The following is a 115,343-nucleotide window of genomic DNA, read 5'->3' as shown; positions in this document are numbered from 1 at the left end:
CCTGAAACGGGTTTTCTTGCCATGCTTGCCAGTTTTCTTTATTGCAAGCTGGTGTATACGATAGCGAAAATAGCTCATGTACAACGCCTTCGTGCGGTTTAGATGAAGACAATACAATCGACAAATCGCTTTGCTTAGTCAGCTCTTTACGCGTTTTTAAGGTATTAAGCTGTAAGTTTGTATTTGGGTGCTCACTGGTCCATTCGCTCAGTTTTGGCATTAAAAGCTCACTGGCGAAAAACTCAGGTAGTGTAATACTGATCGTTACGTTTTCTTGTAACTGACTAAACTCATTAATGGTTTTTTCTAGCGCTTTAATAAGCGGTGATACAGAGTCATAAAAATTCTTACCAGCCGCTGTTAGGCGAATTGAACGGGTTTGACGTTCAAATAGTTCAATACCCAATTGTTCTTCTAATTGTTTGATCTGATGGCTTACAGCAGAAGGTGTAAGGTAAAGCTGGTTTGCTGCATCTTTAAAGCTAAGGGTGCGAGCAGCAAAACAAAATGAGCGTAGGCCACGAATAGGTGTTTGCATAGTTAATTTCAGTAAGTCTCAATAGCGCTTGTTAGTTAATTAACTGCTAAGCAATTATTATCCCAAAATGTAAAAAAATAGAGAGTAAAGAATGAATATAGCTAACTCTTGCCATATTGTATAAAAAACAGCCTTTAATCGCTCGTTTAATCTATGTTTAGGCAAATGTTTAGTAAAAAAGTGATCTTAGCAGTTTTAGCTATTTCGTCATAGTCTCAGTATTAGATACTGCCAATTCACTAAAGCAGGGCATTTTATACTATTTATGTGACAAAATGGTGCGGCGAAAGGCTGACTTTAGATAAAAAAAATCCCTCTTGCGAGGGATTTTGGGTAACTCAGCGCCATTGGCACTGGGAATGAGGTCGGTACATGGGATGTGAGTGGTTTAAAAAACCATCTCTGGAACATCACCTTCAACAAGCAATTTGCCTGCCGTTTTGCTAATAATTTCATCTACCGACACGCCTGGAGCGCGTTCGATTAGATGAAATGCGCCGTCTTTAACTTCTAGTACGGCTAAATCAGTTACGATTTTCTTTACACAGTTAACCCCAGTTAGCGGTAAAGTGCAACTTTCTAATAACTTAGAGTCGCCATGCTTGCTTGCATGAGTCATCGTAACAATAATATTCTTCGCGCCAGCAACGAGGTCCATCGCGCCACCCATGCCTTTAATTAGCTTTTTTGGGATCATCCACGATGCGATGTTACCGTTCTGGTCAACTTCAAATGCACCTAATACTGTTAAGTCTACATGACCACCCCGTATCATGGCAAAACTATCTGCACTATTAAATATTGCTGCACCTGTGGCTGCTGTCACGGTTTCTTTACCCGCGTTGATCATATCTGCATCAACTTGGTCTTTGGTTGGGTACGCACCCATGCCTAATAAGCCATTTTCAGACTGCAACATAACTTCGATACCGTCAGGTACATAGTTAGCAACCAGAGTAGGGATACCAATACCTAGGTTTACGTAATAGCCATCTTGTAGTTCTTGTGCAACACGCATTGCAACTTGTTCACGTGATAATGCCATTTTATTGCTCCTTAATCGCGAGTTGTTACACGTTCAATGCGTTTTTCAAAGTCGCCTTTGATCACGCGATTAACATAAATACCTGGGGTATGAATTTGGCTTGGCTCAAGTTCACCTGGCTCAACAATCTCTTCAACTTCAGCAACGGTAATTTTACCTGCTGTCGCGGCCATCGGATTGAAGTTCATAGCTGTGTGGCGAAATACAAGATTACCGTAGCGGTCGGCTTTCCATGCTTTAACAATGGCAAACTCACCTGTAATTGACTCTTCTAAGATATATGGGCGACCATCAAATTCTTTAACTTCTTTGCCTTCGGCTACAGGCGTGCCGTAACCTGTAGCTGTATAGAACGCAGGAATACCAGCACCACCGGCGCGCATCTTCTCAGCGAGTGTACCTTGTGGTGTTAAAACAACATCAATTTCACCATCGAGTAGTTGTTTTTCGAAAAGCGCATTTTCACCCACATAAGAAGCGATGATTTTTTTAATTTGCTTGTCGTGAAGTAAAACACCTAAACCAAAATCGTCGACACCGCAGTTATTCGAAACAACAGTTAGATTTTTAGTCTGTTTACGCTTAATTTCACTGATAAGTCCCTCAGGAATACCACACAAGCCAAAGCCACCAGCGATAATTGTATCGCCATCTTTTAAACCTTCCATTGCAGCTTCATAACTTGAAACCACTTTATCGAAACCGGCCATGAGCCTACTCCTTAATTATTCTGAGTGTTCTTTAGAGCAAGTGATACCTTGCTGACAGGTTGTTTATTTAGTGCACTGCAAATAGCCCAACCAGCTTTCGCCAGTCTTTCTAAATCAATTCCATGCTCTATGCCAAGTCCTTGCAGTAAGTAAACTACATCTTCAGTGGCAACATTTCCTGACGCGCCTTTGGCATAAGGGCAGCCACCAAGGCCTGCAACAGCACTGTCAACCGTTGCTATACCGCGGCTTAGGGCGGTGTAAATATTTGTGAGCGCTTGTCCGTAGGTGTCGTGAAAATGTACAGCGAGTTTTGATTTATCAATATGTTGCAAGAGTAAATCTAATAACTCATCGACTTTTTTCGCCGTACCTACACCAATGGTGTCGCCAAGGCTAATTTCGTAACAACCAAGCTCGAGTAATCGCTCTGATACTTTTAATACATCATTGTAGTCGACATCACCTTGATATGGACAACCCATGACGCAGCTAACATAACCTCTAACACGAATGTTATTCGCTTTGGCAAAATCCATTACATCTTTAAAGCGGTCAATACTTTCATCAATAGAGCAGTTAATGTTCTTTTGACAAAACGCTTCACTTGCCGCTGTAAAGATTGCAAATTCTTGTATGCCGACTTGTTTTGCCGCCTCTGCACCCCGTAAATTCGGGGTGAGGGCACTTAAGTTAACGTCTGGCAAATTTAATGCGCTTATTACATCGCTAGAGTCAGCCATTTGTGGCACCCACTTAGGTGACACAAAGGCGCCTGCTTCAATATCTTTAAGCCCAGCATCTGCAAGGGCGTTGATAAGAGCGACTTTATCTTGGGTATTAACGGTAGCTTCATTTTGCAAACCGTCTCTGGCGCCAACTTCTACAATGCGAACAAAATCAGGAAACTGTGCCATTACGCCTCCGGCTCTTCAACAATCGCGAGCATATCACCATGACTCACCAGTTCACCTTCAGCAAAGCAATAGCTGGTTAATACACCATCATGTGGGGCATTAAGCGTGTATTCCATTTTCATCGCTTCGATGATGACAACAGCGTCACCTTTAGCAACAGTACTACCCACTTCAACTAAATGTTTAACAACAGTACCATTGAGTGGTGCAGCAAGTGGCAACGCATCACTTTCGTGTTCACTAATATAGTGTTTATCAATCAGTTCTAGCACCATTTGCTGTGCTTTGTACATCACTGTAATGTGAGAGTCTGTTTGATTAATATGAGCCACAACTTTTTCGCCATTAACAACTAAGTTTGCAAGGCCATTTTCAACCTTGCCCGAGGTTGTATAGTCAACCCCATCTAAGCTAATTTTAAAGCCATCTGAGGTCTTAACAGCATGAACGTTTAAATCTACAAACGGAATTGTTGTTTTAGCATCACTGTTTAGCATAAAGCCTGTTAATTGTTGCCATGGGCTGCTGCTTTCACCTTTTAGTTGATGTGCATACGCATAGGCTGCCACAACGGTCGCAATAACAGACTGTTGCTCGTTTTTAGCAACAAGGCGCTCACCTTGGTCTTCAATAAAGTGCGTATCGGGTGCACCTGCTTGAAAAGTAGCGTGGTTAGCAAGATTATGTAAGAAATTAACGTTACAGCTAAAACCTGCAAGGTGGAATTGCTCTAGTGCTTTTGATAAACGCCCAAGCGCTGCCTCACGGTTATCATCATGAACAATTAATTTAGCAATCATAGGATCGTAGAACGGGCTAATTTCATCACCCGCTGCAATCCCTGTATCTATACGTACAAATTCAGATTCGTTCGGTGTGAATAGGGCGTCAATGTGGCCAGAACACGGAATAAAGTCATTACTTGGATCTTCTGCATAAATACGTGCTTCAAAGCTGTGACCTTGTAGCTGAATATCTGCTTGGCTAAGTGGTAATGCTTCACCTGCCGCAATATTGATTTGCCAATTCACCAAATCAACACCGGTTACCATTTCTGTTACTGGGTGCTCTACTTGTAAACGGGTGTTCATTTCCATGAAGAAGAATTCATCACCGCATAATAAAAACTCAACTGTACCTGCACCGCGATAATTAATCGCTTGGGCACAACGTACCGCAGCTTCACCCATTTCTTTACGAAGTGCATCAGATAAACCCGGAGCAGGGGCTTCTTCAATTACTTTTTGGTGACGACGCTGTAAAGAGCAGTCACGGTCACCTAAGTACACACAGTTACCATGGCTATCGGCAAAAACTTGTACTTCAACATGGCGCGGTTTGGTGACATAGCGCTCTAACAGTACTAAATCGTTACCAAAGCCGGCTTTTGCTTCACGTTTTGCGCCTTCAAGTGCACCGATAAAGTCTTTTGCGTGTTCAACAACTCGCATGCCTTTACCACCGCCACCAAAGGCCGCTTTAATCAGTACCGGATAACCAATTTTTTCAGCTTCAGCTTGTAGGAAATCTGTATCTTGATTGTCACCATAGTAGCCTGGCACTAATGGTACATTTGCTTGGTGCATAATTTCTTTAGCGCGGGTTTTTGAACCCATGGCTTCAATACTTGATGCTGGCGGGCCAATAAAGGCGATATCATTTTTCTCACACGCGAGTGCAAAGTCACAGTTTTCAGATAAAAAACCATAACCCGGGTGAATACAATCAACACCTGCTTGTTTAGCTACATCGATTATTTTGTCTGCTACTAAGTACGAATCTTTACTTGGCGCAGGGCCAATGTGATACGCCTCATCAGCAAGCTTTACGTGCTGAGCATGTTTATCAGCATCTGAGTACACTGCAACCGTAGTTAAGCCCATTTGCTTTGCTGTACGCATAACTCGGCAGGCAATTTCACCACGGTTGGCAACGAGAATTTTTTTCAATGATTTTGTTGTCATAATGGTTCCTATTTCTGCCAGTTAGGGGCACGTTTTTCAAAAAATGCAGTCAGGCCTTCTTGGCCTTCTTCAGATACACGAATGCGTGCAATGCGTTCTGCGGTTAACTCAATCAGTGCATCATCTATTACGTTGCCAGCGACATCATTGATTAGCTGTTTTGCTGCTTTAACAGCAACAGGACCATTGTTGACAAGGTTTTGTAAGTGTTTGTCGAGCGCTGTTTGTAAATCGCCAGTGATCTGGTGAATTAAACCCAGTTGCTTGGCTGTATGTGCGTCAAAAATCTCAGCCGTTAAAAAGTAACGACGTGCAGCGCGTTCACCAATGGCTTTAATGACATAAGGGCTGATAACTGCAGGAATAAGACCAAGCTTTACTTCACTTAAGCAAAACTGTGCATCGTCTTGGCAAATTGCGATATCACAACACGCAATCAAGCCTAACGCACCGCCAAATGCAGCACCTTGTACGGCACAAATTGTTGGATGTGGGCTTGTAGCAAGGACTTTCATAAGCTTTGCTAGCTGCATAGAGTCCGCTAAGTTTTCTGCAAAGTCATTGCCAGCCATCGACTTCATCCAGTTTAAATCAGCGCCAGCAGAGAAGTGCTTACCGTCGGTTTTTAAAACCAGTGCGCGCACATCACAGCTATTTGCGTGTTCAATTAATCGGATCAGCTCACTGATGACCTCTTCGTTAAATGCATTGTGTTTTTCAGGGCGACTTAGTACCAGTACAGCCACATTTGATTTTGTTATTTCGAGTGTTACTGACATAAGGCCTCCATTACATTCTAAATACGCCGAACTGCGAATCGCGCTCTGGTGCATTTTTAGCTGCACTTAAGGCAAGCCCTAATACATTGCGAGTATCAGCAGGATCGATAATGCCATCATCCCAAAGGCGGGCACTGGCGTAATATGGATGACCTTGTTTTTCGTATTGCTCGATAATTGGCTTTTTAAACTCACTGACTTGCTCATCAGTCATGCTTTCGCCTTTACGGGCTAAACCGTCTTGTTTAACTTGTGCAAGAACGCCTGCTGCTTGTTCACCACCCATTACAGAGATACGGGCGTTTGGCCACATCCACATCATGGTAGGTTCAAACGCACGGCCACACATACCGTAGTTACCTGCACCATACGAGCCACCAATTAACACGGTGAATTTAGGTACATCAGCACATGACACTGCGGTTACCATTTTCGCACCATGTTTGGCGATGCCTTCGGCTTCGTATTTTTTACCAACCATAAAGCCAGTAATGTTTTGTAAAAACACCAAAGGAATTTTGCGCTGTGCACATAGCTGTATAAAGTGCGCGCCTTTTTGCGCTGATTCACTAAATAAAATGCCGTTGTTGGCAACAATACCGACAGGATGACCAAAGATTTTTGCAAAGCCGGTTACTAGTGTTTCGCCAAAGTAGCGTTTAAATTCATCAAATGATGAATCATCAACAACACGGGCAATTACTTCGCGTACATCAAATGGCTTTTTAAGGTCGGTACCCACAATGCCGTAAATTTCGTTAATGTCATAACGCGGAGGTTTAACATCATCAAGTAACGGTGCAGTAGGGCGCTGATAGTTTATTCGTTCAATACATTGGCGCGCGATAGAAAGAGCATGGGCATCGTTTTCAGCATAGTGATCGGCAACACCTGATGTTTTACAGTGAACATCGGCACCACCGAGCTCTTCAGCACTTACTTCTTCACCGGTAGCCGCTTTAACCAGTGGCGGGCCTGCTAAGAAAATTGTGCCTTGCTCTTTTACGATAATACTTTCATCAGCCATCGCTGGTACATAAGCACCACCTGCAGTACATAAACCCATAACAACCGCAATTTGTGGAATGCCTTTACCAGACATACGCGCCTGATTATAGAAAATACGGCCAAAGTGTAATTTATCTGGGAATACATCATCTTGTTCAGGCAGGTTTGCACCGCCTGAATCAACTAAATAAATACAGGGTAAATGACAACGCTCTGCGATATCTTGAGCACGTAGGTGTTTTTTCACTGTTAGTGGAAAGTATGTACCGCCTTTTACGGTTGCATCATTGGCGATGATCATACATTCAACGCCTTTCACACGACCAATACCAGCAACAACACCGGCACATGGAATAGCTTGTTCGTACACACCAAAGGCAGCAAATTGTGAAATCTCTAAAAATGGCGAGCCTTCATCAAGTAGCGTTTCAATACGATCACGAACAAACAACTTACCACGGCCTTGGTGGCGCTCAATCAGGGCAGGGCCACCACCTAAACGGATATCAGCGACTTTTTCACGTAAATCACTTACGAGCGCTGCCATGTTGTCGTGATTTTGCAAAAATTGCGGATCGTGTGGATTTACACTCGATTTTAAAATCGTCATAACAAGGTCCTATCGGCTTTCAGTGAATAATTCGCGACCAATTAGCATGCGGCGGATTTCTGAAGTACCTGCGCCAATTTCATATAGTTTTGCATCACGTAATAAACGACCTGTCGCGTATTCGTTGATATAACCGTTACCACCTAAGATTTGGATAGCATCAAGGGCCATTTTAGTCGCAAGCTCTGCGGCATATAAAATAGCGCCAGCGGCATCTTTACGCGTTGTTTCGCCGCGATCACATGCACGAGCAACCGTGTAAACATAAGAACGAGCTGCATTCATTTGCGTGTACATGTCAGCGATTTTGCCTTGAATCAGTTGGAACTGACCAATTGGGCTATCGAATTGTTTACGCTCATGAATATAAGGAACCACAATGTCCATACATGCTTGCATAATGCCAAGCGGGCCTGCAGCTAAAACAACACGCTCATAATCAAGGCCACTCATAAGTACTTTTACGCCTTCGTTTAAGTTACCTAGAATGTTTTCTGCTGGTACTTCGCAATTCTCGAACACTAATTCACAGGTGTTAGAGCCACGCATACCAAGTTTGTCTAGCTTCTGCGCAGTAGAGAATCCTGGTGTGTTACGTTCAACGATGAACGCTGTGATCCCCTTAGGGCCGGCATTTAAATCTGTTTTTGCATAGATAACAAAGGTATCAGCATCTGGACCATTCGTGATCCACATTTTGTTACCGTTAAGTACAAATACATCGCCTTTTTTCTCAGCTTTTAATTTCATTGATACAACGTCAGAACCCGCATTTGGCTCACTCATCGCAAGGGCACCAATGTGCTCACCGCTGATAAGCTTAGGCAGGTATTTTTCTTTTTGAGCCTGTGACCCATTACGGTTAATTTGGTTAACACATAGGTTTGAATGAGCACCATAACTTAAACCAATCGATGCGCTTGCACGGCTAATTTCTTCCATTGCAATAACATGCTCAAGGTAACCAAGGCCCGCACCGCCAAATTCTTCAGGTACTGTCATACCTAATAAACCCATTTCGCCAAGCTGTGGCCAAAGTTGATTAGGGAAGGCATTGTCTACGTCTGTTTGTTCTGCAAGTGGGGCAATTTCTTGGCTCGCAAAGCTATTAACATGATCGCGGATCATGTCTGCTGTTTCGCCAAGTCCGAAGTTCATTTCTTTATAAAGTGAAATAGTGCTCATAATGTGTGTTCCTGTGAGAGTCTGTTGACGAGATTGTTGTCAGGTTATTCGTCTAAATTATTAAGGGTTTCACGACAGCGGCGTTCTGCTGTAACCAATTCCATCAGTACAACTTTAATGTCATCCATCTGTTGGCTTAGGTCTGCTTTTTTCTCTGCGATAAGGTCAAGCATAGTCACTAGCTGTTTAGCACTTGATTTATCTGCATCGTAAAGTTCAAACAAACGGCCCGTTTCGGCCAAGGTAAAACCTAAGCGTTTACCGCGTAGAATAAGTTTTAGTCTTACTTTGTCGCGTTTTGAATAAATACGGGTTTGACCATTGCGATCAGGTGAGATCAGGCCTTGGTCTTCATAAAAGCGGATAGAGCGGGTTGTAATATCAAATTCTTTTGCTAGTTCGCTGATACTAAACGTTTGCTCATTGCTAGCAGGTTCAACTGCTGCGCTTTCAAAGTTTGTTTGATTGTCTTGTTTCATGATTTATTTACCTCATTCGAATAACACCAATATAAGTGAAGTTTACGTAAAGGTAAAGGGGGTTTTGGGAGTTATACTTTAGACTTATAAAGATAACTGGTTGGATTTGTTGAAAAGCTTTATTTATCTAGCCTTGTAAGCAGATGTTCGATTTTTAATACAACAAAATACAGATAAGTTTACAGTTTTGCCAGCCGCAAAAAAGTTGATTTTAGATTTACGTTGGCGTAAACGTAAATATTATGTATGCTGAATTAAATCGAAATTAAACTATAACAAATTAACTGTTTGGTTACACATGATTTGAACACATGATGATAACCACTTACATGGAGCCAATTATGACTACTGAAGCCGTTGTTATTGTTGCCGCAAAACGTACCCCTATGGGTGGTTTTATGGGCGCACTAAGTGGTGCACACGCAACTGATTTAGGTGCTACAGCTATTAAAAGTAGCTTAGAGCAAGCCGGTTTATCTGCCGATAAGATTGACGAAGTGATCATGGGCTGCGTATTACCAGCTGGTCTTGGTCAAGCACCTGCACGCCAAGCAATGTTAAAAGCGGGTCTTAATCAAGGTACTGGCGCTACAACAATCAACAAAGTATGTGGTTCTGGCTTAAAAGCTGCAATGTTTGCCCATGACTTAATTAAATCAGGCTCTATCAACTCAGCGGTTGCTGGTGGCATGGAAAGCATGAGTAATGCCCCTTACATGTTACCAAATGCACGTTCAGGTATGCGTATGGGTCATGGCGAAGTAAAAGATCACATGATGTGTGATGGCCTTGAAGATGCTTACGACAACAAAGCAATGGGTTGTTTTGCACAAGACACTGCTGATCAGTATTCAATTGGTCGTGAACAAATGGATAACTTTGCGCTTAGCTCACTAACTAAAGCGAATAGTGCGATTGAAACCGGCGCATTTGCAAACGAGATTGCCGCGCACACTATTTCTACACGCAAAGGTGATGTGACCGTTGCGATTGATGAGCAACCAGGCAATGCACGTCCTGATAAAATCCCGGGTTTACGTCCTGCATTCAAAAAAGACGGTACGATTACAGCTGCAAACTCGTCATCAATTTCTGATGGTGCAGCAGCGCTTGTGTTAATGCGTGAATCAGATGCTAAAGCACAAGGTTTAACACCACTGTGTCGTATTGTTGCTCACAGCACACACTCTCAAGCACCAAGTGAATTTACTTTAGCACCTGTTGGCGCAATGCAATCGCTTTTAGAAAAAGCCGGTTGGTCTGTTAATGATGTTGATTTATGGGAAATCAACGAAGCGTTTGCCATGGTGACTATGCTTGCAATTAACGAGTTAAAACTTGATGAAAGCAAAGTAAACGTAAACGGCGGTGCCTGTGCACTTGGTCACCCTATTGGTGCAAGCGGCGCGCGTATCTTAGTTACCTTAATTCATGCATTAAAAAATCGTGGTCTTAGCAAAGGTGTTGCCTCACTGTGTATCGGTGGTGGTGAAGCTGTTGCTATGGCTGTTGAAGCTATTTAATCGCTTTAGAATTTTAATCTCTCACAGCCGCAACGTATTTTAAAAACTATCATGTTGCGGCCTCTTTATACCCACTGGGGAGGAGTGCCTCATGCACCAAGTACCTTTATTTATCAACGGCGAATTTACCCAATCAAGTTCATCGCAGCTGATTGATGTTATCAATCCTGCAAACCAAGAAGTGTTAGCCCAAGTTCCGTGTGCAACGGATGCTGAAATGGATGCAGCCATTGCCTCTGCAAAAGAAACATTTAAAACATGGAAAGAAGTGCCAATTTCTGAGCGTGCGCGCATTATGATGAAATACGCAGCACTACTAAAAGAAAACCATGATGAGCTTGCGACGATTATTTGTCATGAGCTGGGTAAAACATTTGAAGATGCCAAAGGCGATGTTTGGCGTGGTATTGAAGTGGTTGAGCAAGCAGCCAATGCACCATCTCTGATGATGGGCGAAACAATGGAAAACGTAGCGCGTAAAATCGATACTTACTCTTACATGCAACCACTAGGTGTATGTGCGGGTATTACGCCATTTAATTTCCCTGCGATGATCCCATTATGGATGTTCCCACTAGCTATTGTGTGTGGTAACACCTTTATTCTGAAACCATCAGAGCAAGATCCACTAACACCGATGCGTTTAGCTGAACTATTTGTTGAAGCGGGCGCGCCAAAAGGGGTGTTACAAGTTGTTCACGGTACAAAACCACAAGTTGACCGTTTATTAGAAGACCCAGCAGTACGTGCTATTTCATTTGTTGGTTCGTGTGGTGTAGGTGAATACATCTATTCAAAAGGCACAGCAAACCTTAAACGCGTACAAGCTTGTGTAGGTGCAAAAAACCACATGGTTATTATGCCAGATGCCAGTAAATCGCATGTTGTAAATAACTTAGTCGGTGCGTCTGTAGGTGCTGCGGGTCAGCGCTGTATGGGTATTTCGGTTGCTGTGTTTGTTGGTCAAGCAAAAGACTGGGTTGACGAAATTAAAGCAGGCTTTGAAAACGTGCGCCCAGGTGTATGGGATGATGCCAACGCGGCTTACGGCCCACAAACATCAAAAGCAGCTAAAGACCGTATTTTATCTCTTATCGCAAGTGGTAAAGAGCAAGGTGCAACGTGCTTAATTGATGGCTCTGACTTTACTGTTGAAGGTTACGAGCAAGGTAACTGGGTTGGTCCAACGCTATTTACTGATGTAACCACCGAGATGGATTTATACAAAGAAGAGATCTTTGGTCCTGTATTGGCTTGTATGTTCGTAGATACTCTTGAAGAGGCGATTGAGCTTATCAATAACTCGCCTTACGGTAACGGTACTTCGTTATTCACATCAAGCGGCGCTGCTGCACGTAAATTCCAACATGAAATCGAAGTAGGTCAAGTTGGTATCAACGTGCCAATTCCTGTGCCACTCCCGTTTTTCTCTTTCACAGGTTGGAAAGGCTCATTCTACGGTGATCAACACACCTATGGTAAGCAAGGTATTCGTTTTTACACAGAAACGAAAACAATTACTTCACGTTGGTTCGAGGATGATATCGCCTCAGGTCCGAACATGAGTATCAACCTTAAATAAGCCGTAATTAATTTACTGCTGAGCGAGCACATGCTCGCTCAAAGAACACACATTTAAACGACAACAATCGTTATTCACACAAGAATAAGACAACAAAATAGAGGTCTACTATGGACTTTAATTTAACCGAAGATCAGCAAGCATTTGCTGAAACAGCCCGTCAGTTTGCAGAGTCTGAACTTGCTCCACATGCAGCTAAGTGGGACCAAGAACACATTTTCCCTAAAGACACCATTAAAGCAGCCGGTGAGCTTGGCTTTTGTGGTTTATATACCCCTGAAGAAGCGGGCGGCTTAGGTTTATCTCGCCTAGATTCAAGCATTATCTTTGAGCAGCTTGCCATGGGTTGTACAGCAACGACCGCTATGTTGACCATTCATAATATGGCAACCTGGATGATTGCAAGCTTTGGTACTGAGGACGTTAAAGCCAAGTACTGCGAACAACTAGTGATGGGTGAGTTACTTGCTTCTTACTGTTTAACAGAGCCTGGCTCTGGCTCTGATGCAGCATCGCTAAAAACCAAAGCGGTTAAAGAGGGCGATGAGTATGTGATCTCAGGCTCTAAAATGTTTATTTCGGGTGCCGGTGAAACTGATTTACTCGTTGTTATGGCGCGCACTGGTGGTGAAGGCGCTGCCGGTATTTCGGCATTTGTTGTGCCAGCTGACGCAGTAGGTATCGAATACGGTAAAGCTGAAGAAAAAATGGGCTGGAATGCACAGCCAACACGTTTAATTAGTTTTGAAGGTGTCAGAATTCCTGCGGCTAACTTACTAGGCCAAGAAGGCGAAGGCTTTAAGTTTGCAATGCAAGGCCTAGATGGTGGCCGAATTAATATTGCTACCTGTTCATTAGGTACAGCACAAGCAGCTCTTAATACTGCGCGCGAATACCTAAAAGAACGTGAGCAATTTGGTAAGCCATTAGCTGCTTTCCAAGCACTGCAATTTAAGATTGCCGATATGAACACCGAGCTTGTTGCTGCTCGTCAAATGGTACGCTTAGCCGCATTTAAACTAGATACCGGTGACAGTGAAAAAACCACTTACTGTGCGATGGCAAAACGTATTGCTACAGATGTTGGTTTTAAAGTATGTGACGACGCACTACAAATTCATGGTGGTTACGGTTACATCAAAGAATACCCATTGGAGCGTCATTTCAGAGACGTCCGTGTGCATCAAATTCTTGAAGGCACAAACGAAATCATGCGTGTGATTATCGCACGACGTATCTTAGCTGAGTCAGCTGGCGACATTCTATAAGGAGCAACCTATGTCTAATCCATCGATTGATTTAAATATTGAAGGTAACGTAGCGGTTTTAACCATGAATAACCCGCCAGCGAATACCTGGACACAAGATACATTAACCGCACTTAAAGACACTGTAACTGAGCTAAATGCTAACAAAAATGTCTATGCATTAGTGATCACAGGTCAAGGTGAAAAGTTCTTTAGCGCAGGTGCCGATCTGAACATATTTGCCAGTGGTGATAAAGGCGTTGCTGCCACTATGTCAAAAGTGTTTGGTGATGCATTTGAAGCACTAACCAATTTCCGTGGTGTATCAATTGCGGCAATTAATGGTTATGCCATGGGTGGTGGTCTTGAAGTGGCCCTTGCTTGTGATATTCGTATAGCTGAAGAGCAAGCTCAAATGGCACTTCCTGAAGCGAAAGTTGGCTTACTGCCTTGTGCTGGCGGTACGCAAAACCTTGCATGGCTTGTTGGTGAAGGCTGGGCAAAACGCATGATCTTATGTGGCGAGCGCCTAAAAGCAGACAAAGCTCGCGAAATTGGCCTTGTTGAAGAAGTGGTTGGTGCTGGCGAAAGTTTAGCTGCAGCAATGAAACTTGCTAACCAAGTTGGCGAGCAAAGCCCAGTTGCTGTGACTGCATGTAAAGAACTTATTCAAAAAGGTCGCACCCAACCTATGGCCCATGCATTGCCATTAGAGCGTGAGTTATTTGTACAATTGTTTGATACGAAAGACCAAAAAGAAGGCGTGAATGCGTTCTTAGAAAAGCGTAAAGCAAATTGGGTAAATGGCTAATGACTAACGTAACACTACTAAATCATCAAGATGCGCCTGTGGTGTTTGAAACTGCAGAGGCCGAGAGCGGCCTCATTGCAATTGCGACACTCAATGCGCCTAAGTCGTTAAATGCCTTAAATTACGACATGATCCAATTGCTTGAGCCTCAGCTTAGAAAATGGGCTGACGATGATGCAGTTGCCATGGTCATTCTAAAAGGGGCTGGCGAAAAAGCATTTTGTGCCGGTGGCGATGTAGTAAGCCTGCATAAAGCAATGAGCACAGCAGAGCCTGCTAACTACATTGAAGACTTTTTTACCCTTGAGTACAAATTAGACTATCTAATTCACTGCTATGAAAAGCCAATATTACTTTGGGGTAATGGCATTGTTATGGGGGGCGGCCTTGGCTTAATGGCTGGGGCAAGTCACCGAGTGGTAACAGAAACATCGCGTATTGCAATGCCTGAGCTAACCATTGGTTTATACCCTGATGTGGGCGGCAGTTATTTCTTACATAAAATGCCTGAGCAAGTGGGTCTATTCTTAGGGTTAACTGCGGCGTCTATCAATGCTGAAGATGCCTTGTTTGTTAATCTTGCTGATCACTATGCAACAGCAGATAAATATGACGCTATTTTAACGGCTATCACCGCTGAAAAGTGGGGCAAAACAGCCTCATTAAACCACGAAAAGCTAACTAACATTTTAATCTCTATTGATAATATTTCAGGCCGTGTTCCTAAAGGCAATGTAAAAGATAACTTAGCGGTTATTCAAAAGCTGGCTGAGTTTGATTCATTGCAGGGGAAAATTGACTACATTCAAGCTTTACAAACTGAAGACAAATGGCTTACTCGTGCGCAAAAGTCATTAGCGCATGGTTGTCCGCTTAGTTGTGCGCTGGTAGAACGTCAATTAGCTAATTCAAAAGAGATGACGTTAGCAGATTGCTTCAAAATGGAGTTAGGCATGTCGGTTCGTTGTGGCGAAGTAGGCGAGTTCCAAGAAGGCGTTCGTGCGCTACTAATCGACAAAGACGGTGCACCTAACTGGCAGTTTAAATCGATTAGCGATATCGACGAAACAGTTGTAGATAGCTTCTTTACAGCACGCTGGGATGAGCAATCTCACCCACTTAACTCATTAACGTCATCTTAAGTCCAAGGGGTAAGCAAATGGCTAAATTAACAATAGGATTTATTGGTTTAGGCAACATGGGTGGCCCAATGGCGGCAAACCTTGTCAATGCAGGTCATACAGTTCGTGTATTTGACTTAAATAAAGCGGCGGTCAGTGAGCTTGCCGATAAAGGTGCAATTGCTGCTACCGATGCAGCTGAGTGTGCTATTGGCGCTGATATTTTTATCAGTATGCTACCAGCAAGCAAACACGTTAAGTCGCTTTACTTAGGCGAAACCGGTCTTATCAACTTACTTGATAGCAAAACTTTAGTGATTGACTGCTCAACCATTGATGCAGAATCAGCGCGTCAAGTGGGTAGTGAACTTGCTCAAAAAGGCATTGATTTTGTTGATGCACCGGTATCAGGTGGTGTTGCTGGTGCAACAGCGGGTACTTTAACCTTTATCGTCGGTGGTGAGCAAAGCCACTTTGAAAAAGCCAAACTGGCTTTAGTGGATATGGGTAAAAATATTTTCCATGCTGGTGATATTGGTGCAGGCCAAGTCGCAAAAATCTGTAACAACATGCTGCTGAGCATTTTAATGGCAGGGACTAGCGAAGCACTACAAATGGGCATAAATAACGGGCTCGATCCAAAAGTGTTAAGTGACATCATGACTGCAAGCTCTGGTCGTAACTGGACACTTGAGCTTTACAACCCATGCCCTGGTGTAATGGAAACAGCACCAGCAAGTAATGATTATAAACCGGGCTTTATGGTTGATTTAATGGCGAAAGACTTAGGTCTTGCTATGGAAGCGGCTCAGCAAAGTAATTCATCTACCCCAATGGGGTCAATGGCGAAGAATCTATACACTATGCTCCAGCATCAAGGTGCGGGTAGTGATGATTTTAGTGCTATTTTTAAATTATTCTCGAAGTAGGAGATTGTTGTGGAAATTAAAAACAACAACATCGTAATTACCGGTGGTGCGCAAGGTTTAGGCTTTGCTATGGCCGAGAAATTTGCATCCCTTGGCGCGAACATCGCCCTTATCGATATGCAACAAGATGTACTAGATACTGCAGTATCAGCGCTTGCCAAGCATGGCACAAAAGTCATGGCGTATGCTGCTAATGTTACAGATGAAGACGCTGTGGTAGCAACGTTTAACACTATCAACAAAGACTTTGGCCATATCGGCGTGTTAATTAATAACGCAGGTATCTTACGCGATGGTATGTTTATCAAAGCAAAAGAAGGCAAAGTGGTAGATAAAATGTCGCTGGCTCAATTTCAATCTGTGATTGATGTGAACCTAACTGGTGTATTCTTAGCAGGACGTGAAGCTGCGAGTCACATGATTGAGTCTGGCAAAGGCGGCGTTATCGTTAATATGTCGAGTGTTGCTCGTGCAGGTAATATTGGCCAAACAAACTATGCTGCGTCTAAAGCCGGTGTTGTTGCGATGACAACGGGTTGGGCGAAAGAATTAGGTCGCTTTGGTATCCGTGTTGGTGCAATCGCACCAGGTGTTATTCGCACAGCAATGACAGATGCAATGAAACCAGAAGCAAAACAACGCATGATGGCGGTAACGCCAGTGGGTCGTTTTGGTGAAGCAGATGAAATTGCTCAAACAGCACAATACATTGTAGAGAACGACTTTTTTACAGGTCGTGTTGTTGAAATTGATGGCGGTATCCGCCTTTAGTTTTAAATGGTAACCCTTTACCCATTGAAAGTACCAAAACGGTAAGCCTAGCTTGCCGTTTTTTTATTTTTAAAGTATTTTAAATTCATAATAATAAGGAGATTTGTTATGAACACTGATGGCATTACAGTATCAATGAGCAAGGGAATTAAAGCCAACTTCAAACTGGGTGAACATTTAATTGAATACTGGGGTTCTGCTTACTCAGGTAAAGAAGTTCTGAAAGTAGACGGTGAATTAATAGCAGAATCATGTAACTTTAAAACAAAATCTGTTCATAAATTTAATATTGATGGTAAAACCTGCCAATTAACAGTTTCAGTGACTTTATTCAGGAAGTTTTCTTCTACCATCACATTAGAGTGTGAGGGGGAGCTAGTTCACAGTTATCAACTCACATATGGTAAAACCCGACAAATTGCTTGGTATTTAAAAGCAATCCCATTTTTATTTGCAGGGGTTTTAGGCTGGTGTTTTGCCGCTGATATTCTTACCTTAATAGAGTTGGTTATCTTTGGTTGCTTAACCTTCGCAGTATCAGAACTGGTTATGAAAGATCAAGGCTGGATCATAGAAGAGCAAAAGCCTTGTAATTAACTGCCTAGCATTCAATAATTAAGCGGTTAAAAGCCGCTTAACTTTGAGAGATGCAGTGAATCCCAAACAAATCCGCAATTTTTATATCAATGAAGAGCAGTCTGTTTATTTGCTGTCTCACCATGATGCTAAAAAGCACCGTCAATGGCTTAACATTTGTATTAAACAGCTTACTTTGCTTGGTTACAGTGACGTTGAATTAATTGGCTCTGGTGCATTTGGATTTGTTTTTGCCGGTGTTGATGATGAAGACCTACCTTGGGTATTTAAGTTTTCTCGGATAACCCTAGCGCAAAGTGTACGTGACCGTTTAGAAGACGAAGCGTACATGCTCTCGCAAGTTAATAATCCATTGGTGCCAAAATTTTATGCCTTTGAGCGTATTAAAAAGCAAGGCATTTTAATGATGGAGCGCGCTCTAGGTGAAGATTTAGAAAAAATATCCATCAAACAGGGGCGTTTCAGCGCAGCAAAAGTTATGGCGCTGGCTCTTAGGCTACGTAATGTGCTTTTAGATTTACGTGAACATAAAAATGGCTTAAGCCCACAGCCAATTGTGCATGGCGATATTAAACCTTCAAACATTGTTTATGACGAACAAACCAATAAGTTGTCTTTGGTAGATTGGGGCAGCTCCGTTTATGCACAAATAGATGCTGAAGGTAATCCGGTTGCCAGCAATTTTATGGATCTTATGTCTGCTGATATCAGCACCACTAATGCACGTATGGGTGATGTGTATTTTATTGGTGATGAGCAAATGTCAGGCGGGCAGTCATCGCCACGTTTTGATGAACAAGGTGTTGCCTCAACTCTTTATGCACTGGCCTCTGCACAATCTTGTAGGTTCGGTGCGGCGGTTATTCCGGCTACAAGCCTGAATTTACCTATGGAGCTTGCCCGGGTTATTGACGGTATGCTTTCAAAAGATAAGGCAACCAGAGATGGCGCTGGTGATTATTTTATGCGAAACATGCCTACAATGGCCAAAGCTTACTTACCTGAGCTGCCCCGTAAAGCTATTCGCCCTTATATTCCTTATTGGTTTAGTGAGTTTGATGAGCACCCAGACACGGTTGTTTATAGCTCACGTAAGCAATTTTTAAGACAAGCCGACCATAATCAACAATTACTTGATGTAAACGATGCTCAGCTCGACAGATACTACAAAGAGTTTTTATTTGATACCGGCGACACCGAAAAAGCATTTTTGGCCTCAATAAGCCGATTAGCAAAATACCCAGTAGTAGGGGGCTTGAGTTTTCATTGGAAAGAAAACTCACTGTTTGTTGAGTCTTCCCTTATTTTGCATGATGAAACACTTGGCACTGCGTTTACCGATGCGATTAACAACACGGTGATGTTAGCACAGGGGATTGAACAAAAAGGTCTCTTTAAATGTTGTTTGTTTGATGCGCGTAAAACCATTCAGCTCGAGCGTGATGGCACCGGTGCGTTTAAATTTGAACATTTACCTGAGCTTGATTACGAAGTAATGGATGTGCAAGCCTCAGACGTAACCAGGCCACACTCTTACTTTGAAGATGGTAAAGACCCTGATGAGCAATTACAGCTCCCGAAAAAGGTCATAAAGTGCGTATTTGAACTTAACCAAATTCACCACACAGGTTGTATCATTTTCGAAGCCTTACCTGATAGGATGAAAATACATCATTACTATCGTCTGCTGGATGCCAGTAAAGAACCTGAATTTAAACGTTTATTAAGTAAGCTCATGCAATATGCAGTCAATATTACCGATGTTGGTGTGGCAGGCTTTATGAAGCTACCTTACAAAAATACCCGTGAATTTGATTTGTGCACTAAACAGCCCGATGAGTTTTATCCGCGAGACCCAAAAAGAGCTGAATGCTAAAAGCTGACTAAATTAAAGCAGTAAGGAGAATAACAAACATGGACTACACCCCAAATTATAAAAATTATTCATTAGATGAGCTATTAGATGCTCAAAAATATATTGATAAAGATAGCTTCCCACAAAGAGCACAAGAGTTAGAATTAGAGATAGCAAATAAAATAAAAGACCCAGAAATAAAAGCAGAGTTTGAAGAGCTAGAAACGAGTAAAAGGTATGCTACTTTTTGGCCTCGTTTTTGGGCCGCGATTATTGATGGTTTAATATTTACAGCATTACTTTATATTGAATGCTTACTCTTTGGCGTTGAATACTCTAACCAAAACATGGTTTTACAAGCCGTTAATGGCGTTCAGTATATTGGCTACGTTGTTTTTATGCATGGGTTTTATGGCCAAACTCTTGGTAAGATGGTAATGGATGTTAAAGTCCTCGATCATGACACTGAAACAGACATTAATCTTAAACAATCGGTTCGCCGAGAATCTGTAAATATTGCTATTAACTCATCTTGGATACTACTACTTTTATCTATTTCAATATCGTTACAACAACTCGGTAGCATACATGAGTTTTTAACTTATTTAATTATGGGTTTGAGTTCTTTAGCTACAGTATGGGCATTGTCAGAATTTATAACCATGCTGTTTAATGAAAAGCGTCGTGCAATACATGACTTCATAGGTAAAACGGTTGTTGTTAGGTTGTAATAAGGAGCGCGACTATGTCAATCCCAATAAAAATACCTGAATTACCAAATGATATTGGCGATGTTAAGGTAGCAAATGTTCATGTAGATGTTGGCGATATTGTTTTAGTTAATTCCCCCCTCTTTGATATAGAAACAGATAAAACAATATTAGAAATTCAAGCGTCTGAAGCAGGTGAAATTAGTGAATTTAAGGTTAAAGCTGGGGATTATGTTACTGCTAACCAAGTAGTTGGGATGATGTTACCTGATGAAAACGCTGAAATTAGATTTGTTCACTCTACACCGAAGGAAAATGCTACTTCTAAAGTAAACACCTCAGATAAAAAGAGTAAGAACCATCAAGTTCAACATTATTGGCTGCTAGTTCTTTTTTTTGTGGCTATTGTAGGTATTATTTATACAAGTTTGTAACTGAGAAGATGATGTTATTTGGCTTTTAACAGGTGTATTTAAAGCTAAACAATGACCAAATGATAATTAATGGAATCTTTATTTTAAAGAGAACTCTGAGTTAATAAGTAAAACCTTAAAATGAAAAATTCAATAACCTGCTAAATAGCAGGTTATTAAAGGGGCAGCCTTACTTATGCTCTTCAATGATCTCAGTGATCCCTTCAGCCGAGAGTATTTCTATCCAATAGCCATCAGGGTCTTTAATAAAAGCTAGGCCTTTCATAGAGCCATCATCTGGTTTTTTGAGAAACTCAACATCGTATTTTGCAAAACGCTCGCATGCTGCGTACACATCTGGCACGCTTATACCGATATGACCAAAGCCTTTTGGTTCATCATTACCACTATGGTAACCAGCAAAACTGTCATCATTTTCTGTGCCCCAATTATGTGTAAGCTCGATAAGAGCAGGGCGGCGAAATACCCACTGTGCTTTTTCTTTATCGCTGCCTGTTGGCATGTCTTGCTCATAACCTAAGAAGTACAGCGTAAACTCCATTTTAGGGAAGTCATATTTACCAAGTAACTTCATACCTAAAACATTTTGATAGAAATCTAAAGAAGGTTTTGGATCTTTAATGCGCAACATTGTCTGTTGCATTACATAACCTTGCGTAGCGGTTGCGATTTGTTCAGTTGATTCGTTGTAGTTAGACATACACATCCTTTTTAGCTGATATTTCTGGTAATGTAATTAGTCTAACATATTCACGTTACCCATAAATTAATAACAAATATTTTTGATGTGCTAAGACAAATCTTCAGTTCTTAATTAGCTAACCCAAATAAAAAACCGCCAAACAGGCGGCTTATTTCATCTTATAGCTCAAAGCTTAAAAATCAATTACCCCAAGGGTTACTCGCACTTGAACGCTGTTTACGAGCTCGAGCAAGTTGTTTTGCTTCTTTTTTAGCGTGGATGCGTTTGGCGTCAATAAAACTTAACTCACACGGTTCACCTGGTTTTTGATCAGCAGGGATCACACGATCGCGTGGCGGTAATTCGTAGTTTACATTGTCTGGGCGTGGTAAGTTTTTTAGACGATACAAATAAAAGTTCTCGACTTTTTCTTGAGCCCATTGGGTTTTACGTAAAAACTTAACCGTAGATTTAACATCTGGATTATTCTTAAAGCAGTTCAAACGCATATAGGCGTGGAGTAATTCCCAGCCATATTGTTCGACAAGCTCTGTGACGACTTGCTCGATACCAACACCTTGTAGCGGGTTATTGCTGAAAATTTCTTTATTACTCATATCATGCTCTTGTTTATTGTTTACGTAATTAGTTAATTATAATTTGAAAGATCTAATTTAGATACCGCTTATCAATTTGATATACGAACCATTTTAAAAGTTTACATGTTTACCTTATATGGGTAATCTATGCGCTTGAATTGGCATGAGGCTAATTTATTAAATTGATTAAGGAATCTATAAATGGGACTTTTTGATAAGATCAAAACACAAGCTAATACAATTGGAACAAATATTAGTGAATCAACCTCTAAACTAACCAGTGATATCTCTACTGCGTCGAAAGAAAAATCAAAGCTTTCAGCGATTAATTCTGAAATTACTTCAATTAACGGGCAACTAAATATTGCTTACCAAGACATTGGTAAAAAGTATGTATCTAATTTAGTCGATAATAAGGGTGAAAATGTTGAAGCTGTTCTAAAAGATACACTCGACAGAATAGAGCCTCTTTTAGAGAAAAAAATAGAGCTTGAGAAAGAAGCAGTAGAAATTGAGAAAAAATTAAAAGATCAGATAATTCTACAAGAAAAAGCAATTTTTCAACGTGAGTTTGATGAAGAAAAAGAAAAGCTAGAGAAAGCTGTGAAACTGGATGTATTAACAGAAAAAGAGATGCAGGATAAATTAGCTAGAGCTCAGCTTAAATTGGATAATTTTGATAATATTCGTAAAGTTAAAAAACAGTACGATATGCAATTAATTTCAAAGGAAGAACTAAACGAAAAGCTTGCGGCGTTTGGTGTTTAAATTCTTTTTTTTAAAAAGGCTCTAAGGTGTTTAGAGCCTTTAAATCTATTACTTACAATTAACTAATACACGGCCGCGTATTTCACCTTTTAATAGGGCTTCTGCATTTGCAACGGCGTCAGAAAGCGGGACTTCTTGTGAAATAGTATCTAGGTACTGCGCCTCAACTAACTCACTTAAACGTTGCCATGCTTCAATTCGGTCAGCTTTAGGGCGCATTACACTATCAATACCCATTAGGCTAATGCCACGAAGGATAAACGGCGCTACCGTTGCCGGAAAGTCCATACCTTGTGCTAAACCACAGGCTGTTACAACACCACCGTATTTAATCGATGCACACACATTTGCAAGGGTGTGGCTACCCACAGAATCAATTGCACCAGCGAATTGCTCTTTTGCCAGTGGTTTACCAGGTGCTGAGAATTCATCGCGAGATAAAACACGTTTTGCGCCTAATTTTTCAAGGTGATCTGCTTCGTTCATGCGGCCTGTTGTGGCAACAACATCAAAGCCAAGCTTATTAAGTAAATAGATAGCAAAACTGCCCACGCCGCCATTAGCACCGGTAACAAGAATTTCGCCACTTTGGGGTGTGATACCTTGTTTTTCTAAAGCGATGATACTCAGCATTGCGGTATACCCCGCAGTACCAATTTGCATTGCTTGTTTTGGTGTTAAATTAGCGGGAAGGGGGATAATCCAATCTGCACTCATAGACGCTTTTGAACTCAAACCACCTAGGTATTTTTCCCCAACACCAAAGCCATTTAACAGAACTTTATCACCTACTTTAAATTCATCACTTTTAGAGTCAGTCACTGTGCCTGCAAGGTCAATACCTGGGATCATTGGAAATGTTCTTACCACAGGGCCTTTACCTGTAATCGCTAAAGCATCTTTGTAATTCAAAGTACTGTAGTCAACATCAATATTTACATCGTGCTGGTGGATGCTCTCTACAGGAAAGTCTGTGTATTCGGCACGATAGCCTTGATCATCTTTGTTGATAACTACCGATTTTACTGATGTTGTCATGTTGACTCCTTTTAGACCGATCGTCTTTTAATGGTTAAAATAAAACCGTATTAAAACGGCTTTATAAAATTAAGCGTAAAAATTGTGCTGTATAAAGGGTAAGCGGTTCACTTGATTTATCAAGTTTAGAGCGCATCACTGCGCCTTCCCAGCCAATCCAGAAGAACTCAGCAAGCATTTTACAATCTGATGATTGAGGTATTTGTTTTTGCTGCTTTGCGTCTATCAAGCAGTGTTCAATTAGAGCTTGCCAGCTGGTGTAAGCCTGCTTAATACGTGCAATCATTGCTTCATTAAGGTAGCTGAGCTCTTGGTTTAAATTACCAATTAAGCAGCCGCGATTAAACTCAAACTTTGCCATGCCTTGTTTAGCGTCATTAGCAAACAGCACAATCCTTTCAAGAGGGGTTGTTGCATCGTTTGCTAGGTGGCGTTTTAACTTTGCCTGAAAATAGCTGTCGTAAGCATCAATGAGTGCCAAGCCGAAATCATTTTTACTTTTAAAGTAATGATAAAAAGATCCCTTAGGTACTTGCGCTGATTTTAAGATTAAATCAATGCCGGTTGCGCTAAAGCCTTTTTCAGTTAATACGGCTAACCCTGTATTAATTAGTAGGGCACGCGTATCTGCATTTGAACGCGCTATTTTTGGTGGCCTGCCGCGACGGCTCGGCACAGAGTTATTTGTTTCCATGAGCACCATATTAGACCGATCGGTTTTTAATATGCAAGTAATAAATAGACTAAATTGTAATCATCACAAATTTGTCATGATTACAATTTAATTGGGAACTTTGTCGAAATAGGCTAGGTCACAAATATTGAAGCTAAAAGAGCTGTATCGTTTTTAGCTGAATTTAAGTGTATTAATAGATGGTTTTAGTTAAAGAGGTACGACCACCTAGTCATTTAAAATGTTAATTCATTTGAGCATCAGCACGTTAGTTATTGTCAATTTATTTAATTGCTTTTTGCTATTTGAATTTAACAGTTTTATTAACTATTCATTAAATGTAGATGTCAATTTCGCTACATATCTATAAATATAAAGGTGAGGATATTACCTATGAAGAGACAGAAAAGAGATCGTTTAGAAAGAGCTCATTCTCAAGGTTATAAAGCAGGCTTGGCAGGCCGTTCCAAAGAACAATGCCCTTATCAACAAATAGACCCTAAATCAGAATGGTTAGGCGGCTGGCGAGAAGCCATTGAAAACCGAAATATGTTTAAAACTTAAAATAGGCACCTTATTTACGCAAAAAAGCCCCACTTCGGGGCTTTTTTGTATCTACACATTCATATTAGAATGCAGATGTATCTTGGAAAAGACCTACTTTAAGATCTTTTGCTTCATAGATTACGCGGCCATCTACTTCTACAGTACCATCAGCCATACCCATGAATAATTTACGTTTAATAACACGCTTCATGTCTAAGCGATAAGTTACTTTTTTAGCTGTCGGTAAGATTTGACCTGTGAATTTAACTTCACCTACACCAAGTGCACGACCAAGACCTGGACCACCAGACCAACCAAGGAAGAAACCTACTAATTGCCACATAGCATCAAGACCAAGACAACCAGGCATTACTGGGTCACCTTTAAAGTGACAGTCGAAGAACCAAAGATCAGGGTTGATATCTAGTTCTGCAACGATTTGGCCTTTACCGTGCTCACCACCATCAGCAGTGATAGAGATAATGCGGTCCATCATTAACATGTTGTCACTTGGTAAACGACAGTTGCCTTCACCGAACATTTCACCTTGACCGCAAAGGACCAATTCTTCTTTTGTATAGCTGTTTTTAGGTTCCATAACTCTCATTCATCGCTTAGAAATTGCCCCGTACTTTAGCGTACACTTGTACGCTAAACAACTCGGAGCAGTTAATTATTTGCTATTTTTCGCTTGTTTTATGACCATTTAATTAAACTGTCGCTGATAAAGGGAGATAAAACCGCGCATTGTGAAGTAAAAATCATTATAATTGCTGTGATTCTTTAACCAGTCTAAAGGAAATTTATGATCCTTTTTGTAAACTCACTGACAGTGATTGATTTTTCTTACTTGTGTAATAAACGCGGCGCAGTTGGCGAGAGCTGGATTGTGGATTTAACTCTGCACGGTCAATTAAATGATGAGTCGATGGTGCTTGATTTTGGCTTAGTTAAAAAGCAAATCAAGGGCATTATTGATAACTGTATCGACCATAAACTTGCTGTGCCTGCCACACTAAACGGTTCACTAACACAGCATGCTGAGCACAGCGTGCTAGATTGTCATTTTGGTGATAATTATCACTTAGCTATGAGCGCTCCTAACCAAGCATATTGTTTAATCGATGCTGATGTTATTGATGAAAAGTCGGTAACCGAGTTTTTAATTAAAACAATTATGCCTGAGCTACCTAGCAACATTGAAAAGATTGAACTTAATTTATACCCAGAGCATAGCCAAAGTTTTTATTATCATTACAGCCATGGTCTTAAAAAGCACGATGGTAATTGTCAGCGTATTATTCATGGCCATCGCTCACAAATTGGTATTAGCCTTGATGGTATGGCTATGCCTCGCTTACAAAAAGAGTGGGCAGATAAATGGGAAGACATTTATCTAGCAACAGCTGAAGATGAAATCAATAAATCAGACCTTAAGCATGTAACTGCACAAGAGAACGATGTGTGCTTTGCTTACACATCACAGCAGGGCTATTTTGAAATGGCGATAGACAAATCACGCTGCGACATTTTACCTTGTGATACTACGGTTGAGTGCATTGCAGACTACTTAAGTTCACAAGTTAAAAACCAATACCCTGATTCAGAAGTTAAAATTACAGCTTACGAAGGGGTTGCTAAGGGGTCAATCAGTTATGCGTAAAGGATTACTAATAGCTGCATTTGCAGGATTGTTTTCTTTTACTGCAAGTGCTGTCGAATTAAAAGGACATTTAACTCAAGGCGGTTTAGTAACAGGCCAAATTGATGGCGCTAAAAGTGTTAGCTTCAATGGTGAGCCTCTTAAGCTTTCAACAAATGGTGAGTTTGTGTTTGGCTTTGGTCGTGATGCGAAGACAAATCATAGCCTTTCTTGGGTTGATAGTGCTGGTGTAAGCCACGAACAATCAATTGTGATCACTAAGCGTGATTACAAAATTGATAAAATCACCGGTGTAGCAAAAAAATATGTTTCGCCACCTAAAGAAGTGTCTGAGCGTATTAGCCGTGAAGCTGTTGCCGTACGTAAAGCGAGGCAAGTCAATTCTGACTTACGGTACTTTTTAGATCCTGTTTATAAGCCGGCAACGGGGCGGATTTCGGGTGTTTATGGTAGCCAGCGTTACTTTAATGGTGAACCTCGCCGCCCGCACTTTGGTTTAGACATTGCCAATAAAACAGGTAGCCCAGTGTATGCACCAGTAAGCGGCACAGTTGTTTTTGCTGATGCTGACTTATATTACTCTGGTGGAACCTTGATTCTTGACCATGGCCATGGTGTTACCTCTACTTATATTCATTTAAGCAAATTAGATGTAAAAGTAGGGGACGAAATTAAGCGTGGCGATAAAATTGCCGAGATCGGTGCGACCGGCCGCGTAACTGGCCCTCATTTAGACTGGCGTTTTAATTGGAAAAATGAACGCCTTGACCCTGCGCTAATGATGCAAGACACATTAGCTAATAAAAAGTAGAGACTATGACACAACCAATCGATCGTGACGCTATTATTGCAAAGCGTATTGCTGACTCAACAACGTCGGTAACAAAAACTGTTTTTCCTGGCCGCACCAATCACCACAATACTTTATTTGGCGGTGATGCGTTGGCTTGGATGGATGAGGTCGCGTTTATCGCTGCTACACGTTTTTGTCGTAAGCCACTTGTAACTATTTCGTCTGACCGTGTAGATTTTAAAGAAGCCATTCCAGCTGGTACATTTGCAGAGCTAATTTCTAAAGTGGTGCATGTAGGAAACACCAGCCTTAAAGTAGACGTTGAAATCTTTTTAGAAACAATGCACAAAGACGATAAGCATTTAGCTATTTCTGGTAGTTTCACGTTTGTAGCTGTTGATGATAATCACAGGCCAACACCGGTTGTTTGCGATAAAATGATCAACGGTTTCGAATAAAGCACGGCTATACCAATTCGCAATAAAACTTAATTAAGCGAATTGGTATTAAACTTAAAAAATAAGTACCTGCGGGTATTTATTTTTACACACAAAAGAACACATCATACTAAATTTTGTTTAAATATTATCTCAGCAAAGATTAAGAAATAGGACTATAAGTAATCAGAGGAGGGTGGCTATGCGTTTACTAATTCTGGTTCTTTATGGCGTTCTTTTATTTTTAGCTTTTAATCAATTAGATTCTTATATGCTGGATTTAATCGCAGCGCTAAGAGGTCAGTTAATTTTAGTTAGCTTTTTACCTGTAGGGTTATGCTATTTTTACAGTAAAAAGATGGCATCAAGCTTACTAGTTTTAAGTACAATTTTGACTTTAGTGCACTTTAAACCTTACTCATCTAATCAGAGGGAGGTCGGTGATATTAAGGTTACACAAATAAACCTACAATATAGTAACCCTAACTTACAACAGATTATCTATAACCAAATGATAGAAGAGAAAAATGATATCCTGGTGTTATTAGAATTTAATGATACACAGCGTCATGTTCTTGATAATCTCAACACAGAATATCATTTGTTTGGTTATGCTGAAGTTGAAGGCGCGCCTTTTGGTATAATCGTTATCTCAAAACTTCCGATTATCCAAAAACAAATTAAACGTTTTGATAAGCCAAAACTAGGCTATGTAAAACTTAGTTTTTTGCATAATAACATTATGTTAAATAGCCTTGTTTTTCATCCTCCATCACCAAGAGGTAGAACTCTATGGACGCAACGCAACTCTGTTTTAAGTAAAGTGCAAAACGAAATTAAAACTTTAGGAGGGAATTGGTTAATTGCAGGGGATTTTAACACGGTTCCATGGTCGCGCTATTTTATTGAAGCTGATAATAATTGCTTTGATCGTAGTGGATTTTATGTAACTTGGCCTTCTAAAATTCAATTTAATGGCTTACCAGTTTTAGGTCTTCCTATTGACCATTGCATTGCAAGTGAGAAAATTATGCTAACTAATATTAATACTAGTTTCGTTAAAGGTAGCGACCACAGGTCGCTTACCTATGAAGTTAAACTATCTAAACAGTGAAGTTGTCTTAATTTACTATTTTCTATCAATATCTCTACTAACATACTTAATTCAAAATTATCCCAAGGCTTTGCCGTAATCATTGTTGCGACTTTATCTTTGACTGCATGCTTAGATGCTTCCATCTCTGCATAGCCAGTTAATAACATACGCGAACTGTAAGGTTTTACTGCCTTAATTTTCTCAAGTACAGCTAAACCACTCAAAGAAGGCATTAATAGATCACAAATTACCAGGTCAAGCGCATTTTGTTTCGCATATTCAATAGCTGCATAGGGATCACTGTAACAAACTACAGAATAGTTACTAATTAGCAGTCGTTTTAATGAGCGCAAAATTGCCTCATCATCATCAATTATTAATACAGTTTCTTTCATTAGCTTGCACCCAACAAGTGTTTTAGATCATAAAGAACATGTTTAAAATTTCGCTTATGAGGAAATAGCCAAAATGCCTTATTTGAATAGGATAGTGCTTTCGAGTAATTACCTAATTCTCTATAAAACTCACCATAACACTCACTTAAACGTGCTTTTATTTTCTTTAATTCTCCTTTTGTAACCCCGTATTGATTCCTGCGTATAATTTCAACCATTGCGGCTAATCGATTTTCTCTATTAGCAGTTATTGAGTTTGCTCGCATCAAGTAGTGCATTGCGCACAAAGAGCTGTAAGCTACATCACCTTGCTTAGCTATTTTTAACCAACAATCCAGATCTGTTGCGCTTGTTAATTTGTGATCAAATCCGCCTACGTCAATCAAAGCGGCACGTTTAACCATTACAGATGAAGTGCCAACAATGTTAGTTGTTATCATTTGACTTATTGGATTTTTCAGCAAATGAAATTCTGTGTTTGTTCTATTGCTGTCGAATTCAGGCCAGTAGTCAAAACAGCTGATTATGTCTTCATTTTTTTCATTAAAGTGCATGTAGTCTGTAAAACTTAGTACGCACTCTGGATGCTCGTTATGAAAGGCTAACTGTTTAGCTAGTTTATCTTTTGACCAGTAATCGTCTGCATCTAAAAATGCAACATACTCTGAATTTGCTTGTGTGATGGCCAAGTTTCTTGCTGCCACGACACCTTTCCTATTTTGCGTAAATAAACGTACTTCTTTATTTGTTTTAGCGAGTTGTTGTAAGTAGTCTATGCTTCCGTCAGTAGACCCATCATCAACAATAATAATTTCAAAATTAACATCATTTTGTTGGTAAATACTGTTTATGCATGTCTCTAAATACTTGAGACAATTGTAATTAGGGATGATTACACTAACTTGAGTAGACATAAGATTACTCCAAAAACTTAAACATATTATTCTTGTAGTACGCAATTTAGAAGCCACTTTTATTAGCTCGATATTGGCTATAATTCTATGATTTTTCTTTTTGTGCGTTGCATTTTGCAATTATTTATAGATTTGACGTCTCAAATTGAGAAAAGTACCCCATAAAAAGCAGGTATGGTTATTGCCCTTGTTTCTACATATATTTTAGTAGGAGCATTTTATGAAACACATCGCTATCTTAGTTCCGAGTTTCCCAGTTGCATCAGAAACATTTGTTGTCACAGAAATTAATGCACTTCTAGATGCTGGACATAAAGTGACGGTATTCACTTTTGAAAAAACCTCTGTGTTGATTAATTTATCAAGTGCAATAGAAGTCAAAGAGATTGAAAAGCCTGACTTTAAAAAAATACTTCCCGCAATGTTTAATGTTGTGAAACTCAGTAAAGCAATAAATACTGCAATCCAGTTTCGCTCGATATCTACACAATCTCTTATTGGCTATGGCTACAAAATTGCTCAGTACCTTAAAGTTGCCAAAATAGATCATTTGCACTGCCATTTTATGCATGGCCCTTTAGCATATGGCATTGTTGCTGCGAAAATGGCAAATATCACTGTCTCTTCGATAGGGCATGGCCATGATGTTTATGTAAATAGTGCCGATTTAAACTCGAAATTAGCTTTATGTGATTTCTCTGTCGCTGTGTGTGAAGAAATGGCTATGCAGTTTAAAAAATGCGAAAAAAGTAACGTGAAATTACTTCACTGCGGTATCGATACTACAAAATTTAACCAAACACCTTCATCATTAAGTGAATCTGTAAGGTTAATTTTTATAGGTAGGCTAGTCGAAAAGAAAGGGCTTCAATTCTTATTACCAGCTCTTAAACATATGCCTAAAGAATTTGGTATTACTTTAGATATCGTTGGCGACGGTCCAATGATCAACGACCTAATGTATATGGCTGAAGAGCTTGGCGTAAGAAAGTCAGTCAGGTTTCTAGGTGAAAAACCTCATGCTTGGGTAAGTGAAAACCTAGTGAATTATTCAGCTTTGATTGCCCCATTTTGTGTCGCTAAAAATGGTGACCGAGATACAGGGCCACTGGTTTTAAAAGAGGCAATGGCATGTGGTTTACCCGTTTTAACAACCACTTTAATGGGTGCGAATGAAATTGTTACGCCTAATGTTGGCATGAAATGTATGCCTAGCAGTATCTCTGGTATTAGCAAGATGCTTTATAAATTTCATCAGTTGTCACCTCATAAACGCTATTTACTCGGCCAAAATGCAAAACAACATGTTAATCAGCACTACAATGCATTTAACCAGGCTAAACAACTATCAAAGTGGGTTGAAGCTTTGTAAGGAACAGTTATGAGTAATCTAAAACAAATAGGTTATTTTGCCGTCGCAGTATTATCAGTAAAAGGACTAGGCTTTTTATTGCTACCAATTAGCACACGATTCTTAAGTCAAGTAGAGTTTGGTCAGTTAAATTTTCTAGTAACTGTTTCTGCGCTGTGTTCGCTTATTTTATCAATAGGCTTACCAGAGCTTTTACTTAAACAACAGTACAATACTCATACTGAAAAACTTGCTCTGTTTCGTGACGCGGTAATAACAACCTTTATATTTAGTTTACTCTTTGCAGGTTGTTCTTTGATTTTTTCTGAGCAAATAGCACATCAGTTACCGGCCAAAGTTGATCCTCTAGATTTAAGGCTATTAATTGTTAACCTTGTACTATCGGCGCTAATTGGTATTCCGTACATTTATTACCGCTTGACTAATAATGCGAGAACATATTGTTATTTATGCATTTCTCATGCTTTAGTCCAAACAACATTAACGATTACCTTACTATTTTTAGGTTTCAGTATTACTGGAGTTATGGTGTCGGGCGTAGTGAGTAGTTTACTTATTGTATGTATTAGCTATTTTGATATTTTAAAGGTTATTAATGTAAGTTATTCAGAGTTTTCTTGGCGAATACAAGGGAAACAGACTGTTTTTATCATTTCTATTGTTATCTCTAGTTTATTTATTTATGCCGGAAACGGCGCTGAAAATTGGTTTATAGTTGCAAACTTTGATGAGACATTGTTAGCGAATTACTACGTGGCGGCGCAGTTTGCAGTATTAACTTCGTTTACGTTTGAGCCTATACGCCTTTGGTGGTTTGCTAAACGTTTTAGCCTAGTTAAAAACAATAAATCTGAATACGAAAGTAAAGCCATTCTCTGTTTGAATGTTGGTTTAGCGCTTTGCGTAGTGATGTCTGTTCTTGCTCCAATCACTTTAAATTTAGTGTTACCTGATAATTACCACGGCAACGAGCACTGGTTAGTATTGTTAATTGTTGTGGTTGCTATTAGGCACCATAGCGATATTTTGAATATTGGTTGTTATACGCATAAGAATGGGATCTCGGTACCCATTATTAATCTTTTAACTGCATTAGTCGGTCTGAGCCTTTTATATCTTCTGGTGCCAATGTTTGCTGTAGAAGGAGCGATTTTATCTTTAATTATTATGCAGAGCTTTAAACTGTTATGTTTTTACTTAACTAGCCAAAAATTTGTTCCGCTAACTTTTAAACTATCTTCACTTGCTCCTAGTTGGCTTGCTTTATTGATCATAGCGGGTATTTCGTTTATGCCTGGCAATTTAATTCTACAATTAGGTGTCCTGTTAACGTACATTTTTGTATTTATTAATCAGTACAAGAGCATCATTTTACGAGTTATCAAAAAAACGGTAGAGGAGCGTAAATATGCTCAATTACTATAAGCAAAATCAACTTGTAATAAATGGTATTGTTGTCACCGTACTGGTTATTTCGACTTACTCGCTACTAGGTCCTATCGCCGTTTTTGCTTTATTACTACTTCCTTTTGCAGCGTTTACAGCAGTGAAAGTCAGTGTTGCATTTATTATCTTATTTATTCTTTTTAGTTATTTTAGGCTACACGAAGCATTTCCTGTTTTGATGCCATTAAAAATTCCTAAGCTCTTGGCATTAGCATCTCTTTTAGGGATTGCATGGCATCTATTTATTTCGCAGAAATTAAAGCCTCATTGGCATACAAATCACCTTATATTTTTTGCTTGGTTTATTTGGTTAACTATTTGCGTATTCAGTGCGGCTAACCGTGGTTTAGCGCTTGAGTATTGGTCAGGTGTGTTGATTAAAGTGCTCATAATGGTGTTTGCAATTTCATGGTGGATGACTTCTCTACAACATTTTAATGTTATCCGCATTGGTATTATGATTTCAGGCTCAGCCATCGCGCTTGTAGCCTTAAGTAATAAAATGAATGGGATCGGTCTTGTTGAAGGAACTCGTGTGACTATTTCGCGAGAACTTCGCTCACAACTCGGTGACCCGAATGATTTATCACTTGTCATGATGTTCCCAGTGTCTTTTCTTGCAGCTGAAGTTTTTGATAGTAGCGCCCATAAAATAAGACGTTTTATAGCACTCATCTGTCTAATAGTTGCGATTAGTGGCGTTATTGCTACTCAAAGTCGTGGGGGATTACTGGGGATTGCAGCAGTATTAAGCTTTTTTATCTATCAAAAAATTAAAAATCCAATCATTGTTGGTTGTATAGGTGCTGTCGGAATGCTCGCGATGATTGTTTTTGCAGGGATATCAGATAGACAAAGTGGTGGTGCTCATGAAGATGGTGTCGATGAGTCTGCAATGGGCCGTATCTATGCTTGGCATGCGGCAATTAACATGGCGCTGTCTAATCCATTGACTGGGGTAGGTGTAAATAATTTTGTCGCGAATTATTTTTTCTATAGTCCACATTGGGATGGCAAGAATCATGCAGTACACAGTACATGGTTTCAAGTACTTGGCGAAACAGGCATTGTTGGGATGTTCATATTCATTGCCCTGATCACATGTATTTACCGAAGTTTAAACCGTGTTTTCTTGATAAATAAACAGCTTAACGATGAAAAAATAGCAGTGAATGCGAAAGCACTTAAAGGCGGGCTGATAGGCTTTATGGTGTCAGGAACCTTTTTAACTCAAGCTTTTACTTGGCCTATATACATCATCTTGGCGTTAACTATTGCTCTTGAAAAGCTTGTTATAGATAAACAAAAGGAAAGGCATTATGACTGAGAATTTAAAACAGTGGTTAAAATCAAGTGACAGTCCTTTTGCAAAGTCACTTTTTCAAATTGCAAAACTCATTCGCAATCCGCAAATGTTTGTAATACCAGGTTTCCATACATGCCTATACAAACTGCATTTACTTGTTAAAACAATTTTCAGTGAACTATTACGTATCTTCTATTTTACGCCAATTTTTAAAAGCCAAATTAAAGGTTCAAAACGCAATTTATATCTTTATTCTGGTATGCCACAAATTTTAGGGCAGCTAGATATAACGTGCCAAGATAATTCTCGTATTAGTGGTATTAGCACTTTTTGTGGTCGTAGTCATGGGTTAAACAAATCGCAACTTATCATTGGTAATAATGTCGATATTGGTTGGCAAAACTCATTCTCTGTGGCTGGTAAAATTGTTCTGCAAGATGATGTTAGGCTTGCTGGACGGGTTTTTTTAGCTGGTTTTCCAGGCCACCCTTTAAACTCGCAAAGGCGCGCTTTAGGTGAGCCTGATGATGATTCGCAAGTCGGAGACATCATTATAGAGCAAGGGGCTTGGGTTGGAACGGGGGCGACAATCCTTGCTGGCGTAACAGTAGGAAAGGGCGCAATAGTTGCAGCAAGTAGTGTTGTTACAAAAGATGTACCTGCAAATACGATTGTGGCAGGAAACCCTGCGAAAGTTGTTAAGAAGCTGGAGTCAGAGTCATGAAATTTATCGTTTTTGGTGAAGATTGGCAAAGCCATCCAAGCAGTACTCAACATATCTTTAAAGAATTAGCGAAAAGCCATGATATTGTATGGATAAATTCAATCGGTATGCGAAAGCCAACAATAAAGTTGCTGGATGTAAAAAGAGTTTTTTACAAACTAAAATCGTTAGTGTTGAAAAAGAGGCATACTGAAGAATCTGCAGACAAGCACAGCAAACTTAAAGATCATACTTTGCCGATTTTACCTTGGCATGACAATAAGCTTGTAAAAGCATTTAATAAATGGATTTTTAATAAAAAGCCTTTTGTTGATAATGAACCAATTATCTATTGGGTTAGTGTTCCTACTGCCATATACCTTATTAATTTACGTCCCATAGACAAGATTGTTTATTATTGTGGCGATGACTTTTCGGCTTTAGCGGGTGTTGATCATTTAATGGTTGAACCACTAGAGAGAGAGCTTATTCTTAAAGCCGACCTCATTTATGTAGTAAGTGAATTTCTTTCTAGCAAAATGCCAAAGCATAAAGTTAAGCTGTTATCTCATGGTGTTGACTTTGATTTATTTAATAATAAAAAGCAGAAGGCAGTTGAACTTAGTAATATAAATAAACCAGTTATTGGCTTTTATGGTTCTTTAAATGCGTGGCTCGACATAGAGCTTTTGCAAAAACTGGCACTTGAACGGCCTCAATACCAAATAATGTTAATTGGTAACATTATTGAAAACTTTGATTCATTATTATCCCTTAACAATGTGTCCCATGTACCCGCAGTAGAGCACCATAAACTTGCTACTTTTTCTCAACATTGGCATGTCTCGATTCTCCCATTTGTTGATAACGCGCAAATTAGAGCATGCGATCCGCTTAAACTTAAGGAGTATCTAGCGACTGGGACCCCCATTGTTTCAACTAATTTTGCTGCAGTGAGACCCTATCAAGAGGCTGTGCTGATCGCAGACTCTATGAATGCCTTCATTGAGCGTGTGGACTATGCCGTTAGCATAAGCGATGAGCAAAAGCTTAATTGGCGACAAACTCAAGCTGATTACGCAAAAAATCACAGTTGGCAAGTTAAGGCGCTACAAATAAGTGATGAGCTAGGGCTTGGTTAACTTCATCTATTAAAAGCTGCATTAACGCAGCTTTTTTTATTTTTGGAACAAGATCTGCAACAGAATAACTAATTGAAATTATCGTAATTTATTTTTTTCAAAATGCAAATATAACTGTATTTTTTTGCAAATTGCAAAGCAATAGGTAACTCCATGTTAGTTAAAGAGCAGATCAAACGATTAATATATTTAGGGCTTTATGCGCTTTACACGCGTATTAAGCTTTTTATTATTCCGTTTTGCATTGTGCCTCTTGTTGTTATTTTCATGGGGCTGACTGCTCAAAAACAATATACCAACCACGCAACCATTTTGATTGAAGAATCTGCACTTTTAAATCCGTACTTAGATGATCTGTCTTTTTCATTTCAGTTATCAGATCGTATGGCAGCACTTAGAACTTTAGTTATAAGCAGAAAAGTACTTATTGCTGTCGCTAAGGAAACTAATTTAATCGCAGAAGATGCAACGCCAAAACAAGTTGAAGAAATTCATCAAAAGCTCTCTAAAGCTCTCTCTTTGTCATTAATCGGCGATGAATTAGTGCGTATAAACTTTATATGGCACGACCAAAGTCAAATGAAACCTGTACTTGAAAAAGTGGTAGAGAAATTTATTGAACGCTTACTTGCGCCAACTAAAGCCTCTTTAGATACGTCAGAACAATTTTTCTTTCAACAACTTGAAGGGTTACGCCAAGAGTTAGAAGTATCTGAAGAATCTCTTGCTAAATTTAAAAGCCAAAATAGCAATACATTACCAACGGTTTTACATAGCAACCGCGAAACATTCGATAAATTATTATCGGAAAAACAGCAGAAATTAATTGCTCTTTCTGGTGCTAAAGCAAAGCTCAATGCACTAAAAAATAAAGTAGGGCAAGCTAATCCAATCCTAGGGAAGTTAGAAGAAAAAATTATTCGTACAGAATCTGAATTAAGTCTACTGCGCACTCGTTATACAGATAAGCACAGTAAAGTTATTGAAAAAACACGTACTTTAAAAAACTTAAAAGCGCGTCAGCAGTCATTACTTGAATCAAGCGAAGATTTAGATACCTCGAATTTAGATCAACTTTGGCAAATGGTTAATACCTTGCCTTCGGGTGAAAATAAAGAATCCAGTGTATTGGTTTCTCAGCTGCTTGCCTTAGAAGAGGCTAAAAATAACCTGCTTCAACAGGAACAAGAATTTGCAATGCTAGAAGAACAGGTAAAAGAGGTAAGCGAGAGATTATTAATTACCAGCGATGTAGAAAAACAGCTAAGAAAATTAGAACGAGATTACGAAGTTAAACAATCGTTGTACAAAGATATGTTAAGCCGATACGAAATGGCAAAAGTAACAGGAAAACTTGTTAAATATGAAGGCCCAGACAAAGTAAAAACAATTGAACGCGCCTATAGCCCAACGCAACCAATCAATACCTCTTTAGTCATGACAATCGTGATTGGAGTTGTGCTTGGAATGTTTACAGGTGGAGCAAGTGTATTTGTTGCTTCACTTTGCGACAGCCATCTAAAAGATATTCAAACTATTGAAAAGCTTAGTAATGCACACGTAGTAACTGTCCTGCCAATTATAAACAGCAGTGCATCTAACAAGCATATTGAAGGAGAACCTTTATGAAGGTAATGCACTTAGTACAGCATTTAGAAGTTGGCGGCCTAGAAAAAATGGCAATTACGCTATTAAAGAATAGTCAATATAGCCAAACAACCATCATCGTCTCGTTAGAAGGTGATAAGGAGTCAGCAATCAAACAATGGCCGGAACTTAGCAATTATAAAAGCAGTGTTTTTTGTTTAAATAAAGCACCTGGCTTTAAAGGTTCGGTTATAAAAAAATTAAAGGCGCTTATAAAAGAGCAGCAAATAGATATTATTCATAGTCATCATATAGGTCCATTACTGTACGCTGGTATTGTGTGTTCATTAACAACTAAGCGTATTCGCCATGTTTCGACTATTCATGATGCTTGGTATTTAAACAATATTAAGCAACGTTTTTTCACCAGAGCTCTTAACTTATTAACACATATTCATTGGGTAGCAGATGCAAACATCGTAGCCAATGAGTTTCAATCAAAAACGTCAATCATACCTCAACAGACAATTTTAAATGGTATTGATTGCGAGCAATTTAAAGCAATAGATAAATCATGTGCACGCCAGCAGTTAAACTTACCAGAAAATGTTCAGTTGATCGGGTGTGCAGCCCGACTAATTGAAGGTAAAGGGCATAAAGACTTAATACATGCTCTCATTTATTTGCCTGAGAATTATCACCTTGTATTTGCAGGCGATGGTGACCAGAGAGATTTACTCCACAAAGCTGTTGAAAGCTATGATTTAAAATCGCGAGTACATTTCTTAGGAAACATACACGACATGAGAGTTTTTTACTCTAGCATCGATGTTATGTGTCTCTACTCGAAACGAGAAGGTCTGCCCCTGTCTATCATTGAAGCGATGGCATGTGGAGTACCTATTGTCGCATCTGATGTAGGTGGTATTCACGAAGTTGTAACTGATAAAGAGGGGGAGTTGATTGCAGCAAATAACTACAAGCTAATTGCCCCTGCAATATTACGTACTTTGCAATTACCAAACGGAAATCCTATTCGTCATCATGCTATTGCTGTTGCTGATGCACGGACCATGAGCAGTCAATATGACAATTTATACACAGCGTTAGCGTGATGGGAGGCTATGATGACAATTTTCAGTATCGTATTTTTAGTATTAGTATTCGTTGCAATTTACCACCATGTTGGATATCCAATCATGGTAAATTGGGCTGCAAAAAGTCACAAATCTAAACACAAAAATAGCAAGGCTGACCCTAAAACCTATCAGCCAAATATTGGTATTTTAATGTGCGCGTATAACGAACAAGACCACATAGCAGAAAAGTTACATAACTTAGCCTCATTGTTATATGACAATGATCATTACAGCATACATGTCTATTTTGATGGTTGCACAGATGCGACGGTAAACAGAGCTTATGAGGCTCAACGTGTTTTATTGAGCCATGGTGTGCAATGTTTTTTCCATGTCAGGGAAGAGAACAAAGGTAAAGTGCATGGATTAAATACATTAATGGGGTTAGCTAAATTTCAAAATGATATTTTATTGTTCACTGACGTGAGCGCGCTATTGAGCATTGATGCTTTAAATAAGGTCGCCGATAAATTTAGTAATCCAAAAGTTGCAATTTCTACGGGAGTGTACACACTTGATGATAGGGCTCCAGATGCACAAAAAGCATATTGGAAGTATCAAAATCAGGTAAAACTATCTGAGTCCGAGCTAGGTGCAGTAATTGGTGTGCCTGGTGCCATGTTTGCGATGCGTTCAACATCAGCAATAGAGCTTGATGATAACACTATTAATGATGACTTTATTTTATCTATGAATGCGCTTGCACAAGGTGGTAAGGCAGTATTAGATGAAGACGTTGTTATTTATGAGCGTGAATGCGATTTACAACAAGAAGACTACAAACGTCGTATCCGCCTTGGAGCAGGGAATTGGCAACAAATTAAGTCCCTAAAACAGCTTCTAAAGCCTCAGCTTGGTTGGACGAGTTTAAACTTTTTTTCGCATAAAGTACTACGCGGTGTGATGCCGATTATCTTAGCGTGTATCTACTTGTGTATTTTATTCGAAGCTGCATTCATGAAAACCACATGGGCAGTGTTTTTAGCCATAGGTATTTTAAGCTTACACGGTGTTGAGCTGTTAAAGAGTGTTTTTAATATTAAAATGCGCGTACCTATTTTAGATAAAATAAACTATATTTTAAACAGTTATTTTCTGTCTTTATATGGAATTATACGCTACGAGCTAGGGTACTTTAATGCTCCTTGGCGACGTGTGAGGGATAACAATGTGAATCGTTCTTCTTATGAGATATCTGGTAAGTCGGTTGTGAAGGTTATAAAGCGTGGCTGTGATGTTATCGGTGCGTTAGTTGCAATCGCTCTCGTTTGGCCCATTTGTTTATTTGCCGCTATCGCAATTAAATTGACTTCTAAAGGCCCGATTATTTTTAGCCAACTTCGTGTCGGTGAAAGCTCAGATGACTTTGTCAAATTATTTAATGTATATAAGTTTCGCTCTATGGTTGTTGATGCTGAATTAAAATCAGGTGCCGTATGGGCGAGTAAGGATGATCCACGAATTACTCCTATTGGCAGATTTATGAGAAAAACGCGTATTGATGAGTTACCGCAATTAATAAACGTTCTTAAAGGGGATATGTCATTAATTGGTCCAAGACCAGAGCGTCCAGTTTTCTATGCAAAGTTAGAAAAAAATATCCCTTATTTTTGTCAACGAACTTATGGCGTAAAACCTGGTATTTCGGGTCTTGCCCAAGTAATGAATGGCTACGACGAATCAATAGAAGATGCTCGCAGTAAAATTGGTTGGGATTATGCTTATTCACTTAGTATGTCTACGCCATTAGCATGGCTAAAATTAGAATGCTCAATAATTGTCAAAACGCTAATGGTTGTTTTTACAGGAAAAGGCCAATAGTTTTATGGTCAAAATCAGTTGCATAATGCAAATTAATTCCTATAAATTAATTGCATTATGCACAAATTAAATAAAAACTTAAAATTATCAATATCTTATATTCTGGCATTTAAGTTGTAACAGTAAGATTAACCAAACCATCTTAAAGGTAGAAAATCATGACTAATACAACTAAATCTGATGCAAATACCACATTCATCACTTTACCAAATGATTTCTCTGGCTTAGCAGTCGATAGCTTCAAAGATCAGTTCGAAACGGTAGCCACGAGTGAACAATCTAATGTGGTTCTTGATTTTAGTGACACCACCTTCATCGACTCCTCAGGTATTGGTGCCATGGTATTTTTATATAAACGAATTGAGAAAAAAGGCCAAAAGCTTTCTTTACTGAACGTTTCAGGTCAACCACATAAATTAATGAGTTTACTAAGAGTAGATAAAACCATCCCATTCATTGAGCAAGCTGACATCGCGTGAGGTGAGTTATGAAGCACATACTAATAACAGTTTTACTGATTATAATTGGCGGATGTGCTTCTTGGCCTGATGAAGGACAAGGAGGCTGGGCCGAAAAATACCAAAATTACCCATTAACCGATGAACAAAATGAGCTTATTTACGATACACAAGAAACAGTGGTTTTGAGTGAGTTTGAACATCACGTTTTGAAATTAGATTTGTTGAAAGCTCAAGGTATCAAACAATGTATGCCCGCTCAATTGCTTAAAGCTCAAATTTATGAAAATCGTATACGTCGTTTAATCGCAGCCCAAATGTGGGAAGACGCAGAGCATGATCTTTTGATCCATTACCACGGCCTAAACCAGTTATCAAAACACTTTGAAACAGTTAATGCGATGACGCAATGTGCTGGCCCAACGGAAAATGAGCAGGTGATGACTGCATCATTGAAAGAGCAGATCACTGAGCTGCTAAATAGTGACAATCAATTCTCTTTTAATGACTTTCAAGTAACACCTAAATACATCTCTCGATTATCACAAGCGGCTGACTTAATAAAACAAGTAGATAAAATCAATTTATTATTAGTAGGGCATACAGATATTAGCGGGCAACAAACCAATAACTATGAATTAGCATTGAAACGTGCAGAGACGGTTAAACATTGGTTAGGAATTTACGGGGTTAATCCAGCTACGATTACAACGCTCACACAAGGTAGTTTATCACCTTATAGCAATGAGCCCGACTCAAATGCTAAACGCCACTCAGATAGACGTGTAGAAGCGATAGTTATTGATATTACTGACAAAGATACGAACAAAAAAGTACATGCATTATCCAGTTGGACCAAAGTTTTAAATGGTCCTAAGGGGCAATAATATGAAACAATTAATTTTAATATGCTTACTTATGTTCTCAACACTCGCTGTTGCAGAGCAAGTTCAAGTCGGAAACAAAATATATTTATACTTACCGGGTGAAGTAGAGTTCGATGAACCATTTGAAGTTGCCAAAGATGGCACCATCACTTTACCTGAGCTTGGTAAGATTAAAGTAACTGGCGCTGAACTTGCTGAAATTGAACAGCAACTACGTGCTGCATTAAGCGAAGTCTATGTTGCGATGGACGATTTTTATGTCGAAATTCGTTCTAGAGATATTTTTATTAATGTTATGGGTTATGTGAACGACCCATCTCAAGTCAGTATTCCCCGTGATGGTAATATCCAAATGGTCATTGCACGTGCAGGTGGCTTAAAACCAGGGGCACAGCTAGACAGACTACAAATTCGTCGCGGTAACGATGTAATAGAATTCAATTACAAAGCCTATTTAGATTCAGGCAACATTGACTTATTACCCCAATTACAAAGTGCCGACACAGTATTCGTACCTGTATCACCACTATTAGGCAATGTACAAATCGATTTTGATGCGCAAACATTAAGTGCATCCGGTGATGCCAGCGATAACAGTGCAATCACATTACTTGGTGAAGTTCACAATCCAGGTAGTTTTTCATTCAAAGAAAATATGAGTGTATTAGATGCATTGATGCGAGCTGAAGGCGTAACTCGCTACGCAGATGTAACCAAAATTCGCGTTATCGTAGACAAAACACCTGTTGTTTTTGACCTAAAAGCGTATTTGGATAAACCTAACAACGATACAATGCCTGCACTAAAAGCTGGTTCTACGATTTACGTGCCTATCATGGTTGATGATGTAAACACTACATCACGTACCGTCTACATCATGGGTGAAGTACAAAAGCCGGGCGCTTATGAGGCCGGTGATAGTACCAGCTTTTTAGATATTCTTGCGAATGCCGGCGGGCCGACTCGCTTTGCAGAAACTCGCCAGATTAAGATTTTAACGCCATCGGGCGAAAGTATTTTATTCGATCTGCAAGGCTACAGTGAAGGAATTGTGACTGTAAAAGTGCCTAACTTAAACCCAGGAGATGTGATTTTTGTTCCAGAAAAGACTGACCAAAATGAAAAAAGTTGGTTGAAAGTGCCACCAAAACGCGCAATTAAAATTATCGGCGCAATCCAATCACCGGGCCGTTATGAATGGAGTCCCGAAATGGATTTCACAGATTTACTTGCGCATGCAGGCGGGCCAACTAAAGGCGCAAATATCAATGATATAAAGATCGTTCGTAACGGTGAAGTCACTAAACGTTTCGATTTAGAGCAGTATACAATTAATGATGCAGGAAACTATGAATTACCCAACTTGATTGCTGGCGACACTATCATTGTTGAGGAACTGCCAGTTGATCCTGCTGATAATAAATCGCAATGGATCCGCCAAGAATCAAGTAAATCTATTTATATAATGGGGCAAGTTGGTTCTCCAGGCCGCTATGCATTTAATACTAATATGCATTTTATTGATATTTTAGCCGCGGCTGATGGTCCTACAGATAATGCAGATTTACGTAATATTCGTATTACCCATCGTAATGGAAACACTGCAAAGGTTAGTAAGTTAAACCTCGCACTTTATTTTGAAACAGGCGATGAAACACTGTTTCCACACGTTTTACCAGGCGATACCATCTACATTCCTGAAAAAGATAAAGATTGGTTACGTACCCCTAAAGAGCAAGTAGTGCGTATTATGGGGGCTGTTGAAAAGCCTGGTCGTTACAGCTTTGATGACACTATGACGGTACTTGACGTACTAGCAGAAGCAGGCGGTCCATCAAGCTCTGCACTCATAGACAAAATTGTGGTGGTTAATCATTCATGCTGTAAAGAGCAGTCTCGTGTATTTGATTTAGAAGAGTTTGTTAAGAATCCGAATTCAGCGTATATCCCTGTGTTACGTGCCGGCGATACGCTTTATGTGCCAGATAAAGGTCAGGATTTAATTAGCCAATTTAAATCTAACTTTCTCGACTTCATAACAGTAATCGCTTTAGTGGTGGGCCTATGAAAATGATACCTTCTCAATACCAAGAGCTTGAAGCAGTTTGTAATGAAATTGATAACCTTAAAGCTCGCTGTATTTGTTTTATATCTTTAACAGGAAGTGAGGGTTCAACTTCCTTATGTACTAGCGTTGCAACAAGACTATGCAATCAATCAAAAAAAGTTTTGATCATTGATTTGAACCCAATTTCGCCTTTTAAACTTGATCAGAACCAAAGTACTGACGTTGGGCCATGGTGCTTTAGTGATATAAGTTGTCAATTGAATATTATTAGCACAGATCACGTTGATATTTTAACTATGCAGCATCTAAATGAGCTGGAATCAGTTAAAAACAAATCAATCCTAAACGATGCAATTGAACGAATAAAACAAGAATATGACTATGTGTTTATTGATATGAGCCCAGCACTTAAGTGTAATCGAGGCAATGTACCATTACATGCGCTAAGCTTATGTACTGACATGACATTTTTGACTGTTTCATTAGGTTTAAATGATGAAGAAGCACTGTGCCATGGCATTACAAATCTAGAGCAAGCAGGATTGACTGAGATTAAAATTGTAGTCGCACAGCATAACTTTGCTCCACTGGGTACACGTTTGATTGAGTCACTTAAAACGCGCCAACATAAATGGCCTAAACTTTCTAATTACCTAATAAATAAAATAATTAAACAACGTTGGTTGTTTACTGCATATTGAGAGACAAATGGACTGCCTTTATCAAAAGAGTTATACGCTAGATTGGCCGATAGTGAGTGAGATACGGCATGTTTTAAAACATATCCTTACTGCAATTAGTGTCAAGCACCAAGACATTGATGCTGCAGGCCTTGTCGCAACCGAGTATTTAACTAATTTACTACGCCACACAAAGAAAAATGATAAGCCTTTGTTATTTAGTATATTTAAAGTATCAAACCAGCAGTTACGAATTGAATTTAAAGATTCATTTAAAAGTTATGATATTTTTAATAATCACTCATCAAATTGGGAAATAGACAGTGGTGAGCTTGTTGAAGGGGGGATGGGGGTTGCGCTTATCAAGCATTATTTTCCTAATGCTAGCTATAATACTCATCATCAATTTAATACATTTTCTTTCTGTTTAAACAATATCGATAAGCGGCCAACATTGATATACATTGATGATGATAAGTCACAATTGGCTCTGCTTAAAGCCTATTTATCCGAACATTTTCAAGTAATTTGTTGCGAAGACATTGAATCAGGTTGGCAAGAGATCCTCACCTCGGGTGCGACGATTTTACTGTTAGACCACAAGCTTAAAAATGGTACGAGTGAGCCGCTATTAAAACGACTAAACCAGTCAAATCTAAAAATTAATTTATCAGTTGTTATGCTCACGGGGGATGACAGTGAAGAGTTGATAAAAAGAATTAATATGCTCGGCGTTGATGATTATCTAGTTAAACCTGTTACCAAAACTAGATTACTGCAAAGTATTGAAAGAATTGTTCATCGGTTCTCTGCTTTAAAGTACTTTGTTAATGAGGAAAGAGCGCCAACCAAACGTGAGCTAGAAACGTATAACGCTTATAATTTTGGCTCAATTATAAGCCAAATGGGGGGAGATTTTTGTTTGTATCCCCACCAGCATAGCAACGCCGTGGTAATTGGCGATATGATGGGACATGGTCTAGTCGCTTTAAAAGAGAGCTTTGCTATTAAAGGTTTTTTAAGTGGTTGTTTAGCAACAGAGATCCCTTTAGAGACCGTACTACCTATGTTGAATAGAGCCCTATCTGAGCAGCGCTTATGTAAATCAAGCTTAGTAACCTTGTTGATAATTTATATCGAAGATAATCGTTTACATTGGTTCAATGCGGGTCATCCTGCGCCTTGTGTTATTAATAAACAAGGCCGTTTAGAGCAGCTAGTTGGCACAGATCCTTTGCTTGGCCTTAATGATCAACATCAATTTAAGCATTACCAATATGAACTAGCTGAGGTTGAGCACATATTAATCTTTACAGATGGTTGGTTAGATAACCAGCACTTAGATGAAGTGGATCAAATAGTATCGAAATTAAACGCAAACAAACTCTACAATGAAGATTTTGCATATGGTTTATGGCAAGCCAGTCAAGTGAAGTTATCTGAAGAAGTTGATGATGCATCACTCATTGTGATCAACAAACACTAAAGTTTGAGTTTACAAACTGAGCGATTTCACACTAAGCTATTAGTAAGGTTTTGTATCATAATCACTTTATCTCAACAGCTATTAAAATAAGGACATACCAATGCCACCTAAAATTCTCATTGTTGAAGATACTGAGTCACTGGCTTTAATGTACCAGTCATACTTAATACCCACGGGTGTAAATACGCGCATCGCTTACACCGGCGAGCAGGCGATAGCTGCTTTAGAAGAATTTCAACCAGACCTGATCATATTAGATGTCATGCTGCCGGATATGAATGGCCTTGATATTTTATCATCATTAAATGCTGAGAACTCTCCGCAGGTAATTGTCTTAACAGGCCATGCAACAAAAGAAATGGCCATTAAAGCAATTAAATTAGGTGCGAGTGACTTTTTAGAAAAACCCATTGAAGCGGATCGTTTTCGGATCACTGTAAATAACGGATTAAAACTAAAAGACTTAAAGCAAACCGTAAAAACATACAAAAGTACCTATGAGAATGGACAGTACTTTGATTTGATTGGCAGCTCTGCTGAAATGCAATCTGTTTACCAAATTATTAAATCTGCCTCAGCAAGCAAAGCAACCGTTTTTATTACTGGTGAAAGTGGTACAGGAAAAGAATTATGTGCCCGTGCAGTGCACCTAGCATCTCCGCGTGCAAATAAACCCTTTGTTGCTTTGAATTGTGCCGCAATTCCTAAAGATTTAATTGAAAGTGAGATTTTTGGACATTTAAAAGGCGCATTTACAGGGGCCATTGCAAACCGTGAAGGGGCTGCCGGCCAAGCTGATGGAGGAACTTTATTTTTAGATGAGCTCTGCGAAATGGATATTAATCTTCAGAGTAAACTCTTACGCTTTATTCAAACTGGTTGTTATCAGCAAGTAGGGAGTGAAAAAGAGGTTAAAGTTGATGTACGTTTTGTTTGTGCAACAAATCGTGATCCTTTGCTTGAGGTTAAAGAAGGGCGTTTCCGCGAGGATCTATATTATCGTTTACATGTTATTCCTGTCACTTTACCACCTCTTAATCAACGTGGCAGAGACGTTATTGAGATAGCAGATGCCTTATTCAAAAAAATTAGTAAAGAGGAAGGGCGTAGTTACAGGGGCATGTCTGATGCTGTTAAAAACATGTTTTTAAAATACAGTTGGCCGGGTAATGTTCGACAGCTAGAAAATACAATTAGAAATATTCTCGTACTTCACAATGAGGATTATATAGAAACAAATATGATCCCTGCTTTACCTCATAGCCAAAACCAGTCAGTCGAAACGGCAGCTTCTGAACCAAGTCATAGGGTTAAAACACAATTTGAGGATAATACGCCTATATCTTCAGAAATAATTTCAATTGATGAAAAACCAGCAGAGTTTTCTCAGTCAGATATAGAACCCCTTTGGTTAGTTGAAAAACGCTATATAGAACAATCTATCGATGCTTGTGATAACAATATTCCAAAAGCAGCGGCCTTGTTAGATGTGAGTCCTTCAACACTTTACAGAAAAATCAAGAGTTGGGAGGAAATGCAGGTAAGCTAGCGGTATAAACCTTATTTAATTGTTCAAATTGCTGTTTACCTGAAAAACGTTGCTCAACTAATTGCTTAGCATTTTTGAGCATGTTGCGCTTTTGTTCAGCACTGAGTGATCGTAAGTAATTTAATTGGTTTACTAATGCATCAGTGCTTGAATCAGTCATTAGTAAGCCATTTTTTAAATGTTCAATGATTTTCACAAGTTGGCCAACAGGTGCAGAAATCACTAGTACACCATTAGACATTGCTTCAAGGACAACCATAGGTAAACCTTCAGCCCTTGAACAAACAACCAATACATCTAAATGTGGCCAAATTTGTTCTGGCTCACATTGTCCATGATAAGTTATTGCTGTTAAATCTAATTCACTTGCCATTGGTCCATCACCAAACATATGAAAATTAAGATATTCAGATGAAAACTGTTTAGCTGTTTCAATAAATATATCAGGGGCTTTCTCGTAAGATAAGCGGCCAACAAAGCCAACGTTAATTGGCCCTCTCTCAATGTTTATTGAGTGCTTAGATTTATTATTCAAACTGATAAAGTTTTCCAGTAGTTCTGCTTTGTAAATCTGTTTTGAAAGAATATCTGAAACGGCAAAATTAAATGAAAAGTAGCTTAAAAGCTTATCAAGCCTGTTATATAAATAAACGAGTCCCTGACCTTGCTCACCGGCATGATAAGTAGATATACAACGGCGACTTTGCATTAAGCAAGCGAGCTTGCCTAATATACTTGCTTTATAACCATGAGTATGAAGTAACGAACTAGATGGTAACCCTTTGATAATTTTGTAAAAATCAAAAAAACTTCCGCCCGCAAATTGGTAGTCAATATTTGCATTATCTAAACGATTGTAAAATGCGATGTTATTATGATCTTGATAAAACAAAACTGAGCTTTTAATATTATATTGTTCAAGCAAATTGCATAGGGCGATGATATGGCTTTCGATGCCGCCAATGATGCTTGAATCTACAAATAAAATAACACTGTACTTCATATCTACTCCAAGGAAAAAACATGATAGATACTGCTACATTTGCACAATTGCAACAGGATGTTGGTGAAGACCTAGCAAAACAGCTACTACAAGTGTACCTCACTGAATCCACACAAATTGTTAACGATATTGCTGATACAACAAAACAAGCAACTATTTCTTTAAATGCTCATAGTCTGAAAAGCAGTAGCCGAAGCTATGGCGCGCTTTCTGTAGGTTCTATTGCTGAACAAATTGAGCACAAAGCCAAAGCTGAACAATTCGATCATGAATTGCATGATTTAATCGAGACACTGCAAGACCAATTTTCACTAACACTAAAGCATGGAAACAGCTTGATCAGTTCGGCTTGATTTATCAGCCTCCAAAATTAATGGCATTTTAAGTATCTCACCAAAAACTGTACTAAGTTGTTCAATATCATGTTGCTGATTTGGTGTTTTAATCACATCATCAAAATGTGAAACAATTTCGCTAAGTGCGTCGTGTGAAATACTTAAATCACAAAATGAATATCCCAGCATACTTTCAAGCCAATCAACGGGTTTTAAATCTAATGATTTAATTACACTTGTTTCTTTTGCAATATTTTCTATAAACACTCGACACGCTGAAGTCATGTTAATTGCTTGAGCGATATCTTCTACAAGCATAGCTGGCATAACACTGGTTATTAGGCTACCAGGACCAATTAAAATTAAGTCAGCATTATGTATTGCTTCAACAGCACCTGGAGCCGCATTTACATTTTGAGATAGAGTGACATATTCAGGTAACTGAGTTAGCGAGTCTATCTGGCATTCACCAATAATTTTTTCACCGTTTGGTAAAACAGCTAATAAATCGGTTGGCTCATCAGACATTGGCAAAATGGTTTCAGAATTGCCCAACATCGCATTGAACCAAGCTATTGCCTGAGTCGCAGAGTTAGTTTGTTGTGATAACCCTAGCAGTGTTAAATTACCTAAACTATGACCATCTAACTCACCGCCTTCAAAGCGATGGTGAAATACTTTATGTACTAATGAGTCATCATCGGCAAGTTGTAGGCAACAACGTCTTATATCACCTAAAGCAACGCCCCCCTGACTATTTCTTAGTTTTCCTGTACTACCACCATTATCAGTTGTTGCGACAATTGCAGTGAGTTCTGCGCAATGTGGTCTAATTGCACTAAGCATATGAGATAAGCCGTGGCCACCACCAATACATACAATTTTCATTTGATTCACCCTAATTAGTTCATACCAATTAAAAGCATAAGGCATACCATTTTTAAGATTTAGCTAATATGATGAAATATCGATAATTTTTTAAAATATATATGGATGAATCTAATTCTTTTTTCTATATTTGCATTATGCGATGCAATTTTTGATAGGAAAAGCCATGGCGGGTATTAACTTAGAGCAATTACCAATTGTGCTAAGACAGTTTAATGGAATAACAGAAAATCAAACTGTTAAAAAAGAACTTCAAGTTTTACTGAATCCTTATTTTAGTTTTAATGAGCTTTGCTTAATTAATATTGAAAACAATAAAGCATCAGTCGAAATGCGTACTATGAAGTATTTCGATTTTGAAGAAACATTGTTTATTGATGCTTTGATTGATGACTCAATGTTATGGGTTGAGATTAACAATAGCAGCATGTTTAGAACCCCAAGCAATGTAGAGAGTGCTTTAGTCTTTCAAGTAAAAACAGGATTTGGTAAAGCTCAATGCCTGGTATTTTTATCTATTGAACCAGGAGCTTGTTTTAACGAACTTGAATCAATGCCATTACAAATTTTACTTCAACAAGTTGCACATCAATTAGAACATCAAACGAGGCTTAACAGGCAAAAATTTCATTCGACTTCACTATTAAGCCGTTTAGCTGAGCTTTCAAATCTATTTAATGACTTTGCCAGTGAATGGTTTTGGAAAACCACAGAAAATAATCTTTTTACAAACGTATTAACCTCAAACGTAGCAAACAATCTATACAAAAGGCATTTCCTGAATAAAACATTTGACGATGTAATAACTGAACATGAACAAACGCAGTTAAAAAAGTGGTCTCAATTTAAACACTTATTGTCAGAACAAAATGAATTTATAGATTTTGAATTTGAGATAAATTCATCACCTCAAGCTTGGGTGTCTTTTAGTGGTAAACCGCAATATGATGCAAATGGCCATTTCAAAGGCTATATGGGTATTGCAAAAGATATAACAGTAAATAAAGATAGAGAGTATGCACTTAATCTAGCGAAGAACAAGGCTGAAGAAGCCAGTCTTGCAAAATCGCAATTTTTAACTGTTATGTCGCATGAAATAAGAACCCCAATGAACGCCATTGTTGGCATGTTAGAACTACTCGCTGACTCTGAGTTAAATGAAAAACAGAGTAGGTGGTTAAATTACGCTAATACTAGTGCAGACCTTCTTCTAGATCTGATAAGCGATGTTTTAGATTTTTCAAAAATCGAAAGTGGCTCACTGCAACTTGATGTCAAAGCGACAGACATTTATACATTGGTTAAAAATATCGCTTCTCAATTCTTAGAAACAAGCCAAAGCACGGGCGTTATTTTTTCATCTGAAATAAAAACGGAATTACCTAAAACTATCGATATAGATAGTGCTCGCGTTGGACAGATCCTATTTAATATTTTAGATAATGCGATTAAATTTACTAAAGTTGGTACTGTTAATTTTAAAGTTGATAGTAACGAAAAAGAACTTATTTTTGAGATCTCGGATACAGGGCAAGGTATGTCTCAGTCTCAACTTGAGACAATCTATGACGCTTTCAAACAACATGATGATGGCGTAAACAGGCAAGCTGAAGGGATAGGTCTTGGGCTGAGTATTACAAAAAGTCTGGTCGATCTTATGAAAGGAACTATCACTGTTGTTAGTGAGCCTAACGTAGGCACTAAATTTACGATAGTGATACCCTTTACCTTGGTAAAAGAGACCACTCACACACAGGAACAAGAACAGTCACTTGAGCCGATTTCTATTTTAGTAACAGAAGATAATAAAACGAATCAGGTGTTAATTAAGACATTCCTAGAAAAACTTAACCATCATGTAACACTTGCAGATAACGGCCAGCAGGCAATTGAAAAAGTGCAAGCAAGTACTTTTGATTTGGTTCTTATGGATATGATGATGCCGGTTATGGATGGAATAAGTGCAACTAAGTACATGCGCGAGAAACTAAACCTCACCATACCTATTGTGGCATTAACTGCAAATGCTTCTAAACAAGATAAGAGCGCTTGCTTAGAAGCAGGAATGGACAAAGTGCTTACTAAACCAATCAGATTTCATGATTTAAATCGTGCTTTACGTATTTTATTCAGCCAATAAAAAAGCCCCAAATTGGGGCTTTAAAATAAACAATGCTAATTTTACAACACCATTGCCGCAACCCAGCCAGCAATCAGTAGTGGAATATTAAAGTGGATAAAAGTAGGCACGACAGAGTCCCAAATATGGTCGTGTTGCCCATCTGCATTTAGGCCAGATGTTGGGCCAAGTGTTGAATCAGAGGCAGGGGAGCCTGCATCACCTAGCGCACCAGCAGTTCCAACCAGTGCCGCAGTAGCCATAACAGAAAAGTTTAGTTCCATACAAAGTGGTACAAACAGGGTGGCTATAATTGGCACTGTCGAAAACGAGCTACCAATGCCCATGGTGATTAATAAGCCAACGAGTAAAATTAACGCAGCGGCAAGGGGTTTGTTACCCTCAATCATTCCTGCGGCAGAGCTAACTAATGAAGCTACATCACCGGTTGCTTTCATCACTGAAGCAAAACCTTGCGCCGAAATCATAATAAAGCCAATCATCGCCATCATAGCAATGCCTTTACTAAATACATCGCCGTTTTGTTCAAGTTTTACAACACCGAATAAGGTAAATATAGCTACCCCAACAAGACCACCTAGGATCATAGAGCCACTAATATTTTGTGCCACTAATGAACAAAGTACGGCGGTAATTCCCACTGCTAAAACCTTTTTAGGCTGTTCAATGACAACCTCTTGCTGTTGCTCTGTTAGGCTGTGAGACTCGTAACTACGGCGTTTTCGATAAGATATAAACACCGCAACCAATAAACCAAATAACATCCCAATGGCTGGAATGATCATTGCCATCGGCACTTGAGTATTAACAATCTCTAAGCCATTTTCAGTGAGGTTCTTGTGTAGTATCGAGTATAAGTAAATGCCACCAAAACCATAAGGTAGCACCATATAAGAGGTGGCTAAGCCGAAGGTTAAGATACACGCAATAGCACGTCTATCAAGGCGTAACTTGTTAAACACAACAAGCAGAGGCGGAATTAGAATTGGTATAAAAGCAATATGTACGGGTATCAAATTTTGCGACGAGATCGCACACAGCAAAATAATACTTAATATAAGATAACTAAGCGTCGTTTCGCCTTTATGGCTATTGTCGTTTACTTGCTTTAGTAACTTAGACGCTAAAATACGTGTTAAACCTGACTTAGAAATAGCCACCGCAAATGCACCTAACATCGCATAGCTCAGTGCTATTTCAGCGCCGCCCGATAAGCCATCATTAAATGCATTTACGGTTTGTGATAAACCAAGGCCTGCGGTCAAACCCGCAACAATTGCGCTTACCGTCATCGCCACAATGACATTAATTCGACAAAGTGTCAGGATCAGCATCAACATAACGCCGACAATTACTGCATTCATATTGTTCTCTATTTGGCTGTTTTGAGAGAGTTTAACAGAACTCGTACGCGGTTTTTGCGATTTTGGTTATATGATTGCTGTTGATAACGTACTTCGATGATTATTTGCTCAAACTCACTTAAATATGCCTCTGTTCTAGGCTTTTGCTGTTTAATTAAAGCAATATTTTGCAGTGGCGTGTTGGTATCAACTGGCTCAATGCCTTGCTTTTTTGCCCACAGGTATAGCTTAGTGATGTCATCAACCAGCGGCTCTCTACTTCGAGTAGGGCGTTTGTTATATAAGAAATAGCCAGTAAAGCTTAGTAATAATGTACCTAACACAATTAAAGGTGTTAGCCATGCTGACTTATTGCCAAACAGAGAATCAAATAAACTTTGTTGTGATTCTTGGTCAAACGTAAGCACCCAGTTAGTCCATTTATAGTCGAGCTCTTCAAGGTGAATTCTAAGCCAGTTTATTGCTTTAAAATGACTCCAACGTTTTAAACCAAAGTTAAGATTGTCATTAAAGCTTTCGTTTAAATCCCCCAGTTGTGATAACGAACCGTTTAAACGTTCCGGGGCAACAACAGCGGTAGCATCAAATATATGCCACTTTTCATCAAAGAACACTTCGACCCAAGCATGCGCATCATATTGGTAAATGTTAAGCGTAGCGGCTTTAGTTTGTTCTCCGCCTAAATAACCCGACACAACACGGGCAGGGTAACCGGCAACACGAAACATAAATGCAGCGGTGCTGGCATAGTGACCACAAAAGCCACGTTTGGTATCAAACACAAATTGGTCTAGCGTATTATCACCATACATTGGTGTAGGCGTTAATGTGTAAGCAAACTGCTGATTAAAGTAATCAAGTAGCGCGTTAAAGTAACCTTGGGCATTTTTATGTTCAGCAGCCAGCTCTTTTGCCAAAGCTGTTGTTTGTGGATTCGTTGCTTTCGGTAAGCGGGTGTATAAGCGTTTTTCAAATTCATTTAGGCTCAACGAGGCTTGGCTACTCGTTACCGCGTATTTAATGTTTTTGTTTAAGTTACCTTTGCGTTTTAACAAACCATTGTAGGTTGAGTGCACATCAGAATTATCACTTTGCGCAAAGCCAACTGCAAAAAGCCAATTTGAAGATGAAGGCTCTGCAATAACCTGATAATTAACACCATTACTTTGAGTAATTGTACGGCGAATTGGGTTATATTGTTGCGATTTCAAAATGTCCGATATTAACCATTCACTGCCATTAAACTCATCATGAATAAGGCTGCGCCAGTAATAGGGGGCTTGTAAAGCTTGCTCTGGCTGTTGTTCTACCCGAAAAACTAAGTCATCTGACTCTGCTAATTTCGCAATCGAAAAGGGGTTAACCTGCTCTGATAACCCCGTTTTAGCCAGCTTTGGCCCCGGTAGCTGCCAAAATGCGGGTAGCTTAGGTAAAAATAAAATCAAAAATGCTGCTATGGGTAAGGCTAGAAGTATGGTTTTAAAACTTTGTTTGTTAGCGGCCTTAAAGCTTTGAGGGCTAGTTAAATAGCCTAGTACCGCGAAGTTAACAATATAAAGTACACTGACTATCAAGGTTTCAAATAATCCTTGATGAAACAAATACACCGTTGAAAGGTTAAAAAACACCAGTAAACACACAGTTTGATACTGTTTAACGGTTTTCGCTTGCAGCAATTTAAAGCTACTAGCAAGTAGCATCATCGAGACAAATAACTTTACGGTATCGCCCACACCAACCAGAAGAAATAAGGCAACTAAGCAAACCGCAGCCAAAATATTCGCCAACAACCCATTTAGTTTTTTATAAAACTTACCTAAAAACAGGTTTAAAAAGCTAAGGCCAGCCAATATGGCTAAGAATGGAGTCGCTACTTCAGTAAACAAAAAGCCACTGGTAACAATAAACAGCAGTGATAAAACAGTATTTATAAGCGGCGTATTCATACTTAAAACTCCGCTAATGCTTGCAGGCAGGCTTTTTGATGGTTGATTCCTTGGCCTTTTGCAATGTGTTTATTGGGTAAGGTTAACGAAAACGCCATGTGTTGGTCAGTTAATTGATTAACCAAAAAACATAACTGGCTTAATCTATGCTCATTATTGCCACTCAACATATTGAAATTAAGCGCTAATTCCTGTGATGCATCACTGGTAAATTCTTTCGTTAATAGTTGCTGAGTTTTAGCGAAGTGTTTCCACGATACCTTATTAAGTGCTGTACCTTGTACGAAAGGGGTAAGTTGATAAAAGTCATCATTACCCGCTTTAACTTGAGCGTTATCACCGTCGTGTTCGTCATTGTCATGGAGCTGAGTATCAAGCTTTTCAGCGGTGATAGGTTGTGGGTAAACATAAACCGTTTCGGTTGGTTCAATGTAACTCCATACAGACACTAAACCAAATGGAAAGTGGCTAATGATTTTAATTCTATCAAAGCCATAAGCACCACGTTCACTACATTTAAGCGCTATTTCAACGGTCTTTTTCTCTTTGTTTTGCAGTGATACAGTTTCAGATTCAAGGTTGTCATTAACCAGTTTTATAAGCTCACAGTGTGATCGTGCGTGAATTTGAAAACGCGCAATAGGGGCTTTTGGCGCATAACTTTCGATTACTGACTGGTATTTAACCGATAAACCTCGCACATTTTTATAGCCGGTGAGTATCGCAAATACTAAAACAACCACCATTAAATAGGCCATGGCTAAAATCAGGTTATTTTGATAGTTAATGCCCATCACAAAGTTCAGTAAGGCAATTAGTAAAAACTGCCCACCAAGTTTTGAGGGTAATACATAAATTGTTTTATGTTGAAGCTCAATTTCGTTGGTTTTATGCTTGTTTTTTAATAACTTATTAAAAACTGACTGACGAAATTGATTAACAAAAGCAGGGCGCTTAAACATGTTTTATAAGCTTACAGGCACATGTTTAAGTGCATAGCCGCTGTCACCAGCGTTTAAGCCAAGCCTGTGATCAGTCACACTTGGAAAAACCGCTTGTACATCTTCAGGCATTACAAAATCACGACCTTCAATATACGCCCATGACTTTGCAGCGCGGGCAAGCGCAATACTGGCTCTTGGTGATAATGGGTTTACAAAATGGTTATCTTGGCGAGTAAACGCAACGAGCTCAAGAATATAATCAACCACCGCGCTGCTTATCGTTACAGTGTTTATTTCTTTTTGAATAACAGCAAGCTGCTCAGGGTTAATGCGCACAGGCAAGTCGTCATAATTACGATTATTTAAGCCTAAAATGAGGTTTTTCTCAGCGTGTTTATCAGGAAACCCTAAACTAATGCGCATAAAAAAGCGGTCTAATTGTGACTCAGGTAACGGATAAGTACCAGATTGATGCACTGGATTTTGCGTAGCAATTACAAAAAATGGTGATGGTAGGGCGTGTTTAACCGAATCGACCGTCACTTGTTTTTCTTCCATTGCTTCTAACAGTGCACTTTGTGTTTTAGGACCTGCACGGTTAATTTCATCACCTAAAACAACTTGGCTAAATACCGGACCTTGATGAAAAGAAAAACTATGTTCTTTAGCATCAAAGATGTTTGTACCAAGAATATCAGAAGGCAATAAATCGCTAGTAAATTGAATACGTTGATACGACAAGCCAAGAACTGCGGCAAGTGCATGAGATAAAGTGGTTTTTCCCATGCCTGGTAAATCTTCAATTAACAGGTGGCCTTCACTAAATAAACACGTAAGGGCGAGTTTGATTTGTTGTTGCTTACCAAAAATGACCGTTGATAGGTCATCGATAATGAGTTGGATTGTCGAATTCATAAACTACTTAATTTGTTATGGTTTCCATCAATTCTAGACGTTTCATAACAGAGTCGACTTTTTTTGCGTTGAATGGTTTGGCGATAAAACCTTTAGCACCTAATTCCCAGGTGTTTTGCACATTCTCAAGACTATTATGACCAGAGCACATAACAACGTGCGTATGAGGATGGTGGTCATTTAAGTATTCAAGAATTTCCGTACCGTCAGTGTTAGGTAGTTCAATATCAAGAAAGATTACGTTAGGCGACTTTTCTTCAATTACGGTTTTAGCTGATTCAAAATCTCGACTTTCTAAAATATCGTCAAAACCAAGACCAGTTAAAATTTGATTTAGATAGTCGCGGATATCTTGGATATCATCGATTATCAGAATAGGTTCTAACGGCTTCACAAATTCCATATCGTTTACATCTTATCGTTACATCTCAAGTTGATAGTTTTAATATAAGTCATGAGATAACTAAGCTCAAGAAACAAGCACTAATAAAATGAATAATATGATAAAACACCACCTTAATGTCCGATACCGTCTAGTATTGGACTTAACATGCGCAGAGAATAGGTATAGCTATGTAGAGACACTTTACTTCCTATAATTTATATTATGTTAAATAACATGTTTATCTTTATAAGCAGGTTCATTAGTCGTTAGATTTTAAGGTTTTTCAGTCCTTTTTTTGACTGATTTGGGTTTTTACGGTTTTATAGCTTTTTATGAACTGCTCATTTTTACTTTGTAAATTTTCAAGACGACTTACTTCATTCCAATAAATCCACAACGCTGAATTTTACGAATCTAGATTTGAAATGCCTTTCTTGTATGGCTTCCAAAAATTTTGTTTTCACTGCCCGTAACCGTTATGGCTTTAAGTTCATTAAGTATGACTGGTTTCTACAACAAGCTGTTCGTTATAACGAAAGTCATGTAGATGCCCTACAAGCCCAAATTGAACACTTGTATGACTTAGTTGAAGCCAGTGAAACGCTGAAAATCATTGGTAATGACTTAAGCACGGGATTGGAGCCTGGAGAGTAAAGGATACAAAAAAGGCCGAATGAGCTTTACTTATAGCTGATTACGTTCAAAAAATTTGATTAATTATTATTTTCACTCTTTAAGTTTTTCCTTTCTTTCTCTACTTTAAATTGTTGTAGTCTTAATTTAAATTTGAACTTATATTCGTTATATAAAGTGTCATGTTCATTTTTATTTCTGAGCTTCATATCTTCTAAATTATGAATAATAATGATTACATTATCTATACATTCAGATTCGTGAATTATAGAAATTAAACTCTCTAGATTGTTGATAGCTTCATCGTAAACAACTACGTGGTCTTCAAGCATTTTCTCTGCTTCTGCATTTAGAAGTTCATAATTTTCTTGGTCATCTAGATCTATTAAAACAGCTTCATTACACAGCTCTCTAACCCGATTAACTGCAATAGTTTGATCGGCTGTCATTTCTGAAATGAGCTTTATAGCATCTCTTTTTAGTGTGTTTAATTCTAAAAACTCATTATGTAGCCTTGTTTCTTTGGCATTTTTAAAGGTCATATGACTAATGTAAATCGCTGCACCACCAATGAACATTGTAACTAGTGGCTGTAAATAGCCACTAATTATCAAAACACACTCTATAAACTTGATCATTATTAAGTTCTTTTGAAAATAATTGTTTCAAGTTTCGCTAAATCTGTCCTTTTACGCAACCAAGACTAAACTTTTTACGATCAATGTTCTCTATTGATTGCAGCTCCTGAACAGTCCCCCCCATAAATTTAACTTGGTTAAGTATGGTTTTATCTGGTTCCTGTGGTCGTTGTCTAATAGTCTGCCGCCATACTCTTACGGCACAACTCACTCAAATAAGACGGCGCCTTACTTACCCTGGTAACTTCTGCAATTTCATCTGAGATTTCTGTAATAAAAAATATAGGCAAATTTATTTGTATCTCACATAATCAGACTAATAACTCTTTCACTTTCCCCAATTAAACGCCCTAGCAACTCCCAGCCCAATTTCATGTAGCACCACAAAACCCGTGCCGTAGAGAGTGGCCCAAACTGGGATGATGATAAAATCGAGGGTTGAGGTGGATGAAGAAACAGCGACTTCTTGGTAATTTGTAAGCCATGGGTAAATTCAATATCGTCATTTGTAATTTACCTACAACCACCCTAGCACGCTTATTTGTAACTGGCTATTTTATAAACCAATTTGCTTATTGCAGCCGATGCTTTCTACAAAGTATTTATCATGGCTTACAAGTATAAACCCGCCTTTAAAGCCCTGTAATGACTTAGCCAAGAGCTGTTTTGATTCAAGGTCGAGATGATTATCGGGCTCATCGAGTAACAAGAATGCAGTACTTTCAATATTACTGACGATACACATGGCGAGCTTCATTTTTTCACCGCCACTTAAAAGTGCGGCATGTTTAAAAACAGCGTCTTTTCTAAAGCCAATACTGGCAAGTAGAGTACGTGTGGTGCTTTCATCTAGGTTTTTACAGTAAGTCATCACGTTTTCAAGCAGGGTTAGCTCGTTGTTTATTAATGTAAAATATTGGTCTAAATAATAGAGTGCTTGATTGCAATGTAACTGCCCTGCTTTTACTGGTATGTCGAAAATAAGCGTTTTAAGTAAGGTTGATTTACCAGTGCCATTTGCGCCCGCTAAATGAATTTTATCATCACTGAACACCTGAAAATTAAGCGGCTTTTTTGTGCCATGTGCTAATGCAACGTTCTCCAGGCTAAGTACTTTATGGTGCTTAGCTGTATCTGATTGCACTAAATAAAATTGCTGCGCTTTAGTTTGTTCAAGCTTGCTAGAAAGTTGTTGCTTATTACGAATGAGTTCACCTTCTCGCTTAGCGGTGTTTTTACTTTGTGATGATAAATTAGCGCTGGCTTTGTCTTTTTTAGCATCCATCAACACTTTAGGCTGACTGCCTGACTTTCTTAAGGCTGCGCCCTGACATGCTCGTTTTTGTGCTTTTTGCTTCTGTAGTTGTTCAGCTGCCTTAAGCTTACTTTGCTGTTTAACAATGTGGTTTAACTTGTTTTCAAGGGCAGCAACTTGCTGCTGCTTTTGTATTTGGTACTCAGAAAAACAGGTACCATATTGTGTTAAACCTAGGGTTGTTAGCTCCCAAACTTCATGGGCTTGTTCTAATAATTCTTGATCGTGACTTATTAGTAATAATTGCCCTTTAAAGTTGTGTATTTGCTTTATAAGCCAGATTTTACCTTTTGCATCTAGGTGGTTTGATGGCTCATCCAGTATTAAAATGTCGGGCTTTATGCAGGTAAATAGTACCCAAAGTTTTAATTGACTAAGTTGACCGCCACTTAAATGTTTGCTTAATGAGTAAGGGGTTTTGTTGTTTATGCCAAGCCTGACAAGTTCTGCATTAAAGCGCTCTGCTAAGTCCCAATTGCCTTCAAGTAAAGATAAATTTTGTTCTGTAACTTGCCCTTGGTTTATTGCATCAAGGGCTTTAAACACAGGCTCTAGCCCAATAGCCTCTGCAATTGTTTTGTTATCAGCCTGATTTACATCGTTCATTTGTCGGTAAACGCCAAGGGTTGAATTACAAACAACCGTACCAGAGCTAGGCTCTTTTTGCTTAGCAAGTATTGACGCTAATATAGATTTACCGCAGCCGTTCCTGCCGACTAACGCGGTGACTTTAGCAGTAAGTGAAAATGAAAGGTCGTTAAATACAACATCGCCATTGCCATGTTGGTAACATAAATTAAAAGCTTGAAGTTGTGGCATAGTGCCTCCTGTATTACAGGGGCATAAGCGCTTGATCACACGAAAAGTAATATTATAAAAGTGATAGTGAGCAACGCCTACTAACCCTGTTGGTCCAAAAAGATAAAAATGAAATTGGATAACAGGTTTAGTTGTTCATGTTGGCGGTAACTCCTAAAAAGTGAGGCTAGATAATAACCACCCAGTGCTCAAATAGCAACGAGTTATGATAGTCTTAAATTATTAGCTGCTTAAAGGAATGTATTTTGAATTTAGTTAAAAGCCCTCTTGCCTCGCAAAACCCCATTCAAGTTAAGATGGAAATTAATGAAAGTAAACGTGTATTTGTTATTGGCGATTTAGATGCAGATTTAACTAAATTTGAACAGGCGCTTTGCTCTGTTAATTTTAATCCAAGAGAAGATATTTTGTTTTCACTGGGTGATGTGATTGATCGGGGGGAGTACAGCATTGCGTTACTTTCTCGTTTTAAAGAGCTTGGTGTACATATGTGCCTTGGTAACCACGAGCATATGTTGCTTGAGTCTTTACTTGCAAAGGATAAAAGTTACTACCGTTTATGGGTTGAGAATGGCGGCCGTTGGCATCTAGAAGCAACCGATGAAGAGCTCGCCTTTGCCTGTAAGCAGCTACTTCAATGCCCGCTTTCTTACTACGTTGAATATGGCACTTTAAAAATTGGTTTATCGCATACCACCTGTGCTGATTGGGATTGGCAAAACCCTGCACAAGATATACAACAAGCGACTGGCGCTTTACTTTGGGACAGAAGCTTAACCAAAGCGAAAAAACCTTTAATAAATCCAAGTATCGACTTTTCAGTGCATGGTCATAACACAACCAAAAAGCCCTATTGGCTTGGCAATAGTTACCATCTTGATACTAATTATCTCAGCGGTAAGCCTACCATTATTGAGCTTAGCACGCTGATCAAGCAGTTTTCATCAATGTAAACTTGCCAGTCGTTCGACCGTTTTCTCTTCAAGGTATTTTTTGTAGGTTAGTCTTGCATGCCACAACTGCTCATCTGTTTCTTTAATGTAGATGATTGGGCCAGCAGTTTTGCTTGCCAGGCTAGTTAGTTTACTGTATTCACGCGTATCAATTTTGCCATCGCTAAAGTAGCTTTGTGCGGTACGTAGAAATTCATCGTCTTTATAAATATCACTATGCCAAATAAGCGAGCGATACATACTAGCAGTTATTTCGGTGGGCTTATCGTTTGAACGAAAGAGCTTCACTTCGGTATAAATAGAATTACCGGTGAATACAATCCCTATTAACGACAACGTCGTAAGAGTCATCATCCATTTCATGCTCTATTCCTCTCAGTTAGGTACTAATTTAACTATAGGAGAGAAAGATGAATGTATGCTGTTTATTTAATCAATTAGAATTAGCGTAACTATTTGCAGGATACTTAATTATTGTTTTTAGTCCCTAATTTACTGCTTTGGGGTTTAAACATAAATTTGTGTATTAGGCTAAAAGACCTAATACACAAGCATAAAATTAATGAAGCGCTGCTGTAAATGGAATATTTTTACAGATTTCGGCTTCTGCAATTAGAATTTCTTCAAGGCGTGTATCAACCTCTTGCTTATCGAAATACTCGTAAGCAAGTTCAACGAATAAGTTTTTATGTTTTTCTTCTGATTTTGCAATCGCGACATAAAACTCTTTTTCTTTGCCTGCAGGTAAAGCCTCTGCAACAAGCGAAAAGCGCTCGTGTCCGCGTGCTTCAATAACGCCTGCTACTAATAAACGGTCCATTAAAAATTCATCACGTCCATTTCTGAATACCGCACGAATTTGTTTGATGTAAGGATCTTTTTGGTCATTGCCAAGTGATACATCACGTTCCATTAATAGCTTTAAAACTTGCTTAAAGTGAATCATTTCTTCCAGTGCTAAGTCTGTCATGGCTCTAACAAGCTTACGACGGTCAGGGTAATGAGAAAGCATAGACATAGCCATACCAGAGGCTTTTTTCTCTGCTGCAGCATGATCTTGTAAAAAGGTATCGAAGTCAGCTAAGACACCTTCTGTCCATTCAAATGGCGTGTGGTATTTCAATTCAAACATGATAAGGAACAACTAAACTTATAATGGCGGCGATTTTAACGTATTTTACGTGTGATTATAACCAAGAGATTTATCAATTTTACCACTTCGGGTAGATGATACTTTATCTGGGTGTTTTATGTCATTCCACGCTGTGACTTTGCCACCCATATTCAGCTGTTTAAAGCTAATTGGCTGCTGAGTGTTTAAAAACTGCTGAAGTAATTGCGGGCTGTTTGAGTCTGCTACATTAAGCGTTAATAACTGGTTTGTACGCCCTTTAAAGTAGTCTGCCACTTGCTGTTGGTGACGCTGATAACACGCTGTTAAGTATTCATCAGATTCTAACTCTGCCAAGCTATACTGACCAAACACATCAAAATAACAGCGCTTTAAATGGCTATTAAAGCCACCGTCTGGGCGCATTAAATTAGTGTGCATGCGTGCTAATAACTGCCTTATAGATGGCAACCATTTAGTTAAATCGCGCTCGAGGTTGATAAAACGGCTATTTGCAAAGTGCTCATCAAGCAAGGCGTATTCACTAAAAACTGGAGTATCAGCAATAACATCTGCACTTGTAATGGCTTGTTGGGTATAGGCTGTGTGGGCGGTTTTATAACCGAGTTGTAAAAAGCTGTTACAGATACTAGTTGTGCCGGTTCGTGGTAAACCGATTATAAAAATTTTAGAGCTCATGGCACCTGATCAAATGCTAACCACAGCGATTTGTCGTTGACTGGGGTTAACCTTGGTAAATCATAATTGTGCAATTCTATAACAATTTTGTCGTGTAGGTGGGCGTTTTTTATAAAGTTTCCGTTGTACTTAAAAAATAATTCGTCAAATTCACCACTTTGCTGCATAACCTTAATCCCCTGAGAAACGGCTTTAGCAATATTAGTATTATGTTTATTAAAAAAGAAATAGATTGGGCTTTTGTATTTGAGCATTAGATGCGGCAGAACGACCAACGGCATTCCTTCTTTAAAATACGCAAGTTCATCTTGGATCTCTAATACTGAACGAGGAAATAAATCCCCCCTTCCTCTATCTAACATTACAAACAATGATTCAAAGTCCATTGCCGTTGCCACTGTTAAACCGTTACTTGTTAGAATTCGTGTATCTGGCCAATCTGTACCCTGAACTAAGTTAATCGATTTTAAATCATCAAGAGATTTTAGCTGTTTCAACCTCGGTAACTTATCTTCTGTAGTAAACATTAATCGCCAACCAAATAAGCCTTTAAATATAGGAACTCGTAGAGGGAGCAAAGTGTCTTCACGCTCTTGGTTTGTCATGCTCCAAGTAACATTGATAGATCCAGTCGTTTCAATTTCTTTTAAAACACGATTTTGGCTTAATAATTCAGGTGCGGGTGATAAGGTAAACTTATAACCACTTCTTTTTAAAGCTGTACGAAGAAGTATTAAAGGATAAAGTACTTCTTCGTCTAAGCTATCCATTGTTTTAGGATAAACAACATGTAAAGTGGTTGGTGGTGTTACGCGATTTTTCTTGGCATTAATTGTTTTTACATTGGCAAATAAACAAGTTGAAAATAAGAACAACAAACATGGAAAAACAATTTTTAGCATATCAGAAAACCTGTGTAACTAATAACATCACAGCGCTAATCAAAATAGTAATGAAAGTAAGCATCATACCTAATACACGTAATTTCATCAGATTATCAGCAAGTGCGTAACTATGACAAAAACGACCAGCAACCAGCATTGCACCTAAAATATAGCAATAATGGCTTGGGAGGCCTTGGTACTCTAATAAAAATAGCAGGATCAACGAAAAAGGCACATATTCAATAAAATTAGCATGAGTTCTTATAGCTGCTTGTAGGCTTTTATCTCCCCCGTCACCTAGTGAAATTCGTTTTGCTCTACGTAGTTTGATCACGCGAAAGCTAAGTTGAATGTATAAAATGGCCAAGATGGCAGCAAACGTTGAAACAATCACAGTTTTTCCAATTTTTATTTAAAGTTAGACGCTTAGCATAATTTATTGCTAGGCTGTTAAGTAAGTAGTTAGGTTAGCTCAGTATGATATTTAATGTCTAACAGTTCTTAAGGAAGTGCATGTTTACGCCAAGAAAAATCGCCGATAACTACCGCGAAATGATCAGTAGTATCGGATTTTACCCATCAATGCTCTCTGTGATGTTTTTAGTTTTTGGATTAATTACTACTGCGGTCGAGTACTCGTCATTATCAATGGAATTTAAAAAGCTGATTGGTGTGTTATTGGTCGATAGCGAAGAGAATGCTCGTACCATCCTCAGCACACTTGCCGGCAGCATTATCTCATTAACGGTTTTTAGTTTTTCTATGGTTATGGTGGTGCTTAATAGTGCCAGTGCCAGTCTTTCGCCGCGTGTGTTGCCGGGCCTTATTACCCGTAAGTCGCACCAATTAGTACTGGGGTTTTATCTTGGTAGTATTATCTACACCATATTAATGCTGATAAACATACGCACCATTGGTGATGGAGATATGGGTATTCCATCGCTTGGTATCTTCTTTTCATTGGTGTTTGGTTTAATTTCGCTTGGTTTTTTTGTGTTTTTTATTCACTCAATTTCAAAAGCAATTCAAGTCGATAATGTACTAAACGACTTATTTAAAAATACCAAAGGCGAGCTTAAATACATAATTGACATGCAACAACAAAATCCTGTTGAGCATTTTCCTGAGTTTGATGACTGGCATAGTGTTAAAAGTAAAACAGAAGGTTACTTTAAAGGGGCACATAGCGATAAGTTGTGTGCGTTATGCCAACAGCACGGTATTAAAATTTATATTTCGGTTAAACAAGGCTTCTTTACAGTAAAGGGATACCCGTTTTTAAAGTGTGATACTGACTTATCTGACAAACCTGAACTGGTAGAGCAATTACTAGACTGCTTTATCTTTTATATCGAAGAATATATTAGTGACCATTACCGCTACGGTATGACACAAATTTCAGAAATCGCTGTTAAAGCTATGAGCCCGGGTATTAACGATCCCGGTACTGCGGTAAAAGCCATAGATATGTTGAGTATATTACTGATATTGCGCTTAGATATTTACGATGTGAACTACTCGCTTAAACGTTGTGAGAACAATCAACCGCACCTGTTTATTCACGAAACATCATTCGATGAGCTGCTGCATGATAACTTCACGCCAATTCGTAACTATGCAAAAAATGACGCTTATGTCATGGTCAACGTGCTTGAGGCATTTAAAAACATATTATTTAGAGCATCTGATAACGATAAAGCAACTGATAGCCTATTTGTTTATTTAGGGGCAATTATTGAAGATATAGATAAGCATATTAGTAATGAATACGACCGTGAGCAAATCACTAATATGCTAAAAGCGATTGCTCGTATTTCAGAGCAACAAGGTGAAAAATTGCTGGCAAGGTTTGCCAGCAATCAATAAGTTAACTTAGTTTTCGATTAAATAAACCGCATAGCTGCTTGCGGTAATCGTAAGCTCACCACCATTGTATGCATCAGGTACATAGTTATCTGGTGCAGCTTCTGCCATAACCATTTTGCTGGCACGCATATAAGGTTGGCTACCTGTATCAAGTGGGCTACTTGAAGCTGTATAAAGACCTTTAAGCTCTACCCCATAGTCATTGGCAAATTCTTTCGCCGCAGCACGGGCATCTTTAATGGCTAGCTTTTGCGCTTGCTTTTGTAGCTCTTCGTACTTGCTTGATACAAATTGCGTTTGATTAATTTCATTAATGCCCGAATTCACTAGTTGCTGAAGCATAATTGGGTATTTTTTTATATCACTTAAAGTTACAGACAGGCTACGCGTTACTCTATAACCTACAAACTCTTGCTTACCCGTTTCACGGTTATATTCTGTTTGGCGATTAATCGAGATATTAGACGCATAAATGCCCTTTTCTTCTACGCCTTGGTTTTTAGCGAGCTTAATCGCTTTCGCCATGGTTGCATCGGCTTTGTTTTTCGCGGCAATTAAATCTTTATCTACTTCAACAATACCTACTGTCAGTTTAACGTTATCAGGGATCGCTTTAACCGTTGCATTACCTTGTATATAAATATGTGGCGCATCAGGTGTTGCTTGTGCTAACACATTAAAACTAAGTGCTGCTGCCATAGCGGTAAAAACTAACTTACGCATAATACTGTTCCTTAATTTAAAACTCCGTTCATTATCACCTTAAAGGGTTAATTGAATATGAACAAGCCATTTTACAGATATAAAAAAACAGGCATAAAAAGCCTGTTTTTTCATTCACTAAAAGCGTTCTAGTTTAGATACTACGGCGCTTGTAGTTTCGATATTCTGGAAGCCAGTAGTTTTTCTCGATTGCTGCCCATAGCGCTTCATCGCTCAGCTCAAGTGCCACACCTTCTTCCATCGCTTTTTTCGCAACCGCAAATGCAATACGTTTACTTAACGCTTGGATTTCAGTCAGTGCAGGTAATAAGCTGCCTTTACCAGTGTTTGCACGTGGTGAAGACTCAGCAAGTGTTTCACTTGATACAATTAGCATTGCATCAGTGATGCGCGTTGCTTTAGCAGCGATAACGCCTAAACCAATACCCGGGAAAATATAACTGTTGTTACATTGTGGGATTGGGAATGTTTGGCCGTTATACTCAACCGGATCAAATGGGCTACCAGAAGCAACAATCGCTTGGCCGTTTGTCCATTCAATAACATCAGCAGGAAGTGCTTCAACTTGCTTAGACGGATTACTTAGCGGGAAGATAATCGGTTGTGGGCAAGATGCGTGCATTGCACGAATAACCTGTTCAGTGAATAAACCAGGCTGGCCAGATACACCAATTAGAATGTCTGGTTGCGCACAGTGCATTACATCTAATAGTGATGCGTACTCACCGCTGTAAGTCCACTCACTTAAGCCATCTTTAGATTGGCAAAGTGCTTGTTGGAAATCACGTAAGCCTTCCATACCTTCAGTAAGTAGACCAAAGCGGTCAACCATGAAAATTTGCGAACGCGCTTGCTCATCGCTAATGCCTTCAGCAACCATAGTACTAATGATTTGCTCAGCAATACCACAGCCTGCAGAGCCTGCACCAACAAACACAACTTTTTGCTCAGAAAGTTTCGCGCCTTTAACACGACATGCAGCGAGTAAAGAACCTACAGTAACCGCAGCAGTACCTTGAATGTCATCGTTAAAGCTACAGATTTCATCACGGTAGCGTTTTAATAATGGCATTGCATTTGGTTGTGCAAAGTCTTCAAACTGAAGTAAAACACTTGGCCAACGACGTTTAACTGCTTTAATGAATAGATCTAAAAATTCGTCATATTCTTCTTGCGAAATACGCTTATGGCGAGCACCCATGTACATAGGGTCGTTAAGTAGTTTTTCGTTATTCGTGCCAACATCAAGCATCACTGGTAACGTATATGCAGGGCTAATACCACCACACGCTGTATAAAGTGATAACTTACCAATTGGAATACCCATACCACCAATACCTTGGTCACCTAGACCAAGAATACGCTCGCCGTCAGTCACAACGATAACTTTTACTTTGCCTTTAGTGGCATTACGTAAAATATCATCAATTTGGAAACGATCTTCATAAGAAATAAATAGACCACGGGCACTGCGGTAAATGTCTGAGAACTTTTCACAAGCATCACCTACCGTTGGCGTGTAGATAATAGGCATCATTTCTTCAAGATGATCACGCACTAAACGGTAGTAAAGTGTTTCGTTGTTATCTTGAATAGCACGTAAGTAAATGTGCTTGTTTAAGTTATCGCTAAAGCTTGAATACTGTTGATAACAACGCTCAACTTGTTCTTCGATCGTTTCATAACGCGGTGGCAGTAAACCGGCTAAGTTGAAATTTTCCCTTTCTTTTTGTGAAAAAGCACTGCCTTTATTTAATAGTGGCGTTTCAATCAGACCTGGGCCTGAATAAGGAATATAAAGATAATTTGGATCGGTATTTGTAGTCATATTTCCAAGCTTTGATGCGTCATAATTATGACCTGACATTATTACTCTTGAAGGCGAAATTGCAATGACAATTCACCTTGTCAGACCATTGAAGAAAATGAATTTTATGCTCTAAATAGCATAGCAGATAGTATACATGAAAACTCAGCAGCTTTAAGGCTGCTGAGCTTGTTTTTAGTGGCTTTTATCACTTAAAGCGATGCCTTCGCGACGCGGATCGGCTGCGCCATAAAGTTTACCGTTTTTAACTTCAACAGCATGTAAACCAGAGTTTAAATCTAGGATACGAACTGTGTGTCCGCGGTTAACAAAATCAGCTTCAGCGTTGGCAAGCTCAGTGCCCTTTTCGAGGCTTGTGTAATTATTACGATTAGTAATGCGCGGTAAGTTAATGGCTGTTTGCGCATCTAGGTTCCAATCAAGCACTCCTACAACCACTTGAGCTACATAATCAATAATACGGCTACCACCCGGCGAACCAACCACTAAACGTAAGCTGCCGTCTTTGTTAAACACCATGACTGGCGACATGGAACTACGCGGACGTTTACCTGCTTCAACACGATTAGCCAATGGCTTACCATCTTTAGTTGGCGATAAAGCAAAGTCGGTTAGTTGATTGTTTAAAATATACCCGTTCACCATTACTGTTGAACCAAACGCCATTTCGATAGAACTTGTCATCGACACAGCGTTACCTTGGCTATCGACAATCGAAACATGGGTCGTTGATGGCAGCTCGTATGCATCATCTTGCGCGTATGCAACTGAGTTTGGCGGTGTGCCTGCTTCTGCGTGAGTATCTTTTTCAGAAATAAGTTTTGCGCGACCAGCAATGTAGTTTTTATCGAGTAATCCTTGTGTCGGGATTGTCATAAAATCTGGGTCGCCCATATACACGTTGCGATCAGCAAACGCTAAACGTGATGCTTGGGTAAAGTAATGTAGAGCTTGAACAGAGTTTGGTTTAAGTTTAGCCATATCTTTATGTTCAAGTAAGGCTAAAATCTGTAACACAGCTACACCACCGCTACTAGGTGGTGCCATTGAGCACACTTCGTACTGGCGATAATCAACACACACAGGTGCGCGCTCTTTGCTTTTGTAATTGGCTAAGTCTTCAACCGTTAATGTACCCGGTGCAACAACTGAGTTTTGCACTGCATGCACAAGCTCTTTAGCGTTTTCACCTTTGTAAAATGCATCAATGCCCTGTTTCGCTATATCTTTATAAAGCGCGGCTAGTTCAGGATTCTTTTTCACGGTACCTACAGCAAGCGGTTTACCATCAGGGAAGAAGTAGTCACGAATAACAGGTAGCTTAGTAACCCCTGGGTTTAATTCTTTAGCCAATAATTGATGTAAACGCGGCGACACAATAAAGCCTTTATCAGCCAATTCAATGGCAGGGGCAAACAAGGTTTGCCACTCTAACTTGCCATAACGTTTATGGGCAGTGGCAAAGGCATCTAAAATACCCGGTACACCAACAGAACGACCACCTACAACGGCTTCAATCCATTTTACGGCTTTACCGTGCTTATCTAAAAATAGTGTTTCATCAGCATTGCTTGGAGCCGTTTCACGGCCATCAAAGCTAGTTAGGCTTTTGGTTTTGTTGTCGAAGTACATCATAAATGTACCGCCACCGATCCCCGACGATTGCGGCTCTACCAGTGTCAGTACTAATTGGGTTGCAATAGCAGCGTCAACCGCTGAGCCGCCTAGCTCAAGCATTTTTTGCCCTGCTTTTACTGCATAAGGGTTTGCTGCTGCGACCATGTACTTATCGCCTTCAACAACCTGCTTATGAGCAAAGCCCGTTGCAGCTTCAGGTTCGCGAGTTTCAACTTTTGCAGGGGCTGCGAAAATAGCAGTTGAATAAATTAATGAGGTGGACAGAGCTAACAGCGCTTTGGTTTTGAATAACATAAATAAACTTAATCCCGTAGTGTATTTGGCATCTTAAAATTAAACGTGCACAATAGGCGACAATCTCAGATACACCAAAAATAACATGATAAACCTGCCCCTGAAACTAGAATATATTCTGCCGCCACTGTGTTTAGTAATACTAAGTTCCTCATTTGCTACGTTTAACTTAAATGAATATCTTGAATTTAACCGTGAGTTAGTTGCAAATGGTGAATTTTGGCGTATTTTCACTAGCCAATTTGTGCATGCTAATTGGCCACATTTAGGCTTAAATTGCGCCGGAATTTTATTAGTTTGGGCTCTACACGCTGAGCATACAAGCCCTGCTCGCTATGCGTTTAATATTGCCATTCTTGCATTATGGTGTGGCTTAGGTGTGTGGCTATTTTGCCCAGATATCCAAATTTACACCGGATTAAGTGCCCTACTACACGGTGTGATCATTTGGGGAGCAGTTAAAGATGTACAAGCAGGCATGCTATCAGGCTGGTTATTGTTCGCTGGTACTTGGGCTAAAGTGATTTGGGAGCAAATAGCAGGCCCAAGTGAATCGGTGAGTCAGCTAATCGCCTCTAATGTTGCCATTGACGCCCACTTTATCGGCGCAGTTGGCGGCACACTGCTGGCTTTGCCTATCTTCATTAAAATAATAAAAAAGCGCGGGTAACTAAAACTTTTAATACAAACAAAAACAGCCACTTAAAGTGGCTGTTTTTAATTTACGCTATTGATTAAAGCGTTTCTTTAAATAGCTTATGAATACGACGGTATTCATCTAACCAGCTTGATGGTTGTACAAAACCATGCGGCTCAACTGGGAAGATAGCTGTTTCAAAGTTTTCTTTTTCAAGTTCAATTAAGCGCTGTACTAAGCGAACTGAATCTTGGAAGAATACGTTGTCATCAACCATAGGTGCATTAATTAATAAACGGTTCTTAAGCCCTTCAGCAAAGTAAATTGGTGAGCTCTTTTCATAGGCAATTGGGTCAACATCTGGGTGGTTTAAGATGTTAGACGTATAAGGACCATTGTAGTGAGCCCAATCAGTTACCGGGCGAAGTGCAGCACCTGCTTTGAATAAATCAGGTTGCGTGAATAGCGCCATAAACGTCATGAAACCACCATAAGAACCACCATAAGTGCCTACAGCTTGTGTATCAACGTTTGCGTTGTCTGCCATCCAGCTTACGCCGTCTGCTAAATCTTGGATTTCAGGTGTACCCATTTGACGATAAATAGCTGTACGCCAATCACGGCCATAACCTTTCGATGCACGGTAGTCCATGTCCATTACTACGTAGCCTTCTGAAGCAAGTAGTGAGTGGAACATAAACTCGCGGAAGTAACCAGACCAACCCATGTGTGAGTTTTGTAGGTAACCAGCACCGTGGTTAAAGATAACCGCTTTACGGTTTTTACCTGTTTCGCCTTCTTTATAATCAGCTGGGTAATATACTTTTGCGTAAATTGGCTGATCAGTGTGGCTTGAAGGCACAGCAACAATCTTAGGTGCAATTAGTTTCTTCGCTAAAAACTCATCAGATACCGTGTGCGTTAACTGCGTTGCTTGGGTATTTGCTTTTGCATCAGCAACATAAAGCTCAGGCGGCGACATAATTTTTGAGTGAGTTAGCAATAGTTTGCTTTCATCTGGGCTTAACTGGTAATCAGTCATACCATCAAGGTTTGTTACTTGCTCAGATTCACCGGTTGCAGGGTTTACACGATAGATTTCGTAAAGACCTGGGTGCTCAACGTTTGCTTTGTAGTAAATCGCTGAGTTATCAGCCGTTAACGTTAAGTTAGAAACAACAAATTGGCCTTTAGTAAGCTGCGTTGCTTTACCATTAAGTGGCTTTTTGTAAATGTGGCTGTAACCAGACTCTTCAGATAAATAGTAAAGTGTGTCTGAGTTGTTCAACCAGCCAAAATCATTGTATGCATAGTTAACCCATGCATCGTCGTGTAAACGGTGCTGTGAAACAAGTTTGTTGTTTTGTGTATCAACAGTCGCTAACCAACGGTCTTTGTTGTCCCATGCTTCAAGCATTAGTGCCACTTGTGAACCATCTGTGTTCCATTGGATTGCACTTTGATCCCAACCCCAATCCATCATTAAGTTGATGGCACGTGGTGCTTTTTCAGACTTGTAAGTTTTGCCATCACGAGCGTAGTTTTCTTTCTTAACTGCTGCAAGTACGTCTTCATCAAAACCAGGTAAGGTATCGAACGCAAGGGTTGTTTGCTCGCCTGATTTAAGGTCGATGTAAACAACGTCTGAGCTGATTGGTTTTTCATCAGCAACACGACGGCGTACTTTTTCTGCTTTAACGCGTGCATCATCGGCAATGTAATTAGGCATGATATCGCCTTCATCGCGCCATGAACGGCTTTCTGTGGTTACTGCAACAAGTGCTTGGCCATTTGGTGAAAGCTGTACATCTGCTAAACGCTTACCTTTACCTAAATAAAACTGTGCATTAGCAATGCTGTCGTTTTGTTCGTTGATCTGTGCTTTACGCTCTTCACGATCTTTTTTGTTTTTGTGCGTCAGCGCAATGTAATCAATTAGTTTGTGCTGCTCTTTTGCAATGTAAGTGTCTGGCTCTTGTACACCTTTAGGTGCATCGTCTAGGTGTAAGTTAACTAATTCAACTTGACGACCCGTTGCTAAATCAACTTTATAAAATGCATTACCTTGGCGATATGCAAGGCTACCATCAGTTAAAAACTGTGGTTTTGATTGCTGTGCGCTATCGTGAGTGATTTGTGTAATTTGCCCAGTGCTTAGGTTTTTAACGAAGATATTACCTTCAAATGCATAAGCCTGTTGTTTTTTATCTGCTGAGTAAACGGCATTTTTAGCGCCTACAGTGTGTAGTTTGTTTAACGCTAATTGTGATGCAGATTGGCTATTTACCGCTTGAACGTATAAATCGCGTAACTCATTGCCTTGTTGCTTTTGTGCATAAACGATGCTGTTAGAATCGCCATTCCAGAAAGCACGCTCAGGCTGACGGCCTAACCAATCAGGGTGAGCCATTGCTTGCTCTAACGTGATTTCAGCTGAACCTGTATCAGCAGGAGTAGCAACAACTGGTGCTACATTGGTAACTTGTTCTTCAGAAGGCGTTGAGGCGGTTGATTGACAACCTGCTAGCATGAAGCTAGATGCGACTGCGAGAGCCACTAACGTTTTATTAGCAGTGGTTTTGAATTTCATAGTGCTTCTTACGGGTTATTATAATTCGCCCTATTTAAGCAGAAGCACTGATGAAATAGCAATTTTTATAGGATAAACAGCCAAACTTTTCCGTTTAATAACAGCTTATTTTAAGCTGATATCAAGCCATACCATACGGTGATCAGATGATGCGTTCCGATCTTTAATTAAGCGGAACAGTTCAGAGTTTTTCTGTGGCCAAAAAACGCCACCATCGTTTATTTCAATACCATAATTTGAAGGTAAAACGTAATCAGCACGAGCCTGCCAATAAGCGGTATAGTTTTTAGCGTAATCTTCTTTATACGATTCTTTTGCACCTTTGCTTGTTGGCGTAAAAGAGGTATTCACTAATGGATTTTTTAAAATTTGGTCTGTGGTATTCGGGCGTGCCTTACCCCCTTCTGGCGCAGCATTTAAGTCACCAACAATAACAAAACGGCTTTTCGCTTTTAAGCCACCTTTTTGACCTTTATCATCGTAAATGTAGTTAGCATTGTTGATGTAATCTGCAACTAGGCGTACTTCATCGTGGTTACGCTTACCGTTACGGTCTTCGTCACCATCAAAAACAGGCGGCGTTGGGTGCGATGCAAGCAAATGAAACGTTTTGCCTTTTACATCTATTGGTAAATCCCAAAATGATTTAGAACTTAGGTGAATTGCTTGCCATTCCTCAGCAGAATACCAATCTTTACCTGTTTTAGGGTCGGTAGGCATTTGTGCATTTGGCATATCTTTGTATTTGAATGTTTGTAATGTACGCGCTTTATCTAAATCGATTGGGTAGCGCGACAATACTGCCATTGCATAATGCCCCTCAAAGAAGCCAAAGCCGTGTGCGTCGCCTTTGTAATGCCCCTTTACACCATCGTTATCTAGGTCGAACTCAGTAGGTAAACCAGTGTTAACAGGTGCAATAAAGTAATACGGGTAATCGATGGCAACTTGCTTATTTTGCGATACTTGCAGGTAGTTTTTACGAAATACGTTAATGCCTTTGTCGGCATCAATATAATCAAACTCATTGAGTAAAATTACATCAGGTCTTACGCGCTGAATAATTTCGGCAATGTTACGAATTTGCTGGTGGTTGCTGGCTAATGCTTTACTAAGAGCATCTTTATCTATTGCTTCGCCTTTTTTAGCATAGTTAGTGGCATCCATACTCACATTAAAGGTAGCAACACGTAAATCAGCAGCCGATACATTGTTAGCAAAAAGGCCTACTGCCATTGCTATTGAAGAAGTTAATAAAGCGTTTTTCATGAAATAAATCCGTCTACTATAAGTAGTAAAATAATACTGCTGACAATGATCCATAAGATCATCGCCATGATAAAAGGTTTAATGCCTGCTTGTTTTAAGACTGAAATAGATAAACCACTACCAATCAAAAATAAGGTCATTACTAACACTTGTTTAGCACCCACATTGAGTGCATGCCACAGTGTTTGGTACTCAGGAAAGCTTGAATTAATCAGTGCCGCCGCTAAAAAGCCAAATATAAACAATGGGATACTGGCTTTTTCATCCGATTTCCAAAACACACCCGCAATGCTTGTATAAGGGATTATCCACATCGCTCTAGTTAGTTTAATGGTTGTGGCAATAGCAAGTGCTGATGCGCCATACGCAGCGGAAGCCCCCACTACACTACTGGTGTCGTGAATAGCAAGTGCAGCCCATACACCGAATTGTTGCTCAGTCAGGCCAAAGTAATGACCAATCATTGGGAATAACACTAAGCCAAGGGCGTTTAATAAAAACACCACAGCGAGTGATATAGCTACTTCGTGATCTTTGGCCTTTATAACCGGCGCCATTGCTGCAATGGCGCTACCACCACAAATGGCTGTACCAAAAGAAATAAGTACACCGGTGTTTTTATTTAACTTAAATAACTGAGATAAAATTTCACCAAGGCCAATAATAGCGGTAATACTAACAATAGTAAGCACAATAGAGCTGCGACCTACTTCTATTACTTGATTAAAATCAACAGCAAAGCCTAAGCCAATCACCGCCAACTTTAGCATCCATTTACTTATTTTTTGTGACTGCACTGCAAATGGGTTGCCTAATATCATGGCAAATAAAGCACCGACGACAAGTGCCGTAGCAGAGCCAACAAATGGTAATGCTGATACTAAAAATAGTGCAATAAATAGAAACTGCTTTGGGCGTTCGGCTATCACAACGGTACTCTGATAAGTTTATTGGTTAGCTTATGCACCACAGGTGCAACAAAAATAACAGTAGGAAACGCCACACAAAATGCAAAAGCCCATGCTTTAAGCCAAATGGTTGCAATGTTATCGATTAAACCAACGTTAAAAATGCTGATCACTAAAGACATAAATCCAGACATAAACAGCGCCATAAAGAACGCAAATACGACTGTTCTTAATCGAGGATGTAACATAACGATCTAATATTAATATAAAAATATTAGTCTATAGCAAGATGACCCTGACGCAAGTGCTTTGAGACAAGAGGTACAAAATTAGCGAAGTTTGCGGGTAATTAAAAAGCCGAGATAAACTCGGCTTTTAGAATTTAAACTGATTAGTTTAAAATAAGTTGAGTGCTGGTATCAGCTACTCCTGGGTAGTCTTGCTCTGGTAGAATTTCAGCCAGTGCCGCTAAACGTTCACCTAATTGGTGAAGGTTATCAGCCGATACATTGATATGACCCATCTTACGACCTGGTTTAGCCGTTTTACCATACCAGTGACTTGTAACGTCTTGCGTTGCCAGTACTGAGTGTGGGATTGAAGGCTGACCAAGTACGTTGATCATGGCAGTAGGACGAAGACACGCTGTACTACCTAATGGTAAACCTGCAACAGCGCGCATGTGGTTTTCGAACTGTGAGCAATGTGTACCCTGCTGTGTCCAGTGACCAGAGTTATGAACGCGTGGCGCAATTTCGTTAACTAATAACGTACCTTGTACGTCAAAAAACTCAATTGCTAATACACCCACATAGTCAAGCTCTTGCGCTAACTTGTTAAAAGCAAGCTCTGCTTGTTCTTGAATTGCTGCTTTTTCTTTACCCGCAACTGAAAGCGTAAGTACACCATTGGTGTGTTGGTTTTCAGTCAATGGATAAATAACGGTGTTACCCGCTTTGTCGCGTGCACCAATGATAGATACTTCACGGTCAAATGGGATCATCTTTTCAGCGATAATAGAATGCGGCGCACTTTCAGTGCCTGATGCAATGAAATCTGCCATTTCTGACCAAATTTGGTCAATTTGATCATCAGACTTTAAGCGCCACTGACCTTTACCATCGTAACCTGCTTGGCAAGTTTTGATCACAAGCGGCTTGCCTAAACGCTCTACGGCAGCAACAAGGTGCGCTTTTTCTGTAATTAGCTGGTAAGGCGCGCATTCAACATCTGTTTTATCAAGTAATGCTTTTTCAAGTGCGCGATCGCCACCTGTTTTAATTGCCGCTTTACCCGGATAAAACTTATTGCTTTGACAACATAATGTAAGTACATCATCAGGAATGTGTTCAAACTCTGCTGTAATCGCGTCTGCGTTATCAATAGCTTGTTGTAATGTGCTGTTATGAACTTCACCAGTTAATGGGTGAATGATTTTTTCACTACCCACATCGTAGGCAACAACATTTAAATCAAGCGGTGCACCCGCTAAGCTCATCATGCGAGCTAACTGACCTGCACCTAAAATTAGAATATTCATATTACTCTGCAGGGTTAGGGTTAGCTAAGATAGTGTCTGTTTGTTCTTTACGGAAAGCTTCTACTTTTGCGAAGATTTCAGACTGTTGGCAACCTAAAATTTGTGCTGCTAAAAGGCCAGCATTTGCAGCTCCCGCTTCACCAATAGCAAGGGTACCTACCGCAACACCTTTAGGCATTTGGCAGATAGATAATAACGAATCAACACCATTAAGTGTTTTAGACTTAACTGGTACACCTAAAACTGGCAGTGATGTAAACGCCGCAGCCATACCTGGTAAGTGCGCAGCACCACCGGCACCGGCGATAATAATTTTAATGCCGCGATCTGCAGCTGAACTTGCATAGTCAGCAAGTAATTGAGGGGTACGGTGAGCAGAAACAACTTTAGTTTCGTATTCAATGCCGAATTTTTCTAGCATTAACGCCGCATGTTCCATCGTTGGCCAGTCTGATTTGGAACCCATAATAATGCCAACAGTCATAAATACACCTCAGTTAAATAGTTTTCTAAAAAGCGGACTTTTGTCCTTATTTTGTGGCGGGTATTATATACCTAACTCACATCAAGATGCGAGTTTCAGTTGGAATTAAAAGCGATTTAGGCAAGGCATTGATTGCAAATAATAGTGGTTCTATTGTTAAAATCGATAACGCAGTATAAATCGCTTTTAAACCAACCCGTTGGGCGCTTCACAGGCACTCACTCTCATCGTTGTTACTTCTTAAAAGGGACTGCCATTTCTACAAAGTAACGCCTTGATATTAAGCACCTGTGAAACGCTGAATTCTGTATCTTGATGTGGTTTGGGTATATCCCCTAACTCACATCAAGATGCGACTCTAGAAGCACAAAAAAGCCATGACATGCATGGCTTTTAATCACTCATCAGCTAATTAAGCTTCTTTGCTTGCTAGGTACTCAGTGTATGTACCTTTAAAGTCGATAACTTTGCCGTCTTTGATTTCCCAAATACGGTTAGCTAGTGATGATACAAATTGTCTATCGTGAGATACGAACAATAATGTCCCTTCGTATGCTTCAAGTGCTAAGTTAAGCGCTTCGATAGATTCCATATCCATGTGGTTGGTTGGCTCATCCATTAATAAGATGTTTGGTTTATGCATCATAATTTTGCCAAACAGCATACGGCCTTGCTCACCGCCTGAAATCACTTTTACTGATTTTTTGATATCGTTTTGTGAAAACAGCATACGACCTAAGAAACTACGAACAACTTGTTCGTCGTCACCTTCTTGTTGCCATTGTTCCATCCACTCAAATAAGTTCATATCTTGTTCGAACTCGTCAGCATGGTCTTGTGCATAGTAACCGATATTAGCGTTATCAGACCATTTAAATTCACCTTGTTTTGGTGCTAAACGACCAGCAAGGGTATTTAATAGTGTGGTTTTACCAACACCGTTCTCACCGATAATTGCAATACGCTCACCTACTTCAACTAGGCCTTCAAGGCCACTGAATAATGTTTCTTCAAAGCCTTGCGTTAAATTTGTTAGCTCTAAGGCATTACGGAATAATTGCTTTTCTTGCTCAAAACGAATAAACGGGCTTTGACGAGAAGATGCTTTAACTTCTTCAAGCTGAATTTTGTCAATTTGTTTAGCACGTGATGTGGCTTGCTTTGCTTTTGAAGCGTTCGCAGAGAAGCGCGATACGAACTGTTGAAGTTCGGCAATTTGGCTTTTCTTCTTGGCATTTTCGCTTAGTAGACGCTCACGAGCTTGCGTTGCAGCAAACATGTACTCATCGTAATTACCTGGGTAAATACGAAGCTCACCGTAATCGATGTCGGCCATGTGTGTACAAACTGAGTTTAAGAAGTGACGGTCGTGCGAAATGATGATCATGGTACAGTCACGCTGGTTTAGTACGTCTTCTAGCCACTTGATGGTGTAAATGTCCAAGTTATTGGTAGGCTCATCGAGTAGCATGATATCTGGATCAGAAAACAGCACTTGTGCAAGTAACACACGCAGTTTAAAACCCGGTGCTATTTCTGACATAGGGCCGTAGTGTTGCTCTGTGCCAATACCTACACCAATTAGCAACTCACCTGCTTTAGCTTCTGCCGAGTAACCATCCATTTCGGCAAACTCAGTTTCTAGGTCTGCTACACGCATACCGTCTTCTTCGCTCATCTCAGGTAAGCTGTAAATACGGTCACGTTCTTTTTTTACTTCCCACAGCTCTTTATGTCCCATGATTACTGTGTCGATTACAGAAAACTCTTCGTAAGCAAACTGGTCTTGGTTTAGTTTAGCAATACGCTCGTTTGGATCTGTGCTGACATTACCTGAAGATGGCTCTAGTTCACCACTTAGGATTTTCATGAAGGTTGATTTACCACAGCCATTCGCACCGATTAAACCGTAACGGTTACCATCGCCAAATTTTGCTGAGATATTTTCGAATAAAGGTTTAGCACCAAATTGCATGGTGATATTAGCTGTACTAATGATAGCGGTACCCTCCAGCGGGTAAAAAGTAAAAACGAAACTGCGGGCAATTTTAAACTAAAGCCGCTTGGCACGCCATGAAAGATTAGTTAAATCAATTCCTCAATTTACAACTTAAATTGGTAGGTCTACATTTAGTGAACACGCTCACTTTTGTTAGTGAACGCGCTCACTTTTAAATTTAACTTTAAAAATTAAGATATTAGCTATGGGTAATTACGATAAGACACATCAGCATATTTTAAATGTTGCTTGGCAACTTTTTTCTAAACATGGGTTCAAACAAACCTCTACACGGCAAATATCTTCTACTTGTGGTATTGCAATCGGTACTTTGTTTAAACATTTTGATAGTAAAATTGCGATTTTAGAAGCATGTCTTGATCTAAGGTTTCATGACGTATTAGAACTTGCCAAAGAAACCGACATTCACCGCCCTCCTCGTCTTAAAATCAATCATTATGCTCAATACTTTTATCAATTTTACTGTTTACATCACCGCTTTTATAAAGTGCTTTTTAGCCAACGCTTGTTTTGCAAAACCTTTCAACAACAACACATGGAACTAATTCAATCATTAGTATTTGCCGATCAACCCCAATTTAATAAAGTTAAAGCTGCTATATTACTCGACTGCTATTTTATGACCTTATTGTATGGATTGGGCGCTGAAACTCCGAATACAAAATTGATGCTGAGAACGCTGAGTCAGAAAGTGTCTATATTTTAAGCTCACTAACTCATTGATAATTCGATACTGTGAACCTAAAGTGAATAATTTTTCCTCAAACAAGGTTTGTTGCATGATAATTTTTCACTTTTGACCCAATTTTAGCTTTGATAATCTCCGACTCTTAACTAAATTATACCTATTAGGGACAATATTTAATCAAGGTACATTATGAAAAGAACACACGCTGCCTTTTTTGTTGCGGGCATGATAAGCATGCCTACAGCGAATGCCATCGAGATCTACAACGATCAAACCAATAGTGTCACTATAGGTGGCTTTATAGATGCAAGGGTTATTAATACACAAGGTGAAACAGAAGTAGTTAATGGTGCATCACGAATCAATTTAGATTTTAAGCGTCAATTAAAAAATGGCTGGCAAGCCTTGGCATTATTAGAATGGGGTGTAAACCCTGTTGGTAGTAGTGACATTATTTATAATAATCGCTTTGAATCGATTCAAGATGAGTTTTTATATAACCGACTTGGCTATGTTGGCCTTAAACATGAAGACTATGGTCAAATTACATTAGGCAAACAATGGGGTGCATGGTATGACGTTGTTTATAACACCAACTACAGTTTAGTGTGGGATGGTAACGCCGCGGGTGTTTATACCTACAATAAAGATGACGGTGCAGTAAATGGTACTGGTCGCGGTGATAAAGTACTACAGTATCGTAATACGTGGGGAAAATTTCATCTTGCCCTACAAGCGCAACTAAAATCAGATGACTTTTATACCTGCGACATTGCAGACATATCACGAAGTTCATGTGAACTGTTATTTAATCAAGGTAATGCCGCAGCTCAAAGAGTAGAGTTTAATTCAACCTATGGTGCGGCTATCACCTACAATGCAACAAGTAATTTAAAATTTACTGCAGGGGTTAACCGAGGTGAATTTGATATTGTTTATGCAAACGGTCGCGATCAACTCGTTACAGATCTTATCTATGGTGTTGGTGTTACTTATGGTGATTTTTATAAACCAGGCTGGTATGCATCAGCAAATATAAATAAAAACGAAAACCACGACACCGACAACTTAGGACGCTTAATCAAAGATGCCGTTGGTTTAGAGTCAATTCTAAGTTATCGCTTTGATAATGACATTCGTACTTTTGTTGCCTGTAACGTATTTGATGCAGGTAGTGACTATGTTATTCAGCCTAATTTTAATGCCGACCCTGAAGATGTGTTTAAACGCCAATTTGCAGTTTTAGGTGTGCATTACTTTATGGCTGAAGATACCATTTTATATATCGAAGCTCGTAAGGATTTTAGTGACTTTTCAAGTAATGACGCAGAGCAAGAAACACAGATGTCTCAAACCGAAGATGACGGTATAGCTATCGGTTTTAATTACACTTTGTAGTTACGATAAACACTAAGCCCACTATTGTGGGCTTTAAACTCGCGATAAATCACTTACGTACATATTCAATACATTGAGTTACCATTCAAAGTCTCTTGTGGGATCTGTTGTATTGAATCCCAGTGTTCAACAATCTTGCCATTTTCATCAAACCGAAAGAAATCCATAGTGACATATTGGTCATTCATGGGCCATATTTGGTGAGTATGAAGTGCAACAAGATTACCTTCTGCTATGGCACGAACAAAATCAATTTTCTTATCTGGATATTCATTATGCATTTTTTCAAAATAAGCAATGAATGAGGCTGTTCCATCACCAACTAAAGGATTATGTTGTATGTATACTTCGCCTACATACTTTTCAACCGCTAGAGATGGATTTCCTAGATAAGCGGTTTTGTAAAACTCAATAGCATTTCTCTTATTTAATTCTAAATCAACCGACATTTAGCACCTCTTCACAAATTTGTTGATTATGCTTGTATTTAAGAAATGTAAGACAAGCTAATTACACATTTTACTAAAGCATAATAGTTCCTTTTCTGAATATGCTATTTCTACCAGAGCTATTAACAGATAACTAGCCAGAAAAGTTAGCAATGGAGCGTTCAAATTTCTGATAAAAACGAATGACAGTTTCACTTCACTTTAGGAAATAGCTTATATGTTACGTATGTTGGAATAGGTACGTGTTAGCAGAAAAGTAAGCTATTAATTTTTTAGCGAATCTAAAATGTATACAGTATAAGTAAACCAAACTAGCACTTTAAGCACCTTCAAACTTTACTACACGCGAACGGCCATTCTCTTTGGCAAAATAAAGTGCTTTATCAGCATTATTCAAAAGTTCATCAAGTGAAATGCCGTCTTTACCATACACAGCGACACCTGCGCTAAACGACATACCTATATTTGAGTTATCAGGTGTCATTAGCTTTATGGTCTTAGTTGTTTGAAGTAGTGTTTCTGTATTGGCAAAACAAACCGTGTCTTTATTGTTTATTTGGATAAGGCAAAACTCTTCACCGCCAAGTCTTGCAAAATAACACGTATCATCAATGCTATCTTTTACATGCTTCGCAAATGTGACTAATACTTGGTCGCCAAAATCATGGCCAAATGAATCATTAAAACGCTTAAAGTGATCAAGATCGATAAGAGAAACAGTACAACTAAAATCTTTATGATTTGATTGTAACTGACTGAATTTTGCAAACAAGGCTCGCCTATTTGGCACATTTGTTAATTGGTCCGTATGAGCAAGTTCAAACATTTGCTTACTGTAGTCTTCTAACAATGAGTTTGTTCTGTTAAACAAAAACTGGTTTCTCTTAAGTTCGGTGATATCCTCACCTTCAACAATGACGTGCTCACCCACTACATTGGCAGTAAATCTAAATATATGACGATAAGAACCGTTATTAATTTCCACTTCAAGCTTATCTGTATCGTTTTTTAATAATTTTGAGCTAATTAATTGCGCTAAGTGTCTATTGACTGGGTTATTAGATGCATTTAGGTAATGCTGTGCAACAAGTTGAAATGAGTTGTTTTGAAATACTTCCTTGTGTTCATTAGCCGAAAAAACAACGACAGGTAACTGCAAATAATTTAAAACAGAATAATTTTTGTCGTTTTGTTCTGACCCTAATGACATACGATAAAGTCTCGTTTTGTTTCAAGCTTAGCTATGACTTGCTTCGCGTCGTCTTCTGATATTCCTTGTTCAGAAAATGTAAGCGACAAGATATTTATCATTTCTTGCCAATCTTTAAGATTAATACCTAAATTTTTATGGGCTTGTGCTAGCTGTTCATCACTGATGTAATCAGGTCCACCCATTAAAGATGAGATAAAACTTGTTTGATGATGAATTAACCTTTCCATGTTGGTATGTTTAAAATGAGCATTAAGGGTTTCTGACTTCAAAATATTGTCATAAAACTTTTCTATGACTTTATAAATTCGAGAAAAACCACCGTATTTGATAAACAAAGAAGATTCCACATCGAGTCCTGTATTATCGATAAATATTTAAGTAGCTAATAAGGCACCACAAAAGATGACAAGAAAGTCTGCAAGCTATTGATATTTAAATTATAGAAAGGAAAAGAGATTTTGCATTTTTGAATAAGCAAATAATGGGATTATTCTCATTTGTTGCACGTGAATATTAATAGCCCCTCTTACACACCATATCTGTTGATTTAAAAATCTTAAATTCAAAGATATTTGCCGAGATTGAAATAAACCTCAAAACAGTATGATGTGTTCTTTTCATGGTTGATGGCTATTACAATGAATAATCACGTTCTACCTTAGCAATACGCGTTGTAAAGGCGCTGTACCATTTGTCTCTACCGAGCTGTTGGGCGTTTAAGTGCTCAACGTTTTGTTTCCAGGCTTTTATTGCATCTAAGTTTTGCCAATACGACACTGTAATTCCCAAACCATCACGAACAGACTCTATACCTAAATACCCAGGTTGTTGCTCTGCAAGTTCAACCATTCTATTAGCCACATTTTCATAACCGGCGGTATCGTCAGATAAGGTATTCGTAAAAATCACGGCGTAATAAGGCGGTCATGGTGTATTCGCTATCATGGCTGTTACTTCCCCCTACTTGGTTCAAAACCATCATAACATGGAATTTTTTCGTCAAATGTATCCCAATTTGCTTTAGAGCTTACAAAGTTATGGCTGATCGGGCGCTCATTTATATCGCTATCTAATAAACCTAAGCGAATACGTAAGCGGCTTGGGTCATCTTTATTCTCGCTATAAATAGGTGAGCCACAATAGCTACAAAAATAACGAATTCTGCCGGGTTTAAATTCAAACGCGCTTAGATGCTGCTTACCTTCTGTGAGGTTAAAACCATCTCGTTGAATAAAGCCATTGGTTGCGTAGGCTGTGCCTGAGTTTTTACGACATAAGGAGCAATGACAATGAATAATTGAGTCTATACCACCAGCAATAGTTACTTTTACTTTGCTGCATAAACAACTTCCTTGATACATAGTCCCTCTCAGGTTTAAAGATTAATAACCGCGATGCTTCCAAAATTCAGTGGCAGTGCCTTCGGCTTCCTTTAATAAGTTAAAGGATTTATCAGCAATTATATGGCCATTTAACTCAATAGTCATGCGCCAAATACCTACTTTATTGTCAACAGGTGCCCATATCGTATCACCTAAATAAAACTGCCAATCGTTTGTTTTAACGTACTGTTCGCCCTCAAACGGTGGCATGATCTCGCCATCTTCATCCGGAATATCTGGGTGGTAAACGCAAAATTTAATTTTTTGTCCTTTGGCCTTTTTAATGTTAACTATAAAGCCAAATTCAATATCTAACTGTGCAGGAACGTCTGTTGTAAACTCGGTGATTTGTGGCAGGTCTTTCTCTTTTGCATCCCAATGACTGTAAATGCCGTAACTTTCAATAGTGGTAATTGGCTTTGCTTTTGCCATAGCTGCAAGCGCTCCTTTTTAAAAATGAGGCGCTATTTTATAGTAGCAACCCTAGCAGAACAAGATTGTACTATTATAGTAATTAGCTAACGTATTTTACCCAGTGAGTGTCATGTTGTTGAAAGCCACATTTAGTTAAAAGTTTAATACTTGCGCTATTATTTGGGTTAACTAAAGCTAACACACTGTTTAGCGGAGCAGGTACAAAGGTCGTCAGTTTTTCAAATAGCATATCTAGTACCTTTTGCATTATTCCTTTGCCAAAGTATTGTGACGACAACTCAAACCCCAACATGCCCTGCCCGTCAATTATGTTAAATATGCCTACGCTGCCAATAACCTGCCCACTACTTCGTAAAACAATAACTAAACGAATGCCTTGTTGATTATAAAAACGTTCTATGTCGCCTTGAATAAAGTCGTACACGTCACCTTTCGTTATATCAGCGCCGTAATCATTAAACGTTTGTACTTGCGGATCTTTTAAAATATCCCATATCGCTTGGCAATCTCTATGACGAATTGGACGTAAGTCAAAGGCTAAGTCATCGTGGCTAGACACGTTAATTTCTTCTTTTTGCTTTATGAGCTGGCATTATTGTCTTACTATAAACGCAATTTCAAGCAATTAGATTAAGTTCGATGAGTGAAGAATTTAAAGTAATTCAACCTACCACCACAGTATACTGTAAAGAACGCGGTGAAGGCTGGACCTTAACAGGGATCACCAGTATTGATGAACATACTTCTGTGATGTTTGATGGCGTAAGGTATACCTTACCGGCCCGTGAAATTGTTGAGGTATTATTGCCACAACAACTCGAGCGAGAGAAAAACCAATAATAAAAAAAGCCAGCATCAAGCTGGCTTTTTCGTTTTTAAATTAACGTAATGCGTTAATACGCTCATCAAGTGGTGGGTGTGATGAGAATAACTCAGCAACACCTTTACCGCTTGCAATACCAAACGCCATCATTGAACCTTCTAGTTGTGATGGGTGGTTTTGTTTTAAACGCTCAAGGGCGCTGCGCATTTTATCTGCACCTACTAGTTTTGCTGCACCGGCATCCGCAGAGAATTCGCGTTTACGGCTATAGTAAGCAACAATCACACTTGCTAGAACACCAAATAACATTTGGAAAATCATATCGAACAAGAAGTATGTCCAGCTACTCCCACCCTCTTCTTCATCACTATTAAGGAAGTTATCAACAATACCTGCCAATACTTTCGCCAAAAAGATAACAAAGGTATTCACTACACCTTGGATAAGTGTCAGCGTTACCATGTCACCATTTGCAATGTGTGACACCTCATGAGCCAATACCGCCTCAGCTTGATCTTGATTCATGTTGTGTAATAAACCTGTACTCACAGCCACCAGCGAGTTGTTCTTACTTGGGCCGGTCGCAAATGCGTTCATTTCAGGGCTATCATAAATAGCCACTTCTGGCATCGCGATACCTGCTTTTTTAGCTTGCGCTGCTACCGTCGAAACTAACCATTGTTCTGTTTCAGAACGAGGTTGTTCAATAACATGTGCACCAGTTGATTTTTTTGCCATCCATTTCGACATAAATAACGAAATAAACGAGCCACCAAAACCAAATACGGTCGAAATAACTAAAATGCCGCCTAGACTGCGATGGCTAATACCCAGTACGCTCATCACAATAGACAACACAATACCTAACACTAGCATTACCGCTAAGTTAGTCAGTAGAAACAAAAATACACGCTTCATAAAAACCTCAGAATAAACATACCAATTGTATTAACTAACGACATGGTTAAAAATCGTTAGTTAATAAAATTATCTGGGTGTTCTACCAACTCAGTTTAGGGCTTATGCAATTGGTTGCAAGGAACTAATTGCAATCAATTGTGACAGAGTATGTCAAAAGTAACAACTCAATTATTATGGGTTGATAGATAAAATTTCAAGTAAGGTTTTGTAAATTTTTAATTTAGGGGTGCCGTCTGTATACGGACTAATCGCTAAAAGCGGGAAAGGCAATGCTGATTTTAGTGTTTCTAAATTGGCCTCTTGTTCACGCATGTTTGGGTCTACATGATTTGCAATCCAACCCACACAATTTACACCGAGCGCTTTAAAGTGAGCAGCTGTCAATAGTGCGTGATTAAGGCAACCAAGCTTCATGCCTACTACTAGAACAACATCAAGGTTTTGTGATTTAACCCAATCGCACAGTAAATCAGTTTCGTTGATAGGTAAACACCAACCGCCTGCACCTTCTGTAAGAATATAATCGGTATTGAGTGCTTTTACATTTGCATAAGCAGTATCGAGCTTATCAAATGTCAGTCTGTCACCTACTTGGGCAGCTGCAATATGCGGTGCAATGGGTGGCTCATAGGTAAAGGGGTTAACTATGTTATATTTAACCCCAATTGATGAGCTTTCCATTAAGGTTAATGCATCATCATTCACTAGCTGACCAAATGCTTCTTCTGCGCCTGCTGCAATAGGTTTAAAACCAACCGCACGCTGTTTATGTTGCGCCAGTAAGTTTAATAATAAACTGGTGACATGGGTTTTTCCGGCATCGGTGTCTGTACCCGTGATAAAAAATTCTTTCATTTTTTAGTTAATTCTATTTTTCTAGTTCTAAAAGGACAACTTGATAGCTCACTCTAGCATGCCCATCAACCAGAGGGTATGCCCTACAAACACTATTAAGTGCCTGTCTTGTCAATAATCCTTTGCGTTTTTGCTTAGTTTGCAATGAGGTAGCACCAATCGCTTTTATTGAGCGCAGAGCATCTAAGGGAGAGTTATAGGCATCTATATAACATCTATCGGCTGCAAAATTGAGCTTAAACCCTGCTAATTTTGCATACTCAATAATGTGACTAGCACTATGAAACTGATTAATATGGCTTTGATCATCTAAACAAGCAAAAGCCTGTTTGATCTCTTTAAGGGATCCATCTACCACGCAGCTTAAATAAACCTTACCGCCTGCTTTTAGGGAGTAAAAAAGACTTTTAAGTAGTGCCTCTAAATCAGCAGACCATTGCATTGCAAAATTACTAAACACACAATCAAGAGAGTTTTGCTGTAATGGTAGGTTATCCATATCAGCACACACTTTTAAACAACGCGGGTTATGCTCTGTGCTTAGCATGGAATGACTTAAATCCATTGCCAATACAGTATCAAAATGTGTTTTAAGCATTGCCGTATTAACTAAAGGCCCAGCTCCTAAATCAAGGCAAGTACCCTGCTGATGTTTACTTGCCATCATTTTAAATAAGTGTGCAGCTGCTTGTTTTTGTACATTAGCATGGCTCGCGTAATTTGCAGCCGCTTTAGAGAACTTAGTTTGTGTTGTTTGCTTATTACTGTGTTGAAAGCTTAAAGGCGCTTGCAGTTGAACACTCATAAACACTCCACTAGTGAATCAACAAGCTGTTTTATATCGTATGCTTGATGTGCGCTACTTATGGTTACTCTGAGTCGTGCCGTATTAAATGGCACCGTGGGCGGTCGAATAGCGGTTAACCACACGCCTTTCTCTTTAAGCTTATTAGCAACGGCAAGCGTGTGTTCTGCATCGCCCAATACCAAGGGCTGAATTGCCGTTGTTGATTCCATTAATGCCAAGTTATGCTCTTTGGCAAGTGCTCTAAAGTAGGCAATATTCTCTGTAAGCTGAGAGCGTCTCTTATCTGCTTTTAGTAACTTTTCGAGTCGCTCAAGAGTACAACTTGCCATCAGTGGTGACATCGCCGTTGAATAAATGTATTCGCGATTAAACTGCAACATGTAATCAATCATTTGCTTTGATGCAAGCAGGCAAGCGCCACTACTTGCCAGTGCCTTGCCAAAGGTGATGATCAGTAAATCAGGCTTGATTGCCTCACAACTGCCTAAGCCTTGCTCGCCTAACACACCAAAGCCATGGGCATCGTCAATCATCAGCCACGCGTTGTATTGTTTAGCGAGTTTACAGAGTGCTTCAATGGGGGCTTGATCGCCATCCATCGAAAACACCCCTTCGCTCACTATAAGCTTATGCTTTGCTTTTGACTTTTGTAACCGAGATTCTAAGTGCCTAAGGTCGTTATGATTAAAGCGCACCATGGCAGCGGCAGAATGAAGGCCGCCATCAATTAGGCTGGCATGATTAAGCTTATCTTGAAAAATTGCCGATGATTGCGCCACGCTTTTATCTTGAAACAATGCTTTTAATACGCTGCTATTAGCACTAAATCCGCTATTAAATAACATGGCGCTTTCGTAGCCTAATAACTCGCATAAACGCTGCTCAAGCTGTTGTTGTGGTTTATTATAACCATTCACTAATGCTGAACTGTGGCTACCTAGTTGCTGCGCTTGTATCTCAATAAAACCATCCGAAAAGCCAAGGTAGTCATTACTGGCAAAATTTAAATACTGTTTGCCTGCAACCTGAATAAAGCGCCCGCTTGATTGCTCAACAAGTTGACGCTTTCTCAGTAATGCCTCTGCTTGACGCTCAACAAGATGCTCGGCAATAAAATCAAAAGCCATTTAATTGCTACGCTTCGTAAAATAGTTCTGATGTTGCTTTATCAGCAACTTTTGATGAAAGTGATGCTGCAACCGCTTCATCAGAATAATCTTCACGAGTTTCTGGGTTCATGCCTAATTTTTTAATCAGCATCATGTCTGCGTCTGCTTCAGGGTTTTCTGTAGTCAGTAGTTTATCACCGTAGAAAATTGAATTAGCACCAGCAAAGAAACACATAGATTGCATTTGTTCATTCATCGCCGTACGACCAGCTGATAAACGAACATAGCTTTTCGGCATCATGATACGTGCAACAGCAATGGTACGAATAAACTCAAAATGGTCTAAGTCTTCGACATCTTCAAGTGGCGTGCCTTTAACCTTAACCAACATATTAATTGGCACACTCTCTGGCTGCTGCGGCAAATTAGCTAATTGCATTAATAAACCAAAACGGTCAGCAGCCTGCTCGCCCATACCTACAATGCCGCCAGAGCACACTTTCATGCCCGCATCACGCACGTTATCGATGGTGTTTAAACGGTCTTGGTAAGTACGTGTTGTAATGATCTGCTGGTAATACTCAGGTGATGTATCTAGGTTATGGTTGTAGTAGTCAAGACCCGCGTCTTTTAATGCATGGGCTTTTTCGTTATCTAGCATGCCAAGCGTCATACAGGTTTCAAGGCCGAGCTCTTTAACCTCTTTTACCATTTTTGAAATATAAGGCATGTCACGCTCTTTCGGATCAGACCACGCAGCACCCATACAAAAACGGGTTGCGCCTTTTTCTTTGGCAACACGCGCTTGCTCAACCACTTTTTCTACTTCCATAAGGCGTTCACGGTCTAAGTCTGTTTTATAATGACCTGACTGAGGACAATATTTGCAATCTTCTGGGCAAGCACCGGTTTTAATCGATAACAAAGTAGAAATTTGTACTTCATTTGGATTGAAGTTTTCACGATGCACACTGGCCGCTTTAAATAACAAATCATTGAACGGCATTTCAAATAATGCTTTTACTTCTTGGTGAGTCCAATCGTGACGGACAACTGCGTGCTCCATAATAGTCTCTTTTTTTAAATTATTGGGACGGTTAGATTGGCTTAGTCTACGACTTGACGTAACATTGTCAACGAATCGAAGTGATATAAAGTTTACATATGATTAATAAACAACCAATAGATTTAGATTTTGATCGTGAGCATATTTGGCACCCTTATACTTCTATGACTCAGCCCCTTCCCGTTTACCCAGTCAGTCATGCCAATGCAAATCGTATTTTCTTAGAAACAGGCGAAAGCCTAATAGATGGTATGGCCTCTTGGTGGAGTGCCATCCATGGTTACTGCCATCCTGTTTTAAATGAAGCAATCACCCAGCAAGTTAGCAAAATGAGTCATGTCATGTTTGGTGGCTTAACTCATGAGCCCGCTGTTGAGCTGTGTAAAAAGCTAGTCAGTATCACACCTGAGTCACTCGATAAGGTGTTCTTAGCCGACAGTGGCTCTGTGAGTGTTGAAGTTGCCATAAAAATGGCCTTGCAGTACTGGCTTAGCCAAGGTTACACCAGCAAACAAAAATTAATGACGCCGCTTAAGGGCTACCATGGCGATACCTTTGCGGCGATGAGCGTTTGCGATCCGGTTAATTCAATGCACAGTATGTACTCAGGATTTTTACCTGAACATGTTTTTGTACCTGCGCCGAGTGCTAAATTTAATGGCGAGTTTAACCCTGCTGAAGCTGATACGCTTGAAAGCTACTTTGCAGCTCACCACCACGATGTTGCGGCATTTATCATTGAACCCATAGTTCAAAATGCTGGGGGCATGAATTTTTACCACCCTGATTACTTAAAGCACCTACGCATTCTGTGTGATAAGTATGATGTTTTACTTATTTGTGATGAAATCGCCACAGGCTTTGGCCGCACCGGCACCTTGTTTGCTATTGAGCACGCCAACATAGAGCCTGATATTTTATGTATTGGCAAAGCATTAACGGGTGGCATGATGACCCTATCAGCAACATTAACCACCAGCAAAGTCGCTATTGGCATTAGTGAAGGTGAAGCCGGCGTATTAATGCATGGCCCAACTTTTATGGGTAACCCGCTTGCCTGTGCTACAGCCTCTGCAAGTATTGATTTACTGCTAGAGCAACCGTGGCAAGAGCAAATTGAACACATAAATGATGTTCTAACAACCCAGCTTGCAAAGTGTAAGCAACTTGATGCAGTCGTTGATGTGCGGACATTGGGGGCAATTGGTGTTGTTGAGCTTAAGCGAAGTGTAGATGTAGCAAAAATTCAACGCTTTTTTATCGAGCAAGGTGTGTGGATACGCCCGTTTGCTAAATTAATTTATTTGATGCCGCCTTACATAAGCGACGAACAAAGCTTAACTAAGTTATGCAATGCTATTTATGCAGCCATAGAACAGCAGGCGTATTGCTAAAAAGGAAGCTGATGCTTCCTTTTCTTTAAACTTTACCATTCAAACATATAAGCCATTTTACTTATCATGCGAAGCGGTACTTTATGTTCGCAGCGCTTAGCGTAAAGATGCTGTAATGATTTATCTTTAATTTCACCAACGATCACTTCTTTTACTTGATAACCCAGTGCAGTAGCCGCTTGTGCGTAGGCGATAAATTCCCATTTTTTAATATTAGTGTTATCAACAATTACTAACGGAATTTCTTCTGCTAAGGCATTAATAAAGCGTGCAAGATTTAAATTGTGATACTCAGGTAACTTGTACTTATCAAATTGATACTCACCTTCGCTATTGTAAAAATAATCATCTGTTGCGCACACGACATAATCACTTTCGTTACCAGCTACCAACTCATCAGCTAGGCTTTGTGCATAATATGATTTACCTGAGCCTGGTAAGCCGCGAAGAATAAAAACTTGTTTCATAGCACCTGTTATACAATTTAATTAAAGACTAAAGGACAGTAATTGTTAATGATGCCACAAAATAACCAATTAGCGCAGCGAGAATTTAAATAAACGCAAATTTTACGCTAAATATTGCTGCTATTTTACTCAATTGAAGAAAAACTACTAAAGAGTGCGTCACAATAGTTTTTTTATTTGATTTACGAGGGTAAGATAGTCGATTCAAGTGCAATGCACAGCATTATTATATTAGGCAACTTATATCATTGGAGTGAAGATGAGCCATTTAGCGATTTCAGAGCTATTAAAAGGCAAGGTTGCGGTAGACAGCCAAGTAACAGTAAAAGGCTGGATCCGTACACGCCGCGATTCAAAAGCAGGAATTTCATTTTTAGCCGTTCATGACGGTTCGTGTTTTGATCCTATTCAAGCGGTAGTACCTAATTCACTCAATAATTATGATGAAGTAACACGTTTAACAGCAGGTTGTTCTGTATCTGTAACCGGTGTTCTAGTGCCATCTGCAGGTCAAGGTCAGTCTTTCGAAATTCAAGCTAACTCTGTAGAAGTATTAGGTTGGGTTGAGAACCCAGACACCTACCCTATGTCTGCTAAACGTCACAGCATTGAATATTTACGTGAGCACGCACACCTTCGCCCTCGTACTAACATCATGGGTGCGGTAACCCGTGTACGTAACTGTTTAGCACAAGCGATTCACCGTTTTTATCACGAGCAAGGCTACTACTGGATCAGTACACCTATCATCACTGCTAGTGACTGTGAAGGCGCCGGTGAAATGTTCCGTGTATCTACTTTAGATATGCAAAACTTGCCACGCACAGATAAAGGCGACATCGATTACAGTGAAGATTTCTTTGGTAAAGAAGCATTCTTAACAGTATCTGGTCAGTTAAATGGTGAGACATACGCATCTGCAATGTCAAAAATCTATACTTTTGGCCCGACTTTCCGTGCTGAAAACTCAAACACATCTCGTCACTTAGCAGAGTTTTGGATGGTTGAACCTGAAGTTGCATTCGCAGATTTAGAAGATATCGCAAAACTTGCTGAAAACATGCTGAAATACGTTTTCAATGCAGTATTAACTGAGCGTCGTGATGATATGGAATTCTTTGCACAACGTGTTGAGAAAACAGCTATCTCACGCTTAGAAGAGTTCGTAACTAAAGATTTCGCACAAGTTGATTACACAGATGCTATTGAAATCTTAAAAGCGTGTGGCAAGAAATTCGAATACCCTGTTGAATGGGGTGTAGATTTACAATCTGAGCACGAACGCTACCTTGCTGAAGAGCATTTTAACGCACCAGTAGTTATCAAAAACTACCCGCGTGATATTAAAGCCTTCTACATGCGTCAAAACGAAGACGGCAAAACAGTCGCTGCAATGGACGTAGTTGCACCAGGTATTGGTGAAATCATCGGTGGCTCTCAACGTGAAGAGCGTCTAGATGTATTAGATAAGCGTCTAGAAGAAATGGGCTTAAACAAAGAAGATTACAGCTGGTACCGCGACCTACGTAAATACGGCACTGTACCGCACTCAGGTTTTGGTCTAGGTTTTGAGCGTTTAGTTGCATATGTTACCGGTATGGGTAACGTACGTGACGTTATCGCTTTCCCACGTACAAAAGGTAGCGCGACTTACTAATAAGCAACGCTATACAATTTAAAAGCCGCTTTCGAGCGGCTTTTTTAATGCTAACACACTATAATATATAAAAAATCTGGTAGAGATTTAGCAAACATATATAAATAGCCTATATTGAAAGTAGTCTAATAATTAAGAGCTCATTTTATTATGCACTTTCGCGCTATTCAGACCATTTTACTAGTAACCTCATCATTAATCGCATGCAAAGTCACGGCACTAGAAGAAGACTTAAACGCAAAGCCTATTTTTATTGCTGGTTCAACTTCTGTTTCTGCATTATTAATAGATCTTAAGAGCGAATTAAGTCAAGAATTTGGTAATAGCATACAAATAAGACCTATGGGTAGCGATAAAGGAATTATCGCAATTGCAGATAATGTCATCGATATTGGCACAAGCTCCCGATACCTCACCAAAGATGAACAGCAAAGATGGCCCTTTTTACGGCAAATTGTTTTAGCACAAGATGCGATCACTTTTTTTGTAAATAAAAACCTCAATATCGATGAGTTATCAACTAGTACACTCAGTGCTATATATCAGGGTAAGCTCACTAAGTGGTCAGATGTTTCTCCGCATACTCCGAAACTTAGTAGTAAAAATGATGAGATTTTGCTTTTCAGCAAAGGCACAACGCACGGCAGTTTTGATGTGTTTTTAGAGTATTTACAGCTTGATTACATCAAAGAACCAGACAGTAATTTTATTCGCCTAAAAAATGCTGGAAATAGAGGCCTATTTTCTGAACAAAAAGTTGAATTATACGATCAATTTAATCAAGCGCTGGGAATTGTGCAACGAATACAAAATGCTATTGCTTATGATTCATATGGAGCAATAACCAAGCTTGAAAACGATAGAAGAATAAATAAAGTGAGTTTATTAGCAATTGATGGCGTTAGCCCGTCTATCGAAACAATTCAAAGTGGAGAATACGCTTTTGTTCGCCCATTGGTATTGATAGTTAATACACAATCACCGCGTTCAAAGAAAATAGGTGACAAATTAGCTGTATTTATAAAGTCAAAAAAGATACAACAAAAAATGCTCGATATTGGCTACCTTCCAGTAAAATAGCTTCGTAAATATAAAAAAAGCTGCGCACCTAAAAAGGTGAACAGCTTTTAACAACCAGAATCGTTATGAATTACAGAGCGCTTTCAAGCTCTGGTAACACATCAAATAAATCAGCAACTAAACCATAGTCAGCAACTTGGAAAATTGGCGCATCAGGGTCTTTGTTGATGGCAACAATCACCTTTGAGTCTTTCATACCCGCTAAGTGTTGAATCGCACCACTAATACCCACAGCAATATATAAATCTGGCGCAACAATTTTACCTGTTTGACCTACTTGCATATCGTTTGGTACAAAGCCCGCATCAACAGCAGCACGTGAAGCACCAATCGCTGCACCTAGTTTGTCAGCAATACCATTTAATAACGCAAAGTTTTCACCATTTTGCATACCACGACCACCTGAAATAACCACAGGTGCTGCAGTAAGCTCAGGGCGTTCTGATTCAGTTTGTTGTTCTGATACAAACTCACTCAGACCAACAGAACCTTTACCAGTAACACTCGTTACAGCTACTGGCGCTTGCTCTTGTGCAATATCAAAGCTACTTGCACGAACAGTAATCACTTTTTTGCTATCTAGTGATTTAACTGTCGCAATTGCATTACCTGCATAAATAGGACGCTTAAAAGTATCTGCATCAATAACGTCGATGATTTCAGAGATTTGCGCAACATCTAAAAGTGCAGCAACACGTGGCATAAAGTTTTTACCCGTTGTTGTTGCGCTTGCGACAATGTGTGAATAGTTATCAGCTAAAGATAAAACTAGATCAGCTAGGTTTTCTGCAAGCTGATGAGCATAAGCTGCATCATCGGCAATAAGTACGTTACTAACACCTGCAATTGATGCTGCTTGTTCACTCATTGCTGATAAGTTTTCGCCTGCAAGTAGTAAATCTACATCAAAGCCTAGTTTAACAGCAGCAGTAATCGTTTTATTCGTTTCAGGCTTTAGAACACCTTTATCGTGTTCGGCTATCACTAATGTTTTCATTTAGATCACCTTCGCTTCTGTTTTTAACTTTTCTACCAATGTTGCTACATCTTCTACGATGATGCCGCCACTGCGTTTTTCTGGCTCATTTACTTCTACCAGCTGTACACGAGGCGCAAGGTCTACACCTAGACTATCAGCAGCAATTACATCAAGAGGCTTGCGTTTTGCCTTCATAATGTTTGGCAATGAAGCATAGCGGGGTTCATTTAAACGTAAGTCTGTGGTTACGATAGCAGGAAGTTTAAGAGCAACTGTTTGCAAGCCACCGTCTACTTCACGTGTTACATTAACGGTACCCGCTTGAACATCGACTTTAGATGCAAAGGTGCCTTGGCCACGACCCGTTAAAGCAGCAAGCATTTGACCGGTTTGATTGTTGTCAGAGTCAATCGATTGCTTACCTAAAATAACCAGCTCAGGTGATTCTTGCTCTACAATCTTGCTCAGTAATTTAGCTACATGTAAAGATTCAAGCTTTTCTTCTGTTTCAATATGAATGGCTTTATCGGCACCAAGTGCTAAGGCCGTACGTAATTGCTCTTGAGATGATTTATTACCAATAGTCACAGCAACAACCTCAGTGGCCGTCCCTGCTTCTTTTAAACGAATAGCTTCTTCAATTGCAATTTCACAAAACGGGTTCATCGCCATTTTTACATTAGCTAGATCAACATCCGTTTTATCGGCTTTAACGCGTGCTTTGACGTTGTAGTCAATTACTCTTTTAATTGGAACGAGGACTTTCATCGTGACTCCATCAATTGTGTGTTCTCAAAGTTGACCTTGGCGTCAACTTATTTATTTTATGAATTCAGACTACTTCCTGTTGACGTAAACGTCAACCTAAAATAACCTTAAAGTATTCACAGCCTGTAACGTTTCATTTGCAAGTATGAAATAAGGTTCTTTATAGCAGGTCCGTCACCGAGAAGAGGTTTATATGGTCGAACGCGAAACCATGGAATTTGATGTAGTCATCGTAGGCGCAGGCCCAGCAGGTTTATCAACTGCGATTAGATTGGCTCAACAAGCACAAGAAAAACAACAAGAATTAATGATCTGTGTGGTAGAAAAAGGCTCTGAGGTGGGCGCACACATTTTATCGGGTGCGGTTTTCGAAACCAAAGCGCTGGATGAATTATTACCTGATTGGCAGTCATTAGGCGCACCAGTTACCACTAAAGTAACGCAAGATGATATTTACTGGTTCAATAACAGTGAAAAAGCCACCAGCATCCCCCACTTTGCTAGCCCTAAAACATTCCATAACGAAGGCAATTACATTGTCTCTATGGGTAATGTATGTCGCTTTTTAGCAGAGCAAGCGGAAAACCTAGGGGTAGAAATATTCCCTGGCTTTAGTGCGCATTCTTTGATTATTGAAGACGAAACAGTGAAAGGCATTATCACTGGCGATATGGGCCTTGATAAAGACGGCAACGAAAAAGATGGTTACATGCCTGGTATGGAGCTTAGAGCAAAATACACCGTATTTGCTGAAGGCTGCCGCGGTCATTTAGGTAAAGAGCTAATCAAACACTTTGCTCTTGATAAAGATGCATCACCACAGCATTACGGTTTAGGTTTCAAAGAAATTTGGCAAATCGACCCGAGTAAACACAAAGAAGGCACTGTAGTTCATGGTACAGGCTGGCCGTTAACTGGTGATACCAGTGGTGGTGCATTTATGTATCACAGCGACAACAATCAGGTTGTGGTTGGCTTAATTGTTGACCTTAACTATTCAAACCCACATTTAAGCCCGTTTGATGAATTCCAACGCATGAAGCATCACCCTGTTTTTAAAGATGTTTTAGAAGGCGGTGAACGCATAGCCTATGGCGCAAGAGCTATTGCCAAAGGTGGCCTACGTTCTTTACCGAAAATGCACTTCCCGGGTGGTTTACTTGTGGGTTGTGATGCGGGCACATTGAACTTTGCCAAGATCAAAGGTAATCATACAGCGATGAAATCAGGCATGGTTGCCGCTGATGTGATAGTAGCAGCTCTTAGCAACGGTAAAGAAAATGCCGATTTAGCTGAATATAAGTCAGCTTTTGAACAAAGCTGGGCATACAAAGAGCTTTATCAATCACGTAACTTTGGCCCTGTTATGCACAAACTCGGTAAGTTCTTAGGTGGTGCTTATAACACCCTAGATCAAAACTTATTTGGTGGTAGCTTACCGTTTAACTTTGAAGATAACATGCCAGATCATGCAACGTTGGTTGCAGCTGATCAGGCTGAAAAAATCGACTACCCAAAAGCAGATGGCAAACTTAGCTTCGATAAACTTTCATCGGTGTTTTTATCAAATACCAATCATGAAGAATCGCAGCCATGCCATTTAAAGCTTAAAGATAACTCGATTCCTATTGCAGTGAATTTACCGCAATTCGATGAGCCAGCACAACGCTACTGCCCTGCAGGTGTGTACGAAGTACAAGAAGTTGAAGGTGAGAAAGAGTTTGTGATCAACTCACAAAACTGTGTGCACTGTAAAACCTGCGACATTAAAGACCCAAGTCAAAACATTACTTGGGTAACACCTGAAGGAGCAGGCGGGCCAAACTACCCTAATATGTAACGCACGTTACTCATTTAATTAAAATTTATCCTAAATTGCAGGGGCTTCGGCCCCTTTTTTAGGCTATGCTGAAAGTGTCGTGTTTTATAAAAGTGAGTAAAGTATGCCGTCTTCAAGTGTAACCTTTCGTTTTTTAGCTGAGCCTACCGATGTCAATTTTGGCGGTAAAGTTCATGGTGGTGTGGTAATGAAGTGGATTGACCAAGCTGGTTACGCCTGTGCTGCAGGTTGGAGCGGTCATTACTGCGTAACTGTCTCAGTTGCAGGTGTAAAGTTTCAGCGCCCTATTTTGGTTGGCCAAATAGTCGAAGTGAAAGCCAGTATTGCCCACACAGGTAAAACCAGCATGCAAATCTTTATTCAAGTACGCTGCGGCGACCCTAAAACACAAAATCTAGTTGAAACCAATCATTGTGTTATAAGTTTTATTGCAATGGATGAAGCAGGCTACCCAATTGAAGTACCTTCATATACAGCCGTAACAGACGAAGAAAAGAAAATCGAAAACTATGCGATAAAAATGAAAGAGATCGCGATAGAAACTGAAACCCTATTACAAAAAGCATAAAACTAAACCGATTTAAAAACTGCACCTAGTAACTTCTACAGAGCACCCTGAAATTGTTACGACTGCCAAACTGAATGCCTGATTACAGTTTCAACAAACTGTTTAAAAAACCACTTAATGAAGCCTAAAAACAATACTTTAGGCTTTATTTTCAGCTTGGCATTGCCATTGCAATACTCCTTGTGAATGACGCGAAACATTCGTTTATTTATTTTATAAAGGAGCTATTAAATGATTAAAGCAATTTCACTTTCTGCACTTTCTTTAGCACTACTAGGTTTTAATAATGCTGCACATGCAGATATTACCGAAATGGATTCTCCGCGTATTTATACCGGTATCGGCTACGGCCAATATTCTTTTGAGTTTGAAGACAGTGAAAATGACACTGACTTCGATGACGATTCACAAATGCTAAAAGGCTATATTGGTACTCAGTTTAACAAGTACTTAAGCCTTGAACTTGCTTATCAAAATTTTGATGAAGTAAGCGATATCGATTCTAAAGCTGAAATTGACGGTGTTTCACTAGCAGCACGCTTAGCAGCCCCAATTACAGATAGCTTTTCTGTTTATGCCAAAGGTGGTTGGCTAGAGTGGGATGCTGAAATTGAGCAAGATCTAGGCGAGCTTGGCAGCATCAGTGCTGACTCTGATGGCGGTGATGTATTTTATGGTGCAGGTGTAGAATATGCTTTCACAACAAACATGCAAGTACGTTTAGAGTATGAGCGCTATAAATTAGAAGATGATATTGACCCAGATATGGACGTTGCGTCTGTATCATTCCAATACATGTTTTAATTTAGACTGCGTAGTCTAAATATTAAAAGGCAGTCTCGACTGCCTTTTTTGTGTTTGCATGTAATGCATGTAAAATGTCGGCAGATTTTCTTAACGACAATGCACAATGAGCGAATACCAATTAACTGCCGTCGGCCATATTCAATCTCCTTATAAACAAAAGTTTGCCATACCTCGCCAACCTCGTTTAGTTCCTGAAGCTAAAGCAAAGCTGGTATTTAGCAGCGATTTTAATCGTGAAGAGTTTGTACGCGGCCTCGATGAATTTAGCCATATTTGGTTACTATTCAGATTTCATGAAACCGCAGATAAAGGCTATTCAGCAATGGTGAGACCCCCTCGCCTAGGCGGTAATGAACGTAAAGGTGTATTTGCAACACGTGCAACCTTTCGCCCAAATGCAATTGGCATGAGTGCCGTAAAATTAGAGGGTATCGAGTATAAAAATGGTCAGTTAAGCTTATTGCTTTCAGGAATCGATTTACTCGATGGCACACCTATTTTAGACATTAAGCCATATTTGCCCTACTCAGACGCAATGACCGATGCCACCGCAGGCTTTGCCGATACCCGACCAGAAACCGATATGAGCGTTGAGTTTAGCGAAGAAGCCCTTGCGTTTATCGAAAAACAGACCGAACAACCTGAATTAAAAGCGTTTATAAGCAATGTATTAAAGCAAGATCCTCGCCCAGCTTATAAAAAGCAACGTGACTCAGAACAAAGCTACGGCATGACCTTATATGATTTTAATATTAGGTGGCATGTTCAGGACAATCATAATACAGTGACCTGCATTGAAAAATGCTAGTTTTTAGCATATAGCGCTTTAGTGTCAGTGCTTCCACTGGTAAACTTAGCGCCTTGTTATTACTCAAACGTCTTGAGTAAACGATAATAATTTTAACACTACTTGGAATAGAGATGCGTACCAGTCAATATATACTCGCAACACTTAAAGAAACTCCGTCTGATGCAGAAATTGTTTCTCATCAATTAATGCTACGAGCAGGCATGATCCGCCGCGTTGCGTCGGGTTTGTATACATGGTTGCCCTCTGGCCTACGCGTACTTAAAAAAGTAGAAAACATCGTACGTGAAGAAATGGATAAAGCAGGCGCTATCGAAATGTTAATGCCTATTATCCAACCAGCTGATCTTTGGGAAGAGTCTGGTCGTTGGGAGCAATTCGGCCCTGAATTACTTCGTATTAATGACCGTCACAACCGCCCATTTGCACTTGGCCCAACACACGAAGAAGTGATCACAGATTTTGTCCGTAAAGAAGTGAGCTCTTATAAGCAATTACCGCTTACTCTTTACCAAGTACAAACAAAAGTTCGTGACGAAGTTCGCCCTCGTTTTGGTGTTATGCGTGCCCGTGAATTTACCATGAAAGATGCGTACTCTTTTCACTTAAGTGATGAGTGTTTAGAGAAAACATACCAAGTAATGCACAAAGCATACTGCAACATCTTCGAGCGCCTTGGTCTTGATTACCGCCCTGTTATCGCGGATACCGGCTCTATCGGTGGTAGCGTTTCACACGAGTTTCATGTACTTGCCGAATCAGGCGAAGATGCAATCGCATTTAGTGATGCAAGTGATTACGCTGCAAATATCGAAAAAGCAGAAGCACTGGCACCGACTGAAGAGCGCCCAGCAGCAAGTAAAGAGTTAAAAGCGTTCCCAACGCCTGATGCAAAATCAATTGCTGAGCTTAAAGAGCACTATGGTGTTAAACCTCATCGCGGCGTGAAAACATTAATCGTGTATGGCGCACCAGATGAAAACGAACAACGTGGTTTAGTTGCTCTTGTATTACGTGGCGACCATGAATTAAACGAGTTAAAAGCTGAGAAGCATCCACTTGTAGACTCACCGCTAGAAATGGCGAAAGAAGAAGACATCGTTGCTGCTATTGGCGCAAAACCAGGTTCATTAGGCCCTGTTGGTCTATCAATGCCAATTATTGTTGATCGCACAGCTAACGTTTTGGCTGACTTTGTAGCAGGTGCTAATAAAGATGGTGAACATTTCAGCGGTATCAACTGGGATCGCGATGTAGAAAACTACGAAGTGGCTGATATCCGTAATATCGTTGAAGGCGACCCAAGCCCATGTGGTCAAGGTTCACTGCAAATCAAACGTGGCATTGAAGTAGGTCATATTTTCCAACTTGGTACTAAATACTCAGAAGCAATGAAAGCTGGCGTATTAAGTGAAACAGGTAAAAACCAAGTAATGACAATGGGTTGTTACGGTATTGGTGTATCACGTATCGTAGCTGCCGCTATTGAGCAAAACAATGACCAATACGGTATTAAATGGCCGCAACCTATCGCACCATTTGATTTAGCGATTGTGCCAATGAACATGCACAAGTCTCATCGTATTCCTGATATTGCTGATAACCTTTACAAAGGCTTGAAAGATGCCGGTTTAGATGTGTTGTTTGATGACCGTAAAGAGCGCCCAGGTGTTATGTTTAACGATATGGAATTACTAGGTGTGCCTTTCACATTAGTAATTGGTGAGCGTAACCTTGATGAAAACAAGGTTGAGCTTAAAAACCGTCGTACTGGCGAAAAGCTAATGCTTGATTTAGATAGTGCCGCTTCTGAAATTGCCGCACTTGTTAAAGGCTGATTAAGTCTTCTCAACAAAATTTAAAAAACCGCTTCGGCGGTTTTTTTGTTTTATTAATTGTCATAGATGTTTCGCTAAAGCGTCTTTTAACTGTCATTGATTCTGCCTAGCATTTACTTTATTACACCATGAGTAAATGCCATGAATAACACCACTTGCAGTAGTAAAACCCACTATCCTGCCGTTTGGATTTCCGACGTTCACTTAGGTTATAAAGACTGCCAAGCGCAGTATTTACTAGATTTTTTAAATGCCATTGAATGCGATGTTCTGTATTTGGTCGGCGATATTGTTGATTTATGGTCAATGAAACGACAGTTTTTTTGGCATCCTAGTCATTATGATGTGCTTGCGCTTATTCAACAAAAAGCAAAAGATGGCACTCGAGTTATCTATATACCGGGTAACCACGACGAAACCTTTCGCCATTATGCCAATGATTCATTATTCGGTATCGAAGTACACAAGCAATATATCCATACCACAAAAGCCAAAAAACGGTTTTTACTGTTACATGGTGACGATTTTGACTCAGCAACGCGCTACAACAAATTAATCAGTATTGCGGGCGATGCAGGATACGATTTATTACTATTTTTAAATCGCTGGACTAATCGCATTCGGCGTTTATTTGGCGGTAATTATTGGTCATTGGCCTCCTGGATCAAAGCACGCGTGCATAAAGCACGTGAAGCTATTGATGCATTTGAAAAAGCGGCCATCCACGAAGCAAAAAAACAAGCCGTCGATGGCATCATTTGCGGGCACATTCATCACCCAGCTGTTAAAGTGGTTGATGGAATTTTATATTGCAATGATGGCGACTGGATTGAAAACTGCACTGCATTAGTAGAGAACAGCTCTGGGCGTATAGAGTTATTGCACTGGAGTGAAACTAAAAAAGTGATTCACTCGGCAGACATTAGCAAACTTACACCAAAGACTGCTTATGATAAAAACCAAGATGCAGCCTAGACCTAAACGTAAAAAGCCCCTATTCGGGGCTTAAATTTATTGTAATTTACTATCTAAATAGTACATCTTCTTTATTGAACCATTTAACACAAAACGCAAGTAATGCACCTGCCACAATGACTGTCGCTAAGAAAATTAAACCCACGAGTGTGTAATCAACTGTACCTTTAATGATTTCTTTGATTGCCAGAGCTACATTTGTCACAGGAATAAATGCTGTTTTGCTCGTAAGCTCAACATTAGGCATTAAGGCAACCATAATTGGAAAAATTACACCCATGCTAAGTGGTGCCATGTAGTTTTGTGCTTCTTTAAAGGTTCGCGCATAGATAGAAATAGCCAACGCTAATGATGAGAAGATTGCAGCAATAGGTAATAACAGCACAAAAATCAGCCCTAAATCTAATACAGTTAAAGAGCTAAATGCGTTTTTAACAACGGCTAAATCTACAAATGCAATGGCTACTGATATCCACACCCCCATACTGAGTACGGTAATGGTGGTTGTTGCAATAGAAGAAGCAAGTAAGGTTACAAACTTACCTAACACCAGCTGTGTACGGGTGATTGGTGTAAGTAGAAGGGTTTCGAGCGTACCGCGCTCTTTTTCACCAGCACCTAAATCAATCGCCGGATACGTTGCGCCCATCAATACCAGAGGAATAAGTAAATAAGGAATAAACCCACCAATTTTCTCACCCAGATTTTCACGTTTATCTGCAGTGTCGACCTTCACCACTTTAATAGGCTCGATAATAGCGGCTTGCTGCTCTTCTGATACACCAAAGCTTAATAGTTTGTTTGTACGCAGCGTATCGCCATATTCTTTTGCTAGTTCTTTAACACGATCAAATAGGAAGTTGATTGCTTTTGCATCGTTATACACAACTTGCCATTCACTTTGCTTTGCATCATCTAACGTTTGCTTAGCGTCCGACGGTAAATAGATACCCATGTCAATGGTGCCCGCTTTAACCGCTTTAGTGAGATCTACTACTGTATTAAAGGTTTCATCACCTTTATATAAAGCAAAGCTTTTATGGTAAAACACCTTATCTGTAAACTCTTGCGCATAGTTACCATTGATAATGGCGTAAGTATGCACCTCTTGTTCTGCCTCTAACGCCGCTTGTGAACTAATAAATGCCATAACAGCAAATAATAATGGAAAGATAGCAACCGGTAATGCAACAACAAATATCAATGTTTTACGGTCACGTAACAGCTCTTTTAACTCCTTTTTAAATACTTCAAACATTACGGCTCTCCGTTAAAATATTCATAAACGCTTGGTTTAATTCTTCACTTTGACCTGCTTGTTTAAACCCATCTAAGGTGCCATCAAAGCAACTAATTCCTTGGTTTATCACCGCAACACGGTCACAAAGTAAGGCAACTTCATCTAAATGGTGCGTTGAGAAAATAACTGGCGTGCCCTGCTCTTTAAGGCCGCGAATAAAGTTAATGACGGTTTGCGTAGTCATAATATCTAAACCAGTTGTCGGCTCATCAAGAATAACCACATCAGGATGATGAACAACAGCACGGGCAATATTGGCTTTTTGCTTCATACCTGTTGAAAGGTTTTCGGCGCGTTTATCAATAAAGCTGTGCATATCAAGTAAGGTGAATAGCTCATCACAACGAGCGGCGACCGCTTTTTTACTCATGCCATGTAAACGGGCAAAGTATTCAACGTTTTCTTTTACTGTTAAACGCCCATATAAGCCAGTACTACCTGACAGAAATCCAATTGATTTGCGGCCAACTAATGGCTTTTTAACGATATCGTGACCAGAGATGGTAATGCTGCCTTCATCTGGTTTTAAGGCTGTTGAAATCATTCTAAGGGTGGTTGTTTTACCGGCACCATTTGGGCCGAGTAAACCGAGTACTTCACCTTTGTTACATTGAAAGCTGACGTCTCTTACAGAATGAAAAAACTCTTTATCTTCACGGGGGTCTACGTTATCCGTTTTATTTTTTTTATGATCTTTTGTTAGCTTAAACTTCTTTTTAAGCCCTGCCACTTCAATCATGTGCGTTTCCTTCGTTTCGGTCTAAAGTAATCAGTGTTACTGTAAAATTCTGGATTTTCATTGTCAGTCCACCATCCCGGTACGCCTAACAAGGGTAAGGGTGATAAATTTTTATTATCACGCAAACAATCATCATGCTTAATCATCTCATAAAGACGTTGATCTAGATACGCATATTGCTCGGTTAAATCTTTACAAAATATGTCATCAGGAACAATTACAAATAATGCTTTCCCCGTTAAACCAATATAAGGCCGTGTGAGCATTTCGTAGTTAGCATGGCCAAACATAAATGGCCTAATGCTTTTACCCCACTGTTCACGCTGTTCTACAAAGGCTTGCTGCCATTGGTGGTCGCGTAATTGCTGCTGCCAGCTTTGTTCAGTAATTGCCAGCACCACGCCGCATTCATCAAATAAGGTAAGTGCGTTTCGGTGTTTACTACGCTCTTTTAGACCATGCAGTTTAATTTCTTCAATGTGCTGATGATTAATCAGCGCTTTGGTTTTTGGGAATAAACACCAAATAAAGCCACCAAAAAGGTCATGCCAATTTTGTTGTCTTGTTGGTACTTGCCCTGTTTCAAATATGATTTGCTCATAATAACGGGTTTCATCGGCAAACTTTTCATCTTCAACAAAGGTTATGGCTTTGCCCTGTGTAGTTTTCGCATTTAGATATTGATTAAACCACTGGCAAGATGGCCAATCTGAGAGTTTATCAATATTAAATAGCGTTGCTAGGTCACTAAAGGCACCCGTTGTAAGGTATTGCGTTGACCATTGCTCGGGAGCAGTAAATCGTTTCATTGCTTATTTTTTAACTTATTGATGTATTGTGGGTAGTTTACCGTAAAAACTGGTTCTCATTAATAGAACCTCATATACTAACGTCACCATAAAACAAAAAAAGAGCTATTATGAAACGCTATTTTCCAATGACAGTCCTTGCAAGTGCTATTCTTGCGGGCTGTGCTTCAACAAGTATCACATCAAGTGATGTCGAAAAAGCCTATCAAAGCATTAACTCAGAGCAACTAGCAGAACACATTAAAGTGCTTGCCTCTGATGAGTTCGGTGGCCGTGCACCATCATCGAAAGGTGAAGAGCTAACGCTTGCCTATTTAACCGACCAATTTAAAGCATTGGGTTTTGAGCCGGGTAACGGTGATAGCTTCTTACAAGAAGTACCGCTTGTTTCACTAGAAGCTGATTCAGACATGGTACTTACTATTGGCGGCAAAGATTACCAATACAAAAAAGATATGGTAATGGGTAGTAGCCGTATTAGTGCTAAGCAAAGCATTAAAGATTCTGAATTAGTATTCGTTGGTTACGGTGTTAATGCACCAGAGTACAACTGGAACGACTACGAAGGCCTAGATGTTAAAGGCAAAACCGTTGTTATGCTGGTAAACGATCCTGGTTTTGCGACGAAAAACCCTGATTTATTCACGGGCGATGCCATGACCTATTACGGTCGTTGGACATACAAATATGAAGAAGCAAGCCGTCAAGGTGCAGCTGGTGCGATTATCATCCACGAAACAGCACCGGCTTCTTACCCATGGTCAGTTGTTGAAAACTCTTGGAGCGGTGAGCAATTTGGTTTCCAAAAAGAAAATAACAACATGGACCGTGTTGCTGTCGAAGGCTGGGTAACAACTGATGTTGCTAAAGAGCTTTTCACAAAAGCAGGCTTAGATTTCGATACCATGAAAGCGAATGCGGCAAAAGGCGCTTACCATGTTGATATGGGCGACCTAACTGCAAGTGTTGAAGTAAATAACACAATTAAAAAATCAATTTCGTATAACTTTATCGCGACGTTACCGGGTAGCGAAAAGCCTGATGAGCACATCATTTATTCAGCTCACTGGGATCACCTTGGTACTGATAAAACCCGCAAAGGCGACCAAATCTATAATGGCGCCCACGATAATGCAACGGGTACTGCTGGCTTAATCGAAGTTGCTGAAGCATTCGCGACCCTACCTGAGCACCCTAGCCGTTCAATGACTTTCTTAGCCGTTACTGCTGAAGAACAAGGTTTACTTGGCTCGAAATATTATGCTGCAAATCCAGTGATCCCAGCATCACAAACGGTTGCAAACATCAATATGGATAGCTTAAACCTATTAGGTAAAGTAAAAGACATCAGTGTTGTTGGTATTGGCAAATCTGAAATGGATAGCCTACTAGAAACAGCTGCAAAAGCGCAAGGCCGTACAGTATCTGGCGACCCTAAACCGTCTTCAGGTGGTTACTACCGCTCTGATCACTTTGCATTTGCAAACATGGGTGTACCAGCAATGTATGCCGGTGGTGGTAGTGAAGCCCTTGATGAAGAAACGGCAAATTACCGTAAGCGTATGAGCCTAGTGCTTCGTGGTTGTTATCATCAGCCTTGCGACCGTTACCGTGATGAATGGGATTTATCAGGTGCCGTTCAGGACCTTCAGTTATTCTATCAAGTAGGTTTTGATATCTCAGAACGAAAAGAATGGCCGACCTGGAATGCCACTTCTGAGTTCCAACGCAAATAGATACAAATGAGATTGATTTTCATTTAAAATCGTACTACAGTGTAACCTGATTAATTTTAAGGTTGCACTGTATGCTCTCACTAACACAAACGAGGTTTATTCCTAACAAAGCGAGGTGTTACATTACGGACAATAAACGCTTATTTTTACCCCTTTTATTACTAATTTCTTTGGCGGTACCTGCAAGCCGAGAATTCACCCTACAAGCGCTAAGTGATGCTTTTTTTCAAGTATCTGTATTTGTTGCAGCCACCTTATTAATCTATTACTACCTTATTGATAAACTTCCTCAGTTACAGCTGAGCTATCTACGCGCTAAATCAGGCATTCTAGAGGTGAGTTTTGCCTCAATTTTAGGTGCTTTACCTGGCTGTGGGGGTGCCATTATTGTGGTAACCCAATTTACTAAAAAGCAGGCTAGCTTTGGCTCTGTTGTTGCTGTCTTAACCGCAACCATGGGTGATGCCGCCTTTTTACTGTTAGCAACCCGTCCGCTTGATGGCTTATTAATGATGTTAATAGGTGTTGCTGTAGGCGTTATTAGTGGTCAATTAGTTAATACATTTCATAGCCCAGATAAATTTCAGCCTGATGAGGCTAGCGAATACAACGAGCAGCCACAATGCCAACCAAAAGCGTTAAAGTTTAGCCGACCAGTATGGAAATTAGCTTTAGTACCGAGCTTGATTGTTGCTTTTGTTATCGCCACCAATACCGACTTAAGTGTATTTGGCAGTGGTATTAATGAGGGCATTACTGTATTTGGCTCAATCATGGCACTATTCACCGTGGTTGTGTGGGCACTGTCTTCTAAAGGCAGCAGTTATAAGCAAGTAACCAGTGAAGAAGCACCTTGCACACCTCCTTCAAAACTCACGAAAGTGTTAATGGACACGCACTTTGTTACGGCCTGGGTTGTTGCCAGTTTTATGCTGTTTGAAATTCTCGTTAACCTAGTTGGTGTTGATTTAACAGCGTGGTTTTCTGAGTATGCTTATCTTGCACCGCTGGTGGCTGTGGCTATTGGCTTATTACCCGGCTGCGGGCCACAAATCGTCGTGATGACACTCTATATTCAAGGTATTATTCCATTTAGTGCGATGGCAGCCAATGCAATTTCAAATGACGGCGATGCCCTATTCCCAGCTATCGCATTAGCGCCAAAAGCGGCCTTAATCGCGACGGTGTATTCAACAATTCCAGCGCTGTTACTCGGTCATGGGTTGTATTTTTACGGCATATAATCCTTAGCATTAAAAAAACCAGCCGAGGCTGGTTTTTTAATGCTTACTGATTTAGCTCATCGCCATCATCATTTTTGCAGGATCTTCTAAATAAGACTTCCATAAGTTATTGAAGCGTGCAATTGTTCCGCCATCAATCACTCGGTGGTCTCCAGACCAGCTTACTTGCATAATAGCAGCTGAAACAACATTGCCTTGTGCATCAAAGCGAGGTAAATGCTGCAGTTTACCTAAAGCAACAATCGCTACCTCAGGTTTATTGATGATCGGGGTTGCAATTGTGCCGCTAATCGCACCGATGTTAGAAATGCTAATAGTGCCGCCTTTCAAATCATCCGGTGAAACACGACCATCACGTGCTGCTTCAGTTAAGCGGGTCACTTCGTTTGCAACATCTACGATACTCTTTGACTGGCATGATTTAATGTTTGGTACAAGTAAACCAATCTTAGAATCAACCGCCATACCGATGTTATGATCATCAAAGTAAGTTAGCTCGCTGCAATCATCATTTACTTGCGAGTTTAGTACTGGGAATTGCTTAATCGCTAACGACAGTGCTTTGATAAAGAACGGCATCATAGTGAGCTTAACACCCTGCTGCTTATACTGCTCTTTGAGCTCACTGCGCATTGCAATCAGTTTAGTTAGGTCAATTTCATCACAGAAAGTAAAGTGAGGAATTGTCGAAACTGAAGCAACCATTTGCTTAGCCATTGCCGCTTTAATGCCTTTAATAGGCTCTACGCGACTGCCACCAGAAGACACGACCGTTGATACAGGCTCTGCCGCTTTTGGCGAAGCTTGTTGTGATGCTGCTTGGCTTGGTGTTTCATTCAAGAAATCTTCGATATCTTGTTTATAAATACGGCCGTTTTTACCAGAGCCTGGTACTTGCGTTAAATCAACATCAAGTTCGCGGGCTTTACGACGCACAGCAGGTGAAGCAACCGCTTTCTTATTAAGTTGTTTGCTAGAGTTTGCCGAAGTCGCAGGCTTCTGCGAAGGTTTAGTTGCTGCATTTGTTTGTGCTTTAACTACCGCAGAACTTACATCTGGCTCTGCACTTTGGCCGGCAATGCTCATTTGGAATAATGGGCTGTGAACTGCAGCAATATCACCTTTTTGATAATAAAGCTTTTCAACTTTACCTGTGTATTTAGCCGGAATTTGCACCAATGCTTTGTCTGTCATTACATCACAAACAGCTTGGTCTTCAACGATTTCATCGCCTTCACTGACTAACCACTCAACGATTTCACACTCAACGATCCCTTCACCGATATCGGGTAATATGAAATCTTCTAAGTGCTCACCAGCCTCAGATGATGCTTCAGTTGCTGCAGGAGCTTGAACTTCTTCACTTTGTGTTGGTGCTTCGCCATCAACATCCATTGCAAATAATGGTGCATGTACTTTCGCAATATCCCCTTTTGCATAATAGAGCTTACTGATCACACCATCATGAACAGCAGGAATTTGCACAAGCGCCTTGTCGGTCATAACATCACAAATAGGCTGGTCTTCTTTTACAGAATCGCCTTCTGCAACTAACCATTCAACAATTTCACACTCTACGATGCCTTCGCCGATATCTGGCAAGATAAAATCTTTAGACATACTGACTCCTAAAACTCTACTGATTGCTTGATCGCAGCAAGCACTTTAAGTGCATCCGGTACATATTCTTTTTCAAGTGCTAATGGGTATGGCGTATCTAAACCACACACGCGAGTAATTGGCGATTCAAGGTGTAAGAAACACTCTTGTTGAATTGTTGCAACGATCTCTGCACCAAAACCATTCGTGATTGGTGCCTCGTGGCTTACCACTAAACGACCTGTTTTAGTCACTGATTTAGCAATGGTCTCAACATCCCATGGTAAAATGGTACGTAAGTCGATCACTTCACAGCTAATACCTTGCTCTGCAGCTTTTTTAGCGGCGTCTTCGATGATTTCCATCTGAGCACCCCAAGCAAGTACAGTGACATCAGTGCCTTCTTGAACGATTTCAGCTTTACCGAGCTCGATGCTGTAATCTTCTTCTGGCACTTCACCTGTTGATGCACGGTATAAACGTTTCGGCTCAAAGAAAATAACAGGGTTATCATCTTTAATTGATGCACGAAGCAAACCTTTTGCTTGGTATGGGTTACGTGGCACAACTAACTTTAAACCCGGTGTGTGAGCAAAATAAGCTTCTGGTGATTGTGAGTGATATAAACCACCTGCAATACCACCACCGTACGGTGTACGAATTGTTAGATTGCCAACATTAAATTCATTACCACTACGGTAACGGAATTTAGCTGATTCATTCACGATTTGGTCAAATGCAGGGAAAATATAATCAGCAAACTGAATTTCAGCTAATGCAGGGGCACCGAACGCCGCTAAACCATTAGCAAAACCTAAAATACCTTGCTCAGTTAACGGAGTATTGAACACACGATGCTTACCATATTTTTCTTGTAAGCCAGATGTAGCACGGAATACACCACCAAAATAACCAACATCTTCACCAAAAATACATGCATTTGGATGCTCTGCCATGGTGATATCAAGGGCAGAGTTAATTGCATGAAGCATGTTCATTTTAGCCATTACTTTAATCTCCCTGCAGTTGTTGGATAAGCATCAGGATGCTGCAAAATGTGCTCTTTTAGTTCTTCATATTGTTTTTTCAGTGATGGGATTGGCTTATCATACACATCAGAAATAAGGTCTTCTAATGCTGGTTTTGCTACTTTTTCAGCGCGTTTAAGAGCCGCTAAAATTTCTTCACGAATTGTTTCTTTGTCTTTCGCGTCTTGCGCTTCATCTAACCAACCTTGTTTTAATAACCACTTACGGAAACGCTCGATTGGACAGCCTTTATGTTTTGCTTCTTCATCTTTTGTACGATAGCCACTAGGGTCGTCACTGGTTGAGTGAGCGCCAAGACGATAGGCAATCGATTCAATTAAAACAGGTTCACCTTTAGTCGTCGCAATTTCGCGGGCTTTTTTAGTTGCTGCATAAACAGCAAGTGCATCAGCACCATCAACACGAATTGTTTTAATGCCATAGCCAACACCACGTGATGCAATACCATCACCTTTAAATTGCTCATCAGCAGGTGTAGAAATCGCATAACCATTGTTACGAGCAAAGAAAATTACCGGTGCTTCATGAACTGCGGCCATATTTAAACCAGCATGGAAATCACCTTCAGACGCAGCGCCTTCACCAAAGTAACAAATAGTGATGTTATCAATAGTGCTGTTTAACTCACCGGTTTGGGCATCAATATGACGAACTTTTTGACCATATGCATAACCTGTTGCTTGTGGAATTTGTGTACCAAGCGGTGATGAAATAGTCATGTAGTTAAGTTCGCGTGAGCCATAGTGAATTGGCATTTGGCGACCTTTACCCAAATCTTTTTCATTTGAGAACATTTGATTCATGAATTGGTCAAGGCTAAAACCACGATAACGTAAAGCTGCTTGCTCACGGTATTGGGCCATGATCATATCGTTTTGATCAAGCGCTGCAGCTGATGCTGTTACAGCCGCTTCTTCGCCTAGACATTGCATATAAAAGCTAACACGGCCTTGACGCTGTGCTGCTTGCATACGCTCATCAAGTGCTCTAATAAAACGCATTGTTTCATATAGACGGATTGCCGTTGCTTTGTCGATATCAGGTGCGGTTGCACCTTCGTAGATGTCGCCTTCCTCATTAAGAATACTTAATGTAGGGATCGTTAATGCGTGACCATCAATAAATGACAGTTCATGATTAATGTTTAGCGATACGTTATTTGGATTACTCATAACCTACCTTCTTTCGTTGTCAGAAACCTACGCTACTGCCCTTAATTATATTTTTATCAGCATGAGCTGTAAGGATAAAGTTTGCGCAATATTCAATCTAATTAAATTAAACTGCCGTCACTTTACGTTAACGTAAGTTGTTATTCAACTAATCATAGACGAATAGATGACAAATGGCTAAAAACGCATGGAAAGTTAACTATACAACAAGATAAGTTCTTTATAGTCATATAGTTAACTAAATTTAGATGGGTGTTAATGCAGAGAATTTAAATAAAGTTGCTATCAACTTGCATTGGAACAACTGTAAGCAAAGCGCGCTGACCTAAGGCTACATCAGCGTTTGGGAAGATAATAGCTTCACCGTCTACTTCCGCTTCATATCTGGTCTGACCATCAGTTGCCATTAATTCGCCCTTTGCGAAACCGGTGAAATTTTCCACATCATCAGCAAATGGGAAACTAAAGTCTTCGCAAGTACGGTTTATTGTTCTATATACAGAAAACAACTCGAAATCTTCTGCATTGAATTCTT

At 39.6% G+C, this 115,343-nt stretch carries 113 protein-coding genes (2 of these 113 cut by a window edge); 51 read left to right on the top strand and 62 right to left on the bottom strand.

Annotated features, from left to right (window positions below; translation table 11 throughout):
• The 9 genes from IMPJCBKJ_RS10400 to IMPJCBKJ_RS10360 all read right to left on the bottom strand — a co-directional run.
• Positions 1–538, bottom strand: partial view of a LysR family transcriptional regulator gene (locus IMPJCBKJ_RS10400; protein WP_054553795.1) — the 5' portion only. The gene continues 341 nt to the left of window position 1, outside the view; only the first 538 of its 879 coding nucleotides appear in the window; it begins with the start codon at positions 536–538; its stop codon lies off the left edge, out of view.
• 388 nt (positions 539–926) lie between these two features.
• A complete protein-coding gene (locus IMPJCBKJ_RS10395; RefSeq protein ID WP_054553796.1) occupies positions 927–1,583 on the bottom strand; it encodes a 3-oxoacid CoA-transferase subunit B in 657 nt (218 codons plus the stop codon).
• Between the two features lie 11 nt (positions 1,584–1,594).
• The gene (locus IMPJCBKJ_RS10390; protein WP_054553797.1) at positions 1,595–2,293 is read right to left on the bottom strand and encodes a CoA transferase subunit A; all 699 of its coding nucleotides are present in this window, start codon (positions 2,291–2,293) and stop codon (positions 1,595–1,597) included.
• 11 nt (positions 2,294–2,304) lie between these two features.
• Complete coding sequence (locus IMPJCBKJ_RS10385; protein ID WP_166340175.1) at positions 2,305–3,210, bottom strand: hydroxymethylglutaryl-CoA lyase; 906 nt, start codon at positions 3,208–3,210, stop codon at positions 2,305–2,307.
• A complete protein-coding gene (locus tag IMPJCBKJ_RS10380) occupies positions 3,210–5,174 on the bottom strand; it encodes an acetyl/propionyl/methylcrotonyl-CoA carboxylase subunit alpha (RefSeq protein ID WP_166340173.1) in 1,965 nt (654 codons plus the stop codon). The genes IMPJCBKJ_RS10385 and IMPJCBKJ_RS10380 overlap by 1 nt, the downstream gene beginning before the upstream one ends.
• Positions 5,175–5,182: 8 nt before the next feature.
• Positions 5,183–5,953 (bottom strand): enoyl-CoA hydratase/isomerase family protein, encoded by a 771-nt coding sequence (locus IMPJCBKJ_RS10375; protein WP_166340171.1) that lies wholly within the window; start codon positions 5,951–5,953, stop codon positions 5,183–5,185.
• A 10-nt stretch (positions 5,954–5,963) separates the two neighbouring features.
• Entirely contained in the window at positions 5,964–7,571 is a 1,608-nt protein-coding gene (locus IMPJCBKJ_RS10370; RefSeq protein ID WP_054561520.1) for a carboxyl transferase domain-containing protein, read from the bottom strand.
• 9 nt (positions 7,572–7,580) lie between these two features.
• Entirely contained in the window at positions 7,581–8,756 is a 1,176-nt protein-coding gene (locus IMPJCBKJ_RS10365) for an isovaleryl-CoA dehydrogenase (protein ID WP_054561519.1), read from the bottom strand.
• Positions 8,757–8,800: 44 nt separating this feature from the next.
• Positions 8,801–9,235, bottom strand: coding sequence for a MerR family DNA-binding transcriptional regulator (locus tag IMPJCBKJ_RS10360; protein WP_054553803.1), 435 nt, complete (start codon positions 9,233–9,235; stop codon positions 8,801–8,803).
• 341 nt (positions 9,236–9,576) lie between these two features.
• Here IMPJCBKJ_RS10360 and IMPJCBKJ_RS10355 point away from each other — a divergent pair, with 341 nt between their 5' ends.
• The 11 genes from IMPJCBKJ_RS10355 (at position 9,577) to IMPJCBKJ_RS10305 (ending at position 20,815) form a co-directional block, all read left to right on the top strand.
• Positions 9,577–10,758, top strand: coding sequence for an acetyl-CoA C-acyltransferase (locus tag IMPJCBKJ_RS10355; protein ID WP_054553804.1), 1,182 nt, complete (start codon positions 9,577–9,579; stop codon positions 10,756–10,758).
• Positions 10,759–10,849: 91 nt separating this feature from the next.
• Entirely contained in the window at positions 10,850–12,340 is a 1,491-nt protein-coding gene (locus IMPJCBKJ_RS10350; RefSeq protein WP_055197193.1) for a CoA-acylating methylmalonate-semialdehyde dehydrogenase, read from the top strand.
• Between the two features lie 110 nt (positions 12,341–12,450).
• Entirely contained in the window at positions 12,451–13,608 is a 1,158-nt protein-coding gene (locus tag IMPJCBKJ_RS10345) for an acyl-CoA dehydrogenase family protein (RefSeq protein ID WP_166340169.1), read from the top strand.
• Between the two features lie 10 nt (positions 13,609–13,618).
• A complete protein-coding gene (locus IMPJCBKJ_RS10340) occupies positions 13,619–14,398 on the top strand; it encodes an enoyl-CoA hydratase (RefSeq protein ID WP_166340167.1) in 780 nt (259 codons plus the stop codon).
• A complete protein-coding gene (locus IMPJCBKJ_RS10335; protein ID WP_166340165.1) occupies positions 14,398–15,540 on the top strand; it encodes an enoyl-CoA hydratase/isomerase family protein in 1,143 nt (380 codons plus the stop codon). Before IMPJCBKJ_RS10340 ends, IMPJCBKJ_RS10335 begins: the two co-directional genes overlap by 1 nt.
• 17 nt (positions 15,541–15,557) lie before the next feature.
• A complete protein-coding gene (mmsB, locus tag IMPJCBKJ_RS10330; protein ID WP_138557510.1) occupies positions 15,558–16,448 on the top strand; it encodes a 3-hydroxyisobutyrate dehydrogenase in 891 nt (296 codons plus the stop codon).
• A 9-nt stretch (positions 16,449–16,457) separates the two neighbouring features.
• Entirely contained in the window at positions 16,458–17,219 is a 762-nt protein-coding gene (locus IMPJCBKJ_RS10325) for an SDR family oxidoreductase (protein ID WP_054553810.1), read from the top strand.
• 108 nt (positions 17,220–17,327) lie between these two features.
• Positions 17,328–17,816: a hypothetical protein gene (locus IMPJCBKJ_RS10320; RefSeq protein ID WP_166340163.1), complete on the top strand. Its 489-nt coding sequence runs from the start codon at positions 17,328–17,330 to the stop codon at positions 17,814–17,816.
• Positions 17,817–17,871: 55 nt separating this feature from the next.
• Complete coding sequence (locus tag IMPJCBKJ_RS10315; RefSeq protein WP_166340161.1) at positions 17,872–19,692, top strand: phosphotransferase; 1,821 nt, start codon at positions 17,872–17,874, stop codon at positions 19,690–19,692.
• 38 nt (positions 19,693–19,730) lie between these two features.
• A complete protein-coding gene (locus tag IMPJCBKJ_RS10310) occupies positions 19,731–20,402 on the top strand; it encodes an RDD family protein (RefSeq protein ID WP_166340159.1) in 672 nt (223 codons plus the stop codon).
• A 14-nt stretch (positions 20,403–20,416) separates the two neighbouring features.
• Positions 20,417–20,815, top strand: a complete 399-nt coding sequence (locus IMPJCBKJ_RS10305; RefSeq protein WP_054553813.1) for a biotin/lipoyl-containing protein — start codon at positions 20,417–20,419, stop codon at positions 20,813–20,815.
• A 169-nt stretch (positions 20,816–20,984) separates the two neighbouring features.
• On the opposite strand, the gene gloA is transcribed toward IMPJCBKJ_RS10305, so the two are convergent.
• Complete coding sequence (gene gloA, locus IMPJCBKJ_RS10300; protein ID WP_166340157.1) at positions 20,985–21,515, bottom strand: lactoylglutathione lyase; 531 nt, start codon at positions 21,513–21,515, stop codon at positions 20,985–20,987.
• Positions 21,516–21,697: 182 nt separating this feature from the next.
• Entirely contained in the window at positions 21,698–22,114 is a 417-nt protein-coding gene (locus IMPJCBKJ_RS10295; RefSeq protein ID WP_138617722.1) for a VF530 family DNA-binding protein, read from the bottom strand.
• Between the two features lie 183 nt (positions 22,115–22,297).
• Here IMPJCBKJ_RS10295 and IMPJCBKJ_RS10290 point away from each other — a divergent pair, with 183 nt between their 5' ends.
• Complete coding sequence (locus IMPJCBKJ_RS10290; RefSeq protein ID WP_054553816.1) at positions 22,298–22,864, top strand: hypothetical protein; 567 nt, start codon at positions 22,298–22,300, stop codon at positions 22,862–22,864.
• Between the two features lie 48 nt (positions 22,865–22,912).
• Here IMPJCBKJ_RS10290 and IMPJCBKJ_RS10285 read toward each other — a convergent pair whose 3' ends face one another.
• Together IMPJCBKJ_RS10285 and IMPJCBKJ_RS10280 are read right to left on the bottom strand one after the other, a co-directional pair.
• Complete coding sequence (locus IMPJCBKJ_RS10285) at positions 22,913–23,902, bottom strand: MDR family oxidoreductase (protein ID WP_166340155.1); 990 nt, start codon at positions 23,900–23,902, stop codon at positions 22,913–22,915.
• Between the two features lie 61 nt (positions 23,903–23,963).
• Positions 23,964–24,596 (bottom strand): TetR/AcrR family transcriptional regulator, encoded by a 633-nt coding sequence (locus IMPJCBKJ_RS10280; protein ID WP_054553818.1) that lies wholly within the window; start codon positions 24,594–24,596, stop codon positions 23,964–23,966.
• Positions 24,597–24,968: 372 nt separating this feature from the next.
• On the opposite strand from IMPJCBKJ_RS10280, the gene rmf reads away from it, so the two are divergent.
• Positions 24,969–25,139 carry a ribosome modulation factor gene (gene rmf, locus IMPJCBKJ_RS10275; RefSeq protein WP_036968408.1) on the top strand — a complete coding sequence of 57 codons (171 nt, stop codon included), beginning with the start codon at positions 24,969–24,971 and terminating at the stop codon, positions 25,137–25,139.
• Between the two features lie 64 nt (positions 25,140–25,203).
• Here the strand turns inward: rmf and fabA are convergent, their stop codons facing one another.
• Positions 25,204–25,719, bottom strand: coding sequence for a bifunctional 3-hydroxydecanoyl-ACP dehydratase/trans-2-decenoyl-ACP isomerase (gene fabA, locus IMPJCBKJ_RS10270; RefSeq protein ID WP_054553819.1), 516 nt, complete (start codon positions 25,717–25,719; stop codon positions 25,204–25,206).
• Positions 25,720–25,926: 207 nt separating this feature from the next.
• On the opposite strand from fabA, the gene IMPJCBKJ_RS10265 reads away from it, so the two are divergent.
• The 4 genes from IMPJCBKJ_RS10265 (at position 25,927) to IMPJCBKJ_RS10250 (ending at position 29,128) form a co-directional block, all read left to right on the top strand.
• Positions 25,927–26,784 carry a 6-carboxytetrahydropterin synthase gene (locus IMPJCBKJ_RS10265; protein WP_166340153.1) on the top strand — a complete coding sequence of 286 codons (858 nt, stop codon included), beginning with the start codon at positions 25,927–25,929 and terminating at the stop codon, positions 26,782–26,784.
• Positions 26,777–27,595 (top strand): M23 family metallopeptidase, encoded by an 819-nt coding sequence (locus IMPJCBKJ_RS10260; RefSeq protein ID WP_166340151.1) that lies wholly within the window; start codon positions 26,777–26,779, stop codon positions 27,593–27,595. The genes IMPJCBKJ_RS10265 and IMPJCBKJ_RS10260 overlap by 8 nt, the downstream gene beginning before the upstream one ends.
• 5 nt (positions 27,596–27,600) lie before the next feature.
• A complete protein-coding gene (locus IMPJCBKJ_RS10255) occupies positions 27,601–28,035 on the top strand; it encodes an acyl-CoA thioesterase (protein ID WP_138602233.1) in 435 nt (144 codons plus the stop codon).
• Between the two features lie 181 nt (positions 28,036–28,216).
• A complete protein-coding gene (locus IMPJCBKJ_RS10250; RefSeq protein WP_166340149.1) occupies positions 28,217–29,128 on the top strand; it encodes an endonuclease/exonuclease/phosphatase family protein in 912 nt (303 codons plus the stop codon).
• Here the strand turns inward: IMPJCBKJ_RS10250 and IMPJCBKJ_RS10245 are convergent.
• Both IMPJCBKJ_RS10245 and IMPJCBKJ_RS10240 read right to left on the bottom strand, forming a co-directional pair.
• On the bottom strand, positions 29,101–29,505 hold the full coding sequence (locus IMPJCBKJ_RS10245) for a response regulator (protein WP_054553824.1): 405 nt from the start codon (positions 29,503–29,505) through the stop codon (positions 29,101–29,103). The two genes, IMPJCBKJ_RS10250 and IMPJCBKJ_RS10245, sit on opposite strands and share 28 nt — an antisense overlap.
• The gene (locus IMPJCBKJ_RS10240; protein ID WP_138617714.1) at positions 29,505–30,419 is read right to left on the bottom strand and encodes a glycosyltransferase family A protein; all 915 of its coding nucleotides are present in this window, start codon (positions 30,417–30,419) and stop codon (positions 29,505–29,507) included. Before IMPJCBKJ_RS10240 ends, IMPJCBKJ_RS10245 begins: the two co-directional genes overlap by 1 nt.
• A 220-nt stretch (positions 30,420–30,639) precedes the next feature.
• On the opposite strand from IMPJCBKJ_RS10240, the gene IMPJCBKJ_RS10235 reads away from it, so the two are divergent.
• From IMPJCBKJ_RS10235 to IMPJCBKJ_RS10170, 14 genes are all read left to right on the top strand, one after another.
• Positions 30,640–31,791: a glycosyltransferase gene (locus IMPJCBKJ_RS10235; RefSeq protein ID WP_054553826.1), complete on the top strand. Its 1,152-nt coding sequence runs from the start codon at positions 30,640–30,642 to the stop codon at positions 31,789–31,791.
• Between the two features lie 9 nt (positions 31,792–31,800).
• Positions 31,801–33,216: an oligosaccharide flippase family protein gene (locus IMPJCBKJ_RS10230; protein ID WP_166340147.1), complete on the top strand. Its 1,416-nt coding sequence runs from the start codon at positions 31,801–31,803 to the stop codon at positions 33,214–33,216.
• Positions 33,200–34,564, top strand: a complete 1,365-nt coding sequence (locus tag IMPJCBKJ_RS10225) for an O-antigen ligase family protein (protein ID WP_054553828.1) — start codon at positions 33,200–33,202, stop codon at positions 34,562–34,564. The genes IMPJCBKJ_RS10230 and IMPJCBKJ_RS10225 overlap by 17 nt, the downstream gene beginning before the upstream one ends.
• A complete protein-coding gene (locus IMPJCBKJ_RS10220) occupies positions 34,557–35,267 on the top strand; it encodes an acyltransferase (protein WP_138617710.1) in 711 nt (236 codons plus the stop codon). Before IMPJCBKJ_RS10225 ends, IMPJCBKJ_RS10220 begins: the two co-directional genes overlap by 8 nt.
• Positions 35,264–36,388 carry a glycosyltransferase family 1 protein gene (locus tag IMPJCBKJ_RS10215; RefSeq protein WP_166340145.1) on the top strand — a complete coding sequence of 375 codons (1,125 nt, stop codon included), beginning with the start codon at positions 35,264–35,266 and terminating at the stop codon, positions 36,386–36,388. Before IMPJCBKJ_RS10220 ends, IMPJCBKJ_RS10215 begins: the two co-directional genes overlap by 4 nt.
• Before the next feature lie 153 nt (positions 36,389–36,541).
• On the top strand, positions 36,542–38,017 hold the full coding sequence (locus tag IMPJCBKJ_RS10210) for a GNVR domain-containing protein (protein WP_054553831.1): 1,476 nt from the start codon (positions 36,542–36,544) through the stop codon (positions 38,015–38,017).
• Complete coding sequence (locus IMPJCBKJ_RS10205) at positions 38,014–39,090, top strand: glycosyltransferase (RefSeq protein WP_138602246.1); 1,077 nt, start codon at positions 38,014–38,016, stop codon at positions 39,088–39,090. Before IMPJCBKJ_RS10210 ends, IMPJCBKJ_RS10205 begins: the two co-directional genes overlap by 4 nt.
• A 9-nt stretch (positions 39,091–39,099) precedes the next feature.
• Positions 39,100–40,935, top strand: coding sequence for a sugar transferase (locus IMPJCBKJ_RS10200; RefSeq protein ID WP_346774160.1), 1,836 nt, complete (start codon positions 39,100–39,102; stop codon positions 40,933–40,935).
• 158 nt (positions 40,936–41,093) lie between these two features.
• Positions 41,094–41,414 (top strand): STAS domain-containing protein, encoded by a 321-nt coding sequence (locus IMPJCBKJ_RS10195; protein WP_138602248.1) that lies wholly within the window; start codon positions 41,094–41,096, stop codon positions 41,412–41,414.
• 8 nt (positions 41,415–41,422) lie between these two features.
• Positions 41,423–42,280 (top strand): OmpA family protein, encoded by an 858-nt coding sequence (locus IMPJCBKJ_RS10190; protein ID WP_138602250.1) that lies wholly within the window; start codon positions 41,423–41,425, stop codon positions 42,278–42,280.
• Position 42,281: 1 nt separating this feature from the next.
• Entirely contained in the window at positions 42,282–44,348 is a 2,067-nt protein-coding gene (locus IMPJCBKJ_RS10185) for an SLBB domain-containing protein (RefSeq protein ID WP_054553836.1), read from the top strand.
• Entirely contained in the window at positions 44,345–45,049 is a 705-nt protein-coding gene (locus IMPJCBKJ_RS10180; protein ID WP_054553837.1) for an AAA family ATPase, read from the top strand. Before IMPJCBKJ_RS10185 ends, IMPJCBKJ_RS10180 begins: the two co-directional genes overlap by 4 nt.
• 7 nt (positions 45,050–45,056) lie before the next feature.
• A complete protein-coding gene (locus IMPJCBKJ_RS10175) occupies positions 45,057–46,514 on the top strand; it encodes a SpoIIE family protein phosphatase (protein WP_166340143.1) in 1,458 nt (485 codons plus the stop codon).
• Between the two features lie 100 nt (positions 46,515–46,614).
• Positions 46,615–48,063, top strand: a complete 1,449-nt coding sequence (locus IMPJCBKJ_RS10170) for a sigma-54 dependent transcriptional regulator (protein WP_166340141.1) — start codon at positions 46,615–46,617, stop codon at positions 48,061–48,063.
• Here the strand turns inward: IMPJCBKJ_RS10170 and IMPJCBKJ_RS10165 are convergent.
• Positions 48,032–49,066, bottom strand: a complete 1,035-nt coding sequence (locus IMPJCBKJ_RS10165; RefSeq protein ID WP_166340139.1) for a glycosyltransferase family 4 protein — start codon at positions 49,064–49,066, stop codon at positions 48,032–48,034. The two genes, IMPJCBKJ_RS10170 and IMPJCBKJ_RS10165, sit on opposite strands and share 32 nt — an antisense overlap.
• Before the next feature lie 20 nt (positions 49,067–49,086).
• Here IMPJCBKJ_RS10165 and IMPJCBKJ_RS10160 point away from each other — a divergent pair, with 20 nt between their 5' ends.
• On the top strand, positions 49,087–49,419 hold the full coding sequence (locus tag IMPJCBKJ_RS10160; RefSeq protein ID WP_054553841.1) for an Hpt domain-containing protein: 333 nt from the start codon (positions 49,087–49,089) through the stop codon (positions 49,417–49,419).
• On the opposite strand, the gene yvcK is transcribed toward IMPJCBKJ_RS10160, so the two are convergent.
• The gene (gene yvcK, locus IMPJCBKJ_RS10155) at positions 49,384–50,289 is read right to left on the bottom strand and encodes a uridine diphosphate-N-acetylglucosamine-binding protein YvcK (protein WP_166340137.1); all 906 of its coding nucleotides are present in this window, start codon (positions 50,287–50,289) and stop codon (positions 49,384–49,386) included. The two genes, IMPJCBKJ_RS10160 and yvcK, sit on opposite strands and share 36 nt — an antisense overlap.
• Positions 50,290–50,455: 166 nt before the next feature.
• Between yvcK and IMPJCBKJ_RS10150 the strand changes: the two genes are divergently transcribed.
• Positions 50,456–52,429 carry a response regulator gene (locus IMPJCBKJ_RS10150; protein ID WP_166340135.1) on the top strand — a complete coding sequence of 658 codons (1,974 nt, stop codon included), beginning with the start codon at positions 50,456–50,458 and terminating at the stop codon, positions 52,427–52,429.
• Positions 52,430–52,470: 41 nt separating this feature from the next.
• Here the strand turns inward: IMPJCBKJ_RS10150 and IMPJCBKJ_RS10145 are convergent, their stop codons facing one another.
• Genes IMPJCBKJ_RS10145 through IMPJCBKJ_RS10125 form a run of 5 tightly spaced genes read right to left on the bottom strand, consistent with a single transcriptional unit; the run spans position 52,471 to position 58,001 of the window.
• Complete coding sequence (locus IMPJCBKJ_RS10145; protein WP_166340133.1) at positions 52,471–53,793, bottom strand: Na+/H+ antiporter family protein; 1,323 nt, start codon at positions 53,791–53,793, stop codon at positions 52,471–52,473.
• Positions 53,794–53,801: 8 nt separating this feature from the next.
• Complete coding sequence (locus IMPJCBKJ_RS10140) at positions 53,802–55,739, bottom strand: DUF3488 and transglutaminase-like domain-containing protein (RefSeq protein WP_166340131.1); 1,938 nt, start codon at positions 55,737–55,739, stop codon at positions 53,802–53,804.
• A gap of 2 nt (positions 55,740–55,741) precedes the next feature.
• Complete coding sequence (locus IMPJCBKJ_RS10135; protein ID WP_166340129.1) at positions 55,742–56,701, bottom strand: DUF58 domain-containing protein; 960 nt, start codon at positions 56,699–56,701, stop codon at positions 55,742–55,744.
• A 3-nt stretch (positions 56,702–56,704) separates the two neighbouring features.
• A complete protein-coding gene (locus IMPJCBKJ_RS10130) occupies positions 56,705–57,598 on the bottom strand; it encodes a MoxR family ATPase (RefSeq protein WP_166340127.1) in 894 nt (297 codons plus the stop codon).
• 7 nt (positions 57,599–57,605) lie between these two features.
• Positions 57,606–58,001, bottom strand: a complete 396-nt coding sequence (locus IMPJCBKJ_RS10125) for a response regulator (protein WP_166340125.1) — start codon at positions 57,999–58,001, stop codon at positions 57,606–57,608.
• Between the two features lie 420 nt (positions 58,002–58,421).
• On the opposite strand from IMPJCBKJ_RS10125, the gene IMPJCBKJ_RS10120 reads away from it, so the two are divergent.
• Positions 58,422–58,637, top strand: coding sequence for a hypothetical protein (locus IMPJCBKJ_RS10120; RefSeq protein WP_166340019.1), 216 nt, complete (start codon positions 58,422–58,424; stop codon positions 58,635–58,637).
• 59 nt (positions 58,638–58,696) lie between these two features.
• Here IMPJCBKJ_RS10120 and IMPJCBKJ_RS10115 read toward each other — a convergent pair whose 3' ends face one another.
• Both IMPJCBKJ_RS10115 and IMPJCBKJ_RS10110 read right to left on the bottom strand, forming a co-directional pair.
• A complete protein-coding gene (locus tag IMPJCBKJ_RS10115) occupies positions 58,697–59,254 on the bottom strand; it encodes a hypothetical protein (RefSeq protein ID WP_166340123.1) in 558 nt (185 codons plus the stop codon).
• 556 nt (positions 59,255–59,810) lie between these two features.
• Positions 59,811–61,388 carry an ATP-binding cassette domain-containing protein gene (locus IMPJCBKJ_RS10110; RefSeq protein WP_166340121.1) on the bottom strand — a complete coding sequence of 526 codons (1,578 nt, stop codon included), beginning with the start codon at positions 61,386–61,388 and terminating at the stop codon, positions 59,811–59,813.
• 245 nt (positions 61,389–61,633) lie between these two features.
• On the opposite strand from IMPJCBKJ_RS10110, the gene IMPJCBKJ_RS10105 reads away from it, so the two are divergent.
• Positions 61,634–62,341 carry a metallophosphoesterase gene (locus IMPJCBKJ_RS10105; RefSeq protein WP_240921024.1) on the top strand — a complete coding sequence of 236 codons (708 nt, stop codon included), beginning with the start codon at positions 61,634–61,636 and terminating at the stop codon, positions 62,339–62,341.
• Here the strand turns inward: IMPJCBKJ_RS10105 and IMPJCBKJ_RS10100 are convergent.
• The 5 genes from IMPJCBKJ_RS10100 to IMPJCBKJ_RS10080 form a co-directional block, all read right to left on the bottom strand.
• Entirely contained in the window at positions 62,333–62,704 is a 372-nt protein-coding gene (locus IMPJCBKJ_RS10100; RefSeq protein WP_166340119.1) for a hypothetical protein, read from the bottom strand. The two genes, IMPJCBKJ_RS10105 and IMPJCBKJ_RS10100, sit on opposite strands and share 9 nt — an antisense overlap.
• A gap of 196 nt (positions 62,705–62,900) precedes the next feature.
• Positions 62,901–63,473, bottom strand: coding sequence for a tRNA-(ms[2]io[6]A)-hydroxylase (locus tag IMPJCBKJ_RS10095; protein WP_054553873.1), 573 nt, complete (start codon positions 63,471–63,473; stop codon positions 62,901–62,903).
• A 45-nt stretch (positions 63,474–63,518) separates the two neighbouring features.
• Complete coding sequence (locus IMPJCBKJ_RS10090; protein ID WP_166340117.1) at positions 63,519–64,151, bottom strand: sulfotransferase; 633 nt, start codon at positions 64,149–64,151, stop codon at positions 63,519–63,521.
• A complete protein-coding gene (locus tag IMPJCBKJ_RS10085; RefSeq protein ID WP_166340115.1) occupies positions 64,148–65,053 on the bottom strand; it encodes a transporter substrate-binding domain-containing protein in 906 nt (301 codons plus the stop codon). Before IMPJCBKJ_RS10085 ends, IMPJCBKJ_RS10090 begins: the two co-directional genes overlap by 4 nt.
• Before the next feature lies 1 nt (position 65,054).
• Positions 65,055–65,429, bottom strand: a complete 375-nt coding sequence (locus tag IMPJCBKJ_RS10080; protein ID WP_166340113.1) for an MAPEG family protein — start codon at positions 65,427–65,429, stop codon at positions 65,055–65,057.
• Between the two features lie 119 nt (positions 65,430–65,548).
• On the opposite strand from IMPJCBKJ_RS10080, the gene IMPJCBKJ_RS10075 reads away from it, so the two are divergent.
• Entirely contained in the window at positions 65,549–66,901 is a 1,353-nt protein-coding gene (locus IMPJCBKJ_RS10075; RefSeq protein WP_166340111.1) for a DUF2254 domain-containing protein, read from the top strand.
• A gap of 6 nt (positions 66,902–66,907) precedes the next feature.
• Here IMPJCBKJ_RS10075 and IMPJCBKJ_RS10070 read toward each other — a convergent pair whose 3' ends face one another.
• The 3 genes from IMPJCBKJ_RS10070 to ggt form a co-directional block, all read right to left on the bottom strand.
• Positions 66,908–67,624, bottom strand: a complete 717-nt coding sequence (locus tag IMPJCBKJ_RS10070) for an SIMPL domain-containing protein (protein ID WP_166340109.1) — start codon at positions 67,622–67,624, stop codon at positions 66,908–66,910.
• Positions 67,625–67,757: 133 nt separating this feature from the next.
• The gene (locus IMPJCBKJ_RS10065; RefSeq protein WP_166340422.1) at positions 67,758–69,452 is read right to left on the bottom strand and encodes an NAD-dependent malic enzyme; all 1,695 of its coding nucleotides are present in this window, start codon (positions 69,450–69,452) and stop codon (positions 67,758–67,760) included.
• A 174-nt stretch (positions 69,453–69,626) separates the two neighbouring features.
• Positions 69,627–71,384, bottom strand: a complete 1,758-nt coding sequence (gene ggt / locus IMPJCBKJ_RS10060; protein ID WP_054553879.1) for a gamma-glutamyltransferase — start codon at positions 71,382–71,384, stop codon at positions 69,627–69,629.
• Positions 71,385–71,469: 85 nt separating this feature from the next.
• Between ggt and rrtA the strand changes: the two genes are divergently transcribed.
• Complete coding sequence (rrtA, locus tag IMPJCBKJ_RS10055; RefSeq protein ID WP_166340107.1) at positions 71,470–72,054, top strand: rhombosortase; 585 nt, start codon at positions 71,470–71,472, stop codon at positions 72,052–72,054.
• A 64-nt stretch (positions 72,055–72,118) separates the two neighbouring features.
• Here rrtA and IMPJCBKJ_RS10050 read toward each other — a convergent pair whose 3' ends face one another.
• The 7 genes from IMPJCBKJ_RS10050 to IMPJCBKJ_RS10020 all read right to left on the bottom strand — a co-directional run bounded on the left by IMPJCBKJ_RS10050 (position 72,119) and on the right by IMPJCBKJ_RS10020 (position 80,811).
• Positions 72,119–74,611 carry a prolyl oligopeptidase family serine peptidase gene (locus IMPJCBKJ_RS10050; protein WP_166340105.1) on the bottom strand — a complete coding sequence of 831 codons (2,493 nt, stop codon included), beginning with the start codon at positions 74,609–74,611 and terminating at the stop codon, positions 72,119–72,121.
• 105 nt (positions 74,612–74,716) lie between these two features.
• Positions 74,717–75,880 carry an endonuclease/exonuclease/phosphatase family protein gene (locus IMPJCBKJ_RS10045; protein WP_166340103.1) on the bottom strand — a complete coding sequence of 388 codons (1,164 nt, stop codon included), beginning with the start codon at positions 75,878–75,880 and terminating at the stop codon, positions 74,717–74,719.
• Positions 75,877–76,809, bottom strand: a complete 933-nt coding sequence (locus IMPJCBKJ_RS10040) for a putative sulfate exporter family transporter (protein ID WP_166340101.1) — start codon at positions 76,807–76,809, stop codon at positions 75,877–75,879. Before IMPJCBKJ_RS10040 ends, IMPJCBKJ_RS10045 begins: the two co-directional genes overlap by 4 nt.
• Entirely contained in the window at positions 76,806–77,036 is a 231-nt protein-coding gene (locus tag IMPJCBKJ_RS10035; RefSeq protein ID WP_166340099.1) for a DUF2798 domain-containing protein, read from the bottom strand. The genes IMPJCBKJ_RS10040 and IMPJCBKJ_RS10035 overlap by 4 nt, the downstream gene beginning before the upstream one ends.
• A gap of 143 nt (positions 77,037–77,179) precedes the next feature.
• The gene (locus tag IMPJCBKJ_RS10030) at positions 77,180–78,328 is read right to left on the bottom strand and encodes a 5-(carboxyamino)imidazole ribonucleotide synthase (RefSeq protein ID WP_166340097.1); all 1,149 of its coding nucleotides are present in this window, start codon (positions 78,326–78,328) and stop codon (positions 77,180–77,182) included.
• 1 nt (position 78,329) lies between these two features.
• A complete protein-coding gene (gene purE, locus IMPJCBKJ_RS10025; protein ID WP_166340095.1) occupies positions 78,330–78,812 on the bottom strand; it encodes a 5-(carboxyamino)imidazole ribonucleotide mutase in 483 nt (160 codons plus the stop codon).
• A gap of 412 nt (positions 78,813–79,224) precedes the next feature.
• Complete coding sequence (locus tag IMPJCBKJ_RS10020; RefSeq protein WP_082401562.1) at positions 79,225–80,811, bottom strand: ABC-F family ATPase; 1,587 nt, start codon at positions 80,809–80,811, stop codon at positions 79,225–79,227.
• Between the two features lie 205 nt (positions 80,812–81,016).
• Between IMPJCBKJ_RS10020 and IMPJCBKJ_RS10015 the strand changes: the two genes are divergently transcribed.
• Positions 81,017–81,538 carry a TetR/AcrR family transcriptional regulator gene (locus IMPJCBKJ_RS10015; RefSeq protein ID WP_166340093.1) on the top strand — a complete coding sequence of 174 codons (522 nt, stop codon included), beginning with the start codon at positions 81,017–81,019 and terminating at the stop codon, positions 81,536–81,538.
• 171 nt (positions 81,539–81,709) lie between these two features.
• Entirely contained in the window at positions 81,710–82,918 is a 1,209-nt protein-coding gene (locus IMPJCBKJ_RS10010) for a porin (RefSeq protein ID WP_166340091.1), read from the top strand.
• 65 nt (positions 82,919–82,983) lie between these two features.
• Here the strand turns inward: IMPJCBKJ_RS10010 and IMPJCBKJ_RS10005 are convergent, their stop codons facing one another.
• The 7 genes from IMPJCBKJ_RS10005 to IMPJCBKJ_RS09975 all read right to left on the bottom strand — a co-directional run bounded on the left by IMPJCBKJ_RS10005 (position 82,984) and on the right by IMPJCBKJ_RS09975 (position 86,956).
• Positions 82,984–83,367 carry a nuclear transport factor 2 family protein gene (locus tag IMPJCBKJ_RS10005; protein WP_166340089.1) on the bottom strand — a complete coding sequence of 128 codons (384 nt, stop codon included), beginning with the start codon at positions 83,365–83,367 and terminating at the stop codon, positions 82,984–82,986.
• Between the two features lie 319 nt (positions 83,368–83,686).
• Positions 83,687–84,577 carry a GGDEF domain-containing protein gene (locus IMPJCBKJ_RS10000; RefSeq protein ID WP_166340087.1) on the bottom strand — a complete coding sequence of 297 codons (891 nt, stop codon included), beginning with the start codon at positions 84,575–84,577 and terminating at the stop codon, positions 83,687–83,689.
• Positions 84,568–84,927, bottom strand: a complete 360-nt coding sequence (locus IMPJCBKJ_RS09995) for a group 1 truncated hemoglobin (RefSeq protein WP_054553893.1) — start codon at positions 84,925–84,927, stop codon at positions 84,568–84,570. Before IMPJCBKJ_RS09995 ends, IMPJCBKJ_RS10000 begins: the two co-directional genes overlap by 10 nt.
• Before the next feature lie 286 nt (positions 84,928–85,213).
• Positions 85,214–85,489, bottom strand: coding sequence for an antibiotic biosynthesis monooxygenase (locus IMPJCBKJ_RS09990; protein WP_346774159.1), 276 nt, complete (start codon positions 85,487–85,489; stop codon positions 85,214–85,216).
• Positions 85,490–85,530: 41 nt separating this feature from the next.
• Positions 85,531–85,941: a GFA family protein gene (locus tag IMPJCBKJ_RS09985; protein ID WP_138599572.1), complete on the bottom strand. Its 411-nt coding sequence runs from the start codon at positions 85,939–85,941 to the stop codon at positions 85,531–85,533.
• Positions 85,942–85,962: 21 nt separating this feature from the next.
• On the bottom strand, positions 85,963–86,394 hold the full coding sequence (locus IMPJCBKJ_RS09980; RefSeq protein ID WP_138616765.1) for a DUF3859 domain-containing protein: 432 nt from the start codon (positions 86,392–86,394) through the stop codon (positions 85,963–85,965).
• An 82-nt stretch (positions 86,395–86,476) separates the two neighbouring features.
• Positions 86,477–86,956: a GNAT family N-acetyltransferase gene (locus tag IMPJCBKJ_RS09975; RefSeq protein ID WP_166340085.1), complete on the bottom strand. Its 480-nt coding sequence runs from the start codon at positions 86,954–86,956 to the stop codon at positions 86,477–86,479.
• Between the two features lie 80 nt (positions 86,957–87,036).
• On the opposite strand from IMPJCBKJ_RS09975, the gene IMPJCBKJ_RS09970 reads away from it, so the two are divergent.
• The gene (locus IMPJCBKJ_RS09970) at positions 87,037–87,237 is read left to right on the top strand and encodes a hypothetical protein (RefSeq protein WP_054553898.1); all 201 of its coding nucleotides are present in this window, start codon (positions 87,037–87,039) and stop codon (positions 87,235–87,237) included.
• 40 nt (positions 87,238–87,277) lie between these two features.
• On the opposite strand, the gene htpX is transcribed toward IMPJCBKJ_RS09970, so the two are convergent.
• The 5 genes from htpX to bioB form a co-directional block, all read right to left on the bottom strand.
• The gene (htpX, locus tag IMPJCBKJ_RS09965; protein ID WP_166340083.1) at positions 87,278–88,138 is read right to left on the bottom strand and encodes a protease HtpX; all 861 of its coding nucleotides are present in this window, start codon (positions 88,136–88,138) and stop codon (positions 87,278–87,280) included.
• 174 nt (positions 88,139–88,312) lie between these two features.
• Positions 88,313–88,996 (bottom strand): dethiobiotin synthase, encoded by a 684-nt coding sequence (bioD, locus tag IMPJCBKJ_RS09960; RefSeq protein ID WP_130166356.1) that lies wholly within the window; start codon positions 88,994–88,996, stop codon positions 88,313–88,315.
• Positions 88,997–89,009: 13 nt separating this feature from the next.
• Positions 89,010–89,801 carry a methyltransferase domain-containing protein gene (locus tag IMPJCBKJ_RS09955; protein WP_138616769.1) on the bottom strand — a complete coding sequence of 264 codons (792 nt, stop codon included), beginning with the start codon at positions 89,799–89,801 and terminating at the stop codon, positions 89,010–89,012.
• Positions 89,798–90,931 (bottom strand): 8-amino-7-oxononanoate synthase, encoded by a 1,134-nt coding sequence (locus IMPJCBKJ_RS09950; RefSeq protein ID WP_166340081.1) that lies wholly within the window; start codon positions 90,929–90,931, stop codon positions 89,798–89,800. Before IMPJCBKJ_RS09950 ends, IMPJCBKJ_RS09955 begins: the two co-directional genes overlap by 4 nt.
• 7 nt (positions 90,932–90,938) lie before the next feature.
• Positions 90,939–91,979, bottom strand: a complete 1,041-nt coding sequence (bioB, locus tag IMPJCBKJ_RS09945) for a biotin synthase BioB (protein ID WP_054553903.1) — start codon at positions 91,977–91,979, stop codon at positions 90,939–90,941.
• Between the two features lie 98 nt (positions 91,980–92,077).
• Here bioB and bioA point away from each other — a divergent pair, with 98 nt between their 5' ends.
• Positions 92,078–93,373: an adenosylmethionine--8-amino-7-oxononanoate transaminase gene (gene bioA, locus IMPJCBKJ_RS09940; protein WP_166340079.1), complete on the top strand. Its 1,296-nt coding sequence runs from the start codon at positions 92,078–92,080 to the stop codon at positions 93,371–93,373.
• A 32-nt stretch (positions 93,374–93,405) separates the two neighbouring features.
• On the opposite strand, the gene IMPJCBKJ_RS09935 is transcribed toward bioA, so the two are convergent.
• Positions 93,406–93,840 (bottom strand): ATP-binding protein, encoded by a 435-nt coding sequence (locus IMPJCBKJ_RS09935; protein ID WP_054553905.1) that lies wholly within the window; start codon positions 93,838–93,840, stop codon positions 93,406–93,408.
• Between the two features lie 259 nt (positions 93,841–94,099).
• On the opposite strand from IMPJCBKJ_RS09935, the gene asnS reads away from it, so the two are divergent.
• Together asnS and IMPJCBKJ_RS09925 are read left to right on the top strand one after the other, a co-directional pair.
• Positions 94,100–95,497 carry an asparagine--tRNA ligase gene (gene asnS / locus IMPJCBKJ_RS09930; RefSeq protein WP_166340077.1) on the top strand — a complete coding sequence of 466 codons (1,398 nt, stop codon included), beginning with the start codon at positions 94,100–94,102 and terminating at the stop codon, positions 95,495–95,497.
• Between the two features lie 150 nt (positions 95,498–95,647).
• Positions 95,648–96,577 (top strand): substrate-binding domain-containing protein, encoded by a 930-nt coding sequence (locus IMPJCBKJ_RS09925; protein WP_166340075.1) that lies wholly within the window; start codon positions 95,648–95,650, stop codon positions 96,575–96,577.
• Between the two features lie 70 nt (positions 96,578–96,647).
• On the opposite strand, the gene IMPJCBKJ_RS09920 is transcribed toward IMPJCBKJ_RS09925, so the two are convergent.
• Together IMPJCBKJ_RS09920 and IMPJCBKJ_RS09915 are read right to left on the bottom strand one after the other, a co-directional pair.
• The gene (locus IMPJCBKJ_RS09920; RefSeq protein WP_166340073.1) at positions 96,648–97,574 is read right to left on the bottom strand and encodes an FAD-binding protein; all 927 of its coding nucleotides are present in this window, start codon (positions 97,572–97,574) and stop codon (positions 96,648–96,650) included.
• Positions 97,575–98,324, bottom strand: a complete 750-nt coding sequence (locus IMPJCBKJ_RS09915; protein ID WP_063705098.1) for an electron transfer flavoprotein subunit beta/FixA family protein — start codon at positions 98,322–98,324, stop codon at positions 97,575–97,577.
• A gap of 193 nt (positions 98,325–98,517) precedes the next feature.
• On the opposite strand from IMPJCBKJ_RS09915, the gene IMPJCBKJ_RS09910 reads away from it, so the two are divergent.
• From IMPJCBKJ_RS09910 to IMPJCBKJ_RS09885, 6 genes are all read left to right on the top strand, one after another.
• Positions 98,518–100,164, top strand: coding sequence for an electron transfer flavoprotein-ubiquinone oxidoreductase (locus IMPJCBKJ_RS09910; protein WP_166340071.1), 1,647 nt, complete (start codon positions 98,518–98,520; stop codon positions 100,162–100,164).
• Positions 100,165–100,267: 103 nt separating this feature from the next.
• Positions 100,268–100,732, top strand: coding sequence for an acyl-CoA thioesterase (locus IMPJCBKJ_RS09905; protein ID WP_054561436.1), 465 nt, complete (start codon positions 100,268–100,270; stop codon positions 100,730–100,732).
• Positions 100,733–100,963: 231 nt separating this feature from the next.
• The gene (locus tag IMPJCBKJ_RS09900) at positions 100,964–101,536 is read left to right on the top strand and encodes an outer membrane beta-barrel protein (protein ID WP_055198360.1); all 573 of its coding nucleotides are present in this window, start codon (positions 100,964–100,966) and stop codon (positions 101,534–101,536) included.
• 106 nt (positions 101,537–101,642) lie between these two features.
• Entirely contained in the window at positions 101,643–102,347 is a 705-nt protein-coding gene (gene tsaA, locus IMPJCBKJ_RS09895; protein ID WP_138599557.1) for a tRNA (N6-threonylcarbamoyladenosine(37)-N6)-methyltransferase TrmO, read from the top strand.
• Between the two features lie 113 nt (positions 102,348–102,460).
• Positions 102,461–104,185: a proline--tRNA ligase gene (locus IMPJCBKJ_RS09890; RefSeq protein WP_138599556.1), complete on the top strand. Its 1,725-nt coding sequence runs from the start codon at positions 102,461–102,463 to the stop codon at positions 104,183–104,185.
• A 141-nt stretch (positions 104,186–104,326) separates the two neighbouring features.
• Positions 104,327–105,160 carry a UDP-2,3-diacylglucosamine diphosphatase gene (locus IMPJCBKJ_RS09885; protein ID WP_166340069.1) on the top strand — a complete coding sequence of 278 codons (834 nt, stop codon included), beginning with the start codon at positions 104,327–104,329 and terminating at the stop codon, positions 105,158–105,160.
• Between the two features lie 49 nt (positions 105,161–105,209).
• Here IMPJCBKJ_RS09885 and IMPJCBKJ_RS09880 read toward each other — a convergent pair whose 3' ends face one another.
• The 3 genes from IMPJCBKJ_RS09880 to IMPJCBKJ_RS09870 are packed head-to-tail and all read right to left on the bottom strand — an operon-like array spanning position 105,210 to position 108,008.
• Positions 105,210–106,418 (bottom strand): ABC transporter permease, encoded by a 1,209-nt coding sequence (locus IMPJCBKJ_RS09880; protein ID WP_166340067.1) that lies wholly within the window; start codon positions 106,416–106,418, stop codon positions 105,210–105,212.
• The gene (locus IMPJCBKJ_RS09875) at positions 106,411–107,199 is read right to left on the bottom strand and encodes an ATP-binding cassette domain-containing protein (RefSeq protein WP_166340065.1); all 789 of its coding nucleotides are present in this window, start codon (positions 107,197–107,199) and stop codon (positions 106,411–106,413) included. Before IMPJCBKJ_RS09875 ends, IMPJCBKJ_RS09880 begins: the two co-directional genes overlap by 8 nt.
• On the bottom strand, positions 107,196–108,008 hold the full coding sequence (locus IMPJCBKJ_RS09870; protein WP_166340063.1) for a DUF3025 domain-containing protein: 813 nt from the start codon (positions 108,006–108,008) through the stop codon (positions 107,196–107,198). The genes IMPJCBKJ_RS09875 and IMPJCBKJ_RS09870 overlap by 4 nt, the downstream gene beginning before the upstream one ends.
• A gap of 110 nt (positions 108,009–108,118) precedes the next feature.
• On the opposite strand from IMPJCBKJ_RS09870, the gene IMPJCBKJ_RS09865 reads away from it, so the two are divergent.
• Both IMPJCBKJ_RS09865 and IMPJCBKJ_RS09860 read left to right on the top strand, forming a co-directional pair.
• Positions 108,119–109,744 (top strand): M28 family metallopeptidase, encoded by a 1,626-nt coding sequence (locus IMPJCBKJ_RS09865; RefSeq protein ID WP_054553919.1) that lies wholly within the window; start codon positions 108,119–108,121, stop codon positions 109,742–109,744.
• 71 nt (positions 109,745–109,815) lie between these two features.
• Complete coding sequence (locus IMPJCBKJ_RS09860; RefSeq protein ID WP_166340061.1) at positions 109,816–110,988, top strand: putative manganese transporter; 1,173 nt, start codon at positions 109,816–109,818, stop codon at positions 110,986–110,988.
• Positions 110,989–111,039: 51 nt separating this feature from the next.
• Here IMPJCBKJ_RS09860 and IMPJCBKJ_RS09855 read toward each other — a convergent pair whose 3' ends face one another.
• From IMPJCBKJ_RS09855 to astE, 4 genes are all read right to left on the bottom strand, one after another.
• A complete protein-coding gene (locus tag IMPJCBKJ_RS09855; RefSeq protein ID WP_166340059.1) occupies positions 111,040–112,608 on the bottom strand; it encodes a dihydrolipoyllysine-residue acetyltransferase in 1,569 nt (522 codons plus the stop codon).
• Positions 112,609–112,616: 8 nt separating this feature from the next.
• Positions 112,617–113,594, bottom strand: coding sequence for an alpha-ketoacid dehydrogenase subunit beta (locus tag IMPJCBKJ_RS09850; RefSeq protein WP_054553922.1), 978 nt, complete (start codon positions 113,592–113,594; stop codon positions 112,617–112,619).
• Positions 113,594–114,808 carry a thiamine pyrophosphate-dependent dehydrogenase E1 component subunit alpha gene (locus IMPJCBKJ_RS09845; protein WP_166340057.1) on the bottom strand — a complete coding sequence of 405 codons (1,215 nt, stop codon included), beginning with the start codon at positions 114,806–114,808 and terminating at the stop codon, positions 113,594–113,596. The genes IMPJCBKJ_RS09850 and IMPJCBKJ_RS09845 overlap by 1 nt, the downstream gene beginning before the upstream one ends.
• 269 nt (positions 114,809–115,077) lie before the next feature.
• Positions 115,078–115,343 carry the 3' portion of a succinylglutamate desuccinylase gene (astE, locus tag IMPJCBKJ_RS09840; protein ID WP_166340055.1) on the bottom strand. 790 nt of this gene lie beyond the right edge of the window, so 266 of the gene's 1,056 nt are visible here — the last part of the coding sequence; the start codon falls outside the window, past its right edge — the gene reads right to left on this strand; the stop codon is at positions 115,078–115,080.

Source organism: Pseudoalteromonas sp. MB47, from assembly GCF_011319765.1.
GTDB classification, from domain to species: domain Bacteria; phylum Pseudomonadota; class Gammaproteobacteria; order Enterobacterales; family Alteromonadaceae; genus Pseudoalteromonas; species Pseudoalteromonas simplex.
This window is presented reverse-complemented; position numbering and strand designations above follow the sequence as displayed.

Excerpts from the sequence above, each read along its gene's own strand:
- gloA (WP_166340157.1), bottom strand. The coding sequence starts at position 21,515 with ATGTCTAACTACAACGAATCAACTGAACAAATCGCAACCGCTACGCAA.
- IMPJCBKJ_RS10070 (WP_166340109.1), bottom strand. The coding sequence starts at position 67,624 with ATGCGTAAGTTAGTTTTTACCGCTATGGCAGCAGCACTTAGTTTTAAT.
- IMPJCBKJ_RS09850 (WP_054553922.1), bottom strand. The coding sequence starts at position 113,594 with ATGGCTAAAATGAACATGCTTCATGCAATTAACTCTGCCCTTGATATC.
- IMPJCBKJ_RS10160 (WP_054553841.1), top strand. The coding sequence starts at position 49,087 with ATGATAGATACTGCTACATTTGCACAATTGCAACAGGATGTTGGTGAA.
- IMPJCBKJ_RS10230 (WP_166340147.1), top strand. The coding sequence starts at position 31,801 with ATGAGTAATCTAAAACAAATAGGTTATTTTGCCGTCGCAGTATTATCA.
- IMPJCBKJ_RS09885 (WP_166340069.1), top strand. The coding sequence starts at position 104,327 with ATGAATAACACCACTTGCAGTAGTAAAACCCACTATCCTGCCGTTTGG.
- IMPJCBKJ_RS10085 (WP_166340115.1), bottom strand. The coding sequence starts at position 65,053 with ATGCTAAAAATTGTTTTTCCATGTTTGTTGTTCTTATTTTCAACTTGT.
- IMPJCBKJ_RS09865 (WP_054553919.1), top strand. The coding sequence starts at position 108,119 with ATGAAACGCTATTTTCCAATGACAGTCCTTGCAAGTGCTATTCTTGCG.
- IMPJCBKJ_RS10205 (WP_138602246.1), top strand. The coding sequence starts at position 38,014 with ATGAAGGTAATGCACTTAGTACAGCATTTAGAAGTTGGCGGCCTAGAA.
- IMPJCBKJ_RS10380 (WP_166340173.1), bottom strand. The coding sequence starts at position 5,174 with ATGACAACAAAATCATTGAAAAAAATTCTCGTTGCCAACCGTGGTGAA.
- IMPJCBKJ_RS10350 (WP_055197193.1), top strand. The coding sequence starts at position 10,850 with ATGCACCAAGTACCTTTATTTATCAACGGCGAATTTACCCAATCAAGT.
- bioB (WP_054553903.1), bottom strand. The coding sequence starts at position 91,979 with ATGGAGCACGCAGTTGTCCGTCACGATTGGACTCACCAAGAAGTAAAA.
- IMPJCBKJ_RS10255 (WP_138602233.1), top strand. The coding sequence starts at position 27,601 with ATGACACAACCAATCGATCGTGACGCTATTATTGCAAAGCGTATTGCT.
- IMPJCBKJ_RS10090 (WP_166340117.1), bottom strand. The coding sequence starts at position 64,151 with ATGAGCTCTAAAATTTTTATAATCGGTTTACCACGAACCGGCACAACT.
- IMPJCBKJ_RS10250 (WP_166340149.1), top strand. The coding sequence starts at position 28,217 with ATGCGTTTACTAATTCTGGTTCTTTATGGCGTTCTTTTATTTTTAGCT.
- IMPJCBKJ_RS10210 (WP_054553831.1), top strand. The coding sequence starts at position 36,542 with ATGTTAGTTAAAGAGCAGATCAAACGATTAATATATTTAGGGCTTTAT.
- IMPJCBKJ_RS10185 (WP_054553836.1), top strand. The coding sequence starts at position 42,282 with ATGAAACAATTAATTTTAATATGCTTACTTATGTTCTCAACACTCGCT.
- IMPJCBKJ_RS10370 (WP_054561520.1), bottom strand. The coding sequence starts at position 7,571 with ATGACGATTTTAAAATCGAGTGTAAATCCACACGATCCGCAATTTTTG.
- IMPJCBKJ_RS10150 (WP_166340135.1), top strand. The coding sequence starts at position 50,456 with ATGGCGGGTATTAACTTAGAGCAATTACCAATTGTGCTAAGACAGTTT.
- IMPJCBKJ_RS09910 (WP_166340071.1), top strand. The coding sequence starts at position 98,518 with ATGGTCGAACGCGAAACCATGGAATTTGATGTAGTCATCGTAGGCGCA.
- IMPJCBKJ_RS10050 (WP_166340105.1), bottom strand. The coding sequence starts at position 74,611 with ATGAAATTCAAAACCACTGCTAATAAAACGTTAGTGGCTCTCGCAGTC.
- bioA (WP_166340079.1), top strand. The coding sequence starts at position 92,078 with ATGATTAATAAACAACCAATAGATTTAGATTTTGATCGTGAGCATATT.
- IMPJCBKJ_RS10125 (WP_166340125.1), bottom strand. The coding sequence starts at position 58,001 with ATGGAATTTGTGAAGCCGTTAGAACCTATTCTGATAATCGATGATATC.
- IMPJCBKJ_RS10195 (WP_138602248.1), top strand. The coding sequence starts at position 41,094 with ATGACTAATACAACTAAATCTGATGCAAATACCACATTCATCACTTTA.
- IMPJCBKJ_RS10220 (WP_138617710.1), top strand. The coding sequence starts at position 34,557 with ATGACTGAGAATTTAAAACAGTGGTTAAAATCAAGTGACAGTCCTTTT.
- IMPJCBKJ_RS10180 (WP_054553837.1), top strand. The coding sequence starts at position 44,345 with ATGAAAATGATACCTTCTCAATACCAAGAGCTTGAAGCAGTTTGTAAT.
- IMPJCBKJ_RS10240 (WP_138617714.1), bottom strand. The coding sequence starts at position 30,419 with ATGTCTACTCAAGTTAGTGTAATCATCCCTAATTACAATTGTCTCAAG.
- IMPJCBKJ_RS10365 (WP_054561519.1), bottom strand. The coding sequence starts at position 8,756 with ATGAGCACTATTTCACTTTATAAAGAAATGAACTTCGGACTTGGCGAA.
- IMPJCBKJ_RS10265 (WP_166340153.1), top strand. The coding sequence starts at position 25,927 with ATGATCCTTTTTGTAAACTCACTGACAGTGATTGATTTTTCTTACTTG.
- IMPJCBKJ_RS10145 (WP_166340133.1), bottom strand. The coding sequence starts at position 53,793 with ATGAATGCAGTAATTGTCGGCGTTATGTTGATGCTGATCCTGACACTT.
- IMPJCBKJ_RS09985 (WP_138599572.1), bottom strand. The coding sequence starts at position 85,941 with ATGTATCAAGGAAGTTGTTTATGCAGCAAAGTAAAAGTAACTATTGCT.
- bioD (WP_130166356.1), bottom strand. The coding sequence starts at position 88,996 with ATGAAAGAATTTTTTATCACGGGTACAGACACCGATGCCGGAAAAACC.
- IMPJCBKJ_RS10140 (WP_166340131.1), bottom strand. The coding sequence starts at position 55,739 with ATGAATACGCCGCTTATAAATACTGTTTTATCACTGCTGTTTATTGTT.
- IMPJCBKJ_RS10175 (WP_166340143.1), top strand. The coding sequence starts at position 45,057 with ATGGACTGCCTTTATCAAAAGAGTTATACGCTAGATTGGCCGATAGTG.
- yvcK (WP_166340137.1), bottom strand. The coding sequence starts at position 50,289 with ATGAAAATTGTATGTATTGGTGGTGGCCACGGCTTATCTCATATGCTT.
- IMPJCBKJ_RS09925 (WP_166340075.1), top strand. The coding sequence starts at position 95,648 with ATGCACTTTCGCGCTATTCAGACCATTTTACTAGTAACCTCATCATTA.
- rrtA (WP_166340107.1), top strand. The coding sequence starts at position 71,470 with ATGATAAACCTGCCCCTGAAACTAGAATATATTCTGCCGCCACTGTGT.
- IMPJCBKJ_RS10035 (WP_166340099.1), bottom strand. The coding sequence starts at position 77,036 with ATGTTACATCCTCGATTAAGAACAGTCGTATTTGCGTTCTTTATGGCG.
- IMPJCBKJ_RS10130 (WP_166340127.1), bottom strand. The coding sequence starts at position 57,598 with ATGAATTCGACAATCCAACTCATTATCGATGACCTATCAACGGTCATT.
- IMPJCBKJ_RS09935 (WP_054553905.1), bottom strand. The coding sequence starts at position 93,840 with ATGAAACAAGTTTTTATTCTTCGCGGCTTACCAGGCTCAGGTAAATCA.
- IMPJCBKJ_RS10135 (WP_166340129.1), bottom strand. The coding sequence starts at position 56,701 with ATGTTTAAGCGCCCTGCTTTTGTTAATCAATTTCGTCAGTCAGTTTTT.
- IMPJCBKJ_RS09915 (WP_063705098.1), bottom strand. The coding sequence starts at position 98,324 with ATGAAAGTCCTCGTTCCAATTAAAAGAGTAATTGACTACAACGTCAAA.
- IMPJCBKJ_RS09855 (WP_166340059.1), bottom strand. The coding sequence starts at position 112,608 with ATGTCTAAAGATTTTATCTTGCCAGATATCGGCGAAGGCATCGTAGAG.
- IMPJCBKJ_RS10395 (WP_054553796.1), bottom strand. The coding sequence starts at position 1,583 with ATGGCATTATCACGTGAACAAGTTGCAATGCGTGTTGCACAAGAACTA.
- IMPJCBKJ_RS10390 (WP_054553797.1), bottom strand. The coding sequence starts at position 2,293 with ATGGCCGGTTTCGATAAAGTGGTTTCAAGTTATGAAGCTGCAATGGAA.
- IMPJCBKJ_RS10335 (WP_166340165.1), top strand. The coding sequence starts at position 14,398 with ATGACTAACGTAACACTACTAAATCATCAAGATGCGCCTGTGGTGTTT.
- IMPJCBKJ_RS10215 (WP_166340145.1), top strand. The coding sequence starts at position 35,264 with ATGAAATTTATCGTTTTTGGTGAAGATTGGCAAAGCCATCCAAGCAGT.
- IMPJCBKJ_RS10320 (WP_166340163.1), top strand. The coding sequence starts at position 17,328 with ATGAACACTGATGGCATTACAGTATCAATGAGCAAGGGAATTAAAGCC.
- IMPJCBKJ_RS10385 (WP_166340175.1), bottom strand. The coding sequence starts at position 3,210 with ATGGCACAGTTTCCTGATTTTGTTCGCATTGTAGAAGTTGGCGCCAGA.
- IMPJCBKJ_RS10295 (WP_138617722.1), bottom strand. The coding sequence starts at position 22,114 with ATGAGTAATAAAGAAATTTTCAGCAATAACCCGCTACAAGGTGTTGGT.
- IMPJCBKJ_RS10245 (WP_054553824.1), bottom strand. The coding sequence starts at position 29,505 with ATGAAAGAAACTGTATTAATAATTGATGATGATGAGGCAATTTTGCGC.
- htpX (WP_166340083.1), bottom strand. The coding sequence starts at position 88,138 with ATGAAGCGTGTATTTTTGTTTCTACTGACTAACTTAGCGGTAATGCTA.
- ggt (WP_054553879.1), bottom strand. The coding sequence starts at position 71,384 with ATGTTATTCAAAACCAAAGCGCTGTTAGCTCTGTCCACCTCATTAATT.
- IMPJCBKJ_RS10235 (WP_054553826.1), top strand. The coding sequence starts at position 30,640 with ATGAAACACATCGCTATCTTAGTTCCGAGTTTCCCAGTTGCATCAGAA.
- asnS (WP_166340077.1), top strand. The coding sequence starts at position 94,100 with ATGAGCCATTTAGCGATTTCAGAGCTATTAAAAGGCAAGGTTGCGGTA.
- purE (WP_166340095.1), bottom strand. The coding sequence starts at position 78,812 with ATGACTGTTGGCATTATTATGGGTTCCAAATCAGACTGGCCAACGATG.
- IMPJCBKJ_RS10005 (WP_166340089.1), bottom strand. The coding sequence starts at position 83,367 with ATGTCGGTTGATTTAGAATTAAATAAGAGAAATGCTATTGAGTTTTAC.
- IMPJCBKJ_RS10340 (WP_166340167.1), top strand. The coding sequence starts at position 13,619 with ATGTCTAATCCATCGATTGATTTAAATATTGAAGGTAACGTAGCGGTT.
- IMPJCBKJ_RS10115 (WP_166340123.1), bottom strand. The coding sequence starts at position 59,254 with ATGATCAAGTTTATAGAGTGTGTTTTGATAATTAGTGGCTATTTACAG.
- IMPJCBKJ_RS09890 (WP_138599556.1), top strand. The coding sequence starts at position 102,461 with ATGCGTACCAGTCAATATATACTCGCAACACTTAAAGAAACTCCGTCT.
- IMPJCBKJ_RS09905 (WP_054561436.1), top strand. The coding sequence starts at position 100,268 with ATGCCGTCTTCAAGTGTAACCTTTCGTTTTTTAGCTGAGCCTACCGAT.
- IMPJCBKJ_RS10015 (WP_166340093.1), top strand. The coding sequence starts at position 81,017 with ATGGGTAATTACGATAAGACACATCAGCATATTTTAAATGTTGCTTGG.
- fabA (WP_054553819.1), bottom strand. The coding sequence starts at position 25,719 with ATGGAACCTAAAAACAGCTATACAAAAGAAGAATTGGTCCTTTGCGGT.
- IMPJCBKJ_RS10225 (WP_054553828.1), top strand. The coding sequence starts at position 33,200 with ATGCTCAATTACTATAAGCAAAATCAACTTGTAATAAATGGTATTGTT.
- IMPJCBKJ_RS09845 (WP_166340057.1), bottom strand. The coding sequence starts at position 114,808 with ATGAGTAATCCAAATAACGTATCGCTAAACATTAATCATGAACTGTCA.
- IMPJCBKJ_RS10355 (WP_054553804.1), top strand. The coding sequence starts at position 9,577 with ATGACTACTGAAGCCGTTGTTATTGTTGCCGCAAAACGTACCCCTATG.
- IMPJCBKJ_RS10190 (WP_138602250.1), top strand. The coding sequence starts at position 41,423 with ATGAAGCACATACTAATAACAGTTTTACTGATTATAATTGGCGGATGT.
- IMPJCBKJ_RS09920 (WP_166340073.1), bottom strand. The coding sequence starts at position 97,574 with ATGAAAACATTAGTGATAGCCGAACACGATAAAGGTGTTCTAAAGCCT.
- IMPJCBKJ_RS10360 (WP_054553803.1), bottom strand. The coding sequence starts at position 9,235 with ATGAAACAAGACAATCAAACAAACTTTGAAAGCGCAGCAGTTGAACCT.
- IMPJCBKJ_RS10030 (WP_166340097.1), bottom strand. The coding sequence starts at position 78,328 with ATGAATATTCTAATTTTAGGTGCAGGTCAGTTAGCTCGCATGATGAGC.
- IMPJCBKJ_RS09875 (WP_166340065.1), bottom strand. The coding sequence starts at position 107,199 with ATGATTGAAGTGGCAGGGCTTAAAAAGAAGTTTAAGCTAACAAAAGAT.
- IMPJCBKJ_RS10010 (WP_166340091.1), top strand. The coding sequence starts at position 81,710 with ATGAAAAGAACACACGCTGCCTTTTTTGTTGCGGGCATGATAAGCATG.
- IMPJCBKJ_RS10200 (WP_346774160.1), top strand. The coding sequence starts at position 39,100 with ATGATGACAATTTTCAGTATCGTATTTTTAGTATTAGTATTCGTTGCA.
- rmf (WP_036968408.1), top strand. The coding sequence starts at position 24,969 with ATGAAGAGACAGAAAAGAGATCGTTTAGAAAGAGCTCATTCTCAAGGT.
- IMPJCBKJ_RS10120 (WP_166340019.1), top strand. The coding sequence starts at position 58,422 with ATGGCTTCCAAAAATTTTGTTTTCACTGCCCGTAACCGTTATGGCTTT.
- IMPJCBKJ_RS10170 (WP_166340141.1), top strand. The coding sequence starts at position 46,615 with ATGCCACCTAAAATTCTCATTGTTGAAGATACTGAGTCACTGGCTTTA.
- tsaA (WP_138599557.1), top strand. The coding sequence starts at position 101,643 with ATGAGCGAATACCAATTAACTGCCGTCGGCCATATTCAATCTCCTTAT.
- IMPJCBKJ_RS10000 (WP_166340087.1), bottom strand. The coding sequence starts at position 84,577 with ATGTCATTAGGGTCAGAACAAAACGACAAAAATTATTCTGTTTTAAAT.
- IMPJCBKJ_RS10045 (WP_166340103.1), bottom strand. The coding sequence starts at position 75,880 with ATGAAAAACGCTTTATTAACTTCTTCAATAGCAATGGCAGTAGGCCTT.
- IMPJCBKJ_RS09860 (WP_166340061.1), top strand. The coding sequence starts at position 109,816 with ATGCTCTCACTAACACAAACGAGGTTTATTCCTAACAAAGCGAGGTGT.
- IMPJCBKJ_RS10290 (WP_054553816.1), top strand. The coding sequence starts at position 22,298 with ATGGGACTTTTTGATAAGATCAAAACACAAGCTAATACAATTGGAACA.
- mmsB (WP_138557510.1), top strand. The coding sequence starts at position 15,558 with ATGGCTAAATTAACAATAGGATTTATTGGTTTAGGCAACATGGGTGGC.
- IMPJCBKJ_RS10100 (WP_166340119.1), bottom strand. The coding sequence starts at position 62,704 with ATGAAATGGATGATGACTCTTACGACGTTGTCGTTAATAGGGATTGTA.
- IMPJCBKJ_RS09880 (WP_166340067.1), bottom strand. The coding sequence starts at position 106,418 with ATGTTTGAAGTATTTAAAAAGGAGTTAAAAGAGCTGTTACGTGACCGT.
- IMPJCBKJ_RS10280 (WP_054553818.1), bottom strand. The coding sequence starts at position 24,596 with ATGGAAACAAATAACTCTGTGCCGAGCCGTCGCGGCAGGCCACCAAAA.
- IMPJCBKJ_RS10310 (WP_166340159.1), top strand. The coding sequence starts at position 19,731 with ATGGACTACACCCCAAATTATAAAAATTATTCATTAGATGAGCTATTA.
- IMPJCBKJ_RS09970 (WP_054553898.1), top strand. The coding sequence starts at position 87,037 with ATGAGTGAAGAATTTAAAGTAATTCAACCTACCACCACAGTATACTGT.
- IMPJCBKJ_RS09900 (WP_055198360.1), top strand. The coding sequence starts at position 100,964 with ATGATTAAAGCAATTTCACTTTCTGCACTTTCTTTAGCACTACTAGGT.
- IMPJCBKJ_RS10095 (WP_054553873.1), bottom strand. The coding sequence starts at position 63,473 with ATGTTTGAATTGAAATACCACACGCCATTTGAATGGACAGAAGGTGTC.
- IMPJCBKJ_RS10165 (WP_166340139.1), bottom strand. The coding sequence starts at position 49,066 with ATGAAGTACAGTGTTATTTTATTTGTAGATTCAAGCATCATTGGCGGC.
- IMPJCBKJ_RS10285 (WP_166340155.1), bottom strand. The coding sequence starts at position 23,902 with ATGACAACATCAGTAAAATCGGTAGTTATCAACAAAGATGATCAAGGC.
- IMPJCBKJ_RS10305 (WP_054553813.1), top strand. The coding sequence starts at position 20,417 with ATGTCAATCCCAATAAAAATACCTGAATTACCAAATGATATTGGCGAT.
- IMPJCBKJ_RS10375 (WP_166340171.1), bottom strand. The coding sequence starts at position 5,953 with ATGTCAGTAACACTCGAAATAACAAAATCAAATGTGGCTGTACTGGTA.
- IMPJCBKJ_RS10260 (WP_166340151.1), top strand. The coding sequence starts at position 26,777 with ATGCGTAAAGGATTACTAATAGCTGCATTTGCAGGATTGTTTTCTTTT.
- IMPJCBKJ_RS09870 (WP_166340063.1), bottom strand. The coding sequence starts at position 108,008 with ATGAAACGATTTACTGCTCCCGAGCAATGGTCAACGCAATACCTTACA.
- IMPJCBKJ_RS10110 (WP_166340121.1), bottom strand. The coding sequence starts at position 61,388 with ATGCCACAACTTCAAGCTTTTAATTTATGTTACCAACATGGCAATGGC.
- IMPJCBKJ_RS09955 (WP_138616769.1), bottom strand. The coding sequence starts at position 89,801 with ATGAGTGTTCAACTGCAAGCGCCTTTAAGCTTTCAACACAGTAATAAG.
- IMPJCBKJ_RS10075 (WP_166340111.1), top strand. The coding sequence starts at position 65,549 with ATGTTTACGCCAAGAAAAATCGCCGATAACTACCGCGAAATGATCAGT.
- IMPJCBKJ_RS09950 (WP_166340081.1), bottom strand. The coding sequence starts at position 90,931 with ATGGCTTTTGATTTTATTGCCGAGCATCTTGTTGAGCGTCAAGCAGAG.
- IMPJCBKJ_RS10345 (WP_166340169.1), top strand. The coding sequence starts at position 12,451 with ATGGACTTTAATTTAACCGAAGATCAGCAAGCATTTGCTGAAACAGCC.
- IMPJCBKJ_RS10065 (WP_166340422.1), bottom strand. The coding sequence starts at position 69,452 with ATGACTACAAATACCGATCCAAATTATCTTTATATTCCTTATTCAGGC.
- IMPJCBKJ_RS09980 (WP_138616765.1), bottom strand. The coding sequence starts at position 86,394 with ATGGCAAAAGCAAAGCCAATTACCACTATTGAAAGTTACGGCATTTAC.